This window comes from Frondihabitans sp. 762G35 (assembly GCF_002074055.1).
Taxonomy (GTDB): domain Bacteria; phylum Actinomycetota; class Actinomycetes; order Actinomycetales; family Microbacteriaceae; genus Frondihabitans.
In genome coordinates, this window is the sequence record NZ_CP014619.1 from 2,221,735 (window position 1) to 2,334,508 (window position 112,774).

The 112,774-nt window shown below is 70.5% G+C and carries 112 protein-coding genes, 5 tRNA genes, 1 other RNA gene, 2 pseudogenes and 1 riboswitch (2 of these 121 running past the window's edge); of the genes and pseudogenes, 36 read left to right on the forward strand and 84 right to left on the reverse strand.

All coding sequences use genetic code 11. The features are described from left to right. Together AS850_RS10540 and ffs are read right to left on the reverse strand one after the other, a co-directional pair. Positions 1–1,865, reverse strand: the start of a protein-coding gene (locus AS850_RS10540) for a beta strand repeat-containing protein (RefSeq protein WP_119869079.1). 7,078 nt of this gene lie to the left of the window's left edge; only the first 1,865 of its 8,943 coding nucleotides appear in the window; it begins with the start codon at positions 1,863–1,865; the stop codon falls past the left edge of the window. A gap of 969 nt (positions 1,866–2,834) precedes the next feature. Further along, an RNA gene (gene ffs / locus AS850_RS10545) (signal recognition particle sRNA small type) lies at positions 2,835–2,931 on the reverse strand. A gap of 53 nt (positions 2,932–2,984) precedes the next feature. Here ffs and AS850_RS10550 point away from each other — a divergent pair. Further along, complete coding sequence (locus AS850_RS10550; RefSeq protein ID WP_119869080.1) at positions 2,985–3,662, forward strand: SDR family oxidoreductase; 678 nt, start codon at positions 2,985–2,987, stop codon at positions 3,660–3,662. 26 nt (positions 3,663–3,688) lie between these two features. Here the strand turns inward: AS850_RS10550 and AS850_RS10555 are convergent, their stop codons facing one another. Together AS850_RS10555 and pta are read right to left on the reverse strand one after the other, a co-directional pair. Beyond that, positions 3,689–4,882, reverse strand: coding sequence for an acetate/propionate family kinase (locus AS850_RS10555; protein WP_119869081.1), 1,194 nt, complete (start codon positions 4,880–4,882; stop codon positions 3,689–3,691). Continuing rightward, a complete protein-coding gene (pta, locus tag AS850_RS10560) occupies positions 4,879–7,023 on the reverse strand; it encodes a phosphate acetyltransferase (RefSeq protein WP_119869082.1) in 2,145 nt (714 codons plus the stop codon). The genes AS850_RS10555 and pta overlap by 4 nt, the downstream gene beginning before the upstream one ends. 173 nt (positions 7,024–7,196) lie before the next feature. On the opposite strand from pta, the gene AS850_RS10565 reads away from it, so the two are divergent. The 3 genes from AS850_RS10565 (at position 7,197) to AS850_RS10575 (ending at position 8,925) form a co-directional block, all read left to right on the forward strand. Continuing rightward, positions 7,197–7,281, forward strand: a tRNA-Ser gene (locus AS850_RS10565). A 466-nt stretch (positions 7,282–7,747) separates the two neighbouring features. Continuing rightward, positions 7,748–8,140 carry an RNA-binding S4 domain-containing protein gene (locus AS850_RS10570; RefSeq protein WP_119869083.1) on the forward strand — a complete coding sequence of 131 codons (393 nt, stop codon included), beginning with the start codon at positions 7,748–7,750 and terminating at the stop codon, positions 8,138–8,140. A gap of 161 nt (positions 8,141–8,301) precedes the next feature. Further along, on the forward strand, positions 8,302–8,925 hold the full coding sequence (locus AS850_RS10575; RefSeq protein WP_119869084.1) for a hypothetical protein: 624 nt from the start codon (positions 8,302–8,304) through the stop codon (positions 8,923–8,925). Positions 8,926–8,960: 35 nt separating this feature from the next. Here AS850_RS10575 and AS850_RS10580 read toward each other — a convergent pair whose 3' ends face one another. From AS850_RS10580 to AS850_RS10615, 8 genes are all read right to left on the reverse strand, one after another. Further along, positions 8,961–10,859 carry a helicase HerA-like domain-containing protein gene (locus tag AS850_RS10580; protein ID WP_119869085.1) on the reverse strand — a complete coding sequence of 633 codons (1,899 nt, stop codon included), beginning with the start codon at positions 10,857–10,859 and terminating at the stop codon, positions 8,961–8,963. Between the two features lie 9 nt (positions 10,860–10,868). Further along, positions 10,869–11,549, reverse strand: a complete 681-nt coding sequence (locus AS850_RS10585) for a phosphatase PAP2 family protein (protein ID WP_119870262.1) — start codon at positions 11,547–11,549, stop codon at positions 10,869–10,871. A gap of 20 nt (positions 11,550–11,569) precedes the next feature. Beyond that, on the reverse strand, positions 11,570–12,799 hold the full coding sequence (locus AS850_RS10590; protein ID WP_119869086.1) for a multidrug effflux MFS transporter: 1,230 nt from the start codon (positions 12,797–12,799) through the stop codon (positions 11,570–11,572). 168 nt (positions 12,800–12,967) lie between these two features. After that, positions 12,968–14,035, reverse strand: coding sequence for an LCP family protein (locus AS850_RS10595; RefSeq protein ID WP_119869087.1), 1,068 nt, complete (start codon positions 14,033–14,035; stop codon positions 12,968–12,970). Positions 14,036–14,122: 87 nt separating this feature from the next. After that, positions 14,123–14,845 carry a sugar transferase gene (locus tag AS850_RS10600; RefSeq protein ID WP_119869088.1) on the reverse strand — a complete coding sequence of 241 codons (723 nt, stop codon included), beginning with the start codon at positions 14,843–14,845 and terminating at the stop codon, positions 14,123–14,125. Between the two features lie 167 nt (positions 14,846–15,012). Next, on the reverse strand, positions 15,013–16,164 hold the full coding sequence (locus AS850_RS10605; RefSeq protein WP_119869089.1) for a cystathionine gamma-synthase: 1,152 nt from the start codon (positions 16,162–16,164) through the stop codon (positions 15,013–15,015). 52 nt (positions 16,165–16,216) lie between these two features. Further along, complete coding sequence (locus tag AS850_RS10610) at positions 16,217–17,581, reverse strand: cystathionine beta-synthase (protein ID WP_119869090.1); 1,365 nt, start codon at positions 17,579–17,581, stop codon at positions 16,217–16,219. A gap of 69 nt (positions 17,582–17,650) precedes the next feature. After that, positions 17,651–19,528, reverse strand: coding sequence for an ABC transporter ATP-binding protein (locus AS850_RS10615; protein ID WP_119869091.1), 1,878 nt, complete (start codon positions 19,526–19,528; stop codon positions 17,651–17,653). A 227-nt stretch (positions 19,529–19,755) separates the two neighbouring features. Here AS850_RS10615 and AS850_RS10620 point away from each other — a divergent pair, with 227 nt between their 5' ends. Next, a complete protein-coding gene (locus AS850_RS10620) occupies positions 19,756–21,351 on the forward strand; it encodes a LuxR C-terminal-related transcriptional regulator (RefSeq protein WP_123955488.1) in 1,596 nt (531 codons plus the stop codon). Positions 21,352–21,425: 74 nt separating this feature from the next. On the opposite strand, the gene rplL is transcribed toward AS850_RS10620, so the two are convergent. The 13 genes from rplL to AS850_RS10685 all read right to left on the reverse strand — a co-directional run bounded on the left by rplL (position 21,426) and on the right by AS850_RS10685 (position 34,326). Next, positions 21,426–21,809, reverse strand: a complete 384-nt coding sequence (gene rplL / locus AS850_RS10625; RefSeq protein WP_119869093.1) for a 50S ribosomal protein L7/L12 — start codon at positions 21,807–21,809, stop codon at positions 21,426–21,428. A 58-nt stretch (positions 21,810–21,867) separates the two neighbouring features. After that, complete coding sequence (gene rplJ, locus AS850_RS10630; protein ID WP_119869094.1) at positions 21,868–22,383, reverse strand: 50S ribosomal protein L10; 516 nt, start codon at positions 22,381–22,383, stop codon at positions 21,868–21,870. Positions 22,384–22,663: 280 nt separating this feature from the next. Beyond that, entirely contained in the window at positions 22,664–24,154 is a 1,491-nt protein-coding gene (locus tag AS850_RS10635) for an ATP-binding protein (protein ID WP_119869095.1), read from the reverse strand. Positions 24,155–24,207: 53 nt separating this feature from the next. Continuing rightward, the gene (locus AS850_RS10640) at positions 24,208–24,969 is read right to left on the reverse strand and encodes a response regulator transcription factor (RefSeq protein WP_119869096.1); all 762 of its coding nucleotides are present in this window, start codon (positions 24,967–24,969) and stop codon (positions 24,208–24,210) included. A 61-nt stretch (positions 24,970–25,030) separates the two neighbouring features. Next, positions 25,031–25,942, reverse strand: a complete 912-nt coding sequence (locus tag AS850_RS10645; RefSeq protein ID WP_119869097.1) for a TolB family protein — start codon at positions 25,940–25,942, stop codon at positions 25,031–25,033. A gap of 38 nt (positions 25,943–25,980) precedes the next feature. Beyond that, positions 25,981–27,036 (reverse strand): LacI family DNA-binding transcriptional regulator, encoded by a 1,056-nt coding sequence (locus AS850_RS10650; protein ID WP_119869098.1) that lies wholly within the window; start codon positions 27,034–27,036, stop codon positions 25,981–25,983. 13 nt (positions 27,037–27,049) lie between these two features. Continuing rightward, positions 27,050–28,147 (reverse strand): Gfo/Idh/MocA family protein, encoded by a 1,098-nt coding sequence (locus tag AS850_RS10655; protein WP_119869099.1) that lies wholly within the window; start codon positions 28,145–28,147, stop codon positions 27,050–27,052. After that, positions 28,132–28,839 (reverse strand): ThuA domain-containing protein, encoded by a 708-nt coding sequence (locus AS850_RS10660; RefSeq protein WP_119869100.1) that lies wholly within the window; start codon positions 28,837–28,839, stop codon positions 28,132–28,134. Before AS850_RS10660 ends, AS850_RS10655 begins: the two co-directional genes overlap by 16 nt. 63 nt (positions 28,840–28,902) lie before the next feature. Next, entirely contained in the window at positions 28,903–29,793 is an 891-nt protein-coding gene (locus tag AS850_RS10665; RefSeq protein WP_119869101.1) for a carbohydrate ABC transporter permease, read from the reverse strand. Then, positions 29,790–30,770 (reverse strand): carbohydrate ABC transporter permease, encoded by a 981-nt coding sequence (locus AS850_RS10670; RefSeq protein ID WP_119869102.1) that lies wholly within the window; start codon positions 30,768–30,770, stop codon positions 29,790–29,792. Before AS850_RS10670 ends, AS850_RS10665 begins: the two co-directional genes overlap by 4 nt. A 45-nt stretch (positions 30,771–30,815) precedes the next feature. Further along, positions 30,816–32,126 carry an ABC transporter substrate-binding protein gene (locus AS850_RS10675; protein WP_119869103.1) on the reverse strand — a complete coding sequence of 437 codons (1,311 nt, stop codon included), beginning with the start codon at positions 32,124–32,126 and terminating at the stop codon, positions 30,816–30,818. A gap of 314 nt (positions 32,127–32,440) precedes the next feature. Continuing rightward, on the reverse strand, positions 32,441–33,589 hold the full coding sequence (locus AS850_RS10680; protein ID WP_119869104.1) for a Gfo/Idh/MocA family protein: 1,149 nt from the start codon (positions 33,587–33,589) through the stop codon (positions 32,441–32,443). Next, positions 33,586–34,326 carry a sugar phosphate isomerase/epimerase family protein gene (locus AS850_RS10685; RefSeq protein WP_119869105.1) on the reverse strand — a complete coding sequence of 247 codons (741 nt, stop codon included), beginning with the start codon at positions 34,324–34,326 and terminating at the stop codon, positions 33,586–33,588. The genes AS850_RS10680 and AS850_RS10685 overlap by 4 nt, the downstream gene beginning before the upstream one ends. Before the next feature lie 142 nt (positions 34,327–34,468). Here AS850_RS10685 and AS850_RS10690 point away from each other — a divergent pair, with 142 nt between their 5' ends. Both AS850_RS10690 and AS850_RS10695 read left to right on the forward strand, forming a co-directional pair. Further along, positions 34,469–35,659 carry an ROK family transcriptional regulator gene (locus AS850_RS10690; protein WP_119869106.1) on the forward strand — a complete coding sequence of 397 codons (1,191 nt, stop codon included), beginning with the start codon at positions 34,469–34,471 and terminating at the stop codon, positions 35,657–35,659. A 49-nt stretch (positions 35,660–35,708) separates the two neighbouring features. Next, positions 35,709–36,320: a YqaJ viral recombinase family protein gene (locus AS850_RS10695; protein WP_119870263.1), complete on the forward strand. Its 612-nt coding sequence runs from the start codon at positions 35,709–35,711 to the stop codon at positions 36,318–36,320. Here AS850_RS10695 and AS850_RS10700 read toward each other — a convergent pair. Then, on the reverse strand, positions 36,290–36,946 hold the full coding sequence (locus AS850_RS10700; RefSeq protein WP_119869107.1) for a Pr6Pr family membrane protein: 657 nt from the start codon (positions 36,944–36,946) through the stop codon (positions 36,290–36,292). The genes AS850_RS10695 and AS850_RS10700 overlap by 31 nt on opposite strands. Positions 36,947–37,104: 158 nt before the next feature. Here AS850_RS10700 and AS850_RS10705 point away from each other — a divergent pair, with 158 nt between their 5' ends. Beyond that, positions 37,105–38,067, forward strand: coding sequence for an NADP-dependent oxidoreductase (locus AS850_RS10705; protein WP_119870264.1), 963 nt, complete (start codon positions 37,105–37,107; stop codon positions 38,065–38,067). A gap of 80 nt (positions 38,068–38,147) precedes the next feature. Here AS850_RS10705 and rplA read toward each other — a convergent pair whose 3' ends face one another. The 5 genes from rplA to AS850_RS10730 all read right to left on the reverse strand — a co-directional run bounded on the left by rplA (position 38,148) and on the right by AS850_RS10730 (position 41,192). Next, complete coding sequence (gene rplA, locus AS850_RS10710) at positions 38,148–38,837, reverse strand: 50S ribosomal protein L1 (RefSeq protein ID WP_119869108.1); 690 nt, start codon at positions 38,835–38,837, stop codon at positions 38,148–38,150. 81 nt (positions 38,838–38,918) lie between these two features. Then, entirely contained in the window at positions 38,919–39,350 is a 432-nt protein-coding gene (gene rplK / locus AS850_RS10715) for a 50S ribosomal protein L11 (RefSeq protein WP_119869109.1), read from the reverse strand. A gap of 105 nt (positions 39,351–39,455) precedes the next feature. Further along, positions 39,456–40,565, reverse strand: coding sequence for a transcription termination/antitermination protein NusG (nusG, locus tag AS850_RS10720; RefSeq protein ID WP_119869110.1), 1,110 nt, complete (start codon positions 40,563–40,565; stop codon positions 39,456–39,458). Positions 40,566–40,692: 127 nt separating this feature from the next. After that, a complete protein-coding gene (secE, locus tag AS850_RS10725) occupies positions 40,693–40,974 on the reverse strand; it encodes a preprotein translocase subunit SecE (RefSeq protein WP_119869111.1) in 282 nt (93 codons plus the stop codon). A 145-nt stretch (positions 40,975–41,119) separates the two neighbouring features. Further along, positions 41,120–41,192 (reverse strand) — tRNA-Trp (locus AS850_RS10730). Positions 41,193–41,358: 166 nt separating this feature from the next. Between AS850_RS10730 and AS850_RS10735 the strand changes: the two genes are divergently transcribed. Beyond that, positions 41,359–42,576, forward strand: a complete 1,218-nt coding sequence (locus AS850_RS10735) for a pyridoxal phosphate-dependent aminotransferase (RefSeq protein ID WP_119869112.1) — start codon at positions 41,359–41,361, stop codon at positions 42,574–42,576. Between the two features lie 31 nt (positions 42,577–42,607). Here AS850_RS10735 and AS850_RS10740 read toward each other — a convergent pair whose 3' ends face one another. From AS850_RS10740 to AS850_RS10750, 3 genes are read right to left on the reverse strand one after another with little or no spacing between them, the layout of a single operon-like run. Continuing rightward, positions 42,608–43,690 (reverse strand): UDP-N-acetylmuramate dehydrogenase, encoded by a 1,083-nt coding sequence (locus AS850_RS10740; protein WP_119870265.1) that lies wholly within the window; start codon positions 43,688–43,690, stop codon positions 42,608–42,610. Positions 43,691–43,713: 23 nt separating this feature from the next. After that, on the reverse strand, positions 43,714–44,145 hold the full coding sequence (locus tag AS850_RS10745; protein WP_119869113.1) for a MaoC/PaaZ C-terminal domain-containing protein: 432 nt from the start codon (positions 44,143–44,145) through the stop codon (positions 43,714–43,716). After that, positions 44,142–44,588, reverse strand: a complete 447-nt coding sequence (locus AS850_RS10750; protein ID WP_119869114.1) for an FAS1-like dehydratase domain-containing protein — start codon at positions 44,586–44,588, stop codon at positions 44,142–44,144. The genes AS850_RS10745 and AS850_RS10750 overlap by 4 nt, the downstream gene beginning before the upstream one ends. A 309-nt stretch (positions 44,589–44,897) precedes the next feature. Here AS850_RS10750 and AS850_RS10755 point away from each other — a divergent pair, with 309 nt between their 5' ends. Beyond that, complete coding sequence (locus tag AS850_RS10755; protein ID WP_119869115.1) at positions 44,898–45,746, forward strand: UbiA family prenyltransferase; 849 nt, start codon at positions 44,898–44,900, stop codon at positions 45,744–45,746. Positions 45,747–45,779: 33 nt separating this feature from the next. Here AS850_RS10755 and AS850_RS10760 read toward each other — a convergent pair whose 3' ends face one another. From AS850_RS10760 to AS850_RS10770, 3 genes are read right to left on the reverse strand one after another with little or no spacing between them, the layout of a single operon-like run. After that, on the reverse strand, positions 45,780–46,925 hold the full coding sequence (locus AS850_RS10760; protein ID WP_119869116.1) for an FAD-dependent oxidoreductase: 1,146 nt from the start codon (positions 46,923–46,925) through the stop codon (positions 45,780–45,782). Then, positions 46,918–47,739 (reverse strand): methyltransferase domain-containing protein, encoded by an 822-nt coding sequence (locus tag AS850_RS10765; protein WP_119869117.1) that lies wholly within the window; start codon positions 47,737–47,739, stop codon positions 46,918–46,920. The genes AS850_RS10760 and AS850_RS10765 overlap by 8 nt, the downstream gene beginning before the upstream one ends. Beyond that, a complete protein-coding gene (locus tag AS850_RS10770; protein ID WP_119869118.1) occupies positions 47,736–49,034 on the reverse strand; it encodes a type III polyketide synthase in 1,299 nt (432 codons plus the stop codon). The genes AS850_RS10765 and AS850_RS10770 overlap by 4 nt, the downstream gene beginning before the upstream one ends. Before the next feature lie 202 nt (positions 49,035–49,236). On the opposite strand from AS850_RS10770, the gene AS850_RS10775 reads away from it, so the two are divergent. Next, entirely contained in the window at positions 49,237–49,665 is a 429-nt protein-coding gene (locus AS850_RS10775; protein ID WP_119869119.1) for an Hsp20/alpha crystallin family protein, read from the forward strand. A gap of 551 nt (positions 49,666–50,216) precedes the next feature. Next, positions 50,217–50,657 carry an HIT family protein gene (locus AS850_RS10785; protein ID WP_119869121.1) on the forward strand — a complete coding sequence of 147 codons (441 nt, stop codon included), beginning with the start codon at positions 50,217–50,219 and terminating at the stop codon, positions 50,655–50,657. 154 nt (positions 50,658–50,811) lie between these two features. Here the strand turns inward: AS850_RS10785 and AS850_RS10790 are convergent. From AS850_RS10790 to AS850_RS10800, 3 genes are all read right to left on the reverse strand, one after another. Continuing rightward, positions 50,812–50,885 (reverse strand) — tRNA-Met (locus AS850_RS10790). A gap of 27 nt (positions 50,886–50,912) precedes the next feature. After that, positions 50,913–50,984 (reverse strand) — tRNA-Thr (locus AS850_RS10795). Between the two features lie 136 nt (positions 50,985–51,120). Beyond that, complete coding sequence (locus AS850_RS10800; protein WP_119869122.1) at positions 51,121–52,095, reverse strand: aldo/keto reductase; 975 nt, start codon at positions 52,093–52,095, stop codon at positions 51,121–51,123. Between the two features lie 132 nt (positions 52,096–52,227). On the opposite strand from AS850_RS10800, the gene AS850_RS10805 reads away from it, so the two are divergent. Then, the gene (locus AS850_RS10805) at positions 52,228–52,767 is read left to right on the forward strand and encodes a 2'-5' RNA ligase family protein (protein WP_119869123.1); all 540 of its coding nucleotides are present in this window, start codon (positions 52,228–52,230) and stop codon (positions 52,765–52,767) included. A gap of 15 nt (positions 52,768–52,782) precedes the next feature. Here AS850_RS10805 and AS850_RS10810 read toward each other — a convergent pair whose 3' ends face one another. Then, positions 52,783–53,742, reverse strand: a complete 960-nt coding sequence (locus tag AS850_RS10810; RefSeq protein WP_335589195.1) for an aldo/keto reductase — start codon at positions 53,740–53,742, stop codon at positions 52,783–52,785. A gap of 76 nt (positions 53,743–53,818) precedes the next feature. On the opposite strand from AS850_RS10810, the gene AS850_RS10815 reads away from it, so the two are divergent. Then, on the forward strand, positions 53,819–55,543 hold the full coding sequence (locus tag AS850_RS10815) for a glycoside hydrolase family 13 protein (protein ID WP_119869125.1): 1,725 nt from the start codon (positions 53,819–53,821) through the stop codon (positions 55,541–55,543). Between the two features lie 93 nt (positions 55,544–55,636). On the opposite strand, the gene AS850_RS10820 is transcribed toward AS850_RS10815, so the two are convergent. The 6 genes from AS850_RS10820 to AS850_RS10845 form a co-directional block, all read right to left on the reverse strand. Continuing rightward, the gene (locus AS850_RS10820; RefSeq protein WP_119869126.1) at positions 55,637–56,773 is read right to left on the reverse strand and encodes a M23 family metallopeptidase; all 1,137 of its coding nucleotides are present in this window, start codon (positions 56,771–56,773) and stop codon (positions 55,637–55,639) included. A 236-nt stretch (positions 56,774–57,009) separates the two neighbouring features. Then, a complete protein-coding gene (locus tag AS850_RS10825) occupies positions 57,010–57,813 on the reverse strand; it encodes an inositol monophosphatase family protein (protein ID WP_119869127.1) in 804 nt (267 codons plus the stop codon). Between the two features lie 93 nt (positions 57,814–57,906). Further along, positions 57,907–57,988: transfer RNA gene (locus AS850_RS10830), tRNA-Tyr, on the reverse strand. A gap of 153 nt (positions 57,989–58,141) precedes the next feature. After that, positions 58,142–58,912: a hypothetical protein gene (locus AS850_RS10835; protein ID WP_119869128.1), complete on the reverse strand. Its 771-nt coding sequence runs from the start codon at positions 58,910–58,912 to the stop codon at positions 58,142–58,144. Continuing rightward, on the reverse strand, positions 58,913–60,556 hold the full coding sequence (locus AS850_RS10840) for a hypothetical protein (protein ID WP_123955489.1): 1,644 nt from the start codon (positions 60,554–60,556) through the stop codon (positions 58,913–58,915). Beyond that, positions 60,553–61,221, reverse strand: coding sequence for a hypothetical protein (locus AS850_RS10845; RefSeq protein ID WP_164088429.1), 669 nt, complete (start codon positions 61,219–61,221; stop codon positions 60,553–60,555). Before AS850_RS10845 ends, AS850_RS10840 begins: the two co-directional genes overlap by 4 nt. A gap of 92 nt (positions 61,222–61,313) precedes the next feature. Here AS850_RS10845 and AS850_RS10850 point away from each other — a divergent pair, with 92 nt between their 5' ends. Further along, positions 61,314–61,802, forward strand: coding sequence for a YajQ family cyclic di-GMP-binding protein (locus AS850_RS10850; RefSeq protein ID WP_119869131.1), 489 nt, complete (start codon positions 61,314–61,316; stop codon positions 61,800–61,802). A 6-nt stretch (positions 61,803–61,808) separates the two neighbouring features. Then, positions 61,809–63,275: a cardiolipin synthase gene (gene cls, locus AS850_RS10855; protein ID WP_173795193.1), complete on the forward strand. Its 1,467-nt coding sequence runs from the start codon at positions 61,809–61,811 to the stop codon at positions 63,273–63,275. Here the strand turns inward: cls and AS850_RS10860 are convergent. The 4 genes from AS850_RS10860 to AS850_RS10875 all read right to left on the reverse strand — a co-directional run bounded on the left by AS850_RS10860 (position 63,256) and on the right by AS850_RS10875 (position 67,699). Further along, entirely contained in the window at positions 63,256–64,365 is a 1,110-nt protein-coding gene (locus AS850_RS10860; RefSeq protein ID WP_119869132.1) for a heparan-alpha-glucosaminide N-acetyltransferase domain-containing protein, read from the reverse strand. The genes cls and AS850_RS10860 overlap by 20 nt on opposite strands. 34 nt (positions 64,366–64,399) lie before the next feature. After that, the gene (locus AS850_RS10865; protein WP_119869133.1) at positions 64,400–65,755 is read right to left on the reverse strand and encodes an FAD-dependent oxidoreductase; all 1,356 of its coding nucleotides are present in this window, start codon (positions 65,753–65,755) and stop codon (positions 64,400–64,402) included. Between the two features lie 104 nt (positions 65,756–65,859). Next, entirely contained in the window at positions 65,860–66,939 is a 1,080-nt protein-coding gene (locus tag AS850_RS10870; protein ID WP_119869134.1) for a polyprenyl synthetase family protein, read from the reverse strand. A 28-nt stretch (positions 66,940–66,967) separates the two neighbouring features. Next, positions 66,968–67,699, reverse strand: a complete 732-nt coding sequence (locus AS850_RS10875) for a demethylmenaquinone methyltransferase (RefSeq protein WP_236940683.1) — start codon at positions 67,697–67,699, stop codon at positions 66,968–66,970. A 131-nt stretch (positions 67,700–67,830) separates the two neighbouring features. Between AS850_RS10875 and AS850_RS10880 the strand changes: the two genes are divergently transcribed. Then, positions 67,831–69,084 carry an isochorismate synthase gene (locus AS850_RS10880; RefSeq protein WP_119869136.1) on the forward strand — a complete coding sequence of 418 codons (1,254 nt, stop codon included), beginning with the start codon at positions 67,831–67,833 and terminating at the stop codon, positions 69,082–69,084. An 84-nt stretch (positions 69,085–69,168) separates the two neighbouring features. Beyond that, positions 69,169–69,939, forward strand: coding sequence for a class I SAM-dependent methyltransferase (locus tag AS850_RS10885; RefSeq protein ID WP_236940685.1), 771 nt, complete (start codon positions 69,169–69,171; stop codon positions 69,937–69,939). Between the two features lie 45 nt (positions 69,940–69,984). Here the strand turns inward: AS850_RS10885 and AS850_RS10890 are convergent, their stop codons facing one another. The 3 genes from AS850_RS10890 to AS850_RS10900 form a co-directional block, all read right to left on the reverse strand. Beyond that, complete coding sequence (locus AS850_RS10890) at positions 69,985–70,368, reverse strand: hypothetical protein (RefSeq protein ID WP_119869137.1); 384 nt, start codon at positions 70,366–70,368, stop codon at positions 69,985–69,987. Between the two features lie 102 nt (positions 70,369–70,470). Further along, entirely contained in the window at positions 70,471–71,331 is an 861-nt protein-coding gene (locus tag AS850_RS10895) for a hypothetical protein (RefSeq protein WP_119869138.1), read from the reverse strand. Beyond that, the gene (locus tag AS850_RS10900) at positions 71,328–71,927 is read right to left on the reverse strand and encodes an RNA polymerase sigma factor (protein WP_119869139.1); all 600 of its coding nucleotides are present in this window, start codon (positions 71,925–71,927) and stop codon (positions 71,328–71,330) included. The genes AS850_RS10895 and AS850_RS10900 overlap by 4 nt, the downstream gene beginning before the upstream one ends. 151 nt (positions 71,928–72,078) lie before the next feature. Between AS850_RS10900 and AS850_RS10905 the strand changes: the two genes are divergently transcribed. Then, complete coding sequence (locus AS850_RS10905; protein ID WP_119869140.1) at positions 72,079–73,098, forward strand: DUF695 domain-containing protein; 1,020 nt, start codon at positions 72,079–72,081, stop codon at positions 73,096–73,098. Between the two features lie 21 nt (positions 73,099–73,119). On the opposite strand, the gene AS850_RS10910 is transcribed toward AS850_RS10905, so the two are convergent. The 4 genes from AS850_RS10910 to AS850_RS10925 form a co-directional block, all read right to left on the reverse strand. Further along, entirely contained in the window at positions 73,120–73,683 is a 564-nt protein-coding gene (locus AS850_RS10910) for a hypothetical protein (protein WP_119869141.1), read from the reverse strand. A gap of 46 nt (positions 73,684–73,729) precedes the next feature. Beyond that, complete coding sequence (locus AS850_RS10915; RefSeq protein ID WP_119869142.1) at positions 73,730–75,187, reverse strand: hypothetical protein; 1,458 nt, start codon at positions 75,185–75,187, stop codon at positions 73,730–73,732. 726 nt (positions 75,188–75,913) lie between these two features. After that, positions 75,914–76,342 carry a bleomycin resistance protein gene (locus AS850_RS10920; RefSeq protein ID WP_119869143.1) on the reverse strand — a complete coding sequence of 143 codons (429 nt, stop codon included), beginning with the start codon at positions 76,340–76,342 and terminating at the stop codon, positions 75,914–75,916. A 74-nt stretch (positions 76,343–76,416) separates the two neighbouring features. Further along, positions 76,417–76,797 (reverse strand): hypothetical protein, encoded by a 381-nt coding sequence (locus tag AS850_RS10925; protein WP_123955490.1) that lies wholly within the window; start codon positions 76,795–76,797, stop codon positions 76,417–76,419. A gap of 280 nt (positions 76,798–77,077) precedes the next feature. Here AS850_RS10925 and AS850_RS17060 point away from each other — a divergent pair. Together AS850_RS17060 and AS850_RS16885 are read left to right on the forward strand one after the other, a co-directional pair. Next, positions 77,078–77,542: pseudogene (locus AS850_RS17060) on the forward strand (nucleotidyltransferase domain-containing protein); the annotation flags it as partial. A 74-nt stretch (positions 77,543–77,616) separates the two neighbouring features. Next, complete coding sequence (locus AS850_RS16885) at positions 77,617–77,889, forward strand: nucleotidyltransferase domain-containing protein (protein WP_250638018.1); 273 nt, start codon at positions 77,617–77,619, stop codon at positions 77,887–77,889. A gap of 16 nt (positions 77,890–77,905) precedes the next feature. On the opposite strand, the gene AS850_RS16820 is transcribed toward AS850_RS16885, so the two are convergent. The 5 genes from AS850_RS16820 to AS850_RS10950 form a co-directional block, all read right to left on the reverse strand. Then, a complete protein-coding gene (locus AS850_RS16820) occupies positions 77,906–78,175 on the reverse strand; it encodes a hypothetical protein (RefSeq protein WP_236940686.1) in 270 nt (89 codons plus the stop codon). 61 nt (positions 78,176–78,236) lie between these two features. Continuing rightward, the gene (locus tag AS850_RS10935; RefSeq protein WP_119869146.1) at positions 78,237–78,722 is read right to left on the reverse strand and encodes a hypothetical protein; all 486 of its coding nucleotides are present in this window, start codon (positions 78,720–78,722) and stop codon (positions 78,237–78,239) included. Between the two features lie 112 nt (positions 78,723–78,834). Then, complete coding sequence (locus tag AS850_RS10940; protein ID WP_119869147.1) at positions 78,835–79,686, reverse strand: PPK2 family polyphosphate kinase; 852 nt, start codon at positions 79,684–79,686, stop codon at positions 78,835–78,837. 60 nt (positions 79,687–79,746) lie between these two features. Next, a complete protein-coding gene (menD, locus tag AS850_RS10945; protein WP_119869148.1) occupies positions 79,747–81,564 on the reverse strand; it encodes a 2-succinyl-5-enolpyruvyl-6-hydroxy-3-cyclohexene-1-carboxylic-acid synthase in 1,818 nt (605 codons plus the stop codon). Further along, on the reverse strand, positions 81,564–81,929 hold the full coding sequence (locus AS850_RS10950) for a PLD nuclease N-terminal domain-containing protein (protein ID WP_119869149.1): 366 nt from the start codon (positions 81,927–81,929) through the stop codon (positions 81,564–81,566). The genes menD and AS850_RS10950 overlap by 1 nt, the downstream gene beginning before the upstream one ends. A gap of 110 nt (positions 81,930–82,039) precedes the next feature. Between AS850_RS10950 and AS850_RS10955 the strand changes: the two genes are divergently transcribed. Beyond that, positions 82,040–82,336 (forward strand): DUF4229 domain-containing protein, encoded by a 297-nt coding sequence (locus AS850_RS10955; protein WP_119869150.1) that lies wholly within the window; start codon positions 82,040–82,042, stop codon positions 82,334–82,336. Between the two features lie 57 nt (positions 82,337–82,393). Here the strand turns inward: AS850_RS10955 and AS850_RS10960 are convergent, their stop codons facing one another. Genes AS850_RS10960 through AS850_RS10970 form a run of 3 tightly spaced genes read right to left on the reverse strand, consistent with a single transcriptional unit; the run spans position 82,394 to position 85,443 of the window. Beyond that, positions 82,394–83,347 (reverse strand): 1,4-dihydroxy-2-naphthoate polyprenyltransferase, encoded by a 954-nt coding sequence (locus AS850_RS10960; RefSeq protein ID WP_335589167.1) that lies wholly within the window; start codon positions 83,345–83,347, stop codon positions 82,394–82,396. 9 nt (positions 83,348–83,356) lie between these two features. After that, entirely contained in the window at positions 83,357–84,517 is a 1,161-nt protein-coding gene (locus AS850_RS10965; protein WP_119869152.1) for an AMP-binding protein, read from the reverse strand. Positions 84,518–84,534: 17 nt separating this feature from the next. Beyond that, positions 84,535–85,443: a 1,4-dihydroxy-2-naphthoyl-CoA synthase gene (locus tag AS850_RS10970; RefSeq protein WP_119869153.1), complete on the reverse strand. Its 909-nt coding sequence runs from the start codon at positions 85,441–85,443 to the stop codon at positions 84,535–84,537. A gap of 42 nt (positions 85,444–85,485) precedes the next feature. On the opposite strand from AS850_RS10970, the gene AS850_RS10975 reads away from it, so the two are divergent. Next, entirely contained in the window at positions 85,486–86,478 is a 993-nt protein-coding gene (locus AS850_RS10975) for an o-succinylbenzoate synthase (RefSeq protein ID WP_119869154.1), read from the forward strand. Between the two features lie 51 nt (positions 86,479–86,529). Here the strand turns inward: AS850_RS10975 and ccsB are convergent, their stop codons facing one another. The 5 genes from ccsB to AS850_RS11000 are packed head-to-tail and all read right to left on the reverse strand — an operon-like array spanning position 86,530 to position 91,231. Further along, positions 86,530–87,519, reverse strand: a complete 990-nt coding sequence (gene ccsB, locus AS850_RS10980) for a c-type cytochrome biogenesis protein CcsB (RefSeq protein ID WP_442856889.1) — start codon at positions 87,517–87,519, stop codon at positions 86,530–86,532. After that, positions 87,516–89,234: a cytochrome c biogenesis protein ResB gene (gene resB / locus AS850_RS10985; protein WP_119869155.1), complete on the reverse strand. Its 1,719-nt coding sequence runs from the start codon at positions 89,232–89,234 to the stop codon at positions 87,516–87,518. Before resB ends, ccsB begins: the two co-directional genes overlap by 4 nt. After that, the gene (locus AS850_RS10990; protein ID WP_119870269.1) at positions 89,218–89,937 is read right to left on the reverse strand and encodes a cytochrome c biogenesis CcdA family protein; all 720 of its coding nucleotides are present in this window, start codon (positions 89,935–89,937) and stop codon (positions 89,218–89,220) included. Before AS850_RS10990 ends, resB begins: the two co-directional genes overlap by 17 nt. A 45-nt stretch (positions 89,938–89,982) precedes the next feature. After that, positions 89,983–90,585, reverse strand: a complete 603-nt coding sequence (locus AS850_RS10995) for a TlpA family protein disulfide reductase (RefSeq protein WP_119869156.1) — start codon at positions 90,583–90,585, stop codon at positions 89,983–89,985. A 4-nt stretch (positions 90,586–90,589) separates the two neighbouring features. Next, positions 90,590–91,231, reverse strand: a complete 642-nt coding sequence (locus AS850_RS11000) for a histidine phosphatase family protein (RefSeq protein WP_119869157.1) — start codon at positions 91,229–91,231, stop codon at positions 90,590–90,592. A gap of 105 nt (positions 91,232–91,336) precedes the next feature. Between AS850_RS11000 and aspS the strand changes: the two genes are divergently transcribed. Continuing rightward, the gene (aspS, locus tag AS850_RS11005; RefSeq protein ID WP_119869158.1) at positions 91,337–92,665 is read left to right on the forward strand and encodes an aspartate--tRNA(Asn) ligase; all 1,329 of its coding nucleotides are present in this window, start codon (positions 91,337–91,339) and stop codon (positions 92,663–92,665) included. A gap of 57 nt (positions 92,666–92,722) precedes the next feature. On the opposite strand, the gene AS850_RS11010 is transcribed toward aspS, so the two are convergent. From AS850_RS11010 to AS850_RS11030, 5 genes are all read right to left on the reverse strand, one after another. Further along, positions 92,723–93,025 (reverse strand): Dabb family protein, encoded by a 303-nt coding sequence (locus AS850_RS11010; RefSeq protein WP_119869159.1) that lies wholly within the window; start codon positions 93,023–93,025, stop codon positions 92,723–92,725. After that, complete coding sequence (locus AS850_RS11015; RefSeq protein WP_119869160.1) at positions 93,022–93,285, reverse strand: glutaredoxin family protein; 264 nt, start codon at positions 93,283–93,285, stop codon at positions 93,022–93,024. Before AS850_RS11015 ends, AS850_RS11010 begins: the two co-directional genes overlap by 4 nt. 98 nt (positions 93,286–93,383) lie before the next feature. Beyond that, positions 93,384–93,482 (reverse strand): 30S ribosomal protein bS22, encoded by a 99-nt coding sequence (locus AS850_RS11020; protein WP_003792170.1) that lies wholly within the window; start codon positions 93,480–93,482, stop codon positions 93,384–93,386. Between the two features lie 122 nt (positions 93,483–93,604). Beyond that, the gene (locus AS850_RS11025; protein ID WP_119869161.1) at positions 93,605–93,799 is read right to left on the reverse strand and encodes a helix-turn-helix domain-containing protein; all 195 of its coding nucleotides are present in this window, start codon (positions 93,797–93,799) and stop codon (positions 93,605–93,607) included. A 155-nt stretch (positions 93,800–93,954) separates the two neighbouring features. Beyond that, the gene (locus tag AS850_RS11030; RefSeq protein ID WP_119869162.1) at positions 93,955–94,434 is read right to left on the reverse strand and encodes an ArsR/SmtB family transcription factor; all 480 of its coding nucleotides are present in this window, start codon (positions 94,432–94,434) and stop codon (positions 93,955–93,957) included. Positions 94,435–94,554: 120 nt separating this feature from the next. Between AS850_RS11030 and AS850_RS11035 the strand changes: the two genes are divergently transcribed. Together AS850_RS11035 and AS850_RS11040 are read left to right on the forward strand one after the other, a co-directional pair. Then, positions 94,555–95,967 (forward strand): TrkH family potassium uptake protein, encoded by a 1,413-nt coding sequence (locus tag AS850_RS11035; protein ID WP_119869163.1) that lies wholly within the window; start codon positions 94,555–94,557, stop codon positions 95,965–95,967. Then, entirely contained in the window at positions 95,960–96,631 is a 672-nt protein-coding gene (locus tag AS850_RS11040) for a potassium channel family protein (RefSeq protein WP_119869164.1), read from the forward strand. Before AS850_RS11035 ends, AS850_RS11040 begins: the two co-directional genes overlap by 8 nt. A gap of 333 nt (positions 96,632–96,964) precedes the next feature. On the opposite strand, the gene proC is transcribed toward AS850_RS11040, so the two are convergent. Continuing rightward, a complete protein-coding gene (gene proC / locus AS850_RS11045; RefSeq protein WP_119869165.1) occupies positions 96,965–97,798 on the reverse strand; it encodes a pyrroline-5-carboxylate reductase in 834 nt (277 codons plus the stop codon). A 76-nt stretch (positions 97,799–97,874) separates the two neighbouring features. Between proC and AS850_RS11050 the strand changes: the two genes are divergently transcribed. Beyond that, a complete protein-coding gene (locus AS850_RS11050; RefSeq protein WP_119869166.1) occupies positions 97,875–98,837 on the forward strand; it encodes a cation diffusion facilitator family transporter in 963 nt (320 codons plus the stop codon). Between the two features lie 23 nt (positions 98,838–98,860). Here the strand turns inward: AS850_RS11050 and tadA are convergent, their stop codons facing one another. Beyond that, positions 98,861–99,292 (reverse strand): tRNA adenosine(34) deaminase TadA, encoded by a 432-nt coding sequence (gene tadA, locus AS850_RS11055; RefSeq protein WP_173795232.1) that lies wholly within the window; start codon positions 99,290–99,292, stop codon positions 98,861–98,863. Between the two features lie 76 nt (positions 99,293–99,368). Here tadA and upp point away from each other — a divergent pair, with 76 nt between their 5' ends. The 5 genes from upp to AS850_RS11080 all read left to right on the forward strand — a co-directional run bounded on the left by upp (position 99,369) and on the right by AS850_RS11080 (position 105,416). Next, positions 99,369–100,001: a uracil phosphoribosyltransferase gene (gene upp / locus AS850_RS11060; RefSeq protein WP_119869168.1), complete on the forward strand. Its 633-nt coding sequence runs from the start codon at positions 99,369–99,371 to the stop codon at positions 99,999–100,001. Positions 100,002–100,788: 787 nt separating this feature from the next. Continuing rightward, positions 100,789–101,526: a winged helix-turn-helix domain-containing protein gene (locus tag AS850_RS11065; RefSeq protein WP_119869169.1), complete on the forward strand. Its 738-nt coding sequence runs from the start codon at positions 100,789–100,791 to the stop codon at positions 101,524–101,526. A 535-nt stretch (positions 101,527–102,061) separates the two neighbouring features. Next, positions 102,062–102,565, forward strand: coding sequence for a MarR family winged helix-turn-helix transcriptional regulator (locus tag AS850_RS11070; protein WP_236940687.1), 504 nt, complete (start codon positions 102,062–102,064; stop codon positions 102,563–102,565). Next, a complete protein-coding gene (locus tag AS850_RS11075; protein ID WP_119869170.1) occupies positions 102,562–103,935 on the forward strand; it encodes a cryptochrome/photolyase family protein in 1,374 nt (457 codons plus the stop codon). Before AS850_RS11070 ends, AS850_RS11075 begins: the two co-directional genes overlap by 4 nt. Then, positions 103,932–105,416 (forward strand): serine hydrolase domain-containing protein, encoded by a 1,485-nt coding sequence (locus AS850_RS11080; protein WP_164088430.1) that lies wholly within the window; start codon positions 103,932–103,934, stop codon positions 105,414–105,416. The genes AS850_RS11075 and AS850_RS11080 overlap by 4 nt, the downstream gene beginning before the upstream one ends. Before the next feature lie 21 nt (positions 105,417–105,437). Here AS850_RS11080 and AS850_RS11085 read toward each other — a convergent pair whose 3' ends face one another. Further along, on the reverse strand, positions 105,438–106,367 hold the full coding sequence (locus tag AS850_RS11085) for a carbohydrate kinase family protein (RefSeq protein ID WP_119869172.1): 930 nt from the start codon (positions 106,365–106,367) through the stop codon (positions 105,438–105,440). A gap of 121 nt (positions 106,368–106,488) precedes the next feature. Between AS850_RS11085 and AS850_RS11090 the strand changes: the two genes are divergently transcribed. From AS850_RS11090 to AS850_RS11100, 3 genes are all read left to right on the forward strand, one after another. Beyond that, entirely contained in the window at positions 106,489–106,938 is a 450-nt protein-coding gene (locus AS850_RS11090; protein ID WP_119869173.1) for a GNAT family N-acetyltransferase, read from the forward strand. Between the two features lie 98 nt (positions 106,939–107,036). Then, the gene (locus AS850_RS11095; RefSeq protein WP_119869174.1) at positions 107,037–107,600 is read left to right on the forward strand and encodes a TetR family transcriptional regulator; all 564 of its coding nucleotides are present in this window, start codon (positions 107,037–107,039) and stop codon (positions 107,598–107,600) included. A 25-nt stretch (positions 107,601–107,625) separates the two neighbouring features. Further along, on the forward strand, positions 107,626–108,420 hold the full coding sequence (locus AS850_RS11100) for a dienelactone hydrolase family protein (RefSeq protein WP_119869175.1): 795 nt from the start codon (positions 107,626–107,628) through the stop codon (positions 108,418–108,420). A 75-nt stretch (positions 108,421–108,495) separates the two neighbouring features. On the opposite strand, the gene ribH is transcribed toward AS850_RS11100, so the two are convergent. From ribH to AS850_RS11120, 4 genes and pseudogenes are all read right to left on the reverse strand, one after another. Continuing rightward, positions 108,496–108,972 carry a 6,7-dimethyl-8-ribityllumazine synthase gene (gene ribH, locus AS850_RS11105; RefSeq protein WP_119869176.1) on the reverse strand — a complete coding sequence of 159 codons (477 nt, stop codon included), beginning with the start codon at positions 108,970–108,972 and terminating at the stop codon, positions 108,496–108,498. 29 nt (positions 108,973–109,001) lie between these two features. Then, positions 109,002–109,631: pseudogene (ribB, locus tag AS850_RS11110) on the reverse strand (3,4-dihydroxy-2-butanone-4-phosphate synthase); the annotation flags it as partial. Continuing rightward, complete coding sequence (locus AS850_RS11115; RefSeq protein ID WP_119869178.1) at positions 109,631–110,287, reverse strand: riboflavin synthase; 657 nt, start codon at positions 110,285–110,287, stop codon at positions 109,631–109,633. The pseudogene ribB and the gene AS850_RS11115, both read right to left, overlap by 1 nt. 85 nt (positions 110,288–110,372) lie before the next feature. Then, positions 110,373–110,523: riboswitch (FMN riboswitch) on the reverse strand. 74 nt (positions 110,524–110,597) lie between these two features. Further along, positions 110,598–111,284 carry a pentapeptide repeat-containing protein gene (locus AS850_RS11120; RefSeq protein WP_164088431.1) on the reverse strand — a complete coding sequence of 229 codons (687 nt, stop codon included), beginning with the start codon at positions 111,282–111,284 and terminating at the stop codon, positions 110,598–110,600. A gap of 22 nt (positions 111,285–111,306) precedes the next feature. Here AS850_RS11120 and AS850_RS11125 point away from each other — a divergent pair, with 22 nt between their 5' ends. Next, positions 111,307–112,179, forward strand: coding sequence for an aminodeoxychorismate lyase (locus tag AS850_RS11125; RefSeq protein ID WP_119869180.1), 873 nt, complete (start codon positions 111,307–111,309; stop codon positions 112,177–112,179). A 36-nt stretch (positions 112,180–112,215) separates the two neighbouring features. On the opposite strand, the gene AS850_RS11130 is transcribed toward AS850_RS11125, so the two are convergent. Further along, on the reverse strand, positions 112,216–112,774 hold the final stretch of the coding sequence (locus tag AS850_RS11130) for an L-serine ammonia-lyase (protein WP_119869181.1). It continues 818 nt past the right edge of the window; 559 of the gene's 1,377 nt are visible here — the last part of the coding sequence; its start codon lies beyond the right edge, outside the window; its stop codon occupies positions 112,216–112,218.

Sequence of the window (112,774 nt, forward strand, 5' to 3'; positions counted from 1 at the left end):
ACGACGGTGAAGTCGCGCGTGACCGCCGGGGACGCGGTACCGCCGATGCTCTGGGTGACGCTCGCCGTGACGGAGCCCACCCCGACACCCGGGATCGTCGCGGACCAGGAGCCGTCCGGGGCGACGGTCGCCGTGCCGGTGCGCCCCGCACCGAGGTCGACCGCGATGGTGGCTCCGGGCTCGCCGGTCCCCGTGACGGTGACCGACCGTGTGGCCGTCGACGTGGCGACGGTGAACTGCTGTCCCTGCGTGGGCGTCGCGATGGTGAGCGGCGCCGTGGGGGTGGCGTTCACGGTCGAGGTGGCCAGGTCGACCACGGCCGCATCGAGGGCAGGCAGGATGCTCAGGCGCAGCGCGTGCACGGACCGGGAGCCCTGATCGGTCCCCCGCGCGTCGCGGAAGCCGGAGGAGTCCTGCGCGTTGACGGTGATCGACACGAGCTGCGAGAGGATGCCGGTCAGCGCGCTGACCGTGGTGTTCACCGGACCGGTGACGGCGGCGAGAGTGGCCGTGACCCCGCCGACGGTCGGCTGGAAGACGGCGGCGAGGAGCGGGACGACCGTGTTGTCGACGACCGGCTGCAGCACCGGCGTGAGGACGGCGCTCGAGATCGAGAGGCCCGTGACGCCGATCGCCGTGGCGGACGCGCTGACGGTCGCGGGAGCGCGACCCGAGGTCTTGAGGAGGTTCGCGAGGGTGGTCGACGTGGTGATCGTGAGGTTCGACACGTTCACACCGGCGAGCTGGATCCGGCCGGTGATCGTCGTCGTCAGCGTCGCGTTGCCGACGGCCGTGACGACGGCCGTGTTGAGGGCCGCCGGGAGCTGCGTGACGAGGATGTCCTGGATCGCGGCGGTCACGAGCGACCGGAGCGCCGGCGTCGACAGGAGCTGCGTGTTCGGGTCCTGCCCGTTCAGCGCCTGCAGGGTGTTGAGGTCGATGACGATCTTCCCCGTCGAGGGCGTGATCGTGACGGCCCCCGAGGTGTACTGGCGGGCGAGGACGGGGGCGGTCACGGCCGACAGGCTGAGACCCGTCAGGTTCGTGGTCGCCGTCGTGCCGTTGAGGCTGAGGGCGCCGAGGCCGAGCGAGTTGAGCGCCGTGGTGATCGAGCCGGTGGAGCCCGAGACGACGCCGTTCAGGGCCGCCTGGTTCGTCGTGAGGCCGTTGAGATCGGAGCCGATGCCGTTCACGGCCGTCTGCAGCGACGTGTTCAGGGTGCCGATCGCGGGGCTCGTGACGGTGAATCCTGCGCTGGCGATGCCGTAGCCGGTTGTCGTCCCCACGGTGGTTCCGCGCGTGGCCGTGATCGTCGAGGCCAGGGCGCCGACGTCCAGCTGGGCGGCGCTGGCGACGGTGGCGGAGGCACCGATCCGGCTGAGCAGCGGGGTCAGGTTGAGGCTCGAGGCACTCCCCGGGGTGCCGGATCCGACGGCGATGCTGCCGTCCGACCCGACCAGTCCCGCGGAGGCCGTGGCCGAGGTCGCGGTGGACGAGGCGTACTGGCCGACGACACCGAGGTTCAGGATGCCGTTGGTGCCGAGCAGCTGCACGCCGTTGCCGAGCCCGACGCCCACGGTGGAGAGCGCGGTCAGGTCGAGGGGGTTGCTGACGGCTCCGGCGCTCGAGGTCGCGTTCGTCGACGAGTAGGCGCCCCTGAGCTGCGCGAGCGTGTCGACGTTCACGATGCCGCCGCCCGAGAGGAGCAGACCCTCCGAGGCGCTGATGTCGCCCGTCGCCGCCTGCGCGGGGACGATGGCGCCCGCGGCGATGACGGCGCCGACGACGGTCGCCGCTCCGAGCTTCAGCCATGGCCGACGGCCGAGGAAAACGGTGCGCCGACGCGCGGTCCCCTGGTGGTGCATGAGGTGCCTCTTCCTGACGGGCGGCGCCCGTCCCTGATCCGGGAAGCCCTCCGGTGGTGGGTCGGAGGGGTGGTGCGGTGGTGCTCGTCGCGGCGGTGGTTGGTCGCTGCGGGCGGCTGCGGTGGTGGGTCGCTGCCGGAGGTGCGGTGGTGCTGTGCTGCTGTGGTTCGGTGGTGCTGTGCTGCTCTGGTTCGGTTGAATGGTGCCGTCGGTGCCGTGGTGCGTCTTCGGCGGCGGGCGACTCTGCCCGCGGGCCGAAGGGGGCAGGATGCGCGCTGGTGAGACGCGCACCCTGCCGAGGTAGAGGCTGCCTCGGTCGACGATGGGCCATCGACGCGGGCTCGGCCTCTACGGATTGAGGGGAATACCCCCGGAGGCGGCGTGCGCGCGCACGAGTGGTGCACGGCTGTCCCTGATCCTGATGTGCGACGTCATGCCGCGTCCTCTCTGTCGGCATCGTGGTGAGCGACGCCGGTCCGGCAGGAGGCCTGGTGAGGACCTGGTGCGAACGTGCCGGGGAGGCTCTGGTGAGGGGCTTCTCCGGTTGGTGGCTCCATGATAGGCAGAACCAGACCGTTCGGGGCCGCCCGGGCCGGATTGTCCCCCCAACTGGGGCCCCCGGTCTGCCCTTCGGCGGACCCGGTCCGACGTGACCACGCCGCCGTTCGGCCCGTGCACCGTGCTCCGGCGGGCGCCCGCACACAGAAAAGACCCCCCACGCACCCGTCGCACACGCCGGCCAGGGGCCGGCGTGCCAGAAAAGCACCGTGCTCTGGCGGGGCGCCTGAAAACAGGAAAGACCCCCCATGCACCCACCGCGCACGACGGCCAGGGGCCGGCGTGCCAGAGAAGCACCGTGCTCTGGCAGGCGTCCGCACACGTAAAAGACCCCCCACGCACCCGCCCGCACGACGGCCAGGGGCCGGCGTGCCAAAGCAAGCACCGTGCTCTGGCGGGGCGCCTGAAAACAGGAAAGACCCCCCACGCACCCGCCAGAGCCCGGTTACCCTTGCTGCATTTCTGCCCTGGGGGAGTTGGCCTGGATGGCGCCACGTGGGGAGCCGCATTCAGTGTAGCGGTTCGCATCGGGCGTGCAGGACGGAGGGCTTTGATGGACGCATGAGAATCGTCATCGCCGGAGGCCACGGAAAGATCGCCCTCCTCCTCGCTCGCCAGCTGTCCGACGCCGGTCACGACCCCGTCGGGATCATCCGGAAGGCGGAGCAGACCGCCGACCTCGAGCAGGCGGGTGCGCGGGCTCTCGTGCTCGACCTGGAGTCGAGCGACGTGGACTCGCTCGCGGGTCACCTCGACGGGGCCGACGCGGTCGTGTTCGCGGCGGGTGGCGGCGGGTCGAGCGGCGCCGAACGCAAGCTCTCGATCGACCGTGACGGGGCGATCCTGCTGGCCGATGCCGCCGAGAAGGCGGGCGTCTCGCGCTACGTTCTGGTGTCGTCGATGCACGCCGACGACTTCGACGCGGATCGCGCGACGCTGCCCGCGGAGGGCGACGACGTGTTCCAGGTCTACCTGCGCGCGAAGAGCGAGGCCGACGCCGACCTCCGCTCGCGCGACGCGCTCGACTGGACCATCGTGCGTCCCGGCACCCTGACCGACGACGCCCCCACCGGGAACGTCTCCGTCGCCGCCCGCTTCGACGAGGGCACCATCTCGAGGGCCGACGTGGCCGCCCTGATCGTCTCCGCTCTCACGGAGGGCACGGCCGTGAAGACGCAGTTCGAGGTCATCACCGGCGAGGTGCCGATCAGCGACGCTCTCACGACCATCAAGTACTGACCCGATCGACCCTCGGGCCGCCGCCGTCAGACGATGGCGGCGGCCTGGCGGGCGATCTCGAGCTCCTCGTCGGTGGGAACGACGAGGACCGAGACGCGTGCCCCCTCGCGGGAGATGAACCGCGCCTCGCGCGACGAGAGCTCGTTGCGGTCGTCGTCGATCTCGATGCCGAGGAACTCCAGGCCGGCGAGCGTGCGCCGCCTCAAGAGAGCGTTGTTCTCCCCCACGCCGGCGGTGAACACCACCGTGTCCAGCCCGCCCAGCTGCGCCGCGTAAGCGCCGACGTAGTGCCGGATCCGGTGCCGGTAGACCGCCAGCGCGGCCTCGGCGACACCGTCGCCCCGCGACGCGGAGTCCTGCACGTCGCGCATGTCGCCGTTGCCGGTGAGCCCGAGGAGACCGCTCCGCTTGTTGAGCATCGTCTCGAGCTCGTCGAAGCCGAGACCGGCCTCGCGGTGCAGGTGGAAGATGACCGCAGGATCGACGTCGCCGGAGCGCGTGCCCATCACGAGCCCCTCCAGCGGGGTCAGGCCCATGGAGGTCTCGATGCTCCGCCCACCGCTGATGGCCGTCGCCGAGGCACCGTTCCCGATGTGCAGGACGATCATCTTCAGCTCCGCGAGCGGCACTCCGAGGAACTCCGCCGCGCGAGCGGACACGAACTTGTGAGACGTGCCGTGGAATCCGTAGCGCCGGACGTCGTACTCCCGCGCGAGGGCGTCGTCGATCGCGTAGGTGTAGGCGGCGGGCGTCAGCGTCTGGTGGAACGCGGTGTCGAAGACCGCCACCTGGGGGGCGTCGGGGAAAGCGTCGCGCGCGGCACGGATGCCCTGGAGGTTGGCGGGGTTGTGGAGCGGCGCCAGCGCGGAGAGGCGCTCGATCGACGCTTCGACTCCGGGGGTGACCACCGTCGCCCGGTCGAACTCCGACCCGCCGTGCACGACGCGGTGCCCCACGGCGATCAGCGGGTGCTCGGCGAACGAGGGCCCGTGCTTCTCGAAGGCCGCCAGCATCGCCGCGAAGCCGGCCACGTGGTCGGCGATGGGCTGGGAGTCGTTGGTGGTCTCCTCCCCCGTCTCGACGTTGCGGTGCTTCGTCTGCCCCGTGGGCTCGCCGATGCGCTCGACGAGTCCCGAGGCCAGCGTCCTCTCGCCGTCGAGTTCGATCAGCTGGTACTTGAACGACGACGAACCGGAGTTGACGACGAGGACGGCGCTCACAGGGCGGCTCCTTCGGAGGGGTCGGGTGTCGGGTGGGAAGCGGGCTCGATGCCCGCCTGGATGGCCGTGATGGCGACCGTGTTGACGATGTCGCTCACCAGGGCGCCACGGGAGAGGTCGTTGATCGGCTTTCGGAGACCCTGCAGGATGGGCCCGATGGCGACGGCTCCTGCGCTCCGCTGCACGGCCTTGTAGGTGTTGTTACCCGTGTTGAGGTCGGGGAAGATGAACACGGTGGCGCGCCCCGCCACCTCCGAGTCGGGCATCTTCGCCAGGGCCACGGTCGGGTCGGCCGCGGCGTCGTACTGGATCGGGCCCTCGACGAGCAGGTCGGGTCGGCGCTCGCGGACGAGAGCCGTGGCGAGCCGCACCTTCTCGACGTCGGCCCCCGAGCCGGAGTCGCCCGTGGAGTAGCTGAGCATCGCGATCCGCGGCTCGATGCCGAACTGGACGGCCGTCTGCGCCGACGAGATGGCGATGTCGGCGAGCTGCTCGGCGGTCGGATCGGGGATGACCGCGCAGTCGCCGTAGACGAGGACGCGGTCGGCGAGAGCCATGAGGAACACGCTCGACACCACCCCCACGTCGGGCAGCGTCTTGATGACCTCGAACGCCGGGCGGATCGTGTGCGCGGTCGTGTGCTTGGCACCGGAGACCATGCCGTCGGCGAGGCCGAGCTTCACCATCATGGTGCCGAAGTAGGAGACGTCGGTGACGGTGTCCATCGCGCGGTCCATCGTGATCCCCTTGTGTGCGCGCAGCTCGGCGTAGGCCGTGGCGAAGCGCACCTGGAGATCGTGGTCGGTCGGATCGAGGACGTCCGCCTCGCTCAGGTCGAGGCCGAGCTCCGCCCCCCGCGCCCGGATGCTCTGCTCGTCGCCGAGGAGCGTCAGCTTCGCGACGCCGCGCTGGAGCAGCGACGACGCGGCCCGCAGGATGCGGTCGTCGTCGCCCTCCGGCAGGACGATGTGCTTCTGGATGCTCCGCGCCCGATCGAGCAGCTGGTACTCGAACATCAGCGGCGTCACCACCGACGACGGGCTGACCTCGAGGAGCCGCAGCAGCTCCTTCGAGTCGACGTGCGTCTCGAAGAGGGCCAGCGCCAGATCGTACTTGCGCGGCGACTCCGCCGCGAGGCGACCGCGCGTCTGCGTGATGCGCAGCGCCGTGTCGTAGGTGCCCAGATCGGACCACAGGATCGGGAGCGTGCTGTCGAGACCACCGAGGAGCCTCACGACCTGCGGTGCCAGATCGAAGCCGCCGTTCAGGACGATGCCCGCGAGCGACGGGAACGTGTCGGACGCGTGAGCGAGGACGGTTGCGACGAGCACGTCGGACCGGTCACCCGGCACCACGACGACCGCCCCCTCCGTCAGCCGCGGCAGGACGTTCTCCATCGACATCGCCGCCACGACGACACCGACCGCCTCGCGGTCGAGGAGCTCCTCGTCGCCTCGCAGGAGGCGCGCGTGCGTCGCGGCCATCACCGCGCGGAGCGTCGGCGAGACGAGGACGCGGTCCTCCGGCAGCGCCCACACCGGAACCCGGCCGGTGGCGGTGCCCTCGAGGGCGTCGCCGATGCCGTCGACGACCTCCCCCATCAGATCGGTCTCGACCCGGTTCGCGACGACGGCGAGGAGTGTCGCGTGCTCGCTCCGCAACTCCGCCGTGGTGAGATCGGCGACCTGGCGCATGTCCGCGCCCGTCCGGGGCTGAGCGCCGTCCGACGTGCGACCCCCCAGGACGAGCAGGACCGGGGCCCCCAGGTTCGCGGCGATCCTCGCGTTGAACGACAGCTCGGTGGGGCTCCCGACGTCGGTGTAGTCGGAGCCGATGATGACGACCGCGTCGCACTGACGCTCCACCGCCGCGAACCGCCCCACGATCGTCGCGAGCGCGGTGTCCGGATCGGCGTGGACGTCGTCGTACGTGACACCGATGCAGTCGTCGTAGTCGAGATCCACGCTGTCGTGCGCGAGGAGCAGCTCCAGCACGTAGTCGGGCTCGCTCGTCGACCGGGCGACCGGGCGGAAGACACCGACACGCCCCACCTCGTGGCTCAGCGTGTCGAGCACACCCAGCGCGATCGTGGACTTCCCGGTGTGGCCTTCGGCGGACGTGATGTAGATGCGAGTCGACACGAGGCAACTGTATGGCCGCAGGCTCCGAGCATCCTGCGCCGTCCTCCACCGACCCGATCCCCGGACGACTACTCCACAGGAGTCGCGGGATGGTTCGTCACCGGCCGGAAGACCCGGTAGAGTTCTCTAGGTCGTCCGGCTCGACACCCCCCCGGGGTGCGATCCCGACTGCTGGAGAATTCGCCTAGTGGCCTATGGCGCACGCTTGGAAAGCGTGTTGGGTGCAAGCCCTCGGGGGTTCGAATCCCCCATTCTCCGCACAGGAAAAGCCCTGCCCCTTCTGGGGCGGGGCTTTTCCTGTGCGGAGACCACGTTTGGCGCCCTCCGGGCGCGCCCGGCGATCGTTGGGCGGGGTGGTGCGGCACCCGGCGCGTTCTGTTGCACGGGGCGGGGCGGGTGCGACCTGCGGTCGGCACTCGCCCCTTGCGGCGGAGGGGCGGGGCGGGTGCGGCCTTCGGCCGGCACTCGCCCCTTTGCGGCACGGGTGGGCGTGCGGCCTGCGGCCGGCACTCGCGTGGGGCGTGCGGCCTGCGGCCGGCATTTGCGTGCGTGCGACAGGGGCGTGCGGCCTTCGGCCGACACTCGCGTGCGGGGTGGAGCGTGCGGCCTTCGGCCGACACTTGCGTGCGTGCGACGGGGGCGTGCGGCCTGCGGCCGACACTGGCGGGGCGGGGCGGGAGCAGGAGGGGGCGGGGCGGGGACGCAGCGCGCGTAGGGTGGAGGGGTGGCAGAGGCGACGACGGCGCGGGTGGACTCCTGGCTGTGGGCCGTCCGCCTGTACAGGACGCGATCGGCGGCCACGGCCGCGTGCCGCGCCGGACACGTACGGGTCAACGGGGAGCGGGCGAAGGCCGCGCAGACCGTCCGCGCCGGCGACGAGGTGCGGGCGCGCCAGGACGGCTTCGATCGCATCGTCGTGGTCGAGAAGCTCCTGGTCAAACGCGTCGGCGCACCGGTCGCCGCCGAGGCCCTGACCGACCTCACGCCGCCCCGGCCGCCGCGCGAGGAGGTCTTCTTCGTCCCCGTCCGAGACCGCGGAACCGGTCGTCCGACGAAGCGCGACCGCCGGGAGATCGACCGGCTCCGCGAGCGCCTCGACGACCTCCCCGACGACTGACGGCGCGCCGGGAATCACCGCCGGAAAAACATACCGGTCGACCGGATACCTCCCGAACTGGGCTGTTCCGCAGTCGTCCGATTCCCGTAAGGTGATGCCAGCGCAGCGGGTACCAGGGGTGGGCCGCCTGCGATCGTTCCGATGTCCAGGGGAAAATCTCGATGCACGACGAAATCGACAGCGTGACCGACGAGGTCCGTGAGACTCCGATCCAGGAGCTCGGCCGCACTGCCCTGCTCTCCGGCGCCGTCTCGCTCCTGCCGGTGTTCGCCGCCCTCGTCTGGCTGACCGTCGGCTCGGCGTGGTGGGTCGTCGTGATCCTCGCCGAGGTCGCGATCACCGCCCTGTTCTTCGCCGTCTACATCCGGTTCCGACTCGTCTTCGCCCAGGTCACGCCCACCGCGTTCGTGAAGCGCAGGATGCTCCTGCCCCTCGTCCACGTCGACCGCGACGAGATCGCCTCCCTCGTGATGGCCAAGGTCTACCGGCACAACTCGACCGAGGTCCTCCCCCAGCTCCTCGGCCTCGGCCCGGACGGCCGCCGAGTGCTCGGCATGAGCGGGCTGTTCTGGACCGAGGCCTCCATCCTGCGGATCGCCGAGGCCCTCGACGTCCAGACCGTCGTCGTCGAGGACCACCTGATGCGCCGCGACTACTACGCGCGCTTCCCGATGGCCCGCGCCTGGTACGGGCGCCGCGACGTCCGGACCCTCGCCGTCGTCGCGTCGATCGGAGTCGTGGCGCTGGCCGTCTCCGGTATCGAGAACCTCGTCAGCCTGCCCTAGTCGGGGCGATCGGCGACGAGGGTCGTCGACGACCGTCAGCGACGGCGCAGCGTGCCGAAGATCCCCTTGACCATCTCGCGGACGATCGTCTTGCCGGTCGACGACCCGAGGAGGTCCTCGATCATTGACCCCGCCCCCTGGGCCCGCGTGGTGGAGGCACGGGATCGCGTCGACGAGGCGCGGGTCTGCCGGGCCTTCTCCGTCTTCTCGAACTCGCGCTGCTGGCGCTCGAAGGCGGCCTGGGCCGTGGCACGCTCCTTGGCGGCGACGGCCTCGGCACGGGCATCCTGCTTGGCCTTCGCCTCGGCCTCCTTGGCCGCGAGCGCCTCCTCCTTCACGCGCTGCTCGGCCTCGACCTTCGCCCTGTCGGCCTGCGACGCGGCCTCGAGCTTCGCCGTCAGGATCTCGCGGGCCGACTCGCGGTCGATCGCGGTTCCGTAGGTCGCGAGGAGCGGGGACGACGCGACCGTCTGCTGCATCGTCGCCTCGGGTGTCGGCGCCATCGAGCTCCGGGGCGCCCGGAGCCGCGTCCACGCGACCGGCGATGGCGCCCCCTTCTCGTTCATGACCGTCACGATCGCCTCGCCCGTGGCGAGACCCTGGAGCACCTCGGCGAGGTCGTAGCCGCTCGACGGATAGGTCGACACGGTGGCTTTGAGGGCCTTGGCGTCGTCGGGCGTGAACGCACGGAGCTGGTGCTGCACGCGGGAGCCGAGCTGCGCCAGGATCTCGCCCGGGACGTCCTTCGGCGTCTGCGTGACGAAGACGATGCCGACCCCCTTCGAGCGGATGAGGCGCACGGTCTGGGTGATCTGCGTCAGGAAGTCCTTGGACGCGTCGCGGAAGAGCAGGTGCGCCTCGTCGAAGAAGAAGACCAGCTTCGGCTTGTCGAGGTCGCCGACCTCCGGCAGGTCGTTGTAGAGGTCGGCGAGCATCCACATCAGGAAGGTCGAGAAGAGCGCCGGCTGCGTGGCCACCCCGGGGAGCTCCAGGAGGCTGACGATGCCGCGGCCGTCGGGCGCGAGGCGGAGGAACTCGGCCGTGTCGATCTCCGGCTCGCCGAAGAAGAGGTCCGCACCCTGGTCGGCGAACGTGACGAGCTCGCGCAGGATCACGCCGACGGTCGCCGAGCTGAGGCCCCCGAGGTCCTCGAGCTCGACCTTCCCGGCGTCACTCGTGAGAAAGGTCAGCACGGCACGGAGGTCGGTGAGGTCGAGGAGCGGCAGGCCCGCCTGCTCGGCGTAGTGGAAGACGAGCCCGAGGCTCGACTCCTGCGTGGCGTTGAGCCCGAGGACCTTGCTGAGCAGGAGCGGGCCGAAGCCCGACACCGTGGCCCGCACGGGGATCCCCGTCCCCCGTCCGCCGAGCGCGAAGTACTCCGTGGGCGCGGCCTCGGGCGACCAGTCCTGGCCGATCCCCCGCGTGCGCTCCAGCAGCTTTTCGTTCGACTCCCCCGGGCTGGCGATCCCCGAGAGGTCGCCCTTGATGTCCGCGGCGAAGACGGGCACGCCCGCGCGGGAGAGCTGCTCGGCCAGGACCTGCAGCGTCTTCGTCTTGCCGGTGCCGGTGGCTCCGGCGACGAGTCCGTGCCGATTGAGCATGGCGAGCGGGATGCGCACGGGCACGTCGGCGAGCGCGTCGCCGTTGACGAGCGCACCCATCTCGAGCGCGGGGCCGTCGAAGGAGTAGCCGGCGCGGATCCTGGCGACCTGGTCGGCGTCGAGGGGCCCGGCGGTCTCGACCGCAGGAGCCACGGGACCACTGCTCGCCGTCGCCGCGGCTGCCGCCTCGGCGGCCGCACTCGCCAGAGCCGCAGCCTCCGCCGCACGCTCCTGCGCCCGCGCCAGGGCCTCGTCCGCCTCCCTCTTGGCGGTCTCGGCGGCGGCCACAGCCGCCTCCGCTTCGAGGCGTGCGGTTTCGGCGGCGTCGCTCATGGCGACAGCCTAGGAGCCCGCGGGCGCCGCCGCTCGTTTTTCGAGCCGGTGTCGTTCCGCGAGGAGCCGGTACGCGAACGGCGCCCAGAGGACGACCGCCACTCCCGCGCCGATCAGGACGCCGCCGACGGTGTCCGAGAGCCAGTGGGCCCCCAGGTAGGTGCGGCTGAGGAGCATGAGCACGGAGTAGACGACGCCGGCGACCCACACCCGGGTGCGGCGGAGGATCACGCCCAGCGTCACGGCGATCGTGACGGCGTTCGCCACGTGCCCGGACGGGAACGACCCGAAGTCGCTCGCGACGAGGATGTCGAGGGGGCGCGCCCGGCCGAACAGGTGCTTGAGCAGCTGGACGACACCGGCGCTCAGCACGGACGCCAGGACGAAATAGAGGGCCGCCCAGCGTCTCCTGCGGACCACCAGGAGGAGCGCGATGACGATCGGCACGACGAAGATCCCGAACCAGCCTCCGCCGAGGAAGTTCATGACGAGGGCCGGGACCTCCCACAGCGGCGACCGGTGCTCCACGATCTCGGCCATCCACTCGGTGTCGATCTCGAGCCGGCCCCGACGGAGCGTGACGAGCCAGCCCAGGAGGAGCGCCAGGCCGAGGCCGCCCAGGGCGGAGACGAAGGGCCATCGTCGCTGGACCCGGAGAGCGATCCGGCGCTCGTCGGTGGAGTCGGTCATCGACCCACCGTACCGGGTGGTCAGTGGCCGAGCGCCGGGACCGTCCTGGGGCGGACGAGGATCCACAGCCCGAGGATCGCGATGAATGTCGTGGCGACCATCACGGCACCCATCGGAGCCGCGGTCGTGATCCCCAGGACGCCGACGATCGGCGAGATCAGGCCGGCGAGGCCGAAGTTGAGGGCGCCGAGCAGCGACGCGGCGGTTCCCGCCTCCTTCCCGTGGTTGGCGAGGGCCAGCACCTGCACCTGCGGGAACGAGAAGCCGCACGAGCAGATGAAGAGCCAGAGCGGCACGAGCACGCCCGCGAGACCGACCTGAGCCAGGTCGAGGACCACGATGGCGATCGCCGAGAGGAACATGACGCTCGTCGAGCCCGCGAGGATCCACTGCGGCCCGAAGCGCTGAGCCAGCCGCGCCGACACCTGCACCCCGATCACGATCCCGAGCGAGTTGATCGCGAACAGCAGCCCGTACTGCTGGGCGCTCATGCCGTAGACCTCCTGGAAGAGGAACGACGAGGACGAGAGGTACGCGAAGAGGCCGGAGAAGACCATCGCGCCGATCAGCGCGACGCCGACGAAGATGCGGTCGCCGAACAGGACGCGGTAGCGCTGACGGAGCGTCGAGTGCCCCGCCTCCTGCCGGAGCTCCCGGGGCAGGGTCTCGACGATGAAGAAGACCGCGGCCAGCACCACGAAGACGCCGTACGCCGCGAGGAAGACGAAGATCCCCCGCCAGCTGGTGACGCGCAGGAGCTGCGACCCGATGAGCGGGGCGAGGAGCGGCGCGAGTCCGTTGACGAGCGCGAGCCGCGACAGCATGCGCACGAGCGGCTTGCCTCCGAAGAGATCGCGGACGAGCGCCATGGCGACGACGCCACCGGCGGCCGCGCCCATTCCCTGGAGGACGCGGAAGAGCCCGAGGAGCTCGATGCTCGGAGCGATCGCGACGCCGATGCTGGCGATGACGTGCACCGTGCTCGCCGTGATGAGCGGGATCCGGCGACCCACCCGGTCGCTCCACGGGCCGACGAGGAGCTGCCCGAGCGCGAAGCCGATCGTCGTCGCCGTCAGCGTGAGCTGGATGACGGCCGTCGTCACCCCGAAGTCGCTCTGGAGCGCCGGGAACGCGGGCAGGTAGAGGTCGATGGTCGCCGGCCCGAGAGCCGTGAGCGCCCCCAGCACGACGACGTAGACGAGACGCTGGCGCCGGGTGAGAGAGTCTCCCGGGTGCACGACGATGGTCACGGAACTCCTAGCGAAAATGCCGGTCAGGGCTGTGGTGAACGCTCACGGAAGCAGTGACCTGCGCGAGCGGGGAGGAGGGTGGGGAGGGGTTCGGCCGACGCGACGGCGACCGTTCGACAAGCCTAGCCCTCGGCCCGGCCGCTACGGAAGACACCCGGGGGCGCCCGCTCACTTGGCCCGGACGAGGCTCCTCTCGAAGTCGCGCACCGTGTCGGTGCGGAGGGCCTGCCGGAGCCTCTCGGTCGCCTCCGGATCGACCGTCACGATGGACTGCCCGTCGGGTGACGTGCCCGTCCCGCCCGTGGGAACGGTGAAGAACGAGAAGCCGCTGGAGTCGAGACCGCGGAGAGAGTAGGCGAGCGAGGCGATCCGCGGGAGGGTGAAGCCGGCGTCGACCGTGAGGTTCTTCGAGGTCTCCGACGCGAACGCGGTGAGCGCCTGCGGGTCGGCGAGGACGTCACGGCTGATCGCGCGGTCGAGGATGCCCCGGAGGAGGGCTTGCTGGTTGGCCACGCGCTGGTAGTCGCCCGTCGCGAACGCCTTCCGCTCGCGCACGAATGCGAGGGCCTTCTCGCCCTCGAGCGACACGGGGCCTCCGGGGAAGAAGAAGGGGCCGCCGAGCTCGGGGTTCGTCGTCGTGAACGGCGCCCGGTTGTCGACGGGGACACCCCCCAGGGCCGTCGTCATGTCGGAGAGGCCCTCGAAGTCGATGATGGCCACGTGGTCGATCCGCGCCCCGAGGAAGGTCTCGACGGTCTGGATCGACAGCGCTGTGCCGCCCCAGGCGAGCGCGGCGTTCACCTTGGCCTCGCCGTGACCGGGGACGGGGAGCCAGAGGTCGCGCATGATCGACATGATCGAGACGTGCGACCCGTCGGCCGGCACGTGGACGAGCATCATCACGTCGGAGCGCTGCGCCCCCTTCGCGAGGAGGTCTCGAGCGTCGCTCTCGACTCGGGAGTCGCTCCCCAGGAGCAGGATGTTCTGGGCTCCGCCGACGGGAGCGGGTCGGCCCTTCTCGTCGGGGAAGGCCTCGGAGACGGGGATGGTCGTGAGGTTCTTGCCGACCACCTGCTGGACGAGCACGGCGGCGCCCCCGACGACGGCCACCAGCATCGCCACGAGGACGCCCACCGTGACGAGGGCCTTCATCCGGGCACGGCGCCGGCGCCGGCTGCGACGGCGGGAGGATCGGGAGGGGGCGGGGTGCGAGACGACATCGGGGGTCGTGGTCATGGCGCGGCTTTCGGATCGATGACGGGTGGGGACTCTGCGGCGAGCGGTCGGAACAGGTGGAGTCGGCGTGCCCGAGACTCGGACGGATCAGTAGGCGCCGACGGGCAGGAGGACGGCGCGGACGGTCTTGAGGAGGACGACGACGTCGTACCCGAGGCTCCAGCGATCGACGTAGTCGAGGTCGAGTGCGAGTCCGTCCTCCCACGTGAGGGTGCTCCGGCCGCCGACCTGCCAGGGACCGGTCATGCCGGGGACGGCCTCGAGCCGACGCGCCGCCCGGGCGCAGTAGGTCGCGACCTCGCAGGGAAGCGCCGGGCGAGGGCCGACGAGGCTCATGTCGCCGCGGAGCACGTTCCACAGCTGGGGCAGCTCGTCGAGGGAGAAGCGGCGCAGGACGGCGCCGACCGGCGTGACGCGCGGATCGGCCTCGAGCTTGAAGAGCGGACCGTCGGCTCGGTGCCGCCGTTTGAGCTCTGCCAGCCGGGCGTCGGAGTCGAGGTGCATGGTGCGGAACTTGACGATGGAGAAGGCTCGACCGTCACGCCCGACGCGCACCTGGCGGTAGATCGGCGACCCCGCGCTGTCGAGACGGACGAGGAGGGCGATCGCCAGGAAGACCGGGAAGAGCAGGATGAGCCCGACGAGGGCACCCAGGACGTCGACGCCGCGTTTCGCCGTGCGCGCCGCGGACCGGGATCGCCTGTCGGCGGGCGGGGCGACCTTCGGGGACGGGGCGTCGTCGGCCCGAGGGAGCGCGGACGAGTCGGAGCGCGAGATCGGGAGGGTCGTGGTGCGCGTCAGCAGGGTCAAACCGAGGCCTCTCTGTTGTGTGACATATTACACAGAGTGTACCGATACGGCTCAGTCCCCTCAAGTGAAATACAACATCCGGACAGGAAAAAGCCCCCGGGGAAGCGATGGTCGCTTCTCGCGGGGGCGAGGACGAGGCTGCGGTGACGAGACCGCCGCCGCCGTGGCTAGCCGAGCGTGCCGAGCGCGCGGGTGACGTCGGCCACGAGATCGTCGACCGACTCGATGCCCACCGAGAGCCGGACGAGGTTCTCCGGCACCTCGAGGGCCGTCCCGCGGACCGACGCGTGCGTCATCTCCGACGGATAGCCGATGAGCGACTCGACGCCGCCGAGCGACTCCGCGAGCTGGAACACCTCGGTGGACTCCGCGAAGCGCTTGGCCGCGGGGGCACCTCCCGAGACCGCGATGGAGAGCATGCCGCCGAAGCGCTTCATCTGGCGGGAGGCCAGCTCGTGACCCGGGTGCTCCGGCAGACCGGGGTAGTAGACCTTCTCGACCGCAGGATGCCCGACCACGGCCTCCGCGACGGCCTGGGCGTTCTCGGAGTGGCGGTCGACCCGCACTCCCAGCGTCTTGATGCCCCGGATCGTGAGCCACGCCTCCATCGGAGCGGACACGGCACCGACGCCGAACTGCACGAAGCCGATCTTCTCGGCGAGGTCGTCGTCGTTCACGACCAGGGCGCCGCCGACGGTGTCGGAGTGGCCGCCGAGGTACTTCGTCGTGGAGTGCACGACCACGTCGGCGCCCAGCGCGAGGGGCTGCTGGATGTAGGGCGAGGCGAAGGTGTTGTCGACGACGACCAGCGCGCCGGCGGCGTGCCCGATCTCGGCGAGGGCGCCGATGTCGCTGATCTTCATCATCGGGTTGCTCGGCGTCTCGACCCACAGGAGGGTCGTCTGCGACGCCTGCACCGCCTCGCGGACCTGGTCGAGGTCGGTCATGTCGACGGTGTCGAGCGTGATGCCCCAGGGCTTCCAGACCCGGTTGACGAGCCGGTGGGTGCCGCCGTACACGTCGTTGCCCATGACGACGCGCGAGCCGGGCGAGAGGACGGCGCGGAGGAGGGAGTCCTCGGCCGCGAGGCCGGAAGCGAAGCTGAAAGCGGCCGAGCCGCCCTCGAGGCTGGCGAGCACCGTCTGGAGGGAGTCGCGCGTGGGGTTGGCCGAGCGCGCGTACTCGTAGCCGCCGCGGAACCCGCCGATGCCGTCCTGCACGAACGTGGAGGTCTGGTAGATCGGCGGGACGACGGCACCCGTCGTCGGGTCGAACTCCTGGCCGTCGTGGATGGCGCGGGTCTCGAAGGAGTGGGTCACGGGAGGAGCCTTTCGCGGGCGTTCTGGGGAGCGGCGACGCCGCTCGAGGGGATCATTCGGAGAGGAAGGCGAGGAGGTCGTGGCGGGTGACGACGGCTGCGGGCTTGCCGTCGCTCGTGACGAGCAGCGCGTCGTTCTTCTCGAGGGCGCGACGCGCTGCCGACACGGACTCGTTGAGGCCGATGAGCGGAAGCGGCTCCCCCACGAAGCCCTCCAGGCGATCGGTCATCTGAGCGGCACCGGAGAACACGTGCTCCAGGAGCGCCTTCTCCTCGACGGCCCCGACGACCTCGCCCATCACGACGGGCGGCTCGGCCGAGAGGACCGGCATCTGCGAGACGCCGTACTTCGACATGATCTGCACCACGTCGCGCACGGTGTCGCCGGGATGCGCGTGCACCAGGTCCGGGAGGGCACCGCTCTTCGAGGCGATCAGGTCGCCGACCGTGCGCTCGTCCGCGACCTCGCTGAAGCCGTAGGACCGCATCCAGCGGTCGTTGAAGATCTTGCCGAGATAGCCGCGCCCGCCGTCGGGCAGGAGGCACACCACGACGTCGTCGGCGGAGAGCTCGCGCGCCACGTCGAGCGCGGCCGCCACGGCCATTCCGCTCGAGCCGCCGACGAGCAGCCCCTCCTCGCGGGCGAGTCGCCGGGTGAGGTCGAACGATCGCGCGTCGGAGACCGCGATGATGCGGTCGACGACGCTGCCGTCGTAGGCCCCCGGCCAGAAGTCCTCGCCGACGCCCTCGACGAGGTAGGGCCGGCCGGAGCCGCCGGAGTAGACGCTGCCCTCGGGATCGGCGCCCACGATCCGCACGGCGCCGCCGCTGATCTCCTTCAGGTAGCGACCGGTGCCGCTGATGGTGCCGCCGGTCCCGATCCCGGCCACGAAGTGCGTGAGGCGCCCCTCGGTGTCGCGCCAGATCTCCGGACCGGTGGTCTCGTAGTGGCTGAGCGGGCCGTTGGGGTTGAAGTACTGGTTGGGCTTGAAGGCGCCCGGGATCTCGGTGACGAGCCGATCGGAGACGCTGTAGTAGGACTCGGGGCTGTCGGGCGCGACGGCCGTCGGCGTGACCACGATCTCGGCGCCGTAGGCGGTGAGGACGTTCCGCTTGTCTTCGCCGACCTTGTCGGGGAGCACGAAGACGCACCGGTAGCCGCGCTGCTGCGCGACGAGTGCGAGACCGACGCCCGTGTTGCCGCTCGTGGGCTCGACGATCGTTCCGCCGGGCTTCAGCAGCCCCTCGCGCTCGGCGGCGTCGATGATGCGCGTCGCGATGCGGTCCTTCGACGACCCACCCGGGTTGAGGTACTCGACCTTGACGAGGACGGTGGCCTCGATGCCTTCCGTCAGCCGGTTCAGTTTCACCAGGGGCGTGTCGCCCACGAGGTCGAGGACGGATTCGGCGTACTTCACCCGTCGAGTCTACCGACGGGCACCTGGCCGTGACGGGAGAAGACCTGCCGCGACGGGGCCGTCGCCCCCTCAGCCGGCGACGCCGACCTGCTGGTCGTAGAGCTCGGCGTAGACGCCGCCCAGGGCGACCAGGTCGTCGTGCGTTCCGCGCTCGACGATCCGGCCGGCCTTCACGACGAAGATGACGTCGGCCGATCGGACCGTGGAGAGACGGTGCGCGATGGCGATCGTCGTCCGGCCCCGGGCGGCCGTGTCGAGCGCCTCCTGCACGATGCGCTCCGAGACGGAGTCGAGCGCGCTCGTCGCCTCGTCGAGGACGAGCACCGCCGGATCTTTCAGCAGGACGCGGGCGATGGCGATGCGCTGCTTCTCGCCCCCCGAGAGCCGGTAGCCCCGCTCCCCCACGACCGTGTCGTACCCGTCGGGGAACGACATGATCGTCTCGTGGATGTTGGCCTGGCGCGCCGCCGTCTCGAGCTGCTCGAGCGTCGCCCCCGGACGGGCGTACCGCAGGTTGTCGCCGATCGTGGCGTGGAAGAGATAGGTCTCCTGGCTGACGATGCCGATGTTGGCGACGAGGTCGTCCTGCGAGAGGTCGCGGACGTCGATCCCGGCGAACCGGACGACACCGCTGGACGCCTCGTAGAACCGCGGGATGAGGTAGGAGACGGTCGTCTTCCCGGCGCCGCTCGGCCCGACGAAGGCGACGAATTGCCCTGGCTCGACGTCGAAGGTCAGCCCGTCGAGCGTCTTCTGACCGGGTTCGGCGTCGGGATAGGCGAAGGTGACGTCGTCGAACCCGACCCGCCCGAGGCCCGCCTCGGGTACCGGGACCGGCTCGTGGGAGTCGCTGATCGCGGGGGTGAGGTCGAGGTACTCGAAGATGCGGGCGAAGAGCGCCCCCGACGTCTGGATGTCGAGCGCCACGCGCAGCAGGCCGAGGAGCGGGAACGTCAGGCGCGCCTGCACCGTGGTGAAGGCGACGATCGTGCCCGCCGTGACCGCGACGTCCCGCGTGATGAGCCACGCGGCGACGAGGTAGATGACGGCGGGGATGATCGACAGGAAGATCTGGACCGTGGCGAAGAACCACTGCCCGCTCATCTGCTGCCTCACCTGGAGGCCGATCTGCGTGCGGTTCTCGGCCGCGTAGCGCTCGACCTCGGTGCGCTGCTGGTTGAAGCTCTTGGCCAGCAGGATGCCGCTCACGCTCAGCGTCTCCTGCGTGATGGCCGTCATGTCGGAGAGCGACTCCTGAGTCGCCGTGGCGATGCGCGCCCGCACCTGGCCGACCTTGCGCTGAGCGATCACGAGGACCGGCAGGAGCACGACGGCCACGATGGTCATCTGCCAGCTCAGGAACAGCATGGCCACGAAGGCGGCGATCACGGTCACCGTGTTGCCGAGGACGGACGAGATCGTGTTGCTGAGCACGTTGGCCACGCCGCCGACGTCGTTCTGCAGCCGCGACTGGATGACTCCCGTCTTGGTGCGGGTGAAGAAGGCGAGCTCCATCCGCTGGAGGTGACCGAAGAGCCGGATGCGGAGGGCGCCCATCACCTTGTTGCCCACGGTCGCCGTGAGGTAGGTCTGCCAGACGCCGATGGCCGCGGAGAGCACCCACAGCAGGACCATCAGGCCCACGAGTCGCAGGAGCACCGGCACGTCGGGCCCGCCCCGCGGGAAGAGGCCCCGGTCGAACGCCTGCTGCGTCAGCAGCGGTGGGACGACGCTGAGCGCGGCACCCACGAGGACGAGGATCACGGTCACCACGAGGGCTCGCTTGTGCGGCGAGAAGAGACTGCGGATGCGGCGCAGCAGGTCGGGGACCTTGGGCGCGGACGCGTTGGCTGCCTTCTGGGCGTCGATGTCGGCACCCGACACGCGGCTGCCGCCCGGGCGACCGCCGCCACCGCGCATGCCGCCTCCGGAGGCGACCGAGTCCATCCTGCTCACGGTCTCACTGTAAGCCTGCCCGCCGACAGGGGACGACCCGGAACCGAACCGACACCCGGCCCCGCTCCGAACACCTCGTCTGTCCCCACTTCTGGGCGACTTCGCGATTCCGGCGATGGAGAAGAAATCTCAGTTTATGATGTGTTCGGGCCGAGAGCCCGTGTACCGCATTCCCCGTCCCGACCGGGGAACTACCCGATGCGGCAGAGGTGACCTGAGTGACTACCCGTAACGAGACGACCGTCGACCCTGCGCCGTCGACGGAACTTGAGCTCGACCACCGATCCATGCTCGACACGATCGAGAGGATCTGGCCGCAGATCGCGCCGCTCCAGGGCGCCCGCCTGCGCGAGGCCGTGCGGAGCGTGCCCGAGCACGAGTGGAGCCAGAGGGCCCGCATCCTGCTCGCCCTCGCGACGAGCCACCGCTCCGTCGGGTCCACGAGCAGGAGCGCCGCGCTCCCCTGGTTCCGCGCCGTCGACAAGAGCATCCGCGCCGACCCCGACAGCCCGCTCGACGTCCGGGTCGGATACCTCGTGCACCTCGCCGCGACTCTTCGCACCCTCGGCAACCTGGAGACGGCCCGCACGCACCTGGAGCGCGCCCGCGACCTCCTCGAGGAGGACGAGTCGTTCGAGATCTCCACGCGCGTCGACCTCAGCGCGTCGTTCTCCCTCCAGCTCGGGCTCGTCCGCATCCACCTCGGGCTGTGGGACGAGGCGACGTTCGCCCTGTCGCTCGCCGAGGGCCTCGCCACCGAGCACCTCTCCTCGGCCGAGCGGGTCGAGTGCCACTCGGCGCTCGCGTTCGTCGCGTTCCAGCTCGGCGACTTCGAGCGCGCGGAGGAGCAGGCCGACCGGGCCGTCCGCCACGCGGACGGGACGGAGCTGATGACGAGCTCCTTCTCCGCTCTCACTCACATCACCCGGTTCCTCCTCCTCGTCGAGCGGCAGAGCGGTTCGCAGGACTACGACCGGCAGCTCCGCTCGCTCCGGATCTCGACGCGGGACACCGACTGGGAGGCGCACGCCGTCTTCGCCGAGGCCCTCGGTCGCCACACGGCCGGGAGCTCGATCGAGGCCCTCGACCTGCTCGGTCGGGTCACCCGGCTGGTGCGGGGCTACACGGGCGATCCCGTGGTCGCGACGTCCGCGGGCATCCTGCGGGCCGAGGCTCTCCGCGCGCTCGGCGAGCTCGACGAGGCGCGCGACATCGTGCGGGAGCTCGAGCCCGGCCAGCACCACGTCACCTGCCCCGGCAGGATCGAGGCGCTCACGGCGTTCACCGCTGGAGACCCGCGGGGCGCCCTCGCCGCACTCCGCGAGTGCCTCGCCCTCGGCGAACTCCACTCGACGCGGCACATGGCGCCGATCTTCGCGCTCGTCGCTGCCGCCGAGAGCGAGCTCGGCAACCCCGTGGCGTCCGGCATCGCCTTCGACCGGAGCCTGCTGGTCGCGGCCAACACCGGGACCTCGTGGCCCTTCCGGGCGTTCCCCCGGGAAGTCGTCGACCGCCTCGTGTCCGGCGCGCTGGAGCGGACCCAACCCGCCTCGGTCGTCCGCCTTCTCGAGCGCCTCGACGGCGCGACACCGCAGGAGGCGGCCACGCTGGCCGATCCGCTCAGCGATCGCGAGCTCGTGATCGTCCGGCACCTGGCCACCGGAGCCACCCTGAGCCAGATCGGCACCGAGCTGTTCATCTCCGTCAACACCGTCAAGAGCCACGTCCGCAGCATCTACCGCAAGCTCTCGGCGACGAACCGCCGCGAGGCCATCGCCCGCGCGGTGCAGCTCGGGCTCGCCGACGCCCACTGACGACAGGGGCGGACGTCCCGACGACGAAAGCCCCCGACCTTCCGGTCGGGGGCTTTCGCACGGGTGAAGCGGAATTACTTGAGGGTCACCGTGGCGCCGGCGGCCTCGAGCTGAGCCTTGGCCTTCTCGGCGGTCTCCTTGTTGGCGCCCTCGAGGACGGTGCCGGGGGCACCGTCGACGACGGCCTTCGCCTCGCCGAGGCCGAGGCTCGTGAGCGCGCGGACCTCCTTGATGACCTGGATCTTCTTGTCACCGGCGGCCTCGAGGACGACGTCGAACGAGTCCTTCTCCTCGACCTCTTCGGCCGGAGCGGCGGGGCCGGCGGCACCGGCAGCGGCGACGGGGGCCGCAGCGGTGACCTCGAAGACCTCTTCGAACTTCTTGACGAAGTCGCTGAGCTCGATGAGCGTGAGCTCCTTGAAAGCCTCGATCAGTTCGTCCTGGCTGAGCTTTGCCATGATTTTCTCCTTGTTGTCTAGCTAAAAGTGGGGTGTGTAACGAGTGTTGCGGACCTGATCAGGCCGCGTCTTCCTGCTTCTGACGCAGCGCCTCGACCGTGCGGACGGCCTGCGAGAGCGGTGCCTGGAACAGGTAGGCCGCACCGAACAGCGAAGCCTTGAAGGCGCCGGCCAGCTTGCCCAGCAGCACCTCCCGCGACTCGAGGTCGGCGAGCTGACCCACCTCGGCCGCGGTCAGGGGGTTACCGTCGAAGTACCCGCCCTTCACGATCAGCTGAGGGTTCGCCTTGGCGAAGTCACGCAGGCTCTTGGCCACGGCGACAGGGTCTCCGTGGACGAAAGCGATCGCGGACGGCCCAGCGAGCTCGGCATCGAAGGAGCTGATGCCGGCGTTGTTGGCCGCGATCTTGGTGAGCGTGTTCTTCACGACGGCGTAGGTGGCGTGCTCTCGGATCCCGGTGCGCAGCTCCTTGAGCTGAGCAACGGAGAGGCCGCGGTACTCGGTGAGCAGGACGGCGGTCGAGTCGCGGAACGAATCCGTGAGCTCGGCGACCGATGCTTCCTTGTTCGCCATGTCGCTCCTAACGTGTGTAGTGCCGGCAGCCCCTGTGCTCGTGTGACGGAGCAGGTCGACCCACGAAAAAAGGCTCCGCGCAGGAGCGCAGAGCCTGTTCCCGTTCGATCGAGGATCGGAGTGGACTCACGATCGGACCGGGTTGCTGTACACACCTGCGCAGGTCGTTTCTCGTGAGAGAACCTTCGGCCGGGTGGACTCTTGCGAGCTCACACCGGCAACCGGCGGTCTTGGGCTTCGGTAACTATAGCAGGATCCCGGCGTCCCCCGGCAACCCGGGTCAGGGGCGGACCGCCTCCGGCGCGGGCAGGGGTGCGGGCGAGCCCTTCGGGGCGGGCTCGAGGGGCAGGCGCACGGTGAAGACCGCGCCGGGCTCGCCGTTGGACGCCGACACGGTGCCGCCGTGGGAGTGGACGACGGCCTCGACGATGGCGAGGCCCAGCCCCGTGGATCCTGCCTTCCGCGAGCGCGAGCTGTCGGCGCGCGCGAACCGCTCGAAGAGGACCGGCATGACGGCGGGGTCGATCCCCGGTCCGTTGTCGGAGACGGTGACGACGGCCTCCTTCGCCGCGTCGTCGCGTGCCAGCGTCACCCAGACCTCCGTGCCCTCGGGGGTGTGGGTGCGGGCGTTGTTGAGGAGGTTCGCGACGACCTGGTGCAGGCGCATGGGGTCGCCGAGCAGGGTGATGGGTTCCTCGGGCACCGAGACCTCGAACTGGTGCCCCGTCGTCGACACGTGGGTGTCGTGGACGGCGTCGAGGACGATCCTGGTGAGGTCGACCTCCTTCGTCACGAGATCGGTGCCCTCGTCGAGGCGGGCCAGCAGGAGCAGCTCCTCGACGAGAGAGGTCATCCGCACGGACTCCGACTCGATCCGGCCCATCGCGTAGACGACGTCCTCCGGGAGGTCCTTGCCCATGCGGCGGGTCAGCTCGGCGTAACCGCGGACGGACGCGAGCGGGGTGCGCAACTCGTGCGAGGCGTCGGCGACGAACTGCCGGACCTTGTTCTCCGACTCCTGCCGGGCGGTGAGGGCGCTGGCGACGTGGCCGAGCATGCGGTTCATCGCGGCGCCGACGCGGCCGACCTCCGTGCGCGGGTCGGTGTCCTCCTTGGCGACGCGGGCGTCGAGGGCGACGTCGCCGCGGTCGAGCCGGAGCTCGGCGACGCGACTCGCCGTCGCCGCCATCCGCTGGAGCGGCCGGAGGGCGTACCGGACCACGAGGAGGGCGATGGCGATCGAGACGGCCAGACCGACGATGGTCACGATCGAGATCACGAGCAGGAGGCGGCCGATGGTCGCGTTGACCGAGGCCATCGGGAGACCGACGACGAGCCGGTAGCCCTCGGCGGTCGTGACCGACTTCACCCGGTACTCGCCGAGCTTGCCGTCGAGGGTCATGGTGACGTGCTGCCCGGAGCCGATGTTCGCCAGCTTGGTGAAGTCGGCGGTCGTGAGCGGGTTCTCGTAGTTCCCGTCGTCGTTGACCCGTCCCGGCGTGTAGACCCGCGTGCCGGCGAAGAGCACCGAGAGCGTGCCCGGCCCCTGGCCGGTGCCGAGCAGCAGCCCCTCGAGGTTGCTCGGCCCTCCGGTCGGGTCGTAGTCGTTGGGCAGGCTGTGCTGCGCCCGGTTCGTGGCGGAGTCGAGCTGGCCGTCGAGCTGCTGGTTGAGGAAGCCCCGGAGCGCGATCACGCTCACGAGCCCGATCACGACGCTGAGCCCGACGACGATCGCGACGATGCTGACGATGAGGCGGCGGCGCAGGGTCATCGGCCCGGCGAAACTCGTGGCCCAGCGACGGAGGCGGGCCGCAGGAGGCGGCGTCACGAGACGGGCTTGATCACGTACCCCACGCCGCGGACGGTGTGGATCATGGGCTCTTCGCCGGCGTCGATCTTCTTGCGGAGGTAGGAGATGTAGATCTCGACCACGCTGGACTTGCCGCCGAAGTCGTAGCTCCAGACGCGGTCGAGGATCTGCGCCTTCGACAGGACGCGGCGGGGGTTCCGCATGAGGAACCTCAGGAGCTCGAACTCGGTGGCGGTCAACTCGATCTCGCGACCGGCCCGGTTCACCTCGTAGCTCTCCTCGTCGAGGACCAGGTCGCCGACCGTGATGCGCGAGTCGCCGCCCTCGGAGACGAGCGCCGCCGAGCGGCGGATCAGCCCGCGGAGCCGCGCCACCACCTCCTCGAGGCTGAACGGCTTCGTGACGTAGTCGTCGCCTCCTGCGGTCAACCCCGTGACGCGGTCCTCGACGGCGTCCTTCGCCGTCAGGAACAGGATCGGGGTGTCGTCGCCGCCGTTGCGGAGCCGGCCGAGGACCTGCAGCCCGTCGATGTCGGGCAGCATCACGTCGAGCACGATCGCGTCGGGCTTGAACTCGCGGGCGAGCGTGAGGGCGGTCTGACCGTCCGGAGCCGCCTTGACGTCCCAGCCCTCGTAGCGCAGAGCCATCGAGAGCAGGTCGGTGAGACTGTTCTCGTCGTCGACGACGAGGACTCGCAGGGGCGATCCGTCCGCTCGCGTCAATCGCGGGGCGGCAGCGGCGGTGGTGGGGGCTGAAGTGGTCACGCTTTCCAGTATCGAGCGTTTTCTATGAGCCGCCTGTGACCCCCTGATGAGTCGACCCAGGACGCTTCTCGACTCAGGAGACCGGGTACTCGACGCAGGCGAAGTGCGCTCCGTCGGGCGACCAGCCGGGCACGTTGATGGTGCCCTGACCGCCGAAGAGCCGGAAGACGTCGCGCTCCGTGCCTGGTACGGGCGAACCCCCGTCGAGGTCGAGGATCCGGAGGACGACGTCGCGGTTCTCGGGGTGCCCGATCGTCCCGGCCTCGAACGCGAGGAAGAGCAGCTTCGAGCCGTCGGGCGACACGTGCGGGAACCAGTCGACGGTGTCGCTGACGACCTGGCGGGAGAGCTCCGCCCCGTCGAGGCGCATCCGCGCCAGCTGCGCGTGGCCGGGTTCCGTCGTGAACCGCTCGGTGTTGAACCAGAGCCAGGTGCCGTCCGGAGAGAACTCGGCGCCGTCGTCCGGGAAGTCGTCGTCGGTGACGAAGGTCGTCGAGCCGTCGGCGACGCTCACCAGCGCGACGTTCGTGCGCCACCGGTCGGGCGTCGACTCGGGCGTGGGCCGCGCCCCGACGATCACCGAGAGCGTCGCCCCGTCGGGCGAGACGCCGTGCAGGTAGTTCTTGTACCCGCGCCCCTCGGGGTGGTCCCGCGTCACTCGGCGACCGGTCCCGCCCTCCCAGGGGACCTCGTAGAGGTGGCCGTCGTTCGCACTCACGAAGACGGAGCCGCCGTCGGGTGCGATGACGTGGTCGTTGTTGATCGGGGGAACGGAGTCCATCCGGATCCACTCGAGCGTACCGCCCTCGACCGGGAGACGCCACAGGCGACCGTCGGCGTTGACGACCAGCCATCGGCCGTCGGGGCTCCAGTTGGGCGCCTCGGCGAGGGTGTGGGCGTTGTCGAAGACGACGCGGGAGGAGCGGGTCTCCGCGTCGACGACGAGGATCCGGCAGGACTGTCCGGGCAGGAGGGTGCGGGCCATGGTGTCTCCGAGGTCGGGGTCGGGGCGGTGGGCCCAGGCTAGGGGGTGACCGCAGGAGGCCCGGCGGTGCTTCCCCGGACGATGAGCGTGGTCGCGAGCTCCAGCCGGGTCGACGTCAGCTGCGGTTCGTCGATGAGGCGCAGCACGAGCCGCGCCGCCTCCTCCGCCATCTCCTTGAGCGGCTGCCGCACGGTGGTCAGCGGCGGGCCCGTGTAGCGGGTGAACTCGAGGTCGTCGAAGCCGACGACGGAGAGGTCGTCGGGCACGGAGAGCCGTCTCTCGGCGGCGGCCTCGTAGACGCCGAGGGCCTCGACGTCGTTGGCCGTCACGATGGCGGTCGGCCGGTCGGGCAGGGCGAGGAGCGCTCGGCCCGCGGCGTACCCCGACTCCTGCGTGAACTCGCCCGGTCGGACGTAGTCGGCCCGCTCGGCGATGCCCGCTCCCGCGAGGGCCGCGCGGTAGCCGGAGAGGCGAGCCATCGCGGCGACGAGCCGGGCCGGGCCCGCGATGGCCGCGACGCGCGTATGCCCCAGCGAGAGCACGTGCTGGGTCGCCAGGTAGCCGCCCATCCAGTTGGCGGCCCCGATCGAGGGGACTCCCGGGGTCGGGTCGCCGGCCGGGTCGACGATGACGAACGGGATGCTGCGAGCACGCAGGTGGTCCTTGTCGAGCGCCGAGATGTCGGCGATCATCAGGATGACGCCGGCCGGCTGGCGGCCCAGGACGCTCTCGATCCAGCGGGGGCTCTTCGCGTCGCGTCCCTCCGTCGCCGTGACGACGAGGCTCAGCCCGTTCTCCCGGGCGATCCGCTCGACCCCGACCAGGACCTCGTGAGCCCAGGGGTTGTCGATGGCGTCGAAGACCACCTCGATCAGCGGCATGCGCGGCTGGCTGGAGTTGCGGCGGTTGTAGCGGTGCTCGCGGAGGAGGTCGGAAACGCGACTCCGCGTGTCGACGGAGACGCCCTCACGGCCGTTCAGCACCTTCGAGACGGTCGAGATCGACACGCCGGCACGCACGGCCACCTCAGACAGGGTCGCCCGGGTGACCTTGTCTCTCTCGGGCGCGTCTCTCGTGGGCGCGGTGGAGGTCACGCGGCCTCTCCTCTCACCAGGTGTCGGGTGTCGCCCCGTGGGGCACGACCTCGGGTCGGTCGACCCGGATCGTGATCTCCACGACCTTCTTCGCGTCGCTCGACCGGACGATGGCGTCCATGATCTCGAGCACGTGGAACGCCAGCCGCCCGGAGGCCCGGTGCGGCCGATCGGTCTCGATCGCCCGCGCCATGTCGGCGAGGCCGTAGCCGCGACCGGCATCAGCGTATCCGGCGGAGACGGGCACCTCGTGGAACTCGGGCTCGTGGCGCGTGGCGATCTCGACCGGGTCGGAGAAGCGGTTGGGGTCGGGCACGGCGAGCGTGCCCTCGGTGCCGTAGACCTCGAACAGCGGGGAGCGCGTGGCCCACACCTCGAAGCTCACCGTGACCGTGGAGGTCACGCCGTTCTCGTGCTCCAGCAGCGCGCTGACGTGCGTGTCGATGTCGACGGGGATCGGGGTTCCCGCGAGCGGACCGGTCTCGACGACGCGTTCGCGCGTGGATCGGGACGCGAGCCCCGCCACGCGGACGACCGGCCCGAAGAGCGTCACCAGACTCGTGAGGTAGTACGGGCCCATGTCGAAGAGCGGGCCGCCACCGGGCTGGTAGTAGAAGAGGGGCGACGGGTGCCAGCGCTCGTGCCCCGGAGCCGACCAGTGCACCTGGGCGCCGACGGGAGCCCCGATGACTCCGCTGTCGAGCACCTGCCTGGCGGTCTGCACTCCCGTGCCGAGGACCGTGTCGGGAGCGCTCCCGACGCGGAGGCCCTTGCGGTCCGCCAGCTCGAGCATCGGCAGCGCCTCCTCCGGCGTCAGCCCGAGGGGCTTCTCCGCGAAGACGTGCTTGCCCTGCTCGAGGGCGCGGGTCCCGACCTCGACGTGAGCGGCCGGGATCGTGAGGTTGATGACGGCGTCGATCCGGGGATCCTGCAGGAGGGCGTCGACGGTGAGCGCCTCGACGCCCTGCTCGTCGGCGACCTGGCGGGCACGGGCCTCGTCGAGGTCGGCGACGGCGGTGAGCCGGAGCCCGGGGAGCTGCGGCAGCGACGCGAAGTACTGCTCGCTGATCTTGCCGACTCCGATGACGCCGACGTTCAGCGGGACGCCCACAGGAGACCCCTTTCGATGATGGTCTTGACGTTCGGGTTCTCGAGGATGTCGACGCGGTGGCCGGGTGTGCTCACGAAGATGCGGCCCTCGCCCCACTGCCTGGTCCAGATCGCCGGTGACGTGATGGGTCTCGTCCAGGGGTCCCACGAGCGGACCGCCTGGGTCGTCGTCGCGAGGACGTCGAGGTAGTCGTCGTGGAGGACCCAGTACTGCTCGGTCGTGAGCTCGAAGCTGCCGATGCCCCGGGTGATGGGGTGGTCGGCGGCCGCGGGCAGCATGTCGATCGTGTGGGGCAGGTAGTTGTCGGACTGCTCCCCCACGCGCTCGGACGGGTGCTTGCCCGGGTGGGCGGCGAACTGGCCGCCGATCATCTGCAGGTAGTCGGAGTTGTTGCGGTACGAGTCCGCGATCCCGCCGTGCCAACCGGCGAGGCCGGTGCCCGCCTCGATCGCCGCACGGAGCCCCTCGAACTCGGCCGCCTCGATCGTGTTCATCGTGTTGGACTGCACGATGAGGTCGACGGTGGGCAGGTAGTCGGCGTCGGCGTAGACCGCCGGCGACTCCTCGATCCGGACCTCGAATCCGTTGGCCTCGAGGAAGGGGACGAAGAGGTTGGTCGCCTCGACCGGCTGATGGCCGTCCCACCCTCCCCGGACGATGAGTGCTCTCTTGGTGGGGGTCGGCTGGCTCAAATCGGCCACTCCTTCAGGTTCTGGCGTGCGGGTGGAACTCGGACTGCTCGGGAGCGGTGTGGATCAGCGTCCGGCAAGCGAACCGCCGATTCCACCGACGCTGAAGTACTTGTTGAGGAAGACGAAGAGGATGATCGGCGGCAGCATCATCACCACGGCGACGGCCATGACGAGGCCCCAGTTCGTCGCGTTCTGCTGGAAGAACGTCTCGAGACCCACGGGGAGCGTGTAGTTCGGGTCGGACCGCAGGAACACGACGGCGATCAGGTAGTCGTTCCAGGCGAGCAGGAACGAGAAGATCGCGGTCGACAGGATGCCCGGGAGCGCGTTCCGCAGCACGATGCGCGTGAACGAGCCGAAGAGCGAGGCGCCGTCCATCCAGGCCGCCTCCTCGAGGGCGATCGGGATCGAGTCGTAGTACGCCGCCATCATCCAGATGGCGACGGACATCGTCGCCCCCACGTAGATGATCGTGACGCCGATGAGGTTGTCGACGAGACCGAGGTTCGCGAACAGGATGAACAGCGGGATGACCGCCGTCACGACCGGCAGCGACTGCACGACGAACAGGATCAGCGAGTAGCCCGAGACGAGCCTGTTCCGCGCCCGGGAGAGGACGTAGCCGGCAGGAGCCGCGACCGCCACCGCGATCACGACCGTCACGATCGTCACCGTCAGGCTGTTGCCCAGCCAGGTGAGCACCGCCGTCTGCGAGAAGACGTTGGCGAAGTTCTCGAGCGTGAACTTCGAGGTCGACGTCGACCCGAGGGCGGGCTGCACCGACAGGTAGAAGACCGCGATGATCGGGACGAGCACGATCGCCGTGATGACCAGGATGAGGGCGAACCGGAACCAGCCTCCGCGACGTCGCAGATCCTGCGAGGTGACGCGTTTGGCGTCGGTGGTGACACCGGTCTGGAGGCGCGCGGTGCGCCGGACGGAGAGCGTGCTCATTCGACGTCCACCTTTCGGATCTGTCGGTACAGGACCACGGAGATGATGACCAGCACGGCCGTCATCAGGAAGGCGATGGCGACGCCCGGGCCCGTCTGGAAGTTCTGGAAGACGGTGAGGTAGGCCAGCACGACCAGGGACTGCGTCGCGTTGACGGGGCCACCGCCGGTGAGGAGGAAGATCGTCGGGAAGTCGTTGACGCAGAAGATCGTCATCAGGATCCAGGAGACGAACGTGGTGCGGGCGATCAGCGGCATCGTGATGAGCCGGAACGACTGCCACTTGCCGGCGCCGTCGACCGTCGCCGCTTCGTAGACGTTGGTGTCGACCGACGCGAGCGCCGAGGACATCATCATCATCATGAACGGGAAGCTGATCCAGACCTTGAAGACGCAGACCGTGATCTGAGCGAGAACGGGATCGGCGAGGAAGAGGACGTTCCCGAGGCCGAGAGCCTGGGCCAGCATCGGCAGCGGGCTCTGCGGGGTGGCGACGAGCCAGTTCCACGACGTCGAGGAGACGACGATCGGCACGATCCACGGCAGCAGGAGGAGCACCTTGAAGAGGCCGCCGGCGGGGATGTGCGTGCGGAGCAGCAGCGCCAGGCCGAGGCCGACACCCCAGCTCCCGAACACGCCGACGACGGTGAAGATCACCGTGAACAGCGCGGCCTTGGCGAAGGCCGGGTCGCCGAGCACGTCGATGTAGTTCTGGAGCCCGACGAAGGGTCCCTGAGCCAGCAGCGTGCCGTTGTGCAGCGACTGGATGAAGGCGTAGATGACCGGGTAGAGGTTGATCAGCAGAAGCAGGATCAACGAGGGGAGCGCGAACGCGAGGAGCGTCAGGGTGCGCGCGCTGAACCGCTTGCGCTTCCGGATCGTGGGAGACCCCGGGCGGGGCCCGCCCGCCCCGGAGCCGGACATTCCGACTCCGCGGCGGGCGCGCTTCAGCTGTTCGCCAACACTACTTGCCGACATTGTTCATTCCTTCGAGCGACCGGACACGTGAGGGCGAAGCAGTCATCAGGAGGACTTGATCGCGGCCTGGAGCGCGGTCAGCGCCGCCTTGGCCGTGGTCTTGCCGCCGAGGATGGACTGCGTGAAGGTCGACATCGCGGGGGTGCCGTCGACCGCCGTGACACCGAGGAACAGCGCGTCGCTGCCCGGGGCGGCCCAGGTCTTCGAGATGGGCTGCCACTCCTTGATGATCTTGACGTTGGTGGCGTTCGCCTGGAACTCCGGCGTCTCGGTGATCGACTTGAGGGGCGGCAGGCCGATGCCGGTGTTCTGGGTCCAGAGCGGCTTCATGTTCTGGTAGTAGTACGTGAGGAACGCCTCCGAGCCCTTCTGGCTGGGGGTGTTCTTGTACATCATGATGTTGTTCGGGAAGTAGAGCGCACCCTTCTTGCCCGAGGGGCCGGTGAGGGGGCTCGGCACGTCGAGGTCGGTGAGCGCGTCGCCGCCGACGTTCTGCGCCAGGCCGGCGCCGTCCCAGCCCATGCCGAACTTCTTGGCCTTCCACTGGCTCTGGATGTTCGCGCTCGTGTAGGTCGCGCTGGCCGGGTCGACGTAGCCGTTCTTGACGAGCGACAGGACCCACTCCATGGCCTCGATGTTCTCGGCCGTGACGCAGTTGGCCTTCTGGTCGGCGTCGAAGAGTCCGCCGCCGTTGTTGATCATGTGGCTGACCAGGATGTGGCTGCCGGTGAAGTTGCCGGCGCCGGAGCCGAGGCCGTAACCGTAGACGCCGATCTTCTTGAGCGCCGCGCAGGCGTCGGAGTAGCTCTGCCAGTCGGTCGGGACGGTCGCCCCGGCCTTCTCGAGAAGCGACTTGCTGTACCACATGACGCGCATGTCGAGGTTGTAGGGGACGGCCGCGTAGCCCTTGCTGACCTTCAGCGTGTCGACGAGTCCCGGGAGGAAGTCGTCGTAGATGCCGTTCTTCTTCCAGGTCTCGAGGAGGTTGTCGGCGTAGGCGATCTTGCCCTGGTCCTCGAACTGGAAGGCCTGGGTACCGCCGCCGGACGAGACGGCCGGGCCCGTGTTGGAGGCGATGGCCGACGAGAACGACTGGGTGAAGTTGGCCCACTGGATGACCTGGTAGCTCGCCGGGCCGACGCCCGAGGCGGGCTTGTAGGCCGTGGTGATCTTCTTGTCGAGGACGTTGAACTGGGTGTTGCCCCAGGGCATGTTCCAGAACTTGATGGTTCCGGTCGCGCCGCCGGACGATCCCCCGGAGGAGCAGGCCGCGAGGAGCGCAACGGCGCTCACGCCGGTGGCGGCTCCGAGGAACGTCCGCCGAGAGAAGGCCGAACCTGTGATTTCAGATGGCATGGTCAGTGTCCTTTCGAACGGCGGCAGCTCTGCCGGCGTTGCGCTTACTCTTCGTTGAATAAAAACTTTCGGGCCGTTTCGACTCCGGAGGAGCCGTTTCCAAGCCCGGGTAACCAGGTGCTGGCATCATCTTCACCGAAGTGATCGGTCAAGTCAACGCCATTTTGCGGGGATTATCGGATCGTTATCTAGAAATCGGTCGAAGTGCTGCGAGGCCTTCGGCAGCCCTCGATCCACGAAAGTTTCGTTGGCAGTTCGCGTGAATATCGTCCCGGGGGACGACCGCACGGGGCGGCCGCCCCCAGCAGGGCGGCCTAGGCGAGGGTCGGGACCGAAGGGTCCCAGCTCTCGGGCAGGTCGGGGGTCGGTTCGAGCGAGGACTCCACGACGACCGTCTCGCCGCGCGAGGCCGACTCGTCGAGCGAGACCATGATGTCGAGGACGTGGAAGGCGAGCTCGCCGGGGACGCGCTCGCGCCGCCCCTCGCGAATGGCCTGGGCGAGCTCGGCGACCCCGGTCCCGCGGCTGAAGGTGGAGCCGGTTGCCGGGATCGTCTCCGGCTCGTCGGCACCCGTGTGGACGATCGTGTCGCCCTCGAACATGTTCGGGTCGGGGAAGACCGCGGTGCCCTCGGTACCGGAGATCTCGACGAAACCGGCCCGTTCCAGCTTCGAGTCGAAGCTGAAGACGCTCTGCGCGCTGGCCCCGCTCTCGAACTGGATCAGAGCCGTGACGTTCGTCGGAACCTCGACCGGGAAGACGGTCCCGGCCTTCGGGCCGGAGCCGATCACCCGGGTGTCGTGCGCCTTCGAGGCGGCCGCCGTGACCTTGGCCACGGGACCGAAGACCTGCACGAGCGTCGTCAGGTAGTAGGGGCCGATGTCGAACATCGGGCCGCCGCCGCGAGCGAAGAGGAACTCGGGGCTCGGGTGCCACGACTCCGGGCCGGGGCTCTGGAAGAGGGTGAGGCCGGTCTGGGGCGTCCCGATCTTGCCGCTGCGGATCGTGCGGAGCCCGGTCTGGAGGCCCGCCCCGAGGAAGGTGTCCGGCGCGACCGCGACGCGGACGCCGCGATCCTTCGCGGCCTGCAGGAGCCGCCTCCCGCTCTCGCGGTCCAGCGCGTAGGGCTTCTCGCCCCAGACGTGCTTCCCGGCCTCGACGGCGCGGAGGGCCACCTCCACGTGCGCCGCGGGGATGGTCAGGTTGACCACGATCTCGACGTCGTCGTGAGCGAGGAGATCGTCGACCGAACCCGATCCTGCGATGCCCCACTTCTCGGCCTGGGCGGCTGCGCGGGCCTCGTCGAGGTCGGCGATGAAGAGCACGCGGAGGTCGGGGAACTTCGTGAGGTTGCCCAGGTACTGGTCGCTGATGACGCCGGCCCCGATGACGCCCACGCCCACGGGGCCGGTGCGACCCTCGCTCGCGACGCCGCGGACGGCGTTCGTCGTCGTGTCGGTCACGCGCGGACACCCTCGAGGAAGGCGACGCTGTCGCTAAGCGCGGTGAAGAGGTCGCCGTTGGAGTCGTCGAGCTCGACGACGGGCAGGGCCTGCCGAGCGGCGGCCAGGATGTCGCGGATCGGCATGTCGCCGCGTCCGACGGCGACCTGGTCTTTGTTCTCCTTGGTCTTCGGGCCGTCCTTGACGTGGAGGAACTGGACCTTGTCGCCCAGGCGAGCCAGCAGCTCCGGGGCGTTCTGCCCGCCGACCTCGACCCAGTAGGTGTCGACCTCGAGGACGACGTTCGCGGGCAGCACCGCGGCGAAGACCTCGAGCGCCGGGGTCCCGTCGATGAGGTTCTCGAGCTCGAAGGCGTGGTTGTGGTAACCGACGGTGAGGTCGTGGAGAGCGGCCTGGTCGGCGATCTCGCCGAGCTCGCGGGCGATGCCCTCGACATCCTCCCGCGTGATCCAGCGGGTCTCGTCGATGTGCGGGTCGATGATCGTCTTCACGCCCAGCCGCGTGGCGGCGGCGAAGATGGGCTCGAGGTCCTGGCCGATGAGCTTCACGTGCGCGCTCGGAGCGGTGAGGCCGTTGGCGGGCAGGTGCTCGGCGTACTCGTCGACGCGCTCGACGAACGAGTAGGGCTCCACCTGTGTGAATCCGATCTCGGCGATGCGGGCCAGAGTGCCCGGAAGGTCTTCTGCGATGGCGTCGCGGACGGTGTAGAGCTGAACCGAGAGTGGAACCTGAGTCACGAGGGAGTTCTCCTAATCGAGTGAGCGGTCTTCGCTGACCGCGTCTCACGATAGGACCACTTCTGTCGAGGGTCAAGCAAAAGGTGTCGGCCTGTCGACATCTTTGGCTGTGTCCGCGCGGAAGCTGTGATTTACTCCTCTCATGTCAGACGCGCTCCGCACGTCGGTCCTCGGAACGACGGGGGCGGGCGACCTCTTCCAGCTCCTCCGCGACGGGCGTCCCCGGACGAGGGCGGAACTCTCCGCGATGACCGGGCTCGCCCGATCCACCATCGGCCTGCGCCTCGACGCGCTCACCCAGCTGGGCCTGATCGGGCCCGTCGCCGACGCGGTGTCGACCGGTGGCCGTCCGCCCTCGCGCGTGGCCCTGCTGCCCTCCGCCCGGGTCGTGCTCGCCGCCGACCTCGGCGCGAGCCACGCCCACGTCGCCCTAACCGACCTGATGGGCCGCGAACTCGTCAGCCACCGCGAGAAGCTCGAGATCGGGCTCGGCCCGGAGCCGGTGCTCACCTGGATGGTCGAGCACGTCGATCTGCTGCTCGCCGAGCTCGGCAAGGAGCGCGCCGATCTGATCGCGGCCGGCATCGGGCTCCCCGGCCCGGTCGAGTTCAGCACCGGTCGCCCCGTCAACCCGCCGATCATGCCGGGCTGGGACGCCTTCGACGTACCGACCTGGGTCCAGCAGCACATCGACGTGCCCGTCTTCGTCGACAACGACGTCAACATCATGGCGCTCGGCGAGAGGCAGCATTCCTGGCCGGGCGTCGACCACCTCTTCTTCCTGAAGGTCGCCACCGGGATCGGGTCCGGCATCATCTCCGGCGGCCTCCTGCAGCGCGGCGCCCAGGGCATCGCCGGCGACATCGGCCACATCCCCGTCGCCCGGGCCGTCGGCATCGCCTGCCGCTGCGGCAACACGGGGTGCCTCGAGGCCGTCGCCGCCGGCCCCGCGATCGCGCAGGGCCTGCGCCACCTCGGCCGCGACGTCACCACGGGGGCGGAGGTCGTCGAGCTCGTGCGCCGGGGCGACATCGAGGCGGTCCGCGCCGTTCGGCAGGCGGGGCGCGACATCGGTGAGGTCCTCACCACCTGCGTGAACCTCATCAACCCGTCCGTCATCGCCATCGGGGGATCGATGGCCGAGGCGGGCGAGCATCTCCTGGCCGGGGTGCGCGAGGTCGTCTACTCGCGGTCGATGCCCCTGGCGACGGAGCACCTCACCATCGTGCAGTCCCGGGCGGCGGAGAACGCCGCGATCCTGGGGGCCAGCATGCTGGCGATCCACCACGCCCTCTCCCCCGCCGGGCTCGACACGCTCGCCGCCGCGACCTGATCCTGCCACCGGAACGCCGCCGGCGAGAGAGAATGGTGGGGTGACCCTCGTGCAGCCGACCCTCTCCCTCTGGGACGAGCCCGACCCTGCCGAGCACCACACCGGTCGCATCCTCGCCGACTCCACGGATCGCATCGCCTGGCTCCGAGCGCGCAGCACGGGGATCACGGCGACCGACGTGGCCCGGCTCTCGAGCGCCGCGGCGATCCAGGCGGTCGTGATCGACAAGCTCTACGGCTCCGGGTTCGCCGGGAACGCCTACACCGACCACGGGCGCGCCCGTGAGCCGGAGATCGCGCGCTGGGTCGAGAGGCACCACTCGATCGCGCCCAGCAGCAAGCTCTTCCACTCGCGTCACCGCAAGCAGCACCTGGCGACGCCCGACGGCGTGGGGCAGCGGCCCGACGGCACCGTCGTTCTCGCCGAGATCAAGACGACCAAGAAGGAGTGGCGGAGCATCCCGCGCTCCTATCTCCGCCAGGTGTGGTGGCAGCAGTACGTGCTCGGCGCCGAGCGCACCCTCGTGGTCTGGGAGCAGCACGTCGACTTCGTCCCGATGTCAGGCGATCCGCACTGCCAGTGGGTCGAGCGCGACGACAACGAGATCCACCGCCTGGTGACGCTCGCCGATCAGGTGCTGGAGACGCTCGCCCGGTCGTGACGGACCGCCTCGGCCCCCTCGGGTCGCAGGATGCGGAACCGGCTCGTCCAGATCACCAGCGCGCTCATCCCGATGATGAACGCCGTGATGGCGACGCAGTAGATGGCGACACCGCCCGCACCCAGCACCGTGACGTTGAGGAACGGGTAGGGCACGAAGCTCTGGCCCCGCAGGAGCGTCGCGATCAGCCAGACGATCGGATAGACCAGGAAGATCCAGAGTCGCCGCCAGGCGATCGGCGGCCGGTCGCCGAAGAGGATCCACTGCAGCACCGCGAAGAGCGGGATCCATTTGTGGAGGATGTCGTTCGACCACGGAACGTTGAAATCGCCCGCGGGCAGGTTGGCCAGGAGCAGGTTGTAGACGACGCCCGTCGTGGCGAGGTACGTCGTGGTCGCGCCTCGCACGACGACGAGCCACTCGGGCTGCTCTCTCCGCCGGAAGCCGTACACGGCGGTGATCGCGAACGCCACGGCGATGAGCAGATTGCTCTGGATCGTGAAGTAGCCGAAGAAGTTGAAGAAGAAGTACTTGGTGTCCTTCATCGCCTCGACCCACTGGGCCACCACGGCGACGACGATCGCCACGGCGGCGACCAGTCGCAAAACGGCGAACAGCGTTCTCATCCGTTGAGAGTACCCATAGTTTCCTCGTCAGTGACACCCCGGAAACACATCGGAATCATCCCGGCCCTTTACTGAAGGAACGCAACGCGCCTGACCCGACAGCCGCATCCCGCAACCACGGAAGGCCAGCGATGACGACGACGACCGAGAGGCCAGCGATGACCAGCACCATGCGCGCCATGGTCATCACCGAGAACGGCGGACCGGACGTCCTCCTCCCCCGAGAGATCCCGACGCCTACCCGGTTGGGATCCGAGGTGCTGGTCCGCGTGCTCGCCGCCGGGGTCAACCCGTTCGACGTCGAGGCCCGAGAGGGGCGCGCGGGGAGCTGCGGTTCGCCGGAACTCCCCGCCGTCCTGGGCTGCGACTTCAGCGGCGTCGTCGTCGAGAGCCCCTACGCTCTTCACCCCCTGAAGCCCGGCCACGAGGTCTACGGGGTCGCGAGCGTCCCCCGGTCGGCGGGGAGCTATGCCGAGTTCGTCTCGGTGCCGGCGCTCTCCGTCGCCCGGAAGCCCGGTACCTTGTCGCACGTCGAAGCCGCGGGTGTCCCCCTCGCCGCGCTCACGGCCTGGGGCCTCGTGGTCGACGTCGCGAAGGCCCACGAGGGACAGCGCATCCTGATCCACGCCGGAGCCGGTGGAGTGGGGCACTTCGCCGTCCAGTTCGCCGCCTACTTCGGCGCGCACGTCGTGACGACCGCCTCCGCGCGCAACGCCAGTTGGCTTCGCCAGCTCGGTGCGGCCCAGGTCGTGGACCACACGGTCGGCGCGTTCGAGGACTCCGTCGCACCGGTCGACGTCGCCCTCGATCTCGTCGGCGACACGGACACGGCCCTCCGCACGGTGCACCTCGTCCGTCCCGGCGGCACCCTGGTCGCAGTGTCGGCCCCGCCGACATCGGTCCTGCAGGATGCGGCGGACTCGGCCGGCGTCCGCCTCACCGGGTACGCGGTCGCCCCCGACGCCACGTGCCTGGCCGTGATAGCCCGGCTCATCGACTCCGGCGACGTCGGAGTCTACGTGGACGACGTCTACGACCTCGAGGACGCCGCCGATGCCCATCGCACCCTCGCCCGCGGCCACACGCGCGGGAAGCTCGTTCTCAAGATCGCCGACGAGTAGCCGCCACCGACGCTCCGACGCGAAGAAGCCCCGTACCGGTCGGTACGGGGCTTCTGTCGCGCTACGTGGTGCGCGTCGACCTAGAGGGCGTTGACGTCGAGGGGGATGCCGGGACCGAAGGTGGTCGAGACGGTGCCCTTCGTAATGTAGCGGCCCTTCGAGGAGGACGGCTTGAGGCGGGTGACCTCGTCGAGGGCGGTGTCGAGGTTGGCGTTGAGCTGCTCCTCGGTGAAGCCGGCCTTGCCGATGACGAAGTGCACGTTCGAGTGCTTGTCGACTCGGAACTCGATCTTTCCGCCCTTGATGTCGTTGACGGCCTGAGCGACATTCGGGGTCACGGTGCCGGTCTTGGGGTTCGGCATGAGGCCGCGCGGGCCGAGGACCTTGCCCAGACGACCGACCTTGCCCATGAGCTCCGGCGTCGAGACGGCGGAGTCGAACGAGGTGTAGCCGCCTGCCACCTTCTCGATCAGCTCGTCGCCACCGACCTCGTCGGCGCCCGCGGCGATGGCGGCCTCGGCCGCGGCACCGGTCGCGAAGACGATGACGCGGGCGGTCTTACCCGTGCCGTGAGGCAGGATGACCGTGCCGCGGACCATCTGGTCGGCCTTGCGGGGGTCGACACCGAGCTTCAACGCGACCTCGACGGTCGAGTCGAACTTCTTGGAGCCGGTTTCGCGCGCGACCTGGACGGCCTCGCTGGTGCTGTAGAACTTGCCTGCCTCGATCTTCTCGGCAGCGGCCCGGTAGGCCTTCGACTTTTGAGCCATGGGAAATCTCCTGATTTCGAGAGCGTGGTTACGAGCCTGGCCGGCTCTCCCACTGGATGTCTTGGGGGGTGTCGCCGATGCCTAGGCGTCGACGGTGATGCCCATGGAGCGGGCGGTGCCGGCGATGATCTTCGCCGCGGCGTCGATGTCGTTGGCGTTGAGGTCGGCCTGCTTGGCGGTGGCGATCTCGCGGACCTGCTCCTGGGTGAGCTTGCCCACCTTGACGGTGTGCGGGGTCGACGAGCCCTTGGCGAGACCGGCGGCCTTCTTGATGAGCTCGGCGGCCGGGGGCGTCTTGAGGATGAACGTGAACGAGCGGTCCTCGTAGACGGTGATCTCCACGGGGATGACGTTGCCGCGCTGCGACTCGGTGGCCGCGTTGTACGCCTTGCAGAACTCCATGATGTTCACGCCGTGCTGACCCAGGGCCGGGCCGATGGGCGGGGCGGGGTTCGCGGCGCCGGCGTTGATCTGAAGCTTGATCAGACCCGTGACCTTCTTTTTCGGTGCCATGTGTTTCTTCCTTCTGGTGGATTCGAACTCGCTGCGGTTGCAGCGTGCTCTCCCGGAATCTGCGGTGCAGGGATCCGGTGGTCTGAAAAACTTGGGGGGGGGGGGTTAGAGCTTGGTGACCTGGTCGAAGCTGAGCTCGACCGGCGTCTCGCGCTCGAAGAGCGAAACGAGCACCGTGAGCTTACCCGATTCGGGCTTGATCTCGTTGATCGTTCCGGGAAGGCCTGCGAACGAGCCCTCCTTGATGGTGATCGTCTCGCCGATCTCGAAGTCGACCTCGGCCGGGATGACGCGCTGCGCCGCCTTGCCGCCCTTGGCTCCGCCCTTGCTGGCGGGAGCCGCCTCCTGCACCTGGACGAGGCTCTTCAGCATGTTGAAGGCCTCCTCGAAGCGGAGGGGGGTCGGGTTGTGCGCGTTGCCGACGAAGCCGGTGACGCCCGGGGTGTGGCGCACGACGGACCAGCTGTCCTCGTTGAGGTCCATGCGGACGAGGACGTAGCCGGGGATCCGGACGCGCGTGACGAGCTTGCGCTGACCGTTCTTGATCTCGACCACGTCTTCCATGGGGACCTCCACCTGGTAGATGAAGTCCTCCATGGTGAGGGAGACCATGCGGTTCTCGATGTTCTGCTTCACGCGACGCTCGAAGCCCGCGTAGGAGTGGATGACGTACCACTTGCCGGGCTTGCCACGGAGCTCGTAGCGGAAGGCCTCGTACGGGTCGACCTCGGCCTCGTCCTCCTCGTCCACGACGACGGTGGCGACGTCGCTCTCACCGGAACCGAAGGCGGCCTCGACGTCGGCGTCCTGCACGGTCTGGTCGGTCTCGGCGGACTCGATCTCGGTGACGGCGTCGAAGGTCCCGACGGCGTCGCCGTCGGCCTGGTGCTCCTCGGCATCCTCCTCGGCCTCGTCCTCCGTCGCCTCGACCGCGGCCTCCGCCTCGGCGGGGTCGTCGATCTCGAGAGCGTCGTCGACGATGGCGTCGGCCTCGTCGTCCTTGGCCTCGCTGAGGCTGTTCAGCAGCTCGTCGAGGTCGGTGACGTCGCTCGAGCCGGCCTCGTTCTCGTCGGTGACGGTGAGCGCCTCCTGCTCGGCGGGCTCGACGGACTCCTCGTCGGCCGTCTGCGTCGAGCCCTCCTGGGCCTCTTCGACCTCGGAGGACTGCTCAGCGGCGGTGGCGAGGTCGATGTCGTCGCGCTCGTTGTCAGGCAAAGGTTCTTCTTCCGTTGGTGTGGTGGCGACCGCAGCGGGTCGCCCGGCGGTCGTGCTCGTGAGGTTTCGGTGTTCCGGATGCGGTGGTCTTGCCCTTGAGCCCCCGCCGATCGCGACCCCCGAGGGATCAGCCGGGGTTGACCCCGTTGCCGAAGACGTACTGCACGAGGAACCCGAACAGCGTGTCGAGGCCGAAGACGAGAGCCATCATGATGACGACGAACGCGAGGACGACGCCCGTGTAGCTCACGAGCTCCTTGCGGGTCGGGGTGACGACCTTCTTGAGCTCGTTGATGACCTGGCGGAGGAAGAGCGCGATGCGAGCGAAACGCCCGCGCCGCTCGGCACCGTCGGCTTTCGCGATCGCGACGACGTCCTCGCTGGGAACGTCCACGTCTTTTCTCGCCACTGTCGCACTTACCTTCCGAGTGGTCGACTACCCGGCCGGAGGCCACGAGCCGTTCGTCCTGCCCGCGCTTCTGCGCGGGTGGGGCGTCCTGCCCGCGCATTCGCACGAGCGGGGTCCTGTCCGCGCTTCCGCGAGGATGAGGGTGCAGGGCGGACAGGACTTGAACCTGCAACCTGCGGTTTTGGAGACCGCTGCTCTACCAATTGAGCCACCGCCCTTCGGCCGGCCGACCTCGCCCCGATCGTCTGCGCAGCTTGCGCCAGGCATGGAAAATCAGGGCCTTTTCGACCGCCGCAGACAAGTGTAGGTGACCCGCCTGGGCAAGTAAAGTTGGCGGCTCCTGCGGCCTGTCGCCCCGCGGGGGCTCCCGGTAGGCTGATCGCCGTGAACAGTCCCGCCCAGACCACCGACCACGCCCGCCTCTCCCGTCGCATCGCCGCGATCGCCGAATCCGCGACGCTCAAGGTCGATGCGAAGGCCAAGGCGCTCCAGGCCGAGGGCAAGCACGTCATCAGCTACGCCGCGGGCGAACCGAACTTCGCCACGCCGGAGCACATCGTCGAGGCCGCCGTCGCGGCGGCGCGCGACCCGCGCAACCACCGCTACACCCCCGCCGCCGGCCTCCCCGAGCTGCGGGAGGCGATCGCCGAGAAGACCCTCCGCGACAGCGGCACGCACGTCTCCCCCTCGCAGGTCATCGTCACCAACGGCGGCAAGCAGGCCGTCTACCAGGCGTTCGCCTCCATCGTCGACGACGGCGACGAGGTCATCCTGCCCACCCCGTACTGGACCACCTACCCGGAGGCGGTCAAGCTCGCCGGCGGCGTCCCCGTCGACGTCTTCGCCGGAGCCGACCAGGGCTACCTCGTCACCGTCGAGCAGCTCGAGGCCGCCCGCACCCCGCGCACCAAGGTGCTCCTCTTCGTCTCCCCCTCCAACCCCACCGGCGCCGTCTACTCCGAGGAGCAGACGCGCGCCATCGGCGAGTGGGCCCTCGAGCACGGCATCTGGGTCATCACCGACGAGATCTACCAGAACCTGGTCTACGACGGCGTGAAGGCCGTCTCCATCACGGAGGCTGTCCCGGCTCTCGCCGACACGACCATCCTCGTCAACGGGGTCGCGAAGACCTACGCCATGACGGGCTGGCGCCTCGGCTGGATGATCGCCCCGGCCGACGTCACGAAGGCCGCGTCGAACCTCCAGTCGCACCTCTCGTCGAACGTGTCCAACATCTCGCAGCGCGCCGCTCTCGCGGCCCTCACGGGCTCGCAGGAGTCGGTCGAGACCATGCGCCGGGCCTTCGACGCGAGGCGCAAGACGATCGTCGCCGAGCTGAACGCGATCGACGGCATCGTCACCCCGACCCCCGAGGGCGCCTTCTACGTCTACCCCGACGTGACGGGGCTCCTCGGCCGCACCTGGGGCGGCGTGACGCCGACGACCTCGCTGGAGCTCGCCGACCTCATCCTCGACCAGGCCGAGGTCGCGACCGTCCCCGGCGAGGCGTTCGGGCCGAGCGGCTACCTCCGACTGTCGTACGCCCTGGGCGACGACGACCTCCTCGAGGGCGTCCGGCGGCTGCAGAGGCTCTTCTCCTAGGGGCGTCCCCGCGCTTTCCGCGCGTCGATCGTCAGAGGGCGAGGCCGAGGAGCACGGGCTCCGGCTGCAGGACGACGCCGAACTCCGCGGCGACCCTGCTCTGCACGTAACGCGCCAGCTGGGCCACCTCCTCGGCTTTCGCTCCCCCGCGGTTGGTGATCGCGAGCGTGTGCTTCGACGAGAGCGCCGCACCGGAGCCCGGGAGGTGGAAGCCCCTGCCGAGGCCCGCGTGCTCGATGAGCCACGCGGCGCTCAGCTTGACCCCGGAGTCGTTCGCCGGAGGCGGGGGCGCGGGCTGCTCGCCGAGGGGGACGGCCACGTCGCGGGGCTCCGGGGCGGTCTCCCACCGCGGCGCGTCGGCGGGGATCGCGTCGAGGGCCTCGCGCGGCACGATCGGGTTCGTGAAGAACGACCCGCTCGAGAAGGTGTCGCGGTCGGACGGGTCGAGCACCATGCCCTTGCGGGCCCGGAGCTCGAGGACGCGACGGCGGGTGTCGGCGACGGGGACGCGGCTCCCGAGCTCCACCCCCAGGGCGGTGGCGAGCTGGGCGTACGCGATCGGGGTCCCGAGGGCGGAGTCGTCGAGGAGCTCGAACTCGACGGCGGTGATCACCCCGCGGCGCCCCGCGGTGGCGGTGGTCGGCTTGAAGACGCTCGTGCGGTAGTCGAGGCCGAGGTTGGCGCGCGGGATCCTGCGGAACTCCCCCGTCTCGGCGTCGAGGAAGTCGACGCTCACGAGGCTCGAGGAGACCTCCTGGCCGTAGGCCCCGATGTTCTGGACGGGCGAGGCCCCCGTCGATCCGGGGATCCCGCTGAGCGCCTCGATGCCGGCCCAGCCGTTGTCGACCGTGTGGCGGACGAGGTCGTCCCAGTCCTCCCCCGCCTGGACCCGGAGACGCACGCGGCCCTCGGGCGCGTCGAGGCGCTCGACGCCCCGAGTCGCCACCCGGAGGACCGTGCCCTCGAACCCCTCGTCGGCGGCCACGGTGTTGGAGCCGCCGCCGAGGACGAACCACTCGTCGTCGCCCGCGAAGAAGATCTCCCGAGCCGCCTCGAGCAGCTCGTCGTGCTCCGTGGCGACGACGAGGCGCGAGGGCACCCCGCCGACCTGCATGGTCGTCAGGTCGGAGAGCGCGGTCACGACCAAGCCACTCGCACCTGGGCCTTGCCGAGGACGGTGGCGCCCTCGAACGTGACGGTCAGGTCGACGCGCGCCGTGCGAGCCTCGGTGTCGAGCTGCCCGATCTTGGCCGTGACGGTGATCTCGGCCCCGCGCTCCGGGTCGACGACGACGGGCCGGGTGAACCGGACCTGGTAGTCGGTGACCCAGCCCGCGGCTCCGGGGGCGTCGTCGCCCTCGAGCCAGGACACGACCGGCTGGACCGCGACGCCCATCGTGAGCATCCCGTGCGCCAGCACGCCGGGCAGGCCGACTCCCGCGGCGACGTCGTCGCGGTAGTGGATGGAGTTGAAGTCGCCGGAGGCGCCGGCGTACCGGACGAGCGAGTCGCGGGAGAGGGAGAACGCCCTCTCGGCGACCACGAGGCCGACCTCCAGGGCGGCGCTCATTCGTCGCCCCGGACGACGAGGGTCGACGTGGTGGTGACGACGTGCGCGCCGTCGGCGTCGACCAGGACGGATTCGGCCGTGACCATCGAGTGGCCGCCGAGGGACTTGACCGACGTGACCGTCAGCGTCGCGGTCAGCTCGTCGCCGGCCACGACGGGACGGGAGTACTGGAACCGCTGGTCGCCGTGGACGACGCGCGTGAAGTCGATGCCCGCGTCCGGCTCGGCGAGGAGCTGTTGGAGGGTCGACTCCTGCACGACGATGGCGAAGGTCGGGGGCGCCACGACGTCGCGGAAACCGGCCGCGCGGGCCGCCTCCACGTCGAAGGAGAGCCTGCTCTCGGACGAGGTCGCGCGAGCGAACTCGCGGACTTTCTCGCGGCCCACGAGATACGGCGGAGCGGGCGGGAAGGTCCGCCCCTGGAGCGCGGGGTTCACTGACACGCGGGCCAGTCTAGAGCGGTGCCGACGGCGCCCCCGAATCGGGGCGGACGTCCCCTTCTCCTGAGGCTCGGGGAGGCGTATGATCACGCACACGTCTGGGATGGTAACTCGACGTGAGTGCCCGTTCCGACGGCGTGGCGGATCCCCCCTGGTTCCGACCCGCCGTGGGTTCCGAAGCGGAATCCGGGCTGTACCGCCGTCCGGGCACCAGAGGTGTGGCCCCGCCGAGCGACTCGGCCGGGCCACACCGTTCCCCTCCCCTCCGCGGATCGCCGCGGGCCGGAGGCGCTCCGCCCCTAGGCTGTGGGGATGCTCTCCCGGGCGCGGTCCCTCGCGCTGTCCTCGCATCCGGGGCCGACCCTTGCCGTCACGATCCTGGCGGCCCTCCTGGCGACCGGCCTCGGTTATGCGCCGGCCCGGATCCTCGTGATCGCCGTCGCCGTCCTCCTCGGCCAGCTCTCCATCGGCTTCTCGAACGACTGGATCGACGCCGAGCGGGATCGTGTCGCCGGCCGCACGGACAAGCCCGTCGCGCAGGGGCTCGTCCCCGTGAGACTCGTGCGTCGCGCCGCGATCACGACGGCCGTCGTGGCCCTCGCCGTCTCCGTGGCGCTGGGACGTCCGGCCGCCGTCGCCCACGCCGTCCTGATCGCGTCGGGCTGGGCGTACAACGCGGGCCTGAAGCGCACGCCCTTCTCCGTGGTCCCGTTCGTGGTCGCTTTCGGGCTGCTCCCCGACATCGTGACGCTCGCCGGCCAGTACGGGCAGCCCGCCGCGGTCTGGGCCCTCCTCGCCGGGGCGTTCTTCGGGGTCGCCATCCACTTCACGAACGTCCTGCCGGACCTCGCCGACGACGAGGCCACCGACGTGCGCGGACTCCCCCACCGGCTCGGGGCCCGGGCGTCGGGGATCGTGGCCTTCGCCGCCCTCGTCGTGGCGGGACTGTTCACCGCCTTCGGGCCCGTCGTCGCGCACCCGGTGAACGGCGTCAGCGCGATCTCGATCGTCGGACTCGTCGTGACGCTCGGGATCGCGCTGGTGGGGATCCGCTTGGTGCTCACCCGCGAGCCGGACCGCACGCTCTTCCGGCTCGTGATCGCCGCATCGCTCGTGATCGCCGTGGAGCTGGTTCTCAGCGGGACGCGACTCGTCGGCTGACCGGCGTCATCGGGCCGGGCATCCTGCGGGCCGTCACGAGAGCGTCATGGAGTAGGCGCGGGCGAGCACCCCGCCGAGCGGGCTCGCGAGGGCGACGCCGAACGCGGTGTCGCGCGCCGCTCGCCGGACCGGACCCGTGGGTCGCCCGATGGCCATGTTGATCTCGGACTGGCGGGCGGCTCGGCGCGCCGCCTGGATCCGCCGCTGCTCGTAGTCGTCGAACGCGGCGGCGTCGGGCCGATCCCGCCCGAGGCTCGCGACCAGGAGCGGCGTCAACGCCTCCGCGTCGAGCCAGCCGAGGTTCATCCCCTGGCCGCCGATGGGGCTGATCTCGTGCGCGGCGTCGCCGACGAGGACCACGCGGCCGCGGACCAGATGCTGCGCGAGGCGGCGGCGCGTGGCGAACGAGGCGACCGTCCCGGCCGTGGCGGGATCGACCGGGGTGCCCGTGCGCCGGGTGACGAGCTCCGCGATCTGCTCGGCGGTCGGCCGGACGAGCGGCTTACCCGTGTGGAGCACGAACCGCCGGAGCCCGTTCGGCAGGGGGAACGACTCGACGACACCCGCCGCCTCGAGGTGCACGACGGCGTCCGCACCGTGGCCGGTGTCGTCGCGGAAGTCGCCCATCGAGTAGGGATCGGGGTAGGCCTTGAGCGGGGCCTGAATGCCCAGGAGCCGCCGGACGGTGCTGCGCGGGCCGTCCGCGCCGACGACGAAGCGGGCCATCTCGAAGACGTCCTCTCCGTCGACCGTGCGTCCGTGCAGGCGCACCACCCCGGGGTCGACGTCGTCGAGGGCCACGAGCTCGACCGAGCGGCGGAGCGACTCGGGGGCGAGCTCCTCGAGTCTCGCCTCGATGATCGACTCGGTCTCGTGCTGCGGCAGCGCCGCGACGAACCCGAACGTCGGGCTCACACCGTCGAACCGCACGATGCCGAGCGTGCGGTCGCCGCTCCGGGCGATTCCACGTCGGATGCGCACGGCCCGCTCGGCGACGGTCGTCGCGATCCCGAGGGCCTCGAACGCGGTGAGCGAGGGCGGATGGATGCCGATGGCCCGCGACAGGGCCGCCGGCGATCGCCGCTTCTCCCAGACCTCGACGTCGAGTCCGCGCTCCGCCAGCAGTGCGGCGAGGAACAGGCCGACCGGGCCGCCACCCACCACGACGACGTCACGCATCGGTGCCTCCCGGGTGGGCTGCGGCGCCGCCGGCCCCCTGGGCAGCGGCCGCCTCGGCAGCGGCCTCGAGATCGGTTTCCGGGGTGCCCGTTCGCGTCAGCAGCAGCCGGAACGGGAACTGCCCCTCCACCTTCCACCCCGCGGGGACCTCGCGCCGCAGCTCGTCGACCCGGTAGCTCCGGCGGATCGACAGGAGCCCGTCGTGACGGATGAACGACCCGCGGAACGGCAGGAGCGTCGCCGCGGCGTACAGCAGGTACGCCAGGCGGGAGCGCTCGATGTCGTTGTGCAGCACGAGCGTCGTCGCGAGCCGGGCGCTGTCGTCGAGGAGGTCTCCGAGGTCGACCGGATCGAGGTGGTGGAGGACGTGATTCGACAGCACGAGATCGAACCGGCGCCCCTCGTCGACGAGCGCTCGGCTGGTTGTCCGATCGAAGGCGAGGGTGGCGTCTCGTCCGGGTGCGGCGCCCGGCACGGGGCTCCTGCGCTCCGCGGTCGCGAAGGCGTGCGCCCGGGGGTCCGGATCGACGGCGAGGATGTCGAGGTGGTAGCCGTCGCGCCGGGCACGGTCGGCGAGAGCCCGCGGCACGTCGCCGGCCCCGGACCCGATGTCAAGCACCGTGAGCCGGCCGTCGGGAGACGCCTCGAGCAGGGGCCGGATGCGGCGGCGGTACACGCGTCGCCAGCCCGCGACGACACCGTTGACGAGGGCGAAGTGCCGGTAGGTGCGCTCGAGGGCGACGAGGTCGCAGTCCGGGTCGTCCATGAGCTCGAGAGCGCGCGTCTCGCGGTGGGTCAGGTCGGGCACGGTCATCGGCCGTCCGAGAGGCGGCGCGTCAGCAGGGCGGTCTCCACGGTGAGGCCCGGGCCGAAGGCCATCGCGCAGATGCGTTCGGGCCGGGCATCCTGCGCGGGTGTCGACGCGGGCGGGATGATCGCGGGAGCCGCCGGGAGCGCAGCCCCCATGTCGGCGACACCACCGGCTCCGGCTCCGGCTCCGACCAGCTCTCGTTCGACGATCACGGCCTCGGCTCCGGCCTCCGGCTCGCGGCCCGCAGGATGCAGGAGCCGCCGCAGCACGAACAGCACCGTCGCACTCGACATGTTGCCGTAGTCGCGCAGGACGCTCCGGGAGTCGTCGACCTGCTCGTCGGAGAGCCCCAGGGCCGTCTGGACCCGGTCGAGGATGCTGCGGCCTCCGGGGTGGACCGCCCAGCGGTCGATCGCTTCGGCGGGGGCCAGACCCGCGGCGAGCGCGCCCCGAATCTCGGGATCGCGTTCGAGGAGCGGTTCGAGGGCGTCGCCCACGTGCTGCTCGACGATCCGGGGAACGTAGCTCGACAGCACCATGTCGAAGCCGCGGTCGCCGATGCTCCAGGCCATGGCGGTCTCCCCCTCGGGGATGACCGTGGTCTCGAAGGCGTCGAGATCGAGCAGGGCGACCCCGCTCGGAGCGGGCCGAGCCGTGACGAGAGCGGCCGCGGCGCCGTCGGCGAAGACGGAGGCCGCGACGATCGTGTCGGGGTCGTCGTCGAGGTGGACGTGGAGCGAGCAGAGCTCGACGGACACGACCAGCACGACGGCGTCGGGGTCGGCCCGACAGAACTGCTCGGCCGCCCGGAGCGCCGGGAAAGCGCCGTAGCAACCGAGGAAGCCGAGGTGGTACCGCTGCGCGGACGGGCGGAGTCCGAGCTCGCGCACGAGGACGTAATCGGGGCCGGGCGCCGAGAAACCCGTGCAGGAGACGGTCACGACGTGGGTGACGTCGCTCGGGTCGAGGTCGGGTGCCGCCGCGAGCGCCTTCCGCGCGGCGTCGACGATCAGGGGTCGCGAGGCACGGACGTAGGCGTCGTTGCGCGCACCCGTCCCGGGCACGAGGATGGCGCCGCTCTCGCGGTCGAGGAACGCAGGATCCGCGGGGCCCGCCCCGTCGCCGAACTCCTCGATCACGGTGTGCCGCGTCTCGATGGCCGACGCGTCGAAGGCCGCGCCCACGAGGCGCCTGCCCAGCCGCCCGTAGCCGGGCTGCCCCGTCAGGAGGTCGCGGAACTCGGACTGTCGGATCACGGTCGCGGGGACGGCGGTCTCGATGGAGCGGATGGCGACCATGAGTCATGCTAACTCCCGCCGGGTCGGCGGGCTTTCAGGTGGGGTGGGGCCGACCCCGTCCCGCCCGTCCAAGAATTTTCGCAGCCGGTTCTGAGCAGATCTCGAGCTATCGCGCTCGCGTCGGTTCTATCTTTCTGGTGTCGCGGTGCTGAACCGCGACAGGCCAACTCCACATGCGAACACCGAAAGGGGACTCTTCATCATGGCCATGTCTTTCGATCCTTTCACCGAGCTGGACCGTCTCACGGGCGCTCTCCTCGGAAGCCGTCAGGGGCCGCGCTTCATGCCGGTCGACCTCTACCGCGACGGCGATCGCTACGTCCTGAACGCCGACCTGCCGGGCATCGATCCCGGATCGGTCGACATCGACGTCGACGGCCAGCTCCTCACCGTCCGGGCCAACCGCACGGCGGACACCCGGTCCGGAGCCAAGTGGCTGGCGCAGGAGCGACCCCACGGCTCCTACCTCCGCCAGTTCAGCCTCGGCGAGGGCGTCGATCCCGACGGCATCACCGCCCACTACGAGAACGGCGTGCTGTCGCTCGTGATCCCCGTGAGCGAGCGCGCGAAGCCGCGGAAGATCGCGGTCACCTCCGGCCAGACGACCGAGCAGCACTCCGTGACCAGCTAAAGGGGGGCGGATCGGCCGGGGCCCGAGGGCCCCGGCCGACGCTCCGTGGACGAGGAGGACGAGATGCTCCTGGTTGCCGAGCTCAAGGACACGACGTCGTGGCCCTACGCGGAGGACGACGTCGTCCGCGAGGCCGAGGCGATCCTGATCCTGGCCGCTCTCGAGGGTGGTCCCGAGGTGGGGCACGCGCTGGTGCGAGTCGCGCTGGACGGTCGTCCACGGGCCTCCCGCGGATGGGCCGATACGGAGGTGGCTGTGGCGTCTGTTCAGGATGCCCGCTCGACCTTCCGCCCCTGGGCGAGGTCGCCCCCGCGCATCCTGCGCTGGATCCCGCGCCGCGAGACTCCACGATTGGCGCTCCGCAGAGAAGATGAGCGGCGAGTCGTGGAGTCTCGCGAGGCGGGGTGCGGCGGCGGACGGGTGAGACTCCACGATTGGCGCTCCCCCGCGAAGGTGAGCGGCGAGTCGTGGAGTCTCGCGGGGCGAGGTGGGACGGCCGACCGAGCCGGGACGAGACCCTGGCGGGGTCGGCCGGCTGGCATGCTGGATCGATGACAGGCGCGACCGACGACGACCCCACCTGCACGTTCTGCCGCATCGTCCGCGATGAGCCGGACTCGACACGGTGGATCGACCGCGACGAGGATGCCGTGGCGTTCCTCCCGCTCCCCGACTCCCGTCTCGCGCCCGGCCACACGCTCGTCGTGCCGCGCGAGCACTCCCTCGGTCTGCTCGACGCCTCGCCCCGCGCCCTGCACGCCACCGTGGATCTCGCGCAGCGCGTCGGCCGTGCCATGAAGGGCGGCTTGGGAGCGACGGGCACGGTGCTCCTGCAGGCCACCGGCGTCGACGCGGGGCAGAGCGTGCCGCACTTCCACCTGCACGTCGTGCCGTGCTGGGCGGATGACGGGATCACGTTCTGGCCGGCAGGATCCTCGGGGCACGTCGTCGACGGCGATCCGGGAGCGCTGCTCGCCGAGATGTTCGAGTGACGCGGGGTGGCGTGCCGCGTGACTCCGCGATTGGCGCTCCCCCGCGAAGGTGAGCGGCGAGTCGCGGAGTCTCGCGGGGCGAGGACGAGACGGGCGCGGGGACGCGACACAGCGGAACGACGAACGGCCCCGCCGAAGCGGAGCCGTTCTGCTGTAGCGAGGGCGGGACTCGAACCCGCGACACCACGATTATGAGCCGTGTGCTCTAACCACCTGAGCTACCCCGCCGCATCGCCGACCGCGCTGGGCCTGCGGAGCCCCCTGTGGGAATCGGACCCACTACCTCTTCCTTACCAAGGAAGTGCTCTACCAATGAGCTAAGGGGGCGTGACCTGGAAACGGAGCCGATCTCTCGGCCCCGCAATGGCACCACACGAGAATAGCAGGACTTCGGGGGCGCCCGCGCCACGTGACACGGGCGCACCCCGGAGCTCCGACTCGAGCCGAGGCGCCGGCCCCGGACCTACGCGGAAACGACCTCGGACGCCGCGGAGAGAGCGGCGACCTCGTCGGCCGAGAGGCTCAGCGTCGCCGCGGCGAGGAGGTCGGGCAGCTGCTCGAGGTTCCGCGCGCTGGCGATGGGCGCTCCGACGGAGGGCTGCGCCAGGAGCCACGCGAGGGCGACGGTCGACACGGAGGCGCCGTGGGCTCCGGCGACGCGGTCCAGCTCGGCCAGGACCCGGCGACCACGGTCGTCGAGGTAGGCGGAGGCTCCCCCGGCCCGGGGGCTGTCGACGGTCGAGCCGTCGCGGTACTTGCCGGTCAGGAAGCCGGAGGCCAGCGACGAGTAGGGCAGGACGGAGACGTTCTCGGCCAGGGCGACGGAGGCGACGCTCGGCCCGTTCGACGTGCCCTCGACGTCACCGCGCTCGACGAGGCTGTACTTGTTCTGGATCGCGACGTAGGAGGCGATGCCCTCCGACTCGCTGAAGCGCAGGGCCTGCTCGAGCCGCTGACCCGTGAAGTTCGACGCTCCGATGGTCCGGACCTTGCCGAGCTCGACCTGCTCGTTGAGGGCCTCGACGGCCTCTTCCACGGGGCGGTCGGGGAAGTCGCTGTGCGCGTAGTAGAGGTCGATCCGGTCGGTTCCGAGCCGGCGGAGCGAGTCGTCGACGGCGCGACGCACGACGTCGCGGGAGGTGCCCTTGAGCCCCTCCAGCATGCCCACCTTGGTGGCCACGATCATGTCGTCGCGGTTGCCGCGGGACGCCATCCAGCGCCCGATGATCTCCTCCGACTCGCCCCCCGAGTTGCCGGGGTTCCAGGCCGAGTAGACGTCGGCGGTGTCGATGAAGTTGCCGCCCGCGGCGGCGTAGGCGTCGAGGACCGCGAACGAGGTCTCCTCGTCGGCCGTCCAGCCGAACACGTTGCCGCCGAGGTTGATCGGGAAGACGCGCAGGTCGCTTCCGCCGACGGGGATCAGGGGTGCATCGGTCATGAGGCCGGTCCTTCTTTCTGCGGTGACGTCCACCGCGGATGGTGACGGGGTTCCCTCCACCCAACGCCTCCCGGCTCGGTGCATTCCGTGCGCCCCGGGCATCACGCGCGCGGCAGGGGCCACGATGGCAGGATGCACAGCCTCGAGCTCCTCCTCGACGACGCCACCGACGCCCACGTCCGCACCCAGTGGTCCGCGCTCCTCGAGGCCGATCTGCCGAGCCAGGCGCGGCACGCGGGCGCGTCGAACGCCCCGCACGTCACCCTGCTCGCCCGCGGCAGTCTGGACGCATCGCACGACGACGAGCTCCGAGCCGCGTTCGGGGCGCTCCCGGTGCCCGTCGAGCTGGGCGGCCTCGTCGTCTTCGGGACGGCGGCCCGGGGGCTCGTGCTGGCCCGGCTCGCGGTGGCGGGCACGCGGATCCTGCGACTGCACGAGACCGTCCACGGGATCGTCGGCGCGCCCGACGGCGCGGAGGGCGGAGCGCAGGATGCCCCGCACACGCTGCCCGGCCGCTGGACGCCGCACGTCACCCTCGCGTCGCGGCTCACCGCCGAGCAGGTCGGGCGCGCCCTCGTCGCCCTGGCCGGCACCCCGGACGCGGAGGGCCCCGCACACTTCGCCGCCGCCCGCCGCTGGGACTCGACCCTGCGAGAGGTCACGCCCCTCTGACCCGCGGGGTGCCGGTCAGGCCGCTGCCGACGCCTCGGTGAGACGGGCCAGGTCGTCCTCCGTGAGAGGGACGCTGGCGGCCGAGAGCAGCCCCTCGAGCTGGATGGTCGACCGGGCGCTGGCGAGAGCGCCGACGACGTTGTCGCGCGAGGCGAGCCAGGCGATGGCGATGGCGGCCGGCGACACCTCGTAGCGGTTCGCGAGGTCGAGCAGCACGTCGAGAGTCGCCAGGTTGTCGTCGGTGAGGTAGCTGAGCGCGCGGTTGCCCCGCGGCGAGTCGCCGCGGCTGTCCGCGTCGCGGTACTTGCCCGTGAGGAAGCCCGAGGCGAGCGACGAATGAGGCAGGACCGCGAGACCGTAGTGGTCGACGATCGGCGACACGTCGTTCTCGTAGTCGGCGCGGCGAACGAGGTTGTAGGCCGACTGGACGGCGCGGAACGGGTGCAACCCGTCGCGATCGGCGATCGCGAGCGCCTGCCGGAGCCGGGCACCGGTGTAGTTCGAGGCCGCCGGGTAGACGATCTTGCCCTCGTCGACGAGCTCGCTCATCGCTCCGACCGTCTCCTCCAGCGGCGCCTCGTCGTCGTCGAAGTGGGTGAAGTAGAGGTCGATCCGGTCGGTCCGGAGCCGCTGCAGCGACGCGTCGACGGCCCGCCGGATGCTCGCGCGGGTCAGCCCCGGCGCATCCGGGTGCTGGCCGCACTTGGTGCTGACGACCACGCGGTCGCGGTTTCCGGGTCGCGCCAGCCAGCGCCCGATGATCGCCTCGGACTCGCCGCCGGCGTTGCCCGGCAGCCAGGCGGAGTAGACGTCGGCCGTGTCGATGACCGTGCCGCCGTCGGCGGCGAAGACGTCGAGGATCTCGAGCGCGGTGGGTGCGCCGACCGTCCAGCCGAAGACGTTGGTGCCGAGTGCGAGGGGAAACCGCGAAGTCAGGGCGGTCAGGTCGGGCAGGAGGTCCAGGATGCGGCCAATCGGTTCGAGGTGGGATCACGATAACCGATGACCTACCGGGCCGGAGCATCCGACCGCCGCCGGTATCGTTTTGGGTATGTCCATCGATGCCACACGGCCGTCCACCGACACCGACGCTCCCCCGTCGAGCGCTCCCCTCCCCGACACGACGACGGGTACCGGCTCCGAATGGTGGCGCTCGGCCGTCATCTACCAGGTCTACCCGCGCTCCTTCGCCGACAGCGACGGCGACGGCATCGGCGACCTCCCAGGCATCACGGCCCGCCTCGACGCTCTCGCGCACCTCGGGGTCGACGCCGTCTGGCTGTCGCCGTTCTACCGCTCCCCGCAGAAGGACGCCGGCTACGACGTCGCCGACTACGCCGACGTCGATCCGCTCTTCGGCACGCTGGCCGACTTCGACGCGCTCCGGGCGAAAGCCACTGCGCTGGGGCTCCGGGTCATCGTCGACGTCGTCCCCAATCACACGTCCAGCGCGCACGCCTGGTTCCAGGCGGCTCTGGCGGCCGAGCCCGGCTCCGAGGCCCGCTCGCGCTACCTCTTCCGCGACGGGAAGGGCCCGACCGGCGAGCTGCCGCCCAACAACTGGCAGTCGATCTTCGGCGGCCCGGCCTGGAGCCGCGTGACCGAGGCCGACGGGCGCCCCGGCCAGTGGTACCTCCACCTCTTCGACTCGTCCCAGCCCGACCTCGACTGGACCAGCGAGTGGGTGCGCGAGAACTTCCTCGACGTCCTCCGGTTCTGGCTCGACCGCGGCGTCGACGGGTTCCGGGTCGACGTCGCCCACGGGCTCATCAAGGCCGACGGCCTCCCCGACTACCAGCCGCCCGCCGATGCGGGCAGCATGGGCGGCGGGCAGGAGTCGGGTGAGACTCCGCCCTACTGGGGCCAGGACGGCGTCCACGAGATCTACCGCGTGTGGCGCGAGCTCCTCGACGAGTACGACGGCGACCGGATCCTGGTGGCCGAGGCCTGGGTCGACCCGCTCGCCAAGCTGGCGAACTGGGTCCGTCCCGACGAGATGCACCAGGCCTTCAACTTCTCCTACCTCGAGAGCGGCTGGGCGGCACCGTCGATCCGCCGCGTGATCGACGCCTCGCTCGAGGTCTTCGGCAGCGTCGGTGCCCCGAGCACCTGGGTGCTGTCGAACCACGACGTCGTCCGGCACGCCACCCGCCTGGCGCTCGGAGCGGACAGCCCCCAGGGCCACGGCATCGGCCCCCGGAGCCCGGGCCGCCCCGATCCCGTCGTGGGCCTCGCCCGCGGTCGCGCCGCCTCGGCTCTCATGCTGGCTCTCCCCGGGTCGGCGTACCTCTACCAGGGCGAGGAGCTGGGCCTCCCCGAGGCCATCGACCTCCCCGACGACGCCCGGCAGGATCCGACCTGGTTCCGAACGGCCGGAGAGCGCTACGGCCGCGACGGCTGCCGCGTGCCGCTGCCCTGGGAGGCGGCGGCTCCCGCGTTCGGGTTCAGCGACACCGGCGCCTCCTGGCTGCCGCAGCCGGCCGACTGGGCTCCCTACGCGCGCGACGCGCAGGCAGGAGCCGCCGGGTCGACCCTCGAGCTCTACCGCTCCGCCCTCGAGCTGCGATCGCGCCACGGACTCGGCTCGGGCACGGTCGAGTGGCTGACCGGCTTCGGCCCCGAGGTCGTCGCGTTCCGCAACGGAGATGTCACGGTCATCGCCAACACGGGTCGAGTGGCCGTGGAGCTCCCCGTCGCCGAGGAGCTGCTCGCCTCCGTGGACCTCGACGGCTCCGCGCTTCCGCCCGACGCGACGGTCTGGCTGCGGCTCCCCTGACGAGGAGAGCCCTGACGGGCAGAGCCCTCACCGACGAGAAGAGCACCGACCCCCGAGGGTCGGTGCTCTTCTTCATATTCGGGGCAGGAGCCGCTACTCGGCTCCGGCGTTGGCCACCAGCCACGGGAACGGGTCGACGGGGATGCCGCTCAGGTGCACCTCGAAGTGGAGGTGCGCGCCGGTGCTGTTGCCGGTGCTGCCGACCTCGCCGACGATCTGGCCGCCCTTGACGGACTGGCCCTGGCTGACACGGATGGAGCCGGCGATCATGTGCGCGTAGACGGTCGTGACCTTCTGCCCGTTGATCACGTGATCGATCCAGACGTTGTACCCGAGGGCACCGCTGCCCTGGTCGACCTTGGAGACGACGCCGTCGGCGACGATCTCGATCGGGGTGCCGGAGCCGGGCGTGAAGTCGAGGCCCTGGTGGAACGTGGAGCAGAAGCTGCAGTTCGCGACCTGACGACCACCGAAACCGCTGCTGATCGGCACGGCCGTCGGGAACGGCCAGCGGACCGCACCCGTGCTGGAGGACGCCGAGCCGGGGCTCGTGCCGGTCGACTGGATGACGGGGTTCGTCACCGAGTAGCCGTCGCGGCCGATCTGCTCGGCGGCCGTCGCACCCGAGGCGACGAAGACCTGCGCCTGGGGAGTGGTCGTCCCACCGACGGTCGTGCCGGAGACGGCGGCGACGGCGAGCTTCACGGCCGACTTCTCGGGGCTGTCGACGAAGTAGGCGTTCGCGGGGACCGACGTCGACACGATGGTCGCGCCCACGAAGAGCATGACGCCGAGGGCGCTGAAGCGACGGGTGCGGACGAGGGCCTTCGAGGGCCCGGTGGAGCGCGGTGCCACGGGTCGCGGGGCTGCTGCGCGCTGGACGCGCGCGGGCGCACGACGGGCGCTGGCCTGGCGGTGAGGAGTGGTGGGGAGCGGCGTCGCCTTCTCGGCGGCGCGGGAGGAACGACGAGTCGGGAGCTCCGCGGTGGGCGTCGCGGGCTCCGACGCCTCGACCCGGACCGGCCGAGAGGCCACGGGAACCACGGCGGGCTCGACGACGACGGGCTGCACCGCGACCCTCGCGGCCGCCGGAGCGACGACGTCGACGGCCTCCGAGGCGGCGAGGGCCGCCCGCTCACGAGCTCGCGCCTCACGTCGCGTCATCGAAGCGGCGGCGGGCACGTGGGTGCCGTCGCCCTCGGTGTCGGCGACCTGAAGGGGATTCGTCACAGCGGTTCGTTCCTCGGGGCTCGGGGTGGAGAGACGCGGGCTGCCGGGCGCGGAGAGACGGTGGTTTCTTCGCCCGGAGAGGTGTCGTCGAGATGCTCGAAGGCGAGACGACCCATCCCATAGTACAGAAAGTCCCCCGCGGTCTCTACCCTTTGAAATACATATTCCGACCCCAGTCGGGGTGGCACCCGTTGGAGCGTCGCCGGAGCAACGTCGCGATCTCGCTCGCGATGCCGTCAGAATCCGGCCTCGGCCAGGGCCTTTCCGAGGTCGTCGGCGATGGCCGGAGCCGCGACGAACGTGAGCTCCCGGCTCGCCGGGGCTCCTGACGGCGTCAGCACGACGGCACCGGCCTCCTCGGCGATGAGCACTCCGGCCGCGTGGTCCCACGGGGAGAGACCCCGTTCGACGTAGGCGTCGAGGCGTCCGGCCGCGACGTAGCAGAGGTCGAGGGACGCGGCTCCTGCCCGGCGGATGTCGCGGACGACGCCGAGGAGGCGGGCGACGCTCTCGCCCTGCTCGCGCCTCCTGCTCGGATCGTAGGAGAAGCCCGTCGCGAGGAGCGACTGCGAGAGGGACGCCGGAGCCGACACCCGGAGGGTCGCCGTGCCGAGATGCGCGCCCCCGCCGCGGACGGCGGTGAACTCCTCGCCGGAGGCCGGGTTGACGACGCAGGCCGCGAGAGCCTTCCAGGTGAGAGGGTCGGGCCCGCCCTCGACGACGGCGATGCTGACGGCGTACATCGGGATCCCGTAGAGGAAGTTGACGGTGCCGTCGATCGGGTCCACGATCCAGGTCAGGCCCGTCTCGGATGTCGTCGCGTCGCTCTCCTCGCCGAAGAAGCCGTCGCCCGGGCGGCGCTCCGCGAGCCGCTTCCGGACGAGGGCCTCGACCTCGCGGTCGGCGAAGGTCACGATGTCGACGGCGCTCGACTTGCTCGCGGCGACCTCGACCCCCTCGGCGCGGCGGCGGGCGGCGAGCGAGCCGGCCTCGCGGGCGATCTCCAGGGCGATGGCGAGCAGTTCGTCGGGGGTCGTCATGCGGTCTCCTCGGTCGGATACGGGCACGGCTCCGGGCACAGACAGAACGGGCCGGCCTCGCTCGCGCGCTGCCGACCCGTTGTGAATGGCTCGTGGCAAGTGAGGGATTCGAACCCCCGAAGGCTACGCCGGCTGATTTACAGTCAGATCCCTTTGGCCGCTTGGGTAACTTGCCAGATGCTCCTCGACGACCTGTGGCCGTTCGATGGTGCGCGTCAACAATACAGCCTCTGGAGGCTGGTCGAGACCACGCCGGCCGGTTCCCGCCCGGTCTCCGTCGCGAGAGTTCGACGGAGACCGGACGACCGGGCTCACGGATGTCGCTCGGTTAGAAATCCATGTGATAGGGATCGCAGGCGGCCTCACCCTCGTACTCCGGGTCACGGACGAAGCAGTTCCAGAACATGAATTTCCTGCTCTGCTTCACTCCGGCTCCGTCCTCGAACACGAGCGGGAACAGGATCTCGCTTTTCCAGCGGACGTCGAGCTCCCAGCGACCGTCCGCGTCGATCGAGACGGAGACCTTGGAGCCGTCCCGCGGATCGACCGTCACGATCTGACCGCTCGGACCCGTACCTCGAAGGTGGATCGCCCCGTCGTCCACCTGCCAGACGGTGGCCTCCGCCGACGGCCGGAAGTCCGGACCTCCTCCACCCGGGTTCTCGGGAAGCGGAGGCGATGCCGGTGCGAAGGGAAGCGTTCGCGCCGAGGCGATCTTCGAGAGGACGGTCCCTCTGAGCGACTCGGTCAGAGCTTTGGCATTGAAATCACTCGGGACGGTCCGCCCCCTCTCACGCTGGAGGACCGCGTCCCGAGCAGAATCGACCCAGCTGCCGTGGTAGGCGTTCGACCACGTGATCTCGGCGGGATTGAGATCCTTGTGCCAGGGCGTCTGATTCCAGTACATCCGCTGGGCGACGTCCTTGACCTGAGCCAGATACGGCGCCGCGACGCCGCTCCAGTACTGATCGCCGAAAGACGTGTCGAGGACGTTCTTGGAGTAGGTGCTCTCCGCGGTGGCCGACACGTAGGCGGGGTATCGGTCGCTGTACTGCTCGACGCGATTATCGATGGCCCGCTTGGCAGCATCCTGGAGCAATCACGTGTGATAGCTGTACTGGCCAGTCACTCTGACGCGTTCGCCGTCGTTCTTCGCTCGGGAGAAAACGACGCGCTCGTGGCGGGCCAACTCGAACTGCGTCGCTTCGTAGCTCCCTCGCAGAACCGCGAGGTCGGACTTCAGCTTGTTCGCCAGGAGATCGGCCTGAGCCGTCAGCACGTGCTCGGCGTAGAACGTGTCGAGGGCGGATTTCCGTTCCGCATCCCAGGACGTGGTGATGTTGGGCAGGATCGCATCGACGCCATCGAGCATCGAGTCGAGTTCGTCGCGGTGCTCCGGAGAGATCGCGGGCTTGGGATGGAGCCAGCCCCAGACGGCGTCGCCCAGGGCCTCGAGAGCGAGATCGGCCATCAGGAGAGGCTCGAGGAACGGGATGAACTCGGGGAACGCGACCTCGGCGGTCTGCAGCGCTTCGGCGATGCCGTCGGCGGCGAGATCGCCCCATCGGCCGTCGTCGATGTCACCGCGGATCGCGTAGCCCGTGGCTGCGATGCCCAGGTAGGGAACCAACTCGCTCCCGTAGTCGAGCACCTTGCCGGCGGACTTGCCCACCGACGCGAGGAGGTCCAGGTCGGCCGAGGCGGCAGCCAGGGCACGGGAATCCGCCCCGAATGCCTCGGTGAGATCCGCACCGAGGGCCTCGAAGTCGGCGAAGTCCTGGGAGGAGGCCCCGATCCCCTCGATGACCTCGCTCGTCTCGGGGAACGGCGCGAGGAGGGCGTACTCGTCATCCGCCAATCGATCGAGCTTCAGCTCGAAGGTCACGTCGTCGAAGTCGCCGGAGAACCGATCGGCGTGCAGGTCTGCCAGGGCGTCCTCGTCGGGGACGGACCAGTCGCAGACCGCCCTGCGCGTGCAGAGCGTCTCCTCGGTGATGGGGTGGGGCTCGAGCGTGGGGCGCGTGGTCGGCTCGACGAACTCGGCGCTGGGGACGCGCTCCTCCGCCGACCACTCTCCCGTTACGGGATCACGCGACCACTTCTGAGTCGACTTGACCTGGGACCAGTCGATCCTGTCCTTCGCTGCCCACTCGTTCTCGGCCTGGAGATCACCGAAGAATTTGCTCTTGCTCGTCTCCTCCCAGGCATCGCCCCACTCCGGATGCTCGACCATCGCCTTGTGCATGGAGATCTCCATGCTCGTGAACCGCGCATCCGGCGCGATCTCGTAGAGCGTGTACGAGTCGGCGCGGATCATGCTCCCCGGGACGTCCGGGTTGGGTTTCTTCAAGCTGAACTGGCCGAAGAAGCTCGCGGTGTCCTCGTCGCCGGCCGTCGAGATCCAGCCGCTGTTCCGTGTGCGGTTCGAGTTCATCAGGTGATCGGCGAGGTTGTAGTTGTCGCCCAGCGCTTCCAACCCCTTCCCGCGCAGCGCCTCGGGGGTTCGCGTATCCGCACGCCAGACGGAGCCGGGAACCGCGTCGGGCAGGACCATCTCGGCGAGGTCCTCGGGGCCGGGACCCTGACCCACGGCCCTCGCGGGCGTGACCGTGACGAGGCTCAGGACGAGCGACATGATGCCGACGAGCCACACGAGACTCAGCCAGCGCCTGTCCCGATCACCGATCGATGCGGACGTCGACCTCGTCGAGGTCGTCGAAGGCGTGGAAGTGATGCCGATCATCCGGACACCCCGACGGAGCTGCACTGGTACTCGGTGCTGCCGTTCTCATCGCCGGTGTGGAAGCGCCCGGTCATGGCCTGACCGCGCGGACACGAGAACGCGGTGCCCGCCGACTCCTTGATCGACGAGGACCAGACCGGATCGCTCGTCACGACTCGCATCGTCGAGCCGCCCTCGAGGCTTACGAGGTCGAAGGAGCGACACCGATACTGGGTCTGACCGTTCTCGTCGTTCACGTGCATGCGCTGGAAGAGGACGGTGTCGGTCGGGCAGGTGAATCGGACTCCCGAGCTCTCCGTGATCCACTCGGACTTGACGACCTCGGGTCGCTGCGCGATCTCATGGGTGCGCGGGTCGCTGGGCCTCACGCTGGCGCACCGATGGAAGGTCGGTCCGTTCTCGTCACCCGCGTGCTGCCTCCCCACGAGGACGTCACCGATGACGCAGCGGCTGATGTTGCGGCTCTCCGTGCCGGTGTTGACGAAGTCGCCACCCATCAGGACGGTCACCCCCGCAGCCCGAGGCTCCCCGGCCGTGGCTGCCTGCGCCCCGGCGAACCCTCCGGCGGCGACGGCGACAGCGACTGAAGCCGCGAAGAGGCTCAGGCCGAGAGCGATGACACCGGCGCGACGTCGAGGATGGACTTTCTTTCGTGGTTCTCTCAATATCTTCACGGCAAAAACTTAGCATTTCAATTTCACCTGCCTGTCATCGGTCACCCCGGGCGGCGGAACCGCGACGGGCTAGGCTGGCAGCCATGGCAGATAGTTCATTCGACGTGGTCAGCAAGGTCGACGCGATGGAGGCCGACAACGCGCTCAACCAGGCGCGCAAGGAGGTCGAGCAGCGCTACGACTTCAAGAACGTCGGCGCCTCCATCGAGACGAGCGGCGAGAAGGTCCTGATCAAGGCGAGCACCGAGGAGCGCGCGAAGGCCGTCCTCGACGTGTACGAGTCGAAGCTCATCAAGCGGGGCATCTCGCTCAAGAGCATCGACGCCGGCGAGCCCTACCCGAGCGGCAAGGAGTACCGCATCGAGGTCTCCATGAAAGACGGCATCGACCAGGAGCACGCCAAGAAGATCAACAAGCTGATCCGCGACGAGGGTCCCAAGGGCGTCAAGAGCCAGATCCAGGGCGACGAGCTCCGCGTCCAGTCGAAGAGCCGCGACGACCTGCAGGCCACGATGGCGCTCCTCAAGGGCGCCGACCTCGACGTCTCGCTCCAGTTCGTCAACTTCCGGTAGCGCTCGGTGCACCTCGCTGCCTGGGTCGCCCCGGCACTCAGCATCACCGGCGTCGTCGTCGACATCCTCATCCGGGTCTTCGCCGTCGTCTACGTGCCGATCAACCGGCGGCCCCAGACGGCGACCGCGTGGCTCCTGGCGATCTTCCTGATCCCCTACGCCGGCTTCATCCTGTTCCTCCTCTTCGGCAGCTACCACCTGCCGAAGCGGCGCCGGGAGAAGCAGGAGGAGATCAACCGCTACATCGTCGACACGACCGAGGGCATGGACCGCGTCACGCGCGAACTCCACTGGCCCGCGTGGCTCGACAGCGCGGTGGCTCTCAACCGGAAGCTCGGGGCGATGCCCCTCGTGGGCGGCAACTCGGCCGACATCTTCGACGACTACGACGAGTCGCTGCGCGCGATGACCGAGGCCGTCGGCCAGGCGGAGCGCTGGGTGCACGCCGAGTTCTACATCACGAGCCTCGATGCGACGAGCGAGCCCTTCTTCCAGGCCCTCGAGGCCGCCAGGCGGCGAGGCGTGACCGTGCGCCTGCTGATGGACCACATCGCGAGCCGCGGCTACCCCGGCTATCGCAAGACCAAGAAGCGCCTCGACCGCATCGGCGTGCAGTGGGAGCTGATGCTCCCGATCCTGCCGCTCCGGGGCAAGTTCCAGCGGCCCGACCTCCGCAACCACCGCAAGCTCCTCGTCATCGACGGCGACGTCGCCTTCACGGGCTCGCAGAACATGATCGACCGGAGCTACGACCGGAGGCGGAACCGCAGGAGGCACCTTGCCTGGAAAGACCTGATGGTCCGGTTCGAGGGCCCCATCGTCGCGGGCATCAACGCCCTCTTCGTGACCGACTGGTACAGCGAGACCGACGAACTGCTGACGCGCGAGGCCGATCCCGTCTCGGCGCGCGACATCCCCGACATGCTCGACTGCCAGGTCGTGCCGAGCGGCCCGGGCTTCGACGGCGAGAACAACCTCCGGCTCTTCAACACGCTCGTCTACAGCGCGCAGGAGCGGATCATCATCACGAGCCCGTACTTCGTGCCCGACGAGTCGATGCTCTACGCCATCACGACGGCGGCGCAGCGCGGCGTCGAGGTGCAGCTGTTCGCCTCGGAGATCGGCGACCAGGCGGTCGTGTACCACGCTCAGCGCTCCTACTACGAGGCGCTCCTCCGGGCCGGGGTCCGGATCTTCCTCTACCGCTCCCCCACCGTCCTCCACGCGAAGCACATCACGATCGACCGCGACGTCGCCGTCATCGGCTCCAGCAACATGGACATGCGCTCGTTCAGCCTCAACCTCGAGATCTCGGTGATGATCCGGGGCCGCCGGTTCGTCAACAAGCTGCGCGAGGTCGAGCAGACCTACCGCGACGCGAGCACCGAGATCCTGCTCGACGACTGGCTCGGGCGCCCGTTCCGCTCCCAGGTGCTCGACAACGTGGCGCGGCTCACCTCGGCGCTGCAGTAGATCGAGGCCCCGACCCGACGTTCGCCACCCGGGCGACCAGCGACTCCAGCGGGCCCCGGCGGGCTCCCCAGAGCCCGGCGAAGAGGAGGGCGCCGAGCGCGAAGAGGGCGAGCGTCAGGAGCCGGCCCGCCGTGTCGAGCGAGTCGAGCACCCCGCTGTGCTGGAGCCCGGCCAGGATCACCACGTGCACCGTGTAGATCGTCAGCGGCATGGCTCCCAGGCGCGCGACCACGGCCACAGCGCGTCCCGCTCGCGGCGCCACGAGCAGGCAGACGGCGATGACGCCGAGGGCGACGCCGAGCGACCCGACGACGTCCACGAGCGTCGACGAGTGCGGCTCGGACGCGAAGACCAGGTCGCGAAGGCGGACCTCGCCGTAGTCGCCGTAGAGCGCTCCCCCGGGCGTCACGACCTCGCCGACGCCGTAGGCGACGACCGCCAGACCGGCCCCGATGCTCCCGACCAGGGCGATCCTCGGCGGGCTCGACGGGAGCGACCGCCCGATCGCCAGCCCGACGAGGACGTAGACGATCCAGGTGACGACGGGATAGACCAGCAGGAACTGCTGCGTGAAAGGCCCCGGGGAGGGCAGGGCGATCTCGAACGCGAGCAGGGCGGGGATCGACAGCAGCGCCGCGATCCCCGCGACGACGAGCAGCGCCGACCGCGACCAGCGCAGCACCGGAAGCAGGAGCACGAACAGCAACCCGTAGGTCGGCAGGATCACGGAGACCGGCGGCTCCAGCAGGACGAGCAGCGTGCCGATCGCGAAGACGATGCCGCCCCGGACGGCGATCCTGCGCCTCGCGGTCGCCAGAGCGTGCCCGGCGAACGGGCGGGAACCTCCGCTGAGCAGGGCCAGCGAGACGCCGGCCACGACGGCGAACAGCACCGACGACCGCCCGCTCGAGATCGACCACCATGTCGACGGGTCGGCCCAGTCGACGGGCCGGGTGACGTCGACGAGGTGGGCGGCGAACATGCCGAGCAGGGCGATCGCCCGGGCGAGGTCGATGCCCACGATCCGGTCGGACCGCACCGCAGGAGCCACGGGTCCGAGGTCGGTCGGAGCGGGCGCGTCTTGCGTCATCCCACGATGCTACGGATCGACCCTGGACCGATCGTCAGGAGTCGCGGGAGACGCTGACCATCTCGTCGCGCGGCACGACCTTGATGCGCGCGCGACCTTCGGGCTGACCGAGCGCCATCTCGTGCTGGTCGAGGCGGTGCCAGCCGTCGAGGTCGGTGTACTCGACGCCGCGGGACTCGAGGAGAGCGTCGACCGAGGCCTCGTCGGGCGACTCCGGCGACCACCAGTGCGACTGGTCGTTCAGGAGGTGCTTGACGGTCTCCATCGCGTCGGACTTCGTGTGGCCGATGAGACCGACCGGTCCGCGCTTGATCCACCCCGTGGCGTAGACGCCGGGCACGAGCTGGTCGTCGTCGTCCATGACCTGACCCTCGTGGTTCGGGATCACGCCGCGCTTGGCGTCGAAGGGGATGCCGTCGAGGGGCGAGCCGAAGTAGCCGACGGCGCGGTAGAGGGCCTGGATCGCGACCTCGCGGATCTCGCCGGTGCCAACGACGCCGCCCTCCCCGTCGGGACGAGTGCGCTCGTACCGGAAGGCCGACACGTGACCGTTCTCGTCGCCGACGACCTCGACCGGGTTCGCGAAGAAGTGGAGGTGGAGTCTCCGGGAGGCCGTCCCGACCTCGCGCTGGCGCCACTGGTTCAGGACCTTGTCGATGACGAAGACCTGCTTGTTGGTGGCGATCGCGTTCTTGGAGGCGTCGTCGTAGTCGAAGTCCTCGTCGTGGACGATCATATCGACGTCGTTCATCTCGCCGAGCTCGCGGAGCTCCAGCGGGGTGAACTTCACCTGGGCGGGGCCCCGGCGACCGAAGACGTGCACGTCGGTGACGGGGGACGCCTTGAGCCCCTCGTAGACATTGGCCGGGATCTCGGTCGGCAGGAGGTCGTCGGCGTGCTTCGCGAGGATGCGCGAGACGTCGAGGGCCACGTTCCCGACGCCGATGACGGCGACGGACGCGGCCTCGAGCGGCCAGGTGCGGGACACGTCGGGGTGACCGTCGAACCAGGAGACGAAGTCGGCGGCGCCGTAGCTGCCCTCGAGGTCGATGCCGGGGATGTCGAGGTCGGCGTCGCGGATGGCGCCGGTCGAGAAGATGACGGCGTTGTAGTGCTTCTTGAGGTCGTCGAGGGTGATGTCGACGCCGTAGCGGACGTTGCCGAAGATCCGGATGTCTCCGCGGTCGAGCACGTCGCGGAGGGCCGTGACGATGCCCTTGATGCGGGGATGATCGGGAGCGACTCCGTAGCGGACGAGGCCGTACGGCGCCGGGAGCTGCTCGAAGAGGTCGATCGAGACGCCGAACTGGCGCTCGGCCTTCAGGATGATGTCGGCGGCGTAGATTCCGGCGGGGCCGGCTCCGACGATGGCCAGGCGCAACGTGGTCACGGGTGGTTCACTCTCCTGCGGTGGTTCTGCGGATCGGGGTGTCGGTCGCGGGCGCGGATCGGCCGCGCGACCAGGAACGGTCTGGTGGGGTTCGGAGCCGACGGTCAGGCGGAGCGCTCGACGACGCGGTCGGCGAAACGCGTCAGCGCCTTCTTGACCGGCCCGGCGGGCAGCGGATCGAGCGCCTCGACGGCGGCCGACGCCCAGCGGCGGGCCTCCGCGTGCGTCCTGGCCGTGACCTCGTGCTCGCGCAGCTGCCGCACGGTGTCGGCGAGGTCGGCCTCGCTGACCTGGCCGCCCTTGACCGTGGCGCGCACGTTGGCCTCGATCTCGGAGAGCAGGGCCGCGGAGTCGACGTCGGTCTGGGCATCCTGCCGCAGGTAGAGCAGCGGGAGGGTCTCGACGCCGGCGAGCAGGTCGGTGCCCGCGCGCTTGCCGGTCTCCTCGGTCTGGGGCGACAGGTCGATGACGTCGTCGACGAGTTGGAACGCGACGCCGATCTTCTCGCCGAAGGACGCGACCGGGCCGATCAGCTCGCGCGGACCGCCGGAGAACATCACGCCGACCTTCGCGGCCATCGAGATGAGCGACCCCGTCTTGTCGGAGAGCACGCCGATGTAGTGGTCGATCGGGTCGTCGCCCTCGCGCGGCCCGATGGTCTCGTGCAGCTGACCGAGGCAGAGGCGCTCGAACGTCTGAGCCTGAAGCCTTATCGCTTCTTCACCGAGGTCGGCCACGATCGTGGACGCGCGGGCGAAGAGGAGGTCGCCGGTGAGGATGGCGACGTTGTTGCCCCACTTGGCCTGGGCGCTGGGGACGCCGCGGCGCATGGTCGCCTCGTCCATGACGTCGTCGTGATAGAGCGACGCGAGGTGGGTGATCTCGACCGCCTGGGCGGCGGACACGACCGCGTCGGTGCCGCCCTCGCCGAGCTGGGCGGTGAGGAGGGTCAGGGTCGGCCGGATGCGCTTGCCTCCGGCCGCGAGGAGGTAGCGGCTCGTGACGTCGGCCAGATCGTCGCCGAACGCCATCTCGACGAGCAGACCCTCCTCGACGCGTTCGAGCCCTTCGTCGATGGCCGCGACGAAGCGGCGCTCGGACGCCGACGAGAACAGCTTCTCGGCCAGGCCCAGCGACGAGCTGAGGCTGTTGCCTCGTCGTGCCGGAGGAGCACTGGGGTTCACAGGTTCACCTTCGGATCGGTCGGTCGGGTCAGGCGCCGGCGGCCGACGAGGGGCGCCGCGACGAGGTCGCGGGCTTCCGCCCGCGGTGGAGGGCGACGATACCCGCCGTCAGGTTGCGGTAGGCCACTCGAGAGAAGCCGGCTCCGCGGAGCCACTGGCTGAGGACCTGCTGCTCCGGCCACTTCTCGATCGACTCGGCGAGATAGGTGTAGGCGGGAGAGTTGCTGGAGGTGACGCGGGCCACGGCGGGGAGCACGTAGTGCAGGTAGGCCTGGTAGCTCGCGCGGAGGACGGTCAGCGGCGGGGTCGAGAACTCGCAGATGACGAGGCGACCGCCGGGCTTGAGCACGCGGTACATCTCGTCGAGCGCGACCTTCGGCCGGTTCACGTTGCGGAGACCGAACGAGATCGTGACGGCGTCGAACTCCTCGTCGCCGAACGGGAGCTTCTCGGCGTCTCCGACGATGAACTCGATGGCGGGCTGGCGCTTGCGGCCGACGGCGACCATTCCCGCGGAGAAGTCGAGGGCCGTGACCTCGGCGCCGCCCTTGGCGATGGCGGCGGAACTGGTGCCCGTGCCGGCGGCGATGTCGAGGACGCGTTCGCCCGGCTTCGCGTCGATCGCCTTCACGGTCGCGAGGCGCCACAGCACCGCGTTCCCGGCGGAGAGGATGTCGTTGGTCACGTCGTAGTGCGCGGCCACCCCATCGAACATCGAGGCAACCTCGTCGGGTTGCTTGTTCATATCGGCCTTGGTCACTCGGTGATCTTATCGGGACGGCCTGCACCCGGCCCGTGTGCGGCTCCTGCTCGCAGGATGCCCAGGCGAACGCTCAGGCGAAGCGGACCGTTCGCACCCGGGGCACCCGCATCCCGCGTGGCTACGATGAAATGGTGAACGACTCGGATCCCTCCGTGGCTGCCGCACCCCTCGTGGTCAAGACGACGCGGGTCGACGACATCGCCCCCTTCCTGACGCTGATCGATCCGAAACGCCCCCTCCTCTTCGTCCGTCGCGGCGACGGCATCGCGGGGATCGGGACGGCCGCGCGGCTCACGTTCCGCGGGCCGACGAGGATGAGCGACGCCGCCAGCGCCTGGAGGGAACTGGCCGCGGAGGCGCAGGTCGACGACGAGGTCCGTCTCGCGGGGAGCGGGCTGGTCGCGTTCGGCTCGTTCGCTTTCGCCGACGACTCGGACGACGAGAGCGTGCTGATCGTGCCGCGGCTCGTCCTCGGGCGGCGCGACGGGGTCCACTGGATCACGCGAATCGGCGGCGTCGACACGCTCGCGACCGAGAGCGCGGAGCCCACGCCGCTCGGTCGACCGTTCTCGGTCCGCTTCGGTACGGGCACGTTCGGCGAGGCGGAGTTCGGCGCGGCCGTCTCGCACGCCGTCGAGGCGATCGAGCGGGGCGAGGTCAGCAAGGTCGTGCTCGCTCGGTCGCTCGAGGGCGACCTCCCCGAGGGCGCCGACCTGCGCGTGCTCGCAGCCGACCTCGCCATGGGCTACCCCGACACCTTCACCTTCGCCGTCGACGGCCTGATCGGGTCGAGCCCGGAGACGCTGATCAGCAGTTCGAAGGGCCGGATCACCGCGCGGGTCCTCGCCGGGAGCACCGCCCGGGGCGTCGACGCGGCGAGCGACGCCGCGGCGGCCCTGGCGCTGGCCACCTCCCCCAAGGACCTGGACGAGCATGCCTTCGCGCTCCGCAGCCTCCTGCTCTCGCTCGACGCGCACGCGACCGACGTGACGACGGCGGAGACGCCGTTCACCCTCCGGCTGCCGAACGTCTGGCACCTCGCGACCGACGTCGCCGGGCGCCTCACCGACGGGGCGTCGTCGCTCGACCTCATCGACTCGGTGCACCCGACGGCGGCCGTCGCCGGCACGCCCACCGTCGACGCCCTCCGCGCGATCGCCTCCCTCGAACCCTTCGACCGCGGCCGCTACGCGGGCCCTGTGGGCTGGCTCGGGGCCGACGGCGACGGCGAGTGGGCCATCGCGCTGCGGTGCGCGCAGGTCTCGCCCGACGGCAGGATCCGCGCCTTCGCCGGGGCGGGCATCGTGCGCGAGTCCGACCCCGCGCACGAGATCGCGGAGACGACGATGAAGTTCCGCCCGATCGTGGACGCGCTCGCCTGACGCCCCTGCGCGGTTCCGTCGTGCTCCGCGGCCGGACCGCGATCGCCGGGTGCGCGGTGCGCATCCTGCTGCGACACTGAGCCCATGAACGACATGTTCGCGAGCGCGACGGCGTACGACCGATTCATGGGGCGCTACTCGCGGCCTCTGGGGCGGCGATTCGTCGACGCCCTCGGAGTGCGACCGGGGTGGACCGTCCTCGACGTCGGCTGCGGGCCGGGCGCCCTCACGGAGGCGTTGGTCGACGTCGTCGGTGCCGCGTCGATCAGCGCCGTCGACCCCTCGCCGGCGTTCGTCGAGGCCTGTCGAGAGCGCTTCCCCGGGGTGAACGTCGGCGCCGCCTCGGCTGAAGCCCTCCCCTTCCCCGAGGAGACCTTCGACCTGACGGCAGCCCAGCTCGTCGTCCACTTCATGCCGGATCCGACGGCCGGGATCCGGGAGATGAGCCGCGTGACGAAGCGGGGCGGCGTCGTGGCGGCCGACGTCTGGGACTTCGCCGGCGGTCGCGGCCCCCTCGGTGTCTTCGACGAGGCGGCCCGAGGCATCGACCCGCCCGCCCCCTCCGAACGCGACCTCCCCGGCGCCTCCGCGGGAGACCTCGAGCGTGTTTTCGCCGCTGCCGGCCTGGCGGCGATCACCTCCACCGAGCTGACCGTGTCCGTCGACTTCGCGTCGTTCGACGAGTGGTGGACGCCGTTCACCGAGGGCGTCGGGCCAGCAGGAGCCTGGGTCTCCTCGCTCGACGTCTCCTCGCGCGATCGACTCCGCGGCCGAGCCCACGAGCGCCTCGGCGACCGGCCCTTCACAGTCGAGGCGACGGCATTCGCGGTCTCCGGAACGGTCGACGCGGCCTAGGCGCCGGCACGGCTCCGGCGAGCGCGGCGGCACCGCCGCCCGCGCTCAGCCGACCCGGCTGTCTTGCGCCTCGCGCCAGATGGCCTCGGCCCGCGAGCGATCGAGGCGCATGCCGCGGTGCATCAGGTCGTGGACGACGTCGCCCTTCGTCACCCCGCACCACGCCGGGCTCCGGCAGGTGCAACGCTCCTCGTCACCGGCGACGTACTCGTCGACGGGCTGACGCTGGAGGCCCGGGTGCGGAGCCGGCTTCGGCGCCTCGAGGGCGACGATGACCGGTGGCTCGGAGACGGCCTCGGCCGCGGCCGCCAGGGCGACGCGACGGAGGAACAGCACGTTCTCCTTCACCTGCCGGGCGATCGGGGTGCGCGAGGCAGCCACCACGGCGCGGGCGGAGATCCTGGCGGCGGTGTCGAGTCGTTCTCCCACGGGCGGTCCTCTCGGGTCGGTCCTCCCAAGAATACGGACGCAGGAGCTGAGCACCAGCCCCGCCCGGGTGCGAAACCCGAGCGGGGCCGGTGTCGACTCCCGTCAGCAGAACTCGCCGGACCTGCCCTTCGTGTAGGTGACGTCGATCTCGCCGACGTGGCCGTGATCATCGAGGATGAAGCTCAACCACCGTCCCTGACCGTCCTGGATCCCGAACGTCTCGCCGAACGTGCTCGTCGCGGGAGTCGCCGAGGAGGTGCTCAGGCTCTCGATGTCGGGATACGTCGCGAGGAGTTCGGCTCGGGTCGATCCCAGACCGATGCCGGACGGCGTGCGCGGCGTACTGCTGGACGGTTCCGTCCCGACCTCGCCGATCTGGATGGAGTCGATCGTGTCGTTCCTCACGGCCTCGGTGGACAGATTCGGGTCGGCCGATGAACGAGGCGTGTAGAAGTTGACGGGGCAGACGTAGCCGGGCGCCGTGACGGTGTAGGAGCCCGTCGTCTTCGCCGCCTCCAGCGTCTGCTTACCGCCCAGTGTGAGCGGCCCGATTCCGGCCGTGGTGATCAGCCAGGACGACGGATCCCCCACGCCGGCGGTCGGATCCGCCGGGACCGCGGAGGGGCTCGGCGAACCGGCCGGAGCCACGGTCCCCGGATCTCCGGAGGGAGTCGTCGCCGAGCCGCCCGGCTGAGGCTCCGTCTGCCCGGGGCCGGTCGTGGCGGACGGCGCGATGGCGGTCCCCCCGCCGGGCGCCGTGGACTGGTGCGCGGCGAGCGCGATCCCCGCGCCACCCAGGACCACCGCGGCGGCGACGGAGAGGGATGCGAACCGGACCACGCGGCTCCTGCGCGCCCCTGCCGCGGCGGCCGAGGAGGCGTCGATCGAGTCGAGGACCATGTCGCGGATCGCCGCGCGGCGGACGGGATCGGTGGGGGACGACGAGGACGGGGTCGAGATCATTTGAGTTCTCCTAGCGCGGGGGTGGTGTCGTCCAGGGACCGGGGTCCGGTGAGAGCGGCGAGGCGTTTCTTGGCTCGGGCGAGCCGGGACTTGACGGTCCCGAGGGGCACGGCGAGGGTGTCGGCGGCGGCCTGCAGGGAGTAGTCGTTCACCACGCAGAGGGTGAGGACCTTCTGGTCGTTGCTCGACAGATGCGCGAACGCCTCCCGGAGCCGCACGTACTGACCGGAGATCTCGATCGCGGTGAGGACGCCTTCGGACGGGTCCTCGATCCGGTCGTCGAGAGGCAGCTTGGCCATCGCGATCCGGTGCCGTCGATGGGCCCGGGCCGTGTTGGAGCAGACATAGGTCGTCGTCACCAGGAGCCACGGGCGGACCGTGCCGTCGACGACGCGGACCGTGGCCCGTTTCCGCCACGCCTCCAGGAAGACGAGCGCCGCGGCGTCCTCGGCGTCGTGGACGTGGCCGAGGATCCCGAGGGCATGACGATAGACCCGGTCGAAGTGCCGATCGAAGATCTCGCCGAAAGCGGATCTGTCTCCCGTTCGGGCCCGCGCCCAGGTGTCCGACTCGTCGGACGTGGCATCCAGTGCCATTGCAACCCCCTGTGATCGTTCTTGTCTACGACATGTCCGGTCCGCCCGAAAGGGTCCATCGTCCTTGACATTTTTTCGGCCGCGCTCGCCACGTGTCGCCGCGCTCGTCGTGTCTTGACTCCCCGCGTCGGCCCTCACGAGATCATGGCTCATGGCCCTCTTCCGCCGACGAACCCCCGAGCGCGCTCCGATCCCCGCCTTCTGGGAGTGGTGGAACGGCGGCGCGGCGGCGCGGCTGGGCGACAGACTCGCGGCGGGTGACGCGGCATCCCTGGTCGACGAGATCTCGGCCCGCGTGGCCGCCATCGACCCCGGCCTGGCCTGGGACACCAGCGCCGGTCGGGATTCCCAGCACCTGCTCTCCCTCGGTTCGGAGGGCGACGCAGCCCTTCGGCCCCTGGCGGAACGCTGGCTGAGAGCCGCTCCCCCGGCCGATGCGACGTGGTCGTTCGCGGCCTCGCGCCAGCGGGATCCTGCCGTGCTGACCACGAGACTCGATCTCGGCGGAGTCGAGCTGCTCCTCGGCGAGATCACCGCCGTGATGGAGTTCGACGACGACGCGGCCCTATTCCACGTCCGTCTCCTCCACCCCCGCTTCGCGAGCGCCCCCGACGCCGTCCGGGCTCAGATCGCTTTCCTCGTGGTCGATTGGCTCCTGGGCGAGGACGACGTCGAACGATGGATCGGCAGGATCGAGACGGCCTCGGTCCCCGACGACGCCGCGGTCGACCTGGGGGTGCTGCGTGACTGCGTCGACGCCGTCGCCGCCCAGCCGGTCGAGGAGACGTGGCACGTGCTCCGCGGACGGAGCGCTACGGGCAGCGACATTCTGGCTGTCGCTCGACGGCCTCTCCGCTGGATCGACCACCCCCTCCTCGATCAGCACGCGTCGGTGACCCTGCGATTCGACCCGGACGACGGAGGGATGCCCACGCCGGACTCCCTCGACCGGCTTCGAGACCACGAGGACCGCCTGATGGAGGCCATTGGCGGGCGGGGGCTGCTCCTGGCCCACGAGACCGGCGCCGGACGGCGCACGCTCCACGTCTACGTCGACTCCGAGGATCAGAACGGAGCCGATTCGATCGCCGGATTCGCAGTCCGCCACGCGGACACGACCGTCGAGTTCGAGCTGGATCCGTCCTGGAGGGCGATGCGGCGCTTCGGCTGACGACCGCTCACGGGCCGGCCGTCACCAGGGGCTGGAGCCCAGGATCCCCGTCAGACCGGTGACCCAGGTGGCCGCGAGGATCGCTCCGACGACGAAGACGAACGCCCCCGCGGTGAAGGCCGCGTGCGCCCACACGATCCGGTAGGAGTGGAAGTCGTCGCGCGTGCCCCGAGCCCGGCGGACGAGGTAGACGAGCGGCGTCGCCCAGATGGCGTGGACGCTGAGACCGTGACGGAACCCGCGCCGATCGAGCTCCGCGAGGTCGCGCCGAGCGGCGAGGAAGTTGGTACCGGCGACAGCCGCGACGACGAGCGCGATCTCCGCCCAGGAAAGTCCGCCCACCGAGGCGGCGAGAACCGCGAGCGTGACCATCAGCACGAGCGGTGACGCCGCGATGAACAGGCCGGGTCTCGTCCCGCTCGGCTCGAGGGTGCGCCGCCGCTGCGGCACCTGCTCATCGCGGAGCGTCGTCGGGCCCGCGGCGGGTGCGGCAGCGGGAACGGCCGCCGCCCAAGCGCGGACGGCCGGGGAATCGAGGTCAAGTTCGCCGACCTCGGCTCGGTGATCGGGTCGCGGGCTCCTCATCCTGCGGTCCGCGCCGTCGTGATCGAGCTCCGCCGACCGGGGCGCGTCATCGCGACGACCGGCGGCGACGGGCCGCGGCGACGAGGGAGACGCCGAGGGTCGCTGCGGCGAGGGCGACGAGCGCAGGAGCGACGGGGGTCGATCCCGTGGACGCCAACTCGGGCGAGGCGGCCGGTGCGACGGCCGCGGTCACCGGAGCGGGGCTCGACGTGGTGGGCGGAGGGGCCGCCGAGCCGGGGACGGGCACGTCCGCCGTGTCGAAGTCCGGGTAATTACCGACGACCGAGTAGCGGAGGTGCGCGGGATCGCTCGTGTCGACGGTGAATGCTCCGAGGCCGTACTGACCGGGGCCGACCGTCAGAGCGGTCGACCAGCGGCCGTCCGCTCCCACGGTGATACTGCCGTCGTAGGCCGGGACGGTCGCGGAGGGGGCCGCCGTGGAGTCGTCGAACCAACCCGGGTAGAGCGCCGAGAAGTAGCGGTCGGCGGCGGTGAGGTCACCGATGTAGAGCTGCACCCCGCTGCCGGGCGTTCCGGTTCCGGAGATCGTCGCGGTGAAGCGATCGCCCGTGCGCGTCACCGTCACGGGGTCGTCGATGGTCGGAGGAAGGACGGCACCGGGCACGATGCTCACGTCGATGGGCTCCGCCGGCTGACCATCGGTGTAGCCGGACAGCGGGTCGCCCCGATCGTCGACCGTCTGGGCGAGGGGGGTGAACGAGTAGGTTCCGGGAGGGAGATCGAGCTTGGCTGACCATGCCCCGGTCCCGTCCGCCGTGGCGAAGGCACCTCCGGAATATCCGTCCTGGCCGGGATCGAGGCGCTCGGCGTCCACGAACACCACGTCTCCCGCTTTGGCCGTGCCGGAGACGATCGCGAAGACCCTCCCGCCCCCGAACGGAGTCGGTTCGCCCTCCAGCGTGGCTCCGGCGACCGGCGACGTGATCACGGGGGGCTCCGTGTCGGGAGCATCGAACTGGACCTCGACTAGCCGCTGGCCAAGCGTCCGGGACCCCGCTTTCCCGTCGATGAGGATCAGCTGGTCCCAGCTCACCGCGTCGCTGAACGTCACGGTGGCGCTGAAGAGACCCCGGGCGTCGACCGACGTCGTCGTCAGGACCTTCTCGTATCCATCGCGCAGGGTGATGACGGCCCCGAGGGGTGCGCTACCCGCGATCGTGACCGTGCGCGGCCCGTGCACGAAGTAGACCGTGTCGGTGTCCGTCGGCGTGGTGATGACGATGCCCGGCGCGGGTGCTGCCTTCGCCGCACTCTTCGGAGTCGGCTTCGCCGTCTTCGCGGCCGCGAGCGCGTGCGCGTCGACGACGGACGGCTCGTGTCCGACGGCCTCGGCCAGAGTCGTGCTGCCTCTGTGGAGCACCGGTGCCGCGAGCGCGGGCGTCGAGCCGACGGCGCCGGTCGCCAGGACGGCGGCGAGAACGGCAGGAGCCACGGCGAGAGGAAGCAGGCGGCTCCAGCGGATCCCGTTCGAGGTCGAGGTCATGGGCGGGGGCGTCCGATCCGTGCCGGGACGGTCGTGCGAGCCGTGCCGCTCGGCCGTCGGGGGTCGTCCGGTGATCGCGGACTGATCGAGAAGCTAGCAGCGGCGGGGCTCGGTCGCCTGCCCCCAGTCCAGGTGCAGGCAGAACCGCTCCCTACCCGTCGTACCCCCGCGGCGTCGTCCCCATGGCGTCGAGACGCTGCTCCAGCTCGATGACCACGCGGTCGATCCGCTTCACCTGAAGTCGAGAAGTGAAGACGCCCAGGACGGCCGCCGCCCCGCCGCGGCAGCCACTGTACGGGGTCGGCGTCCGCCGGCGCGGATCCGGTGAGCGTGCTCGTCCACACACCGTGCCAGACGGCCTTCTTGCCAGCCTCCGACCGGACGAACAGACTCCACGCGACCATTCCCGCCGCCGCCACGAGCGCGACGATGATCGCTGCGGCCAACGAGGTCGCGAAACCGCCTCCCGTTCGGACGACGCCGACGAAGACCACGCCGCCGAGGAAAAGGTCGAGTGCCACGGAGATCACCGCGACGGCTCCGTTGGCGAGGAGTCCCGGCCGGGGTCGGTCGTCGGTCATGGGGAGAGTGTGCCACGGTGCCTGCTCCGTCGTTCGCCGATTCGACGCCGACCGGGAGACGGCCAGGGCTTCTGACAGGAGGCGTGCCAGGCGATACCCGTGCACTCGCTCAGCGGATCATCGTCGGGAGGTCCTCTCGCGCCCCCTACTTCGCCGAGCGGCGACCGAGGGAGGACTGAAAACGCAGCAGATAGCCGTCCGGATCGCTGACCACGAACTGCTCGACACCGGCCTCCTGGTCGCCGATCCGGTACCACTTCGTTTCCAGCTGCATGAACAAGGGGATGCTGCGAGCCTCGAGTGACGCTGCGAGTGAGGCGCAATCGCTCACTGAGATCTGGAAGTTGACACCCCGCCCGAGGGGCCGCTCGAGAGGGCCCGAGATCCAGTTTCGTCCGGCGCCGATCTCTTCGAGCATGACGTGGGCGGTTCCGCACGCGACGAAGGCGAAACCCTCGTCACGTCTCGAATACGACACCGAGAAGCCGCAGTGACCGACCCAGAACTCGAGGCTCTGGTCGAGATCGGACACGAGGAGTTCGGGGACGAGAGCCGGATCGAGGTCGGTTGTCACGAGGCCATCGTCTCAGGATCCCGACGCTAGTCCTTCCAAGACCACCTGTCAGGGCTGTGCCGGCACCATGGGCGTCACACGCGACTCTTGGGCCTCGGAGCGGAGTTCTCGACTCGGAACAGGCCCAGAAGCTCCGACTTCTCAGCGGCGACCGCCCCGACGAAGAAGCTCGTCCGGGGGCCGACGCGAAGAAGACCGACTTGCGAATCGGAAGGAATATCCCGGAGAGCGTCGAGGAAGGCCGTCATGCCCTCCTCGCGAAGGAAAGGCTTCTCAGCGATCCGCTGCTGGCGGAGCCCGTACAAGCCTGCAAGGTATCCCGCCTCCATCCAGTTGAACGCGATGTTCTCGTGAGGGGAGAGCTCCAGAAGAGAGAGCAGACCGGCAATCAGAGGGCCCGGCGGCGCCGCCTCGAGGAGCTGACTCAGCCGATCGACGGAGATCTGATCACGCACCATCGATTCCTTTCCCGACTCGACGTCGAGGCACGACTTCCGTGACGGACAGGGACCCCATCGCGATCCAGGTCCTCAACTCCACGTTGTCGACGATAGTCGCTGTCTCCGTACCGGGACTCCCCCTACCGGGCTTTCCCGTCGCCTGGAGCAGGCTCAGGACATCCGATTCTCCCCAATCTGGAGTCATGCGGCGACGTGGTCGTGGCCAGCGCGATGGGCGACGCGACGAGGCGACACCGGAGTGAACGACATTCGAGCCACCCGGTAGGGTCCTGCCATGCGTTCTGTGCCTCGTGAACTCGATTCCTCCGTCGTCGCCCAAATCGATGAGCGTCTCGCTGAGGTCGGATCGGATTTCGGTGTCACCGTCGCCTGGGCCATCGAGAGCGGGAGCCGCGCCTGGGGATTTCCTTCGCCCGACAGCGACTATGACTGCCGTTTCATCTACGTCCGCCCGGCTGCGGACTACCTCTCGCTGTGGCCCGGTCGCGATGTGATCGAAACACCCCTGGACGAAGTGCTCGATGTGAATGGGTGGGACCTTGCCAAGACGGTGAGGCTCCTCGTCAAAGGCAACGCCGTGGCACTCGAGTGGTTGCGCTCCCCGATCGTCTACGGGGGCGACGTCGATTTCCGCGATGACCTCCTGGCATTCGCTGCGACGGTGACGGAGAGAGCCGCCATCGGGCGTCACTATCTCCACGTCGCACGACGTCAGCAGGGTGGGACGGCCACTCTGAAACGGTTCTTCTACGTCCTTCGGACGGCCTCCGCGCTGCGATGGTTGCACGATCACTCCGATGAGGCGTGCCGCCGATGGACCTTGCATCGCTCCTCTCTCAGAGTGCGGTCAGCGAGGACGTCCGTGCCGCCGCCGCCGAGCTCGTGGCCAAGAAGGCCATCACACGCGAGATGGGGACAGGATCGCCGCCGGACATCCTGCGCCGATTCGTCGAGACCGAATTGGACTGCGCCGAGCATTTCGAGACGGATCGTCCGGAACGACCGGTGGCCGAGGTGCGAGAGAAGGCGGACCTCTACTTCCAGACGGCCATCACGCGCTTCGGCCACCCCGGGGCGGACGCCTGAGGCTGACCGGCGCTCGTCACCGCGACACGGACCTCTGCCTGCCCGCATCCTCTCCCTGGATCGACTCGAAGGCCTGACGCTCGCGGCGACCGCGGCGCACCAGGAGAATTCCCCGGCCAAGACCTACCGCGCCGATGGCGATCTGGCCGAGAACAGGCCAGTGGAAACCCGACGTGAGCAGTTCGAACGCTCCGATTCCGAGGAACGCGGCGCCCCCCACGATCTGCCAGCGTCCTGTGATGACGATCCGATCGATCGCCATCCGCCGCTGGATGAGAGAAGCCATGTCGGTACCGTACTCGTCGGAGAACAGAGCCGGACGCTCGAGGCGTCTTGCTGTCGGATCCTCAGCGGGTGATACGGCTGATGGACCGCCAGGTGTCGAGGACCTCGTCATCGGGAGCCGGCTCTTGGCATCCGACGACGAAGCAGAGAAGTTCGGTCACCCAGCCGAAGGCCAGCGCAGACGATCCCATGACGCCGTGAGCGGCGACGCCCACGTGTAGGGCCCGACCGCCCCGCTCCGATCCCGCCCGGACGGCGTCCCGATACTCGAGCGGTAGACCGAAGCGAACGTCGTCCACGTGCACGCTTGCGAGGGCCCCCTCGAATCGACCTGTCGCACGGAGCGGCCCGAACTCGGTGACTCCGCCCCTCGGCTGCTCGCGACCACCGATGAGCGCATAGCTGGTGGGGTGGCCGCCTCGGCCCCCTGCCCACTCGACGGCGACCTCGTCGGTCGACCGTTCGTCTGTCCCGGGAAGAACATCGCCGGGAGCGAAGAGGCGCAGCCCGACCCCGTCCCGCCCTGGAATCGTCGGGATGAAACGCACTATGAGGCACCCTTCGCCGAAAGAATGCGCCGCGCGCGCTCGAACGCCAGAGCCTCCCCGATGAGAGGCGCCCAGGCGGAGACCATCCGGGCGCGCAGCGCGTCGATCACCGTCAGCTCGCGGCGAGCCGCACCTTCTGCAGGTCGACGTCGAAGTCGGCCGGCGGCCAGGCCAGGTCGAGACCCGAGAGCGCATCGACCAGGAGCCGCTGGACGGCCACCCGGGCGTACCACTTGCGGTCGGCGGGAACGACGAACCAGGGGCTGTCGTCGGTCGAGGTGCGCTGGAGGGCGATCTCGTAGGCGTTCTGGTAGTCGCTCCAGAGGTTCCGCTCGTCGATGTCGCCGGGGTTGAACTTCCAGAACTTGTCGGGGCGGTCGAGGCGGTCGGCGAGCCGACGCTTCTGCTCGTCGTAGGAGATGTGCAGCATGACCTTCACGATCACCGTGCCCGCGTCGACGAGCTCGCGCTCGAACTCCTGGATGGCGCCGTACCGACGCTCGATCTCGTCGAGGGAGGCGAGCTCCCGGACCTTGCCGATCAGGACGTCCTCGTAGTGCGACCGGTCGAAAACGCCCATCATGCCGGGGGTGGGCGCCTCGCGTCGCACCCGCCAGAGGAAGTCGTGGGCGAGCTCCTCCTCGGTCGGGGCCTTGAAGGCCTTGTGCCGGATGCCCTGCGGATCGACCGCGCCGACGACGTGCCGCACGATCCCGCCCTTGCCCGCGGTGTCCATCGCCTGGAGCACCAGCAGGACGCTGCGCGTGCCGCCGGCTCCCCTGCTCGACGCGAACAGCTTCTCCTGCATCGCCGAGAGCTGCTCGGCCCCGGACTCGAGCGCCTGGACCCCGTACTTCTTGTCGCCGTTGAACCCCGGCGTCGCGGACGTGTCGACGTCGGCGAGGCGGAACCCCTCTCGGACGCGGAGGCTGTCGGTGGGCTCGATCTTCCAGGTCTTGGCCATACGCAGACCCTATCCCTGCGGGCCGACAGCCGGGGCCGACTCCGCACCCCGGACGACCCGTCAGCGCTCCAGTGGGACCTCGATGAGCACGGGCCCGCGCGATCCCACGAGCGCCTGGTCGAGCTCGCCCCGCGTCGTGGCTCGGACGTACTCCCACCCGTAGGCGCGCGCCAGGTGCTCGAACGACACCGGCTGCGGTGTGAGCTGCACCCGCGTCATCGCGTCGGCCGGTGCGACCTTGGCCACCTCCAGGCCGTCGAAGATCGTGCCGCCCACGTCGTTGCCCACGATGACCTGGATCCGCGGCTTCGCCTCGCCCTCGCCGAAGAGCAGCGACCCGGCGTCGTGGAGCAGGGTCAGGTCACCGACCAGGAGTCGCGTGACCCCGCGGTCGCCGGCCTGCCAGTCGAGGCCGTCGATGCCGTGCGTCCCGCCCGCCTGCGAGGCCAGCCCGATGCCGGTCGCCGTCGCGATGGTGCCGTCGATGCCCGCGAGGCCGCGGTTGGCGTGGACGGCGATGCGCTTGCCGGTGACGACCGAGTCGGCCTCGCGGATGAGGCGCGAGGCCCCGAGCACGAGACGGTCGTGCGGCCAGGTGACGTGCCAGAGGGCCTCGACGAGCGATCGCCTCGTGACGGGCCGACGGATCGCCTCGACCTCGGAGCGGAGGAAAGCCGCTCGCGTCGCACTGTCGTCGGAGCGCGACGCCTCGACGTCGGGAGCGGTGTCGTCGTCCACGATGAGCGAACGGCTTGCGTGCACCCAGCGGCCGACCCAGGCGCGGTGCTCGCGGTCGTCGGGCGAGGCTCCAGGAGCGGAATCGACCTCCTCGGGAGAGGCAGGAGCCGCGGGCACGACCCGCACGCTCTCGACGACGGTCGCACTCCGCGACGGGTCGTACGCCTCGGGCGCACCGCCGCGGACGACGATCACCTCGACGCCCGCCCGCTTGAGCAGAGCGGGGATCTGCCGCGACAGGGTGGGGTGACCGAAGACGATCGCGCGTCGGATGCGGCCGCCGAACTCCGCATCGTCGAGCAGCTGCCGGTAGGCCGGCACGGCGTTCGGCCCGAAGCGAGCCCCGCTCGACACCTCGGCGAGGAGCGGCGCGCCGAGGAGACGCGCGGTCTCCTCCGCGATCGGGCCGGACGCGTGGCCGGCGACGACCACGGTGGTGGGGGTCGCGTCGACCGCGAGGTCGTGGGGCGGCGTGGCCGAGGCCTGGCCCGAGGCTCCTGCGCCCGGATCGGCCGCGCGAGCGGACAGGGCGCTCACGGGTGCGGAGAGCGGCTCCCGGAAGGCGACGTTGAGCTGGACCGGACCGCGCGACGGCGGAGCATCGGGCGACCCCGACCGGCCGAGCGCCGCCGAGACGGCCTCGCGGGCCAGGGCGCGGACGACATCGACGTCGACCCGGCCCTCGACGGGCGCCTCGACGTCGCGGAGCATCCGGAGCGCGGGGCCGAAGAGATCGGGCTGGTGGGTCGTCTGATTGGAGCCGATCCCGCGGAGCTCCACGGGACGGTCGGCGGTCAGCAGGATCAGGGGAACGCCCGAGTGGTGCGCCTCCAGAACCGCAGGATGCAGGTTGGCGACGGCCGTTCCGGAGGTCGTCACGACGGCGCTGGGTACGCCCGACTCGATCGCCAGCCCCAGCGCCAGGAAGCCGGCCGAGCGCTCGTCGAGGCGGACGTGGAGCCGCAGGCGACCTTCGCGCTCGAACTCCGCGGCGGCGAGGGCGAGCGCCTGCGAGCGGGAGCCCGGGCTCAGGACGACGTCGCGAACACCCGCGGCCTCGAGTTCGACGAACAGGCGGACCGCGAAGTCGGTCGCGGCGCTGCCCGAGAGGGCGCTGCCAGCGCTGATGTCTTCTGCCACTACTTCTTCGGGCCCCGCGTGGAGGTGGGACCGTCGTCGTCGTGCTCGGCGAGATCTTCCTCGAGGAGACGGATGCGCTCGTCGAGCGACTCGCGGTCGGCGTCGCTCACCGGCTGCGCGGGGCGACCGAGGAAGTCGGGGTCGTCGTCAGGGGCGACGGTGCGCCGCCCGGTGCCGGCCTGGCCTACGCGGCCGAGAAGGAACCAGAGGATGCCGCCCACCACGGGGAGGAGGACGATCACGAGGGCCCAGGAGCCCTTGTTGAGCGACCGGATGCGGGCCCTGTCGGAAGTGAGGCAGTCGACGAGGGCGAACACGACGAAGGCGACCGCCGCAACGATCAGAACGATCAGGCCTTTGACCATGCTCGAATCCTAGGCGGGCATCCTGGGCGATGCCGGTGTCGTGGCTGGACCGTTACCCGAGGTCGAGACTCTCGGCGGGCTGCGGGTCGCCGGACCGTAAACTGCGAGCTGTGAAAGCCACGATCCTCTACACGCTCTCCCGGGTGGGCACCTTCGCGGTGCTGTTCCTGCTGCTCCGCCTCCTCACCTTCACGGTGCCGGTGGCGGCCATCGTCGCGGCCGTGCTGGCGTTCGTGCTCTCGTACCTGTTCTTCGGCCGGCTCCGCTCGGGCGTCGCCGAGACGATCGCCCGCCGCCGGGCCGCACCCGAGCGCGACGACGACGCCGACGAGGAGGACGCCGCTCTCGACGGCTCGCCCCGGGTCGCCCGTCCGGCGCGGCGCCAGGCTCCCGCCGAGGACGACTGACTCCGGACGACCGACTCCGGACGACCGACTCCGGACGACCGACTCCGGAGCGGATCTCTACGGCAGGAAGAAGATCACCGCGGCGAGCGCCAGCGAGAACGCCAGCGCTCCGAACGATGACAGCTTGAGCGCGAGGATGAGTTCCGGAGCCGTCTTGGCCGTCACGCCGATGACGAGCGCCGGAAGCGTCAGCAGCAGCGTGAAGTAGGGGTAGCCGCCCCCGAACGTGAACACGACGAAGTAGACGAGCAGCACGTACGGCAGCATCAGGAAGAGCGCGTAGACCACGCGCGCACCGCGCTGCCCGAGGACGACGGCCAGCGTCCGCTTGCCGGCCAGGGCATCCTGCTCGATGTCGCGGATGTTGTTGACCATCAGCACGGCGCAGGAGAACAGGCCGATCATGACGGCCGCCACGAGACCCGTCGGGTAGGTCAGCGACCCCGACTGGACGTAGCTGGTGCCGACGGTCGCGACGAGCCCGAAGAAGACGAAGACGAAGACCTCGCCGAGGGCGTTGTAGCCGTAGGGGCGCTTACCGCCGGTGTAGAACCACGCGGCGACGACGCTGGCGACTCCGACGAGGGCCAGCCACCAGAAGTGGCTGAGGACGATGACGGCGATACCGGCCGCTGCGGCGACGCCGAACGACACGAACGCCACCGTGCGGACCGTCTTCGGGTTCGCGACGCCCGCTCCGGTGAGGCGGGCGGGACCGACGCGGTACTTGTCGGTGCCGCGGATGCCGTCCGAGTAGTCGTTGGCGTAGTTGACGCCGATCTGCAGGAAGAGCGCGACCACGAGGCAGAGGACGGCCAGCACGGGCTGGAAGTCGTGCTGCTCGAAGGCCGAGGCGCTGCCGAGGACGACCGGCGCCACCGCGAGGGTCAGGGTGCGCGGGCGGGCACCGCTGATCCAGTCGGAGGCCGTCGCCGGACGGACCTCCGGTCGACCCGGTCGGCCTCCGGGTCGGCCCGGCTTCCTGGTGCTTTTCGTCTTGGTCTTCGCCACGGGCAAATCCTACGGGGCCGGGCTCGACGCTTCCGCCGCCAGCCTCGTGAGGGCGACCCGGTCGGGCTTCCCGGACGGCAGGAGCGGCAGGGCGTCGACGACGAGGAGGCGATCGGGAGCCGCGGCGCGGCCGGCCACCTCGACGACGGACGCGCGCAGGGCGTCGAGACCCGGCGGCTCCTCGGCGGTGTCGCGCGCGAGCGCCACCACGGGCACCTCGCCCCAGCGCGCGTGCGGCGCCCGGACGACGACGGCGCCCGCGAGGCCAGGGAACCCCTGAACCACGCGCTCGACGACGCCGAGCGACACCTTCTCGCCGCCGGAGACGATGACGTCGTCGAGACGCCCCGTCACGGTCACGCGCCCGTCGACGTCGACCTCGCCCGCGTCGCCGGTGCGGTACCACCGGGTGCCGTCGCGGACGACGAAGGCCGCCTCGGTGCGCTCCGGATCGCCGAGGTAGTACTCCGCCAGCGTCGGGCCGGTGAGTTCGAGCTGCCCGTCGACCACGGTCGCGCGGGTGCGCCCCACGGGCACGCCGTCGTAGACGCAGCCGCCGCTGGTCTCGCTCGAGCCGTAGGTGCGGACCACCCGGGCCCCCGACTCCTGCGCGCGCGCCAGCAGCGACGCCGGCGTCGCCTGGCCGCCCACGAGGATCGCGTCGAAGCGGCGCAGGATCCGGTCCTCTTCCGTTCCGGGCCGCGCCGCGTCGAGCACGGTGGTGAGCTGCGCCGGGACGAGCGACGTGTACCGCACCGGCGCGTCGAGCCGGTCGGCCGCCGCGAAGAACGCCGCGGCCGAGAAGTGCCCCACGGGCAGCAGCTCCGGCGCCGTCTCGGTGGCGAGGGAGCGGACGAGGACGTTCGTGCCGGCGACGTAGTGCGCAGGGAGGGCGAGGACCCACTGGCCCGGGCCCGCCAGGGCCTGGTCGGCGGCGGCGGCTCCCGCCAGGAGGGCTCCTGCGGAGAGGGCCACGCGCTTCGAGCGCCCGGTCGAGCCGCTCGTCTCGATGACGAGGGCGATCCGCTTCTCCACCCGGGAGGGAAGGTCGGACGGCACGTCGCCGTCGACCCGCGGGTTGACGGCGTCGCCTCCGGAGAGGGCATCGCGCAGGGCTTCGAGGACGGCGCCGGGCGAGCGGGCGTCGACGGCGACGAGCGGGTGGGTCATCGGGAGATCTCGGCTCGTCAGAACTGCCAGGGGTAGGGCGACCAGTCGGGCTCGCGCTTCTGGAGGAAGGAGTCGCGGCCCTCGACGGCCTCGTCCGTCCCGTAGGCGAGGCGTGTGGCCTCTCCGGCGAAGACCTGCTGGCCGACGAGCCCGTCGTCGACGGCGTTGAAGGCGAATTTCAGCATCCGGATGCTCGTGGGCGACTTGGTCATGACGATCCGCGCCCAGCGCAGGGCCTCGACCTCGAGCTCCGCGTGGTCGACGACCGCGTTGACCGCGCCCATCTCGTAGGCCCGCTGCGCGGAGTACTCCTCGGCGAGGAAGAAGACCTCGCGCGCGAGCTTCTGCCCGATCTGGCGCGCGTAGTAGGCGCTCCCGTAGCCGCCGTCGAAGGAGCCGACGTCGGCGTCGGTCTGCTTGAACTTCCCGTGCTCCCGGCTCGCGATCGTGAGGTCGCAGACGGCGTGGAGCGAGTGCCCGCCCCCGGCCGCCCAGCCGGGCACGACGGCGATGACGACCTTCGGCATGGTCCGGATGAGGCGCTGCACCTCGAGGATGTGCAGGCGACCCGCACGACCCGGGTCGTTCACCGCGTTCTCGGTCTCGGAGTACTTGTAGCCGTCGCGACCGCGGATCCGCTGGTCTCCCCCGCTGCAGAACGCCCAGCCGCCGTCCTTGGCGCTCGGCCCGTTGCCGGTGAGGAGCACGACGCCGATCCGCGGGTTCATCCGCGCGTCATCGAGCGCACGGTAGAGCTCGTCGACCGTCTGCGGACGGAAGGCGTTCCGGACCTCGGGCCGGTCGAAGGCGATGCGAGCCACCTGCCCGCGGACGTCGTGGTGGTAGGTGATGTCGGTGAGCTCACCCGCTCCGGAGGCCTCGCGCCACTCGCTCGGATCGAACAGGTCGGATACGCCTTCAGCCATGCCGCCAGCCTAGCGACGCACCCCCTGGTCCAGACTGGACGCATGCTCCTGCCCCCTCTCGACGACCTCCTCCGCGACGCCCACGTGGTGCGGTTGCCGCTCCGCAACCGGTTCCGCGGGGTCGATGCGCGCGAGGCCCTCCTCGTCGAGGGACCGCGCGGCTGGACCGAGTTCAGCCCCTTCGTCGAGTACGAGGCCGACGAGGCCGCGGCCTGGCTCGCCGCCGCCGTCGACTTCGGCTGGGGAGACGAGGTCGCCCCGCTCCGCGATCGCATCGAGGTGAACGCGACCCTCCCGGCCGTCGACGCCGACCTCGTCCCGACGATCCTCGACCGCTATCCCGGCTGCCGGACCGTCAAGGTCAAGGTCGCCGAGCGTGGCCAGACGCTCGCCGACGACGTCGCCCGGGTGCGGGCCGCCCGCGCGTGGGTCGGAGACCGGGGCCGCGTGCGGGTCGACGCGAACACGAACTGGTCGGTCGACGAGGCGCAGGAGGCCCTGACCGCTCTCGCCCCGTTCGCACTCGAGTACGCCGAGCAGCCGTGCCGAACGGTTCCCGAGCTGGCGGAGCTCCGGGCGCGCCTCCGGGATGCCGGGCTCGATCTCCCGATCGCGGCCGACGAGAGCGTCCGCCGGGCGGCGGACCCGCTCGCGGTGGCCCGCGCCGGAGCGGCCGACCTGCTCGTGGTCAAGGCGCAGCCGCTCGGGGGCGTCGCGACCGCCGTCCGACTGGTGCGGGACGCCCGGCTGCCCGCCGTGGTGTCGAGCGCGATCGACACCTCGGTCGGGCTCGCCATGGGCGCCCACCTCGCGGCGGCGCTGCCGGAGCTGGCGCACGCCTGCGGGCTCGGCACGGCTGCCATGCTGGTGGCCGACGTCACGCGGGAGCCGCTGCTGCCGGTCGACGGGGCGATCGAGGTGCGGCGCGTGGAGGCCGACGTCGACCTGCTGCGCGAGCACGCGGCTCCTGCGGACCGCCGGGACTGGTGGGTGGAGCGGACCCGCGCCTGCTACGGCGTGCTCGCCGCCCGATAACCGCTCGCCGAGGCGAACGCGTCAGGAGGCGCGGACGACCGCACCCGGGGACTACATGCCCGAGTAGGCGTGCAGACCCTTGAAGAACAGGTTGACCACGGAGAAGTTGAACATGACCGCGGCGAAGCCGACGAGCGACAGCCAGCTCGACCGGGCACCGCGCCAGCCGCGCGTCGCCCTGGCGTGGATGTAGCCGGCGTAGATGACCCAGATGATGAAGGTCCAGACCTCTTTGGTGTCCCAGCCCCAGTACCGACCCCAGGCCTTCTCGGCCCAGATGGCACCCGCGATGAGCGTGAACGTCCAGAGGACGAAGCCGACGAGGGCGATGCGGTAGGCGAGGTCCTCGAGACGCTCGGCGCCCGGGAGCGTGTCGAAGAGCTTGAGGCCGGCGGCCTTCGACGCCTCGCGACGGACCTGGATGATCTGCGCGGCCGAGAGGCCCGCCGCGATGGCGAAGAACGCGGTGCCGAGGCACGCGACGAAGACGTGGATGACGAGCCAGGCCGACTGCAGAGCCGGGACGAGCGGGCTCACCGGCACGTAGAAGTTCACGACGGCCACGCCGAGCAGGACGAGGTTGAGGCCCTGGACGTAGGCGCCGAGGTACCGAACGTTGACGAAGAGGTTGACGAGCAGGTAGACGGCGACGATCAGGGCGGTGCCCGTCAGACCGAACTCGAACATGTTGGCCCACGGCACCCGGTCGGCCGCGAGCCCGCGGAGGACCACGGCGACGATGTGGACCACGAGGCCGAGGGCCATCATCGAGAAACCGAGGCGCTCGAAGGTGGAGGAGCGGCGCGGGGCGTCGGCGCCGGTGTCGACGTCGGTGCGCTCGAGGACGGCGACGCCCGAGCCTCCTGCCCGCCCGGAGACCACGCCGCGCGTCTTGGCACGGAGGGCGGCGGTCGCGGCGATCTGTGCGTCGCCGGAGCGCTTGGCGAGATCGAGGGCGAACGCGACGAACGAGATCACGTAGATCGCCATCGCCGAATACGCGGCATAGAGGCAGTAGGTGGAGAGCTCTGCAGGAGTCACGCGCTTACCTTACGTCGATTGGAGGCGGGGCTCGCTCCGAGAGCGGTGAGATGTCTTTTCGCCAAGTCACCCACGGCTCGTTCGAGGTTGGGATCCTCGCCCCGGGCGAGGCCCGCGTACTCCAGGCGGAGACCGTCCGGGCCCTCGACCGCCTTCACCCAGACGCGGCGGCGCGGGATGAAGAGGCCGGTCAGGAGGCCGAGGACGATGAGGATGGCGAAGACCAGCACCCAGATCTGCGAGGGGTCGTGGTGGATGTCGAGCGACGCGAAGCGCTTCACGCCGTTGAACTCGATGGAGCCGAGTCCGTTCGGCAGGTCGACCGTCTGCCCCGGCTTCAGCTCGATCGACTTCTCGAGGGCCTTCTTGTCGGTGCCCGCGATCGGGGTGAGACCGTCGGTGTCGAGCGCGTAGACGGACTTCGGCACGCCGTCGTTGAGCCCGAGGTCACCGGAGAAGACGTTGAGGCTGAGCACCGGGTTCAGGGTGTCGGGGAAGTTCGACGCGAGAGCGCCCGAGGCGAGCTTCTCCGCCGACGGATAGAAGAACCCGATCATGCCGAGCTGGCTCGGGCTCGCGTCTGGCACCTTGATGACGCCGATGGAGGTGTTGTTGCTGTCCTGCGGCAGGAACGGGATGGAGTCCTTGAGGGCGATGTTGCCCTTGCCGTCGCGCACCGTGACGTCGACGGCGTAGCCGTTGCCGAGCAGGTAGACGTTGGTGCCGCCGATGTAGAGCGGGGAGTTGACCTTGATGGTCTTGTTCTCCGGCGAGCCGCCCTGCATCTGGGTGGTCACGTCGGCCGTGTAGTCGATCGGGGTGCCGCGGGCCGACGTCCTGCTCGAGTCGTACTTCGCCGTGAACGAGTCGACCTTGAGGTTGTAGGGCGCGAGCTGCGCCGAGTTGAAGAACCGACCCGGGTTGAACGAGTCGTACGAGCCGAGGACGTTCGAGAACGACTGGCCCTCGACCACGACGCGCTGTCCCGTGTAGCCGAAGCCGCCGCCGATGCCGACGGTGATCAACACTCCGAGGAGGGCGGTGTGGAAGACGAGGTTGCCCGTCTCGCGGAGGTAGCCGCGCTCGGCGCTCACCGAGTCGCCGTAGACCTCCGTGCGGTAGCCGGCCCGCCGGAGCTGCGCCTTCGCCGCTGCGATGGCCGACTGCGCGGTCACGGGTGAGGACGACGACTCCGGGTCGACCGCGACGTCGTGCGCCTGGAACCCGACGAGGCGCGACAGGCGCACCGGCGTCTTCGGCGGGCGGGCGCGGAGCGCGTCGAAGTGGTGCTTCGTGCGCGGGATGATGCAGCCGATGAGGGAGATGAAGAGGAGGAGGTAGACCGCCGAGAACCACGGCGTCGAGTAGGTGTCGAACAGTCCGAGGTGGTCGAGGAACGGGTAGAGCTGCGGGTGGTCCGTCTTGTACTGGACGACGCCGTTCGGGTCGGAGGTTCGCTGGGGCACCAGCGACCCGGGGATGGCGGCGATGGCCAGCAGCATCAGCAGGAACAGCGCCGTGCGCATGCTCGTCAGCTGCCGCCAGAAGAACCGCGCGTAGCCGATCGGGCCCAGCCGGGGCTGGGTGATCGCAGGATCCGGGTCGCCCGAGGCCTCGATGTGGTCGTCGGGCCGGTCGGTCCGTGCCTCGGCGATCGCGTCGTCGGGCCTGCCTGCGGCGGGACCGTTCTTCGGGGTGTCAGACGACGGTGCCATAGGTCGCGATCACCGCCCCGAGACGAGACATGAGGTCGGTCCAGACCCCGGCGACCATGAGCACACCGATCAGCACGAGGATGCTGCCTCCCAGCAGGTTGACGGCACGGATGTGCCGCTTGACGAAGGCGATCGAGCGCGACATCCAGCCGAGGCCCAGGGCCACGAGGAGGAACGGCACGCCGAGGCCGAGACAGTAGAAGAGACCGAGCACGAAGCCCTGCCAGGCCGAGCCCGAATTGTAGGAGAGCGCCGTGATCGCGGCGAGGGTCGGGCCGAGGCACGGGCTCCAGCCGAGGCCGAACACGATCCCCAGCAGCGGTGCCCCGATGAGGCCCGTCTTCGGGCTGATCCGGAGCTTCGAGGTGCGCTGGAACAGCGGGAAGTTGCCGATGAACACGAGTCCCATCAGGATCACGACGACCCCGAGGATCCGCGTGATGAGGCCGCGCCACTCGAGGAAGAACGAGCCGAGGACCCCGGCCGCGGTGTTGAACGCGACGAAGACGACCGTGAAGCCGAGGATGAAGAGCAGGACGCCGAGGAGCACGCGGACGCGGTCGCGGCGTTTGCCCCGGGCATCCTGCGCGGTGCCGGTCAGCCCGCCGACGTAGCCGAGGTAGCCGGGCACGAGGGGCAGGACGCAGGGCGACACGAACGACAGGATGCCCGCGAGGAGCGCGACCGGGAGGGCGACGAGCATCTGGCCGCTGGTGACGGCTTCGAAGAACGGGTTGCCCTGATACACCTACTTGCCCTCGGCGACGGTGTCGCCCACGAGGGTGTCGAGGACGTTCTCGTTGACCTCGCCCAGCACGCGGGCGGCGACGCGACCCTTCTGGTCGAGGACGATCGTGGTGGGCGTGGCGTTCGGGCCGCGCTGACCGGCGAGGGCGAGCTGCACCTTGGCGTCGGCGGTGTCGACGACCGACGGGTAGCTGATCTTGAACGAGCGCGCGAAGGCCCGCGAGGTGTCGGCCTCGTCACGGACGTTCACGCCGATGAACTGCACTCCCTGCGACGCGTACTTCTTGCTCAGGGTCTCGAGCGCAGGAGCCTCGATGCGGCAGGGCGGGCACGACGCGTACCAGAAGTTCAGCACCACGACCTTCCCCTCGTAGGTGCTGCGCGAGATGCTCTTCCCCTGGTCGGTCGTCGAGGTGAACTCGATCGGCTTCGTCCGGTCGGCGGGCTTGATCTCGGTCACCGTGCCGTCGCCGGAGACGTAGTTCTTCGTCGTGCCGTCTCCGTACTGCTGGGCGAGGGTGTCTTTCGAGCAGCCGGTGAGGGCGGTGGCGGCGACACCGACCACGATGGCGAGGCGGACGAGACGGGACGGGGTGGCTCTCACGGGGTCAGACGGCTCCTCGGTCGACGGCGGTGGATCGGAGGTCGGCGGCGGGCTCGCGGTAGCCGACCTCGGCGAACGCGTCGCCGCGACGCTCGAAGGTCGTGATGCTCGAGAGCGTGCACCGGCGATGACGCGGGTCGTGGAAGAGACGCTGCCCCGCGACGCTGCGGTGCACCATCCAGATGGGGAGCTGGTGGCTGACGAGGACGACCTCGCCGGCGTCGACGCTCCGCCAGGCGCTGTCGACGGCCGCGAGCATCCGCGCCGCGATCTTGACGTAGGCCTCGCCCCAGCTCGGCTTGAGCGGGTTCGCGATCCACGGCCACTCGGTGGGCGTCGCGAGGGCCTTCGTGAAGGTGGAGCGTCGCCCCTCGAACTTGTTGGTCGGCTCGATCAGGCGCTCGTCGGTGAGGATCTCGAGGCCGGTCGCGCGCGCCCACGGGGCCGCCGACTCCTGCGTGCGCTGGAGCGGACTGGCGATGAGCCCGGTGACGTCGGCGCCCTCTCCGAGGAGGCTCTCGGCGGCACGCTCGGCCATCCGGTGCCCGAGATCGCTCAGGCCGAACCCCCGGATGCGCCCGTAGAGGACGCCCTCGGGGTTGTACACCTCGCCGTGGCGGACGAGGTGGATCTGGGACGCGGGCACGGCATCCAGTGTAGATTGCGCCGCCATGCCCACCTCCCACCGGGGTTTTCCCCAGGTGGGGGTAGCTCGGGATCGAGAGATCGAGCCCGACTAAGCTGGTCTACCGTGACCACACGCACCCTCATCAAAAGCCTCGCCGCCGCCACCGACGGACCCGTCTCCGTCTCCGGATGGGTCGAGACGGTCCGCGATCAGAAGAAGGTGCAGTTCGTCGTGCTCCGCGACGAGACCGGTGCCGTCCAGCTCGTGTCGCCGAGGAGCTTCGACGAGGAGGGCGCGGCCACGGCGACCGAGGTCTCCGAGGCCATCTCCGCGCTCGCGCAGGGCACGTTCGTGACGGTCACGGGCGAGCTGAAGCACGACGAGCGCGTCAAGCTCGGCGGAGTGGAGATCAAGGTGGCGTCGATCGACGTCGCCGCCCCCGCCATCGCCGAGACGCCGATCGCCGACGACTCAGGCATCGACAAGCGGATGGACTGGCGCTTCCTCGACCTGCGCGTGCCCAAGAACGCCCTCATCTTCCGCATCCAGACGACGCTCCTCCACGCGTGGCGCTCCTACTGGTACGAGAACGACTTCGTCGAGATCTTCACGCCGAAGCTCATGGCGTCCGCGTCCGAGTCGAAGGCCGAGCTGTTCCGCATCGACTACTTCGAAGGCTCCGCGTACCTCGCCCAGAGCCCGCAGTTCTTCAAGCAGATGGCGCAGCCCGCCGGCTTCGGCCGCGTGTTCGAAGTGGGGCCGGCCTTCCGCGCCGACCCGAGCTTCACGAGCCGCCACGCGACCGAGTTCACCTCCGTCGACGCCGAGATAAGCTGGATCCGGTCGCACGAAGACGTGATGACCATGCACGAGGAGCTCCTCGTCCGCGGCTTCCAGGCCGTGAAAGACAAGCACGGCGACGAGATCAAGGCCCTCTTCGACATCGACCTCCAGGTGCCGACGGCGCCGTTCCCGCGCATCCCCCTCGCCGAGGCCAAGGAGATCGTCGCCTCGCGCGGCTACGAGGTGCCCCGCGCCGACGACGACATGGACCCCGAGGGCGAACGACAGATCGCCGCCCACGTGGCCGAGACGTTCGGGCACGAGTTCGTGTTCCTGACCGACTACGCCGCGAGCATCCGGCCGTTTTACCACATGCGTCACGCCGACGACGAGACGCTCACCAACAGCTACGACCTCATCTTCAACGGCGTCGAGATCTCCACGGGCGCCCAGCGCGAGCACCGCGTCGACGTCCTGACGGCCAACGCCGTCGAGAAGGGCCTCGACCCGGAGGAGCTGTCGGGATACCTCGACTTCTTCCGCTACGGCGTCCCGGCGCACGGAGGTTTCGGCATGGGCCTCGCGCGCGTCCTCATGCTGATGCTGCGCCTGCCGAACCTCCGCGAGACGACCTACCTGTTCCGCGGGCCGACGCGCCTCGAGCCGTAGGGCTCGGGGGCCGAGGTCCGAGGCCCGAGGCCTCAGACCCGGGCCCGGGCCCTGCGCTCAGTACTCGTAGTCGATGGAGGTCCGCTCGCTCACGAGCGCGCGGATCTCCCCCGCGACCTCGAGGTGACGCGGGTCGTTCTGATACGTCTCGAGCCCCTCGAAGTCGGCGAAGTCGGCGACGATCGTCACGTCGGCGTTCTTCTCCGGCCAGATGCCGTTGACCCCGACCGTCAGGCTCTGGATGGTGTCGATCTGGCCGACGAGCGAGGTCAGCAACCCCTGGATCCGGGCGATCGCCGCGGCCCTCTCGTTCTCGTCGGCGGCGGCGACCTTCCAGATGACGATGTGCTTGACGGTCATGGGGCGTCCTTTCGGAGGGCAACGCGCAGCGCTGCGCGGAGGCGGTCGGGTTCGACCCGCCAGATGGTGTGCACGCGGCCGTCCAGGAGGACCACCGGGATCTCCTCGCTGTACTCGTCGGCCAGGGCCTGGTCGTCGAGGATCGACCGCTCGTCGAAGCGGAGTCCGAACTCCTCCTCCGCCAGCACGCCGGCGAGAATCGTGCGGGCGTCGTCGCAGAGGTGGCAGCCGGGCTTCGACAGGAGCGTGATCTCGAGCACGGCAGAAGCCTAGCCCCGTCGTCAGCGCCTCCCTGGTATCGCCAGCGCCTCCGGGAACGCAGAAGCGCCCGGCACAGGGCCGGGCGCTTCGACGATCTCTACTTCTTGTTGCGACGCTGGTGGCGCGTCTTGCGAAGCAGCTTGCGGTGCTTCTTCTTCGCCATACGCTTGCGGCGCTTCTTGATAACAGAACCCATAGGGGAACCTCACTGACTTCTCGATTGGACCTTTGGAACCGGGCCCATCAAGAACCGCGGAAAAATGCCTCGCGTCAGTCTAGTCGCGACGGCGGCGAAAGACGAACCGGTGCCCCCCGGCGTCAGCCGACGTCGGCGACCCCGTGCTTGAGGACGTCGGCCACGGCGGTCTCCGGCACGCGGAACGAGCGGCCGAAGCGGATCGCGGGCAGGTCGCCGGAGTGCACCATGCGGTACACGGTCATCTTGGACACGCGCATCATGTCGGCGACCTCCGCCACCGTAAGAAAACGCACATCTGTCAGGTCGTCCGACATGTCCTGCCTCGGGTTCGGGCCCGACGCACGTGGCCGGGGGCTGCTTGGGGCCTCCTGAGTGTTACTCGTGTGCCTCGTGGCTACTTTAGGGGCGCATGTGACTGGCGTGCAAGGGAACGGAGCCGCCCCGTTCGGGTGGCCGGGTCCGGCTGTCCTCAGGGGTGGTCGGCGCGCCCGAGACGCTTCTTCACGGGATCGAGGATCCGGCTCTGCGCCTGCGCGACCGCGCGGCCGAGGCTCGTGCCGACGTCGCCCGCCGCGGGCAGGTTCTCCGCGGCGCGGCGGAGGGGTGCGGGGACGGGCACGGGGCTCGTCCAGGGCGGAAGGGACGCGAGGTCGCGGGCATCCTGCGGTGCCGTCTCGACGACGCCGAGGAACGGCGCCAACCAGGTGGAGACCTCGCTGAGCGGCTCCTCGTCGACGCTGTAGAAGCGGTGCTGCCCCTCCTCGCGGACGTGCACGAGACCGGCGTCACGGAGGACGCGGAGGTGCTTCGACACGGTGGGCTGGCTGAGGCCGAGGGCCGTGACCAGCTCGCCCACGCTGCTCTCGCCCCCGTCGGGCCTGCGGTCGAGCAGGAGGCGCAGCAGCTCTCGCCTCGTCGGGTCGGCTATCACGGCGAAGATGTCGGCCATAGGCGCAAGGCTACTGACGGAAACCCGGTAGTACCATGACGATTCTTGGGTGGCGACGGATCGGGAGGCCGGGTGGCGACAGCACCGTCGACGAGGACCCCGATCACGGGCTCCCGCAGGATGCCCGGCCGACGCCCCCCGCTCGTCGCTCTCCGCGAGGCCGTCGACGACGTCAGCCGCAGGTCGCCGGCGCGCTTCGCGATCCTCATCTTCACCTCGCTCATCCTCGTGTTCACCGGCATCTTCATGCTGCCCATCAGCGCCGCCGACGGCCGGATCACGCCGGTCGCCGACTCGCTGTTCACGGCGGTGTCGGTGATCTGCGTCACCGGCCTCGCGACGGTGGACATGGCGACGCACTGGTCGGTCTTCGGCCACGTCGTGATCTTCGTCGGCGTGCAGATCGGGGCGATCGGCGTGTTGACCGTGGCCTCGATCCTCGGTCTCGTCGTCTCGCGGCGCCTCGGACTCCGCTCCCGCCTCATGGCGGCCAGCGACACCAACCCGCTCCGGGTTCACGCGGGGCCGGTGCCGGAGGGGCAGGCCGTGCGTCTCGGCGAGGTCGGCGGCCTCCTGAGGACGGTGGCGGTGAGCGCCCTCGCGATCGAGTTCGTGATCGGGGTGCTCCTCATCCCCCGCATGCTCATCGACGGCATCCCCCTCCGCGACGCCCTGCTCGACTCCTTCTACTACGCGGCGATGGCCTTCACGAACACCGGCTTCACCCCCAACGCGGCGGGGCTCGAGCCGTTCGCGAACGACGACTTCTTCCTGGCGCTGCTGATGCTCGGGGTCTTCCTCGGCAGCATCGGCTTCCCCGTCATCTACGCGATCACGCGCAACCCGCTGCACCCGAGGCGCTGGTCGCTGCACGTCAAGCTCACGCTGGTGACGACGCTCATCCTGCTCGTCGCGGGGACGGGGCTGTTCATGCTGCTGGAGTTCGACAACCCGGAGACGTTCGGCGGCAAGGAGGCCTGGCCGACGGTGTTCGGCTCCCTCTTCCTCAGCACGATGACGCGGTCCGGCGGCTTCTCGACGGTCGACATCGCCCAGCTCCACGACTCCAGCCTCGTCGTGGCCGACATGCTGATGTTCATCGGCGGCGGCTCCGCCTCCACGGCCGGCGGCATCAAGGTGACGACCCTGGCCATCCTGTTCCTGGCGGCGGTCGCCGAGGCGCGCGGCAAGCGGAGCATGGAGGCGTTCGGCCGGAAGATCCCGAGCGACGTCCTCCGCCTCAGCGTGAGCGTGGCGCTCTGGGGCGCGACGATCGTGGCCGTGGCGACGATCGTGATCCTGCAGATCACCAAGGCGGAGCTGTCGCACGTCCTCTTCGAGGTGATCTCCGCCTTCGCGACCTGCGGCCTGTCGACCGGTCTCACGGGCGACCTCCCCGACCCGGCGAAGTACGTGCTCGCCGTGACGATGTGGATGGGGCGCGTTGGTACAGTGACTCTCGCCGTCGCCCTGGCCAACAGCCAGCGGCGACAGCTGTTCACGCGACCGGAAGAAAGGCCCATCGTTGGTTGACCGGATCCCCCACGACGCCCCGGTCCTCGTGATCGGTCTCGGCCGGTTCGGAGCCGCGACCGCGGGGCAGCTCGAGCGGCTCGACCGCGAGGTGCTCGTCGTCGACAGCAGCCTCGAGCTGGTGCAGAAGTGGGCCGACCGCGTCACGCACGCGGTGCAGGCGGACGCGCGCAACATGGAGGCGCTCCAGCAGATCGGTGCCCGCGACTTCGCCATCGCCGTCGTGGCGGTCGGCTCGTCGATCGAGGCCAGCGTCCTCATCACGGCGAACCTCGTCGACCTCGAGGTCCCGCAGATCTGGGCGAAGGCGATCTCCAAGTCGCACGGCAAGATCCTCACCCGCATCGGCGCCACCCACGTCATCTACCCGGAGGCGGAGGCCGGCGAGCGCGTCGCCCACCTCGTCAGCGGCAGGATGCTCGACTACATCGAGTTCGACGACGACTTCGCGATCGTGAAGATGTACCCGCCGCGCTTCGTGCGGGGCGTCCCGCTGGCGCAGTCCAAGATCCTCACGAAGTACGGCGTCACCGTCGTCGGCGTGAAGACCCCCGGGGGCGCGTTCCAGGAGGCGTCGCCGGAGACGGTCGTGGGGACCCACGACCTGCTCATCGTGAGCGGCACGGAGACGGATCTGGAGCGGTTCTCGGCGCTCGACGCGTAGGGCTGCGCCGGCCCGGCCCGGCCCAGCCCGGCCCGTCCCGAGACTCCACAACACGCCGCTCATCTTTCCCGCGAGGCGTAAATCGTGGAGTCTCCCGCTGCCGAGCCTTCTCCGCTCCGCGCGCGACTCCACAACACGCCGCTCATCTTTCCCGCGAGGCGTAAATCGTGGAGTCTCCCACTGTCGAGCCTTCTCCGCACCGCGCGGGACTCCACGTTTGGGCGTGTCGGAAGAAAGTGAGTGGCGAGTCGTGGAGTCTCGCCGCTCGGGCAGAACAGGCAGCACGGGCAGCGCAGGCAGCACAGGCGGGGCGCACAGCGCCCGCGGCGGACGCTACTGCGCGGCGATCTCCCGCGCGCGGGCCAGCGCGGCAGCCGACGCTCGACCGAAGAGCTCGTGGAGGCCGGCGCCCTGCAGCACCTCCACGGCGCGCTCGGTCGTGCCCTTGGGGCTCGTCACGCGGCGGCGCAGCTCCTCGGGGCCGATGACGTCGGCGGCGAGGAGCTCGCTCGCGCCCCGGAAGGTGCCCTGGACCATCGTCGCGGCCTGCTGCTCGCTGAAACCGAGGTCGACGGCGGCGCGCGTCATCTCCTCGATCAGGTAGAAGACGTAGGCCGGCCCCGAGCCGGAGATCGTGGACAGGGCGTCGATGCGGTCCTCCTCGACCGTGACGACGTCGCCGACGCAGGCGAACAGGCTGCGGGCGAGGGCCAGGTCGGAGTCGGAGGACCGGCTGCCGGGCGCGAGGCCCGTCACCGCCAGCCCCACGACGGCGGGGGTGTTCGGCATCGAGCGGAGCACGACCGCCGACTCCGGCAGAGCGGCCTCCATCGTCTCGGTCGTGATGCCCGCGGCCAGGCTCACCACCACGGTGCCCGGCTCGAGCACCGGCCCGATCTCGCGGAGGAGGTCGACGACCATGTGGGGCTTCACTCCGATCAGGACGAGCTTCGCGCCGATCACGGCCGAGGCGTTCGCCTGCGCGTCGGTCTCGAGCGCCAGCGACGTCACCCCGCTGTGACGGAGGGCCGCCGCCTTGGCCTCGGTGCGGTTGGTCACGCGGATCCCGCCCTCGACCAGGACGTCGGGCCGGAGCAGCCCGGCGAGGATCGCTCCCCCCATCGATCCGGCTCCGAGAATCGCGGTCGCGGGCAGCGTCGTGGTCATGGGTCCATCCTAGGATTGCGTCTGCAGGAGGCGGGGACGACCGTCCGGACACGATCACGACCATGGGAACGACGCAATGAGCACAACGGGCGGAAACAAGGCGATCCTGGCGGCACTCGGCGCCAACCTCGGGATCGCGCTCGTCAAGATCGTCGCCTGGGCGCTCTCCGGCTCGGCCTCGATGCTGGCGGAGGGCGTGCACTCGATCGCCGACTCGGGCAACCAGATCCTGCTGATCCTCGGCGGCCGCAAGGCGAAGAAGGCCGCCGACGCCGACCACCCCTTCGGCTACGGCCGCGAGCGCTACGTCTACGCCTTCGTCGTGTCGATCATCCTGTTCTCGATCGGCGGCGTCTTCTCGCTCTACGAGGGAGTCGACAAGCTGCGGCACCCGCACGAGCTCGAGAACGCGTGGCTGCCCATCGTGGTCCTGCTGATCGCCATCGGCCTCGAATTCTTCTCGTTGCGGACGGCACTCAAGGAGGCGAGGCCGCACAAGGGGTCCGAGGGCTGGCTGGCCTTCATCCGGAGGGCCAAGGCTCCGGAGCTGCCCGTTCTCCTCCTCGAAGACACCGCAGCACTCACGGGCCTCGTGTTCGCGTTCCTCGGCGTCGGCCTGACCGTCGTCACCGGCAACAGCCTCTTCGACGCGCTCGGCACCGTCCTGATCGGGGCGCTGCTCGTGCTGGTCGCGATCGTCCTCGGCATCGAGACGAAGAGCCTGCTCGTGGGCGAGGGAGCGTCCCCCGCCGACGTCGCCGCCATCCGCGAGGCGATCACGTCCGGCCCGGAGGTCGAGCGGATCATCCACATGAAGACCCTCTACCTCGGCCCCGACGAGCTCCTCGTCGGCGTCAAGGTCGCCATCGGCGGCAGGGCCCTGCTGGCCGACGTCGCCTCGGCCATCAACACCGTCGAGGGCAGGATCCGCGAGAAGGTCCCCGTCGCCCGCGTCATCTACATCGAGCCCGACGTCTGGTCCGACCCCGGACTCGCCGAGCCGCCGACCGACGCGATCGTGATCCGGGCCGCCGACTAGCGCGACCTCGCCGGCCCCGCCGGCTAGCGGCGCGACGCGAAGAAGTCGTCGAGGAGCGCCGCGCACTCCGCGGCGAGGACCCCGGCGAACACCTCCGCGCGGTGCGGGAGCCTGCGGTCGCGGAGGATGTCGTAGACGCTGCCCGCGGCTCCTGCCTTCTCGTCCCAGGCGCCGAAGACGACGCGCGGGATGCGGGCCGCCAGGATCGCCCCCGCGCACATCGGGCACGGTTCGAGGGTGACCACGAGCGTGCAGCCGACGAGGTGCCAGTCGCCCGTGGTGCGGGCCGCGGCCCTGAGCGCCAGGACCTCGGCGTGGGCCGTGGGATCGTGCGTCTTCTCGCGCTCGTTGAAGCCCGCCCCGATGACGACGCCCGAGGCGTCCACCACGACCGCCCCGACGGGCACATCGCAGGATGCCCGGGTCAGCGCCGCCTGCTCCAGAGCGAGCCCCATCCAGGAGGCGTAGGTCGCCGGTACGAGCGTCACCCGCGGCACCTCCCTCGTCGTCAACTCCGCTAGCCTCGAGCCTATGCGAGTGCACGTGGCCGACCACCCCCTCATCACCCACAAGCTGACGGTGCTCCGCGATCGGGAGACGAAGTCGCCCACGTTCCGGGCGCTCACGGAGGAGCTCGTGACGCTGCTCGCCTACGAGGCCACGCGCGGTGTGCGCACCGAGCCGGTCGACATCGTGACCCCGGTCGCGCCCACCACGGGTCTGGCGATCTCGAAGCCGCGTCCGCTGGTGGTCCCCATCCTGCGGGCCGGGCTCGGGATGCTCGAGGGCATGACGAAGCTGATCCCGTCGGCCGAGGTCGGTTTCCTCGGAATGATGCGCGACGAGGAGACCCTCGAACCCACCACCTACGCCGAGCGCCTGCCCGACGACCTCTCGAACCGCCAGTGCTTCGTGCTCGACCCGATGCTGGCGACGGGCGGGTCGCTCATCGCGGCGATCGACTTCCTGCTCGACCGCGGGGCCGTCGACGTGACGGCGGTCTGCATCCTGGCGTCGCCCGAGGGCCTCGCGGCCGTTGAGAAGGCGATGCACGGCCGCGACGTATCGATCGTGCTGGGCGCGGTCGACGAGAAGCTCGACGAGAACGGGTACATCGTGCCCGGGCTGGGCGACGCGGGCGACCGCCTCTACGGCCTGGCGTAGCCGGCGCGGCGCGCTGCCGCTCCCGCTTACCCCCCCCTCCCGCACCCGCTCCCGCACCCGCACCCGCGAGACTCCACGACTCGCCACTCACTTTCGTCCGAGCTGGCCAATCGTGGAGTCTCAGCAGGAGCCGCGCGGCCCCGTCCCAGCGAGACTCCACGAATGACGTCTCCCCGCGAAGATGAGCGGCGAGTCGTGGAGTCTCGGCGACGCCGGAGCGACGCAGGAGCGACGCAGGAGCGACGCAGGAGCGACGCAGGAGCGACGCGGGAGCGACGCGGGAGCGGAACCGGAGCGAGGCAGGGCGACGCCGGAGCGACCGCACCGCGCCTTTGTTGACACGACCTCGACCCGTGCGACACAATCGGACTCATGACTGCGCACACGCACGCCCCGATCTCCCGTGAGGCTCACGCCTCCCGAGGTCTCGTGGGGACTGCGGGCATGATGATGCCCGCGGCAGTCATGTGTTGTCGAATGCATGCCTGACCGGCATCCGACCCGCCGAGTCACCGCTGGCCAGCAGGCCTGATAAAGCTGCCCTGCTTCCCGCGACCTGACATCGAACCCACCCGGTTCGTCAGGATGTGACTCCGGATGCACCATCCGCCCCACCCGGCGGCGCATCCCACACCCCCTCCATGAGCCAGGGCGTCATCAGCCCTCTCGTGCGAGATTCGCGGCACACACCGAACCCGCCGCGTTCCTTCTCCGCACCCGCAGGCTCCAGAAGCGGGTCGTCAGCGGACGAACGGACGGGTTCCCCAGTCCCAAGGACACACCCCTCATGTCTCTCGCCCTCGACACCTCCGTCACCCGTACCACCGGCTCGACCATCACCACCGCCGCCCCCGCCCAGCGCCACCTCTCGGCGGTCGCCGAGGCAGCGGCTCCTGCGCCCCGTCTCCGCGCCGTCCCGGCCGGCACCGAAGCCCGCGGCTTCGTGCTCTACGTGGGCATCGACGAGCTCAAGGCCGCCGAGGCCGGCACCAGCCTCGGCGACATCGTCTCGCAGCTCCGCGCCCTCACCCAGCAGCTCGCGCCCGCCGCCGAGACGCACGCCGCCGTGGCGCTGGCCCCCGAGGGGTCCGGCGGGCGTGACGTCGACGTCGTGCGTCTGGCCCTGCAGGATCCGGCGGCCCTCGCCAAGCACCGCCAGGCCGAGGTCGACGAAGAGCCCGGCGCCCGGGGCGGTGTGGTCGTCGACATCTCGCGCAAGCGCCTCCTGCTCGACGGCGACGTCGCTCCGCTCACCTACAAGGAGTTCGAGCTGCTCCAGTACCTCGTGCTCCGCGAGGGCCGCACCATCGAACGCGCCGAGCTCATCTCGAGCCTCTGGTCCGCCGGGGACGACGAGGAAGCGCCCAACGAGCGCACCATCGACGTGCACGTGCGGCGACTCCGCTCCAAGCTCGGCGCCTTCGAGGACATCGTCCGCACCGTCCGCGGGGTCGGCTACCGGTTCGACCGTCACGCGGACGTGTCGATTCGCCAGGCCTCCACCCCCTCCCCCGACGTCTTCTAGTTCTGGCGCGCGGGCGGGGCGCCTCGCAGCGTTGTCGTCGGGCACGATGGCCCCCGCCATCGCTTCCTCCTCCGCCTCGCGATCCACCACGCCCACCCACCAGAACCCCCGCCGGGCGGGGCGCCTCGCAGCGTTGTCGTCGGGCACGATGGCCCCCGCGCTCGCAGCGTCCGCTAAACCCTCGCGCTCGGCCGCCGCACGCCGCCTAGGACAGGTGCGACAGCCGAACAACAGGGTGCAGCGGGTGGGGGCGGGGGCGGGGGACGACCGCAGCCAGACACTTCACAGAAAAATAACGAAACGGTAACTAGACCACCGTTACCAAGCCGTTATAGATTGATCCCGCTGAAGTCGTTTGCTGTGGCGACTGCAGTGGAATGTGATTGCAGGACACTCTTGGTGCAAGGGAGAGGGTCGGTCGCCAGCCTCGGCGACCGGCCCTCAGTCCGTTCACGCCCGTCCGCCCGACCTCCGCGGCCCTCGCGAGCCACTCCTTCGTAGACTGTCGGCAGGCAAAAGGGGCGAGGAGCACCACGTGAGCGACAAACAACTGGCGGTGGGCGCCTGGGAGGCCCTGTTCCGAGCGCAGGTGACGGTCATGCGCGAGCTCACCGCCTGCTTCCCCTCGGGCGACATCTCGTTCAACGAGTACGACGTGCTCTTCAACCTCTCCAACCAGCCGGAGCGGCGGGCACGCATCAAAGACCTCACGCGGCACCTCCTGCTGACCCAACCGAGCATCAGCCGTCTCGTCGACCGCCTCGCCGCCAAGGACATCATCGAGAAGTCGAGCGATCCGAACGACGGCCGCGGGATCGTCGTCGCCATGACCGAGCACGGCGCCGAGGTCTTCCGCACGACGGCCGTGAGCCACGCCGACGCCATCACGCGGCGGGTCGGGTCCTCGCTCGACGCCGACGAGCTGCGCCTCCTGATCGACCTGTGCACCAAGCTCCGGCTCGGCCGGGACACCGGCCCCGCCGAGCCCCGCAGTGCTACCGAGTCCGCGTCGCAGCCGGTCGGAGCGAGCGCCTCGTGACCGGCCCGACCCTCGTCTGGCTGCGCGACGACCTGCGCCTCGGCGACAACCCGGCGCTCCACGCCGCCCTCGAGCGGGGCGAACCGGTGGAGGTCGTCTATCTCCTCGAGGACGGCACCCCGGGGCTCCGGCCTCTCGGCGCCGCCTCCCGCTGGTGGCTGCACCACAGCCTCACGGCTCTCGCGGCCGACCTCGCCGAGCGCGGTGCCCGCCTCACGCTCCGCCGTGGCCCCGCCTCGCGCGAGATCCCGCGACTCGTCGAGGAGCTCGACGCCGGCGCCGTGACCTGGAACCGCCGCTACGGCAAGGCCGCCCGCGACATCGACGCCGCCCTGAAGTCGTCGCTCCGCGAGGGCGGCGTCGACGTGCGCAGCTTCCAGGGCTCGCTGCTCTTCGAGCCGTGGACGGTCCAGACCGGCTCGGGCACGCCGTTCAAGGTCTTCACGCCGTTCTACCGCGCGTGCCTCGAACAGCAGGAGCCCCGGCACCCGTACCCCCGCCCGAAATCGATCCCCTCCGCGGGCCCCGCCCCCGACTCCGACGACCTCGCCGAGTGGCGGCTCCTGCCGACCGCGCCCGACTGGGCCGGCGGGCTCCGCGACAGATGGGAGCCCGGGGAGGACTCCGCGCACCGCACCCTGGAGCGGTTCATCCACGCCGACCTGGCCGACTACGGCGACCGCGACTTCCCGGCCCGTGACACGACCAGCCACCTCTCCCCGCGCCTGCGCTTCGGCGAGATCAGCCCGTTCCAGGTCTGGCACCGGCTGCGCTCGTCGGTTCCGGGCGACGCCAAGCAGGCCGTCGGCGGATTCCTCCGGGAGGTGGTCTGGCGGGAGTTCAACTACACGGTGCTGTTCGCCAACCCCGATCTCGCGACCGACAACTACCGGCCCGAGTTCGACGACTTCCCGTGGGCGGAGCCCGACGAGGCTCTCCTCGAGGCGTGGCGGCACGGTCGCACCGGCATCCCGCTGGTCGACGCGGGCATGCGCGAGCTCTGGGCGACGGGTGTCATGCACAACCGGGTCCGGATGGTCGTGGGCAGCTTCCTGATCAAGAACCTCCTCGTCGACTGGCGCGTGGGCGAACAGTGGTTCTGGGACACCCTGGTCGACGCCGACGAGGCGAGCAACCCGGGCAACTGGCAGTGGGTGGCAGGATCGGGGGCCGACGCCGCCCCCTACTTCCGGGTCTTCAACCCCGTGCTCCAGGCCGAGAAGTTCGACGGGCACCGCGACTACATCCGCCGCTGGGTGCCCGAGATCGACACCGACGACTACCCGGAGCCGATCGTCGACCTGAAGGCCAGCCGGAGGCGCGCCCTCGACGCCTACGAGACCATGCGCCGGACCGCCGGGGTGTCGTGACGCTCGACGCGGCCGTCCGACGCGCCGCCGAGGGCACCGACCGCCTCTTCGCGTCGCGAGCGGCCGAGCGGCACGCGCCGAGCGCCTCCTACGGCGTCTTCACCCCTTCGGGCCTCGTCCACACGGGGTCGACGGGCGAGGTCGCCGGCCGAGCACCGACCGCCGACACCGTCTACCGCGTGGCGTCCTGCACCAAGAGCTTCACCGCGACCGCGCTGCTCGCCCTCCGCGACCGGGGTGCCGTCTCCCTCGACGAGCCGGTCACCGCGTACGTGCCCGCGTTCGCCGACGTGGTCCTCCCGACCTTCGACTCCCCCGTGCCGACCCTGCGCATGCTCCTGACGATGTCCGCGGGCCTCCCCACCGACGACCCCTGGGGCGACCGGCAGGAGTCGCTCGGCGACGACGAGTTCGACGCCCTCCTGCGCCGCGGCCTCCGCTTCGACAGCGTTCCGGGAACGCGCTTCGCCTACTCGAACCTCGGCTACGCGCTTCTCGGCCGAGTCGTGACGGTCGCTTCCGGGCGCCCCTACCGCGAGGTGGTGTCCGAGACCGTCCTCGCGCCCCTCGGCCTCGACTCGACGACGTTCGAGCGCCCCGCGTCGGCCGACGACCGCCTGGCCGTCGGGCACCGACCGGTCGGCGACGGCTGGGAGCCGCTGCCCTTCTCCGGTCCCGGAGCGTTCTCGTCGATCGGCGGCCTCTTCAGCACCGTGCGCGATCTCGCTCGCTGGGCCGGCTACCTCGCGTCCGCGTTCTCCCCGCAGGAGGCCCGGGGTGACGCCCCAACCGAGATCCTCTCCCGCGCCTCCCGCCGCGAGCTGCAGCAGCTGTACCGCTCGGCGCCGCTGCTTCCCGGGGCGCCCACCGGCTACGGCTTCGGGCTCTTCGTCCACGACGACCCCGACCTGGGGCCGGTCGTGTCGCACTCGGGCGGCTACCCCGGGTTCTCCGCGCACATGCGCTGGCACACGGCGTCCGGTGTCGGCATCGTGGCGTTCGAGAACGCCACCGCGGCGCAGGTGGCGGTCCCGGCCGCTGCCACGCTGCACGGACTGCTTCTCGACGTGGGAGCGGCTCCGGCACCGCGGGTGTGGCCCGAGACGCTCGAGGCGCGCCTCCTGGTCGAAGCGGCCCTCCGGGGCGCGGACCTCCCGGAGGCGGCTGTCTCCGAGAACGTCGAGCTCGACGTCCCGTTCGTCCGGCGCCGCGCGGCGTGGGACGAGGTCGTCGCGGCCGTCGGCGGGCTGCTGGAGGCCCGCGATGCGGCGGCCGCACCGTCCGGCACCGTCGACCTCGATGCGACCGTCGACCGCGAGGCCTCCATCGACCGCGAGGCCGGCGAGGAGTCCTCCGCGCCGTCGCACCTCGTCTGGCGGATGCCGGGGGCGCACGGGCGTCTCCGCGTGGAGGTCCGCCTCACTCCGGAGGCGCGGCCGCGGATCCAGACCCTCGTCGTCCGCGCCGAGAGCGGCGCCTGAGGACCATCCCGTGCCGGGCCGTCAGCGCGACGGACGACCGCCGACGATCGTGTAGGCCAGGGCGGCCAGCTTCGTGCCCTTCCGCGCGGCGAGGGCGACGCTCGGGGACGACATCCACCCGCAGAGGAAGCCCGCCGCGAACGCGTCCCCGGCCCCGATCGGGTCGAGGAACCGGGTCGCGCTGGACGCCGCGTGGACGAGTTTGCCGCCGGCACGCGCGACGACGGCCGACCCGCCCGGCCGCGTGAGAGCGACGACGCCGAACCGCGGCTGCAGGGCCCGCACGATGTCGTCCGGGTCGTCGAGCCCGGTCAGGATCCGCCCCTCGTCGAGGTTCGGGAAGAAGAGGTCCGCGCCCTCGACGAGGTCGAGGAAGGCGTCGGGTCCGAACTCGGCGATGAACCCCGACGAGGCGGGGTCGATCGAGACGAGAGCCCCGGCCGCGCGGACCCGGGAGACGAGCCGGCGGTAGGCCACGGGGCTCCTGCTGTGGACGATGCTGTAGCCCGTGAGATGGACGATCGCGGCGCCGACCACGAGGTCGTCCGTGACGGTCCCGAGATCGAGGGCCGCGCTGGCGCCGCGGTCGGTGAGCATGGTCCGCGCGGCGCCGTCGACCTGGATGACGACCGTGCCGGTGTGGTCGTTCGGGCCGTAGCCGAGGCGGGGCGTGACGCCCGCGTTGACGAGGAGCTGGGAGTGCCGCTGCACGTCGGAGGAGCCGACGCGGCCGACGAAGTCGACCTCGACGCCGAGCGACCCGAGCCAGGCGGCCGTGTTGGCCGCGGCGCCCCCCGCGCGGTGCTGGATCGTGGCTCCGGTGTCGGTGCCCGGCGTCGGCGCCTTCTCCGGGATCACGATGATGTCGTCGAGCACGTCGCCGACGACGACGACGCGGCCCGACCCCGGCGGGCGGGTCTGGTCAGGCGAGAGCGGAGTGGAACGGGACATGGGCGTCAACTAGCGCATCACGACTCGGGCGGGCTTTCCGGCCGCTCCGGCCAGAACCATCCCGGAAAGCAAGGAATCTTCACCCGCGCCTCACCCGCTGGCGGCGCACTAGCCTCGGATCATGCCCGTGCACCACCGCGTCTCCCTCGTCCGCGACCTCGACCCGGTCACGCTCTACCGCCTCCTGCAGCTCCGCGTCGACGTCTTCGTCGTCGAACAGCGCGCCGCCTACGCCGAGCTGGACGGGCGCGACGTCGAGCCCGACGCGCGCCTCGCCTGGGTGGAGGACGACGGCGGGGAGATCCTGGCGACCCTGCGCATCCTGCGCGAGGGTCCCGACGGCGGCGAGCGCAGGATCGGGCGGGTCGCCACGCGCGCATCGGCCCGCGGTCACGGACACGCGGCGACCCTCATGCGGCGAGCCGTCGACGACTGCGAAGGCCTCCCGATCCACCTCGACGCGCAGGCGCACCTGGAAGCGTGGTACGCCCGCTTCGGTTTCGTCCGCTCCGGCCCGGACTTCGTCGAGGACGAGATCCCCCACCTGCCCATGACTCGCCCCGCCGTCTGAGCCGACGGGCAGCCGCCTCGGCGACGAGATGTCCCGATTCCGAACGAGATGATTCGGTCCGCGCGGAAACGAGGCTCTCGCGCCCCTAGGATCAGGGCATGGCACGCCGCGAAACACCGCCCCGGGATCGCATCCTCGAGGCCGCCCACGCCGAGTTCGCCGAGCGCGGCCTGGCCGGCGCCCGCATCGACACCATCGCGAGGCAGGCGGAGGCCAGCAAAGAGCGCCTCTACGCGCACTTCCGCACGAAGACCGACCTCTTCGACGCCGCGATCGGCGCGAGCATCGACCGCTGGCTCGCCGCCGTGCCGTTCGACGCCTCGAACCTCCCGGAGTGGGCCTCGAAGCTCTACCTGCACTTCTCCCAGCATCCCGACGACGCGCGCCTCCTGCTCTGGGGTCAGATCGAGGGGATGACCCTCGCGAGCCCCGGCGTCGTCGACCACGAGCAGCTCGAGTGGCGTCGCGACGAGGTCAGGAAGGCGCAGGAGGCCGGGCACATCCCGTCCGAGTGGCGCGTCGACGAACTCCTGACCCTCGCCTTCGGGCTCGTCCTGTCGTGGTTCGTGACACCGCAGACCACCAACCTCCACACGGACGACCCGGAGCGTCGCGCCCGGGTGGTGTACGAGGCCGTCGAGAACATGCTCAGGGAACCCTGAGACGTTTCGGGAGTAGCGTCCAATCGTGACCATCGACGCCTCCACCCTGTCCCCCGAACTCCAGTCCGTCCTCGCCTCGGTTCCCGAGCGAGACACCCCGACCACTGCGGAGACCGTCCGCTTCGAAGGTCCGGGCACCGACCTGGAGGGATACCTCGCCGTCCCCGGCGACGCCACCGGCCCGCTCCCGGCCGTCCTCGTCTTCCACGACTGGTTCGGCATGGTCGACCACGTCAAGGTGCGCGCCGAGATGCTGGCGCGCCTCGGCTACGTGGCCCTCGCCGGCGACATCTACGGCGCCGACGTCCGCCCCGCGGACGGCGACGAGGCCGCCTCCCTCGCCGGCAGCTACTACGGCGACGTCGAGCTGTTCCGCGCCCGCGCCCTCGCCAACCTCGAGAAGCTCCGCGCCGACCCCCGCGTCGACTCGTCGCGCATCGCGGTCATGGGCTACTGCTTCGGCGGCTCCGGCGCCCTCGAGGTCGCCCGTTCCGGTGCCGACGTCGCCGGCGTCGTCGCCTTCCACGGCGGTCTCGGTACGGCCGCCCCGGCCGAGAAGGGCAAGGTCACCGCGCCGGTCCTCGTCCTCACGGGCGCCGACGACCCGATCGTGCCGCCGAGCGCCGTCGAGGCCTTCGAAGACGAGATGCGCGACGCCGGTGCACCCGACTGGCAGATCGTCACGTACAGCGGTGCCGTGCACGCCTTCGCCGTCCCCGAGGCCAACGCACCCGAGCAGGGTGCCGCGTTCCAGGAGACGGCGAACCGTCGCTCCTGGCAGGCCATGCGCGACTTCCTCGACGAGGTCTTCGCCGCCTGAGCGACTCCCGCACAGCACACGACGAAGCGCCCCGGATCCTGTCCGGGGCGCTTCGTCGTGTCTTGTGCGGTCGCGCTACGCGGAGCGGAGGTCGCGCAGGAGCAGCGCGGTCGCGATGGCAGCGCCGGCCGCCTCCTCGCCCTTGTCCTCCTTCGACCCCGGCAATCCGGCCCGGTCGAGGCCCTGCTGCTCGTCGTCGAGGGTGAGCACGCCGAAGCCGACCGGCTTGCCCGTGTCGAGGGCGACCCGCGTGAGGCCGGACGTGGCCGCATCGGAGACGAACTCGAAGTGCGGGGTGCCCCCGCGGATGACGACGCCGAGCGCCACCGCGGCGTCGGCGCCCGCGTCGAGGGCGGCCTTGGCGACGACCGGGAGCTCGAAGCTGCCGGGGACGCGGACGACGGTCGCCGTGGCTCCTGCCGCCTCGATCGTGCGCAGCGCGCCCTGGAGGAGGCCCTCGGCGATCTCGGTGTGCCAGGTGCCCGCGACCACGGCGACCCGGAGGCCCCGCCCGTCGAGGTCGGTCGTCGTGGGTGCGCCTTCTCCGCTCATGCGGTGACTCCTTCTGCTGTGGGAATGCGGTCGTGATCGGTGAGCCACGCGATGAGGTCGCCGATGGTGATGACGGGGACGCCCTCGCGGGCCCCGAGCTCGAGGAGAGCCGGGAAGCGCATCATCTCGCCGTCGTCGCCGACGATCTCGCTGATGGCGGCGACGGGCCGGAGTCCCGCGGCGATCATGAGGTCGACGGCCGCCTCGGTGTGCCCGGGCCGCTGGCGGACGCCGCCCGCGAGGGCGCGCAGCGGCAGGATGTGGCCGGGTCGGTGCAGGTCGTCGCGCACCGACGCCGCATCGGCGAGGACGTTGAGCGTGTGCGCCCGGTCGTGCGCGCTGATGCCCGTCGTGACGCCCGCGGCCGCGTCGACCGTGACCGTGTAGGCGGTGCCCCGCGCGTCTTCGTTGCGGGCCACCATCGGCGGCAGGTCGAGCCGGTCGGCGATCTCCGCGGTGACGGGCGCGCAGATGAGGCCGGAGGACTTCCGGACCATCCAGGCCATCCACTCCTGCGTCGCGAGTTCGCCGGAGAGGATGATGTCGCCCTCGTTCTCGCGGGACTCGTCGTCGGCCACGATGACCGGGCGACCGACGCGGAGGTGGTCGAGGACGGTCTCGACGGTGTTCAGGCCGTCGCCGGCGAGCGGTGCGGGCATCAGAGGTCGACCGTCGTGAGCGGCGAGTCGTCGAGCGCCGTGGTCGCGATCTCGTCGAGGCGGAGCATGCGGCGGACATGTCGGGCGAGGACGTCGGTCTCGACGTTGACGCGGTCGCCCGGCTCCTTCACGCCGAGGGTCGTGGCCGACAGCGTCTCGGGGATGAGCGAGACCTCGAACCAGGCCTCCGCGGCTCCTGCCTCGCTGATGTCGCTGACGGTGAGGCTCACACCCTCCAGGGTGATGGAGCCCTTGTCGACGAGGAGGGGCGAGAGCTCGGCCGGGAGGCTGAACCGCAGCCGGCGCCAGGCGTCGCCCGGTTCGACGGAGAGGAGCGTCGCCGTGCCGTCGACGTGCCCCTGCACGATGTGGCCGCCCAGCCGGTCGCCGACGCGGGCGGCACGCTCGAGGTTCACCGGGGATCCGGCGGCGAGATCGCCGATCGTGCTCATGTCGAGGGTCTGCTTCATGACGTCGGCGGTGAAGCCCTCGTGGGTGCTCTCGACCACCGTGAGGCAGACGCCGCTGACCGCGATGGAGTCGCCGTGACGGACGTCCTCTACGACCTTCGGGCCGCGGACGGTCAGACGGACGGAGTCGCCCTGATCGACGAGGCGCGTGACCTCGCCTCGCTCTTCGATGATTCCCGTGAACACGTGCACTCTCCGGTCTCTTGGTCAGAGCTCCGGGAAAGGTCGGCCGTCGGCCGCCGCCCGCGCCGGAGGGAAACCGGTACGCGGGCACGCGCCTCCTCCTATCCGGACTCTCACCGTCGGTACTGGAATCACACCAGTTCAACCGCACGGTGCCTCGGGGCCGGAGCCTCGGTGAGCGTCGTGCGGGTCGCGGACTATACCGCCGGTTCAGATTTTCACTGACCCCGGAGCGCGTTGCTGAGATCACGGTAGCACCGCCGTGTTTCGGTTTCCTCACGCGCGGACCTGGCCGACGGGGGCCTCGGGGGGATCAGGCGACGACGATCCCGAGCTGGGCCGCCAGGAGCGGCGCGAGCAGGGCGAGCTGGCCGTCGTCGACGACGACACCGCGGAGCCCCTCGAGCCCCGTCACCGCGTCGAACGACGACGAGCGGAGGTCGACGTCGACGAGATCGGCGCGCGTGACGTCGAGGGTGCCGATGCGGCAGTCGCGGAGGGCGACCCGATCCGCCCGGACACCGCCGAGGTCGAGCTCACCGATCGAGCAGCCCTCGATGACGACGTCGGTCAACTGCGACTCGCGCAGGTTCAGGTAGTCGATCTTGCCGCCCGAGATCTCCACCTGCTCGAGCTCCGCGTCGAACAGTTCCGCGGAACCCCAGCGGGGCCGCTCGATCCGCACGGCGCGCCAGGTGGTCCGCGGCGCGGCGAGGGCAGGAGCGAAGGAGTCGAGGACGACGGTGTCGATGAACCGCGACCCCCGGAACCGCGTGCCGCCGAGCTGCAGGCCCCGGAGGACGCACTCGGTGAAGCTCGACCCCTCGAGGTCGCGGTCGCTGAGGTCGAGGCCGTCGAACGACTCGGCGTCGTGGGACTCGCGGTCGAGGAGTCGATCGGCGTCGCCCGGACGGACGTCCTGCGGATCGACGGCGTCGAGACGCGGTGCCTGGAGGGTGGTCGTCCGCTTCCGGCCGGACGTGCGCTTCGTGACTGCCATGGGTGAACGGTACCGTCGATGCATGACCGTCCCCGTGCTCCTCGTCCTCGTCCATGACGCCTCCGGCGTCGTCTCCGTCGAGCGTCGCGATCCCCGGGCGCCGCAGGTCTCGATCCTCGACCTCGGCGTGACGCGCGGCGACGGGATCTTCGAGAGCATCGGGGTCGTCGACGGTCGCCCACAGGCGCTGGAGCCGCACCTGACGCGCCTCGCCCGCTCCGCCGCGATGCTCGACCTGCCCGAACCCGACCGCGACGTCTGGCGGGCGGCCGTCCTGCAGAGCATCGATCTCGCCGGAGACGAGACCGCGGGGCGGGAGCTCCTGGCGAAGCTGGTCCTGACCCGCGGGATCGAGGGGGGCGACGCTCCCACCGGCTGGGTGTACCTCTACGACGCGGGAGCGTACGACTCCGAGCGCGAGGGCGGCATCCGCGTCGTGACGCTCGACCGCGGCTACCGCAGCGACGTCGCGCAGACCTCCCCGTGGCTCCTGGCCGGTGCCAAGACCCTGTCGTACGCCGTCAACAAGGCCGCCCTCCGCGAGGCGGCCCGCCGGGGCGCCGACGACGTCGTGTTCGTCAGCACCGACGGCATCGTGCTCGAGGGCCCGAACTCCTCGGTGATCGCCCTGATCGACGGCGTCCACGTGACGACCCCGCCCGAACTCGGAGTGCTCGAGGGCACCACGCAGCACGCGTTCTTCGCCGACGTCGAGGCCCACGGCGGGAAGACCGCCTACCGCCCCCTCACCGTCGACGAACTCCGCTCGGCCGACGCCCTCTGGCTCGCCTCCAGCGGGCGTCAGATCGCGCCCGTCACGAGCCTCGACGGCGTGGACGTCGCGCAGGATGCCCGGCTCACCGGCCCCGCCCTCGCGAGTCTCCTGGCCCGCTGACGCCGTCCCCCGCTCCCCCGCCCGCGGGCCGGGGCGTCAGCACTCCACGATGTTGACGGCCAGGCCGGCCGCGGAGGTCTCCTTGTAGTTGGTGCTCATGTCGCGCCCCGTCTGCCGCATCGTCTCGATGACCGTGTCGAGGCTGACGAAGTGCTCTCCGGTGCCGAGGAGCGCGAGGCGGGCGGCCGAGACGGCGGTGCCGGCGGCGATCGCGTTGCGCTCGATGCAGGGCACCTGCACGAAGCCGCCGACGGGATCGCAGGTCAGCCCCAGGTGATGCTCCATGGCGATCTCGGCGGCGTTCTCGACCTGGCGCGGCGTTCCCCCGAGGACGGCGCAGAGGCCCGCCGCGGCCATGGACGCCGCCGTGCCGACCTCCCCCTGGCATCCTGCCTCGGCGCCCGAGATGGAGGCGTTGCGCTTGTAGAGCGAGCCCACGACGGCGGCCGTGAGGAGGTACTGCCCGACGAGAGCGTCGCGCGAGACCCCGAGGAACCGACCGGCGTAGTGCCCGACGGCGGGGATGATCCCGGCGGCGCCGTTCGTCGGCGCGGTGACGACGCGGCCTCCCGAGGCGTTCTCCTCGTTCACGGCG

Coding starts and splice junctions, on each gene's coding strand:
- AS850_RS10550 (WP_119869080.1), top strand. CDS start 2,985: ATGAGAATCGTCATCGCCGGAGGCCACGGAAAGATCGCCCTCCTCCTC.
- AS850_RS10575 (WP_119869084.1), top strand. CDS start 8,302: ATGCACGACGAAATCGACAGCGTGACCGACGAGGTCCGTGAGACTCCG.
- AS850_RS10580 (WP_119869085.1), bottom strand. CDS start 10,859: ATGAGCGACGCCGCCGAAACCGCACGCCTCGAAGCGGAGGCGGCTGTG.
- AS850_RS10585 (WP_119870262.1), bottom strand. CDS start 11,549: ATGACCGACTCCACCGACGAGCGCCGGATCGCTCTCCGGGTCCAGCGA.
- AS850_RS10595 (WP_119869087.1), bottom strand. CDS start 14,035: ATGACCACGACCCCCGATGTCGTCTCGCACCCCGCCCCCTCCCGATCC.
- AS850_RS10615 (WP_119869091.1), bottom strand. CDS start 19,528: ATGGACTCGGTCGCCTCCGGAGGCGGCATGCGCGGTGGCGGCGGTCGC.
- rplL (WP_119869093.1), bottom strand. CDS start 21,809: ATGGCAAAGCTCAGCCAGGACGAACTGATCGAGGCTTTCAAGGAGCTC.
- rplJ (WP_119869094.1), bottom strand. CDS start 22,383: ATGGCGAACAAGGAAGCATCGGTCGCCGAGCTCACGGATTCGTTCCGC.
- AS850_RS10635 (WP_119869095.1), bottom strand. CDS start 24,154: ATGACCCTGCGCCGCCGCCTCATCGTCAGCATCGTCGCGATCGTCGTC.
- AS850_RS10645 (WP_119869097.1), bottom strand. CDS start 25,942: ATGGCCCGCACCCTCCTGCCCGGACAGTCCTGCCGGATCCTCGTCGTC.
- AS850_RS10665 (WP_119869101.1), bottom strand. CDS start 29,793: ATGAGCACGCTCTCCGTCCGGCGCACCGCGCGCCTCCAGACCGGTGTC.
- AS850_RS10670 (WP_119869102.1), bottom strand. CDS start 30,770: ATGTCGGCAAGTAGTGTTGGCGAACAGCTGAAGCGCGCCCGCCGCGGA.
- AS850_RS10675 (WP_119869103.1), bottom strand. CDS start 32,126: ATGCCATCTGAAATCACAGGTTCGGCCTTCTCTCGGCGGACGTTCCTC.
- AS850_RS10690 (WP_119869106.1), top strand. CDS start 34,469: ATGTCAGACGCGCTCCGCACGTCGGTCCTCGGAACGACGGGGGCGGGC.
- AS850_RS10700 (WP_119869107.1), bottom strand. CDS start 36,946: ATGAGAACGCTGTTCGCCGTTTTGCGACTGGTCGCCGCCGTGGCGATC.
- AS850_RS10705 (WP_119870264.1), top strand. CDS start 37,105: ATGACCAGCACCATGCGCGCCATGGTCATCACCGAGAACGGCGGACCG.
- rplA (WP_119869108.1), bottom strand. CDS start 38,837: ATGGCTCAAAAGTCGAAGGCCTACCGGGCCGCTGCCGAGAAGATCGAG.
- rplK (WP_119869109.1), bottom strand. CDS start 39,350: ATGGCACCGAAAAAGAAGGTCACGGGTCTGATCAAGCTTCAGATCAAC.
- AS850_RS10740 (WP_119870265.1), bottom strand. CDS start 43,690: ATGCAGGTCGGCGGGGTGCCCTCGCGCCTCGTCGTCGCCACGGAGCAC.
- AS850_RS10745 (WP_119869113.1), bottom strand. CDS start 44,145: ATGAGCGCCGCCCTGGAGGTCGGCCTCGTGGTCGCCGAGAGGGCGTTC.
- AS850_RS10755 (WP_119869115.1), top strand. CDS start 44,898: ATGCTCTCCCGGGCGCGGTCCCTCGCGCTGTCCTCGCATCCGGGGCCG.
- AS850_RS10760 (WP_119869116.1), bottom strand. CDS start 46,925: ATGCGTGACGTCGTCGTGGTGGGTGGCGGCCCGGTCGGCCTGTTCCTC.
- AS850_RS10765 (WP_119869117.1), bottom strand. CDS start 47,739: ATGACCGTGCCCGACCTGACCCACCGCGAGACGCGCGCTCTCGAGCTC.
- AS850_RS10770 (WP_119869118.1), bottom strand. CDS start 49,034: ATGGTCGCCATCCGCTCCATCGAGACCGCCGTCCCCGCGACCGTGATC.
- AS850_RS10775 (WP_119869119.1), top strand. CDS start 49,237: ATGGCCATGTCTTTCGATCCTTTCACCGAGCTGGACCGTCTCACGGGC.
- AS850_RS10785 (WP_119869121.1), top strand. CDS start 50,217: ATGACAGGCGCGACCGACGACGACCCCACCTGCACGTTCTGCCGCATC.
- AS850_RS10800 (WP_119869122.1), bottom strand. CDS start 52,095: ATGACCGATGCACCCCTGATCCCCGTCGGCGGAAGCGACCTGCGCGTC.
- AS850_RS10805 (WP_119869123.1), top strand. CDS start 52,228: ATGCACAGCCTCGAGCTCCTCCTCGACGACGCCACCGACGCCCACGTC.
- AS850_RS10815 (WP_119869125.1), top strand. CDS start 53,819: ATGTCCATCGATGCCACACGGCCGTCCACCGACACCGACGCTCCCCCG.
- AS850_RS10825 (WP_119869127.1), bottom strand. CDS start 57,813: ATGACGACCCCCGACGAACTGCTCGCCATCGCCCTGGAGATCGCCCGC.
- AS850_RS10840 (WP_123955489.1), bottom strand. CDS start 60,556: ATGATCGGCATCACTTCCACGCCTTCGACGACCTCGACGAGGTCGACG.
- AS850_RS10850 (WP_119869131.1), top strand. CDS start 61,314: ATGGCAGATAGTTCATTCGACGTGGTCAGCAAGGTCGACGCGATGGAG.
- AS850_RS10860 (WP_119869132.1), bottom strand. CDS start 64,365: ATGACGCAAGACGCGCCCGCTCCGACCGACCTCGGACCCGTGGCTCCT.
- AS850_RS10880 (WP_119869136.1), top strand. CDS start 67,831: ATGGTGAACGACTCGGATCCCTCCGTGGCTGCCGCACCCCTCGTGGTC.
- AS850_RS10885 (WP_236940685.1), top strand. CDS start 69,169: ATGAACGACATGTTCGCGAGCGCGACGGCGTACGACCGATTCATGGGG.
- AS850_RS10895 (WP_119869138.1), bottom strand. CDS start 71,331: ATGATCTCGACCCCGTCCTCGTCGTCCCCCACCGATCCCGTCCGCCGC.
- AS850_RS10900 (WP_119869139.1), bottom strand. CDS start 71,927: ATGGCACTGGATGCCACGTCCGACGAGTCGGACACCTGGGCGCGGGCC.
- AS850_RS10905 (WP_119869140.1), top strand. CDS start 72,079: ATGGCCCTCTTCCGCCGACGAACCCCCGAGCGCGCTCCGATCCCCGCC.
- AS850_RS10910 (WP_119869141.1), bottom strand. CDS start 73,683: ATGAGGAGCCCGCGACCCGATCACCGAGCCGAGGTCGGCGAACTTGAC.
- AS850_RS10915 (WP_119869142.1), bottom strand. CDS start 75,187: ATGACCTCGACCTCGAACGGGATCCGCTGGAGCCGCCTGCTTCCTCTC.
- AS850_RS16885 (WP_250638018.1), top strand. CDS start 77,617: ATGGACCTTGCATCGCTCCTCTCTCAGAGTGCGGTCAGCGAGGACGTC.
- AS850_RS16820 (WP_236940686.1), bottom strand. CDS start 78,175: ATGGCTTCTCTCATCCAGCGGCGGATGGCGATCGATCGGATCGTCATC.
- AS850_RS10940 (WP_119869147.1), bottom strand. CDS start 79,686: ATGGCCAAGACCTGGAAGATCGAGCCCACCGACAGCCTCCGCGTCCGA.
- AS850_RS10950 (WP_119869149.1), bottom strand. CDS start 81,929: ATGGTCAAAGGCCTGATCGTTCTGATCGTTGCGGCGGTCGCCTTCGTC.
- AS850_RS10965 (WP_119869152.1), bottom strand. CDS start 84,517: ATGACCCACCCGCTCGTCGCCGTCGACGCCCGCTCGCCCGGCGCCGTC.
- AS850_RS10970 (WP_119869153.1), bottom strand. CDS start 85,443: ATGGCTGAAGGCGTATCCGACCTGTTCGATCCGAGCGAGTGGCGCGAG.
- AS850_RS10975 (WP_119869154.1), top strand. CDS start 85,486: ATGCTCCTGCCCCCTCTCGACGACCTCCTCCGCGACGCCCACGTGGTG.
- resB (WP_119869155.1), bottom strand. CDS start 89,234: ATGGCACCGTCGTCTGACACCCCGAAGAACGGTCCCGCCGCAGGCAGG.
- AS850_RS10990 (WP_119870269.1), bottom strand. CDS start 89,937: ATGCTCGTCGCCCTCCCGGTCGCGCTCCTCGCGGGCATCCTGTCGTTC.
- AS850_RS11010 (WP_119869159.1), bottom strand. CDS start 93,025: ATGACCGTCAAGCACATCGTCATCTGGAAGGTCGCCGCCGCCGACGAG.
- AS850_RS11020 (WP_003792170.1), bottom strand. CDS start 93,482: ATGGGTTCTGTTATCAAGAAGCGCCGCAAGCGTATGGCGAAGAAGAAG.
- AS850_RS11025 (WP_119869161.1), bottom strand. CDS start 93,799: ATGTCGGACGACCTGACAGATGTGCGTTTTCTTACGGTGGCGGAGGTC.
- AS850_RS11030 (WP_119869162.1), bottom strand. CDS start 94,434: ATGGCCGACATCTTCGCCGTGATAGCCGACCCGACGAGGCGAGAGCTG.
- AS850_RS11035 (WP_119869163.1), top strand. CDS start 94,555: ATGCCCGGCCGACGCCCCCCGCTCGTCGCTCTCCGCGAGGCCGTCGAC.
- proC (WP_119869165.1), bottom strand. CDS start 97,798: ATGACCACGACGCTGCCCGCGACCGCGATTCTCGGAGCCGGATCGATG.
- AS850_RS11050 (WP_119869166.1), top strand. CDS start 97,875: ATGAGCACAACGGGCGGAAACAAGGCGATCCTGGCGGCACTCGGCGCC.
- tadA (WP_173795232.1), bottom strand. CDS start 99,292: ATGGGGCTCGCTCTGGAGCAGGCGGCGCTGACCCGGGCATCCTGCGAT.
- upp (WP_119869168.1), top strand. CDS start 99,369: ATGCGAGTGCACGTGGCCGACCACCCCCTCATCACCCACAAGCTGACG.
- AS850_RS11065 (WP_119869169.1), top strand. CDS start 100,789: ATGTCTCTCGCCCTCGACACCTCCGTCACCCGTACCACCGGCTCGACC.
- AS850_RS11085 (WP_119869172.1), bottom strand. CDS start 106,367: ATGTCCCGTTCCACTCCGCTCTCGCCTGACCAGACCCGCCCGCCGGGG.
- AS850_RS11090 (WP_119869173.1), top strand. CDS start 106,489: ATGCCCGTGCACCACCGCGTCTCCCTCGTCCGCGACCTCGACCCGGTC.
- AS850_RS11095 (WP_119869174.1), top strand. CDS start 107,037: ATGGCACGCCGCGAAACACCGCCCCGGGATCGCATCCTCGAGGCCGCC.
- ribH (WP_119869176.1), bottom strand. CDS start 108,972: ATGAGCGGAGAAGGCGCACCCACGACGACCGACCTCGACGGGCGGGGC.
- AS850_RS11120 (WP_164088431.1), bottom strand. CDS start 111,284: ATGGCAGTCACGAAGCGCACGTCCGGCCGGAAGCGGACGACCACCCTC.
- AS850_RS11125 (WP_119869180.1), top strand. CDS start 111,307: ATGACCGTCCCCGTGCTCCTCGTCCTCGTCCATGACGCCTCCGGCGTC.